The organism is Kordiimonas sp. SCSIO 12603, from assembly GCF_024398035.1.
In the GTDB taxonomy this organism is placed as follows: domain Bacteria; phylum Pseudomonadota; class Alphaproteobacteria; order Sphingomonadales; family Kordiimonadaceae; genus Kordiimonas.
The window spans coordinates 2,697,495-2,812,837 of the sequence record NZ_CP073748.1; the positions used below are offsets into that span (position 1 = coordinate 2,697,495).

The following is a 115,343-nucleotide window of genomic DNA, read 5'->3' on the forward strand; positions in this document are numbered from 1 at the left end:
ATTTTATCCATATACACATCAGGGGCGTTCAGAAGGCCGCCATCAACGGATACAGCAAGAACTGCTAGAGAGTTTGGGCCAGCCTTTGCACAGATTGTTGTCCCTTCAAGCGGGTCAAGCGCGATATCCACTTTCGGGCCACCAGAACCCACTTTTTCACCAATATACAGCATTGGTGCTTCATCGCGTTCACCTTCACCAATTACAACAGTTCCGTCGATTGGCAGTTCATTGAACGCAAGGCGCATCGCCTCAACCGCAGCAGCGTCAGCCGCTTTTTCATCACCGTGGCCGGTAAGACGGCTTGCAGCAATTGCAGCTGCTTCCGTCACACGTACCATTTCCAGTACAAACAGGCGGCTTAGGTTCTCTTCTGATGACATGTATCACGCTCCCACATCAGGCTTCAATTCGTAGCATTGTGGGGGTCTCTAGCACACATTCAAGATTTGTGAAATGGTTGAGTGTTTTTGCAATACAGGCTTCAACAGTCTCATGCGTAGTAAGAACGATATAAACACCGCCCTCATCGCATTTTCCGCGTTGTAGCATGCTCTTAATAGAAACATTATTTTCGGCAAGTACCGATGTGATATCTGCCATCACACCAGGGCGATCCTCCACGCGGAGCCGGATATAATATGTACCTAAGTGTTTTTCTGCAGGAATCGCAGGAAGTTCCTGTAGGTCGGCAACTGGGATACCGAGCGGTGCGTATGTATTACCGCGAGCAATATCAATTATGTCCGCTACAACAGATGACGCTGTAGGTCCTTCGCCGGCTCCTGCGCCTTCATAAACAGTCTGTCCCACGAAATCACCATTGATAACCACTGCATTGATCGCATCCATCACTTTTGCAAGCGGCGCAGAAAGAGAAACCATTGCCGGATGAACACGTGTTTCAATACCATCATCGGTGCGACGCGCCACACCAAGCAATTTGATTCGGTAACCAAGCTCTTTGGCGTAATCGATATCAACTGGTGCAATATTTCGAATGCCCTCTGTTGGCAAATTATCCATATCCGGTGCCGTACCAAACGCGAGCGCTGCTAGAATTGCTGTCTTATGGGCCGTATCAATACCGTCGATATCAAAGGTTGGATCCGCTTCCGCGTAGCCAAGGCGCTGCGCATCTTCCAGCACTTCAGCAAAACCAAGACCTTCGCGCTCCATACGCGTGAGAATATAATTACATGTACCGTTCAAGATACCGTAAAGGCCCGATACATCATTCCCGACAAGTCCCTCAGCGAGCGCTTTAATAACAGGAATACCACCAGCAACAGCAGCTTCATAACGAAGCGAGGCACCACTTTCTTCAGCAAGGCTAGCCAGTTCTTTACCGTGACATGCAATCAACGCTTTATTAGCCGTTACAAAGCTTTTACCGCGAGAAAGTGTTTCCTTTGCAAGAGCGTAGGCCGGACCATCGCTGCCACCGATAAGTTCGATGATAAGATCAACATCATCTCGGCTTGCCAGCTCAACTGGATTATCGCACCAAGCATAAGGCGTTAGATCAACGCCACGTTCGCGACCTCTGTCTCTCGCAGAAACAGCAGAAATTTCAATCGTTCGTCCACCCCGTGCGGCTAACATGGCATTATGGGTTTCCATAATTTTGATAACCCCAACACCAACTGTACCCAGACCAGCTATGCCTACCTTAAGAGGCTCCTTAGATGATGAACTCATTGAACTTTCCAATTTTACTTTGATTTACTGTTGTTACGTTTTCGCCATGCCTCAAGGTGCATGTCTTTATCTGTCATAAATTTCTTGATATTTCGGATAGCCTGCCGAATGCGTTGCTCGTTTTCCACAAGGCCAATACGCACATAACCTTCACCATATTCACCAAAACCAACGCCTGGTGATACGGCCACTTTTGCATGTTGCATCAATAATTTAGCAAATTCCATCGAACCCATCTCTATAAAGTCGTCAGGAAGCGGTGCCCAGGCAAACATGGTCGCCTTTGGGCTCGGCACATCCCAACCTGCTGCTGCTAAACCTGAGATCAATGTATCTCGGCGGGCTTTATAGATTTGACGATATTCTTCAACACAATCCTGCGGGCCGTTCAGTGCGGCAACGGCTGCCACCTGGATAGGTGTGAAAGCACCATAATCCAGATAGCTTTTCACACGAGTAAGTGCCTCAATCAGCTTCTTATTACCCGCCGCAAAACCTACGCGCCAACCAGCCATCGAATATGTTTTCGACAAACTTGTAAATTCAACCGCAATATCCTTAGCGCCTTCCACCTGTAGAATGGACGGCGGAGGATTATCATCATCAAAATAGATTTCTGAATAGGCTAAATCGGAAAGTATCCAGATCCCTTTCTCTTTACAGAAATCAACAACTTCCTTGTAGAAATCTAAATCAACAACTTCAGCCGTTGGATTTGAAGGATAACATAGAATAACAGCACTTGGTGTAGGTACACTGTGCTGAACTGCATGTTTGAGTTCTGTCATAAAATCCAGATCTGGCCCAAGCGGCATATGGCGGATAGAAGCACCAGCAATCATAAATCCGTATGGGTGGATTGGATAACTTGGATTTGGCGAAAGAATCACATCTCCCGGTGCAGTAATCGCCTGAGCAAGGTTCGCGAGCCCCTCTTTCGAGCCTAGTGTTACAATATTTTCGCTATCAGGATCGATATCAACACCAAATCGGCGTTTATAATATGCTGCGTGAGCTTTTCTTAAGCCGGGGATACCTTTGGACATTGAATAACGGTGTGTAGATTTATCATCCACCGTTTCCTTAAGTTTTTCCACGATATGTTGAGGGGTTGGCAAATCGGGATTTCCCATCCCAAGATCAATAATATCCTCACCACGGGCTCGAGCCTCTGCTTTCATTGCATTAATTTCTGCAAACAAATAAGGCGGCAAGCGGCGGGTACGATAAAATTCTTCTTTAGTCATGGTGCACTCAATTAACATTGTAGCCCTAAGGCAAATTCAGGATTACTTCCTACGTGTTCTCTCTAAGCTATGCAAACTCAAAGAGCAACGATAGGAATGATTTTATTTATTTTTTGAAATTATATTACCTTATCTGATCCAAAGATACAGATACACTGCACCTGTTAAGCAGGCAGTAATACTAGTTTTTGAGAAATTACTTAGCCGCGCGCAAGGCGGCATCGGCGATTGCAAGCGCGGCTTCAACCTGCTGCATAATTGCCATATCGAAATCAGACCGCACTTCCTGAACCGCACTCTTTGACTGCTGGCGCAGCGTTGCAAGCTTATAGGCAGTGTCCATACGAGCTTTTTGAATGTTTGCTAACTGCATTTCCGCTTTAACAAGTTCATTACGAACACTTTCAACAGCCTGCACATCACCAATCTTGCTGGTAATCGAATCAATACGCTGCATGTTAAAGGTATATTGCTCAGTAAGCTCAACAAGACGTTCCTGAAGATGTTCTTCAGATGCAGAGCATTCAGATTTAGCTGCTTTACGCTCCGCCGCTAAACGGTTTGATTCGGAAAGAACAAAGCTTGTTGTATCAAACAAAACATCTTGATCTTGAGACGCAGTAAGGGAAGTTCCCGCTGTGAACAGCAGGCTGGACGCGATAGCAATTTTACCAATCGTGCGCACGGTATTTCCCCATGTGAGTGCGTTTACAACCTGATAATGCTACACAATTACATAAATTACAAGCGACAATTACATACTAAACTAATTACTTAGAAAATAAAAAGCGCCCCAATAGAGCGCTTTTTAAAAATTGATGCCAAGAACTTATTTATCTTTGTTCTTTTGCTTCTGTTTCCGCTTTTCTTTTTCAGCGAGTTCTTTCTCTAGTCGTGCTCGGGTCTTTGCTAATTCTTTTTCCGCCTGCTTGATAGCTTTCAATTGATGCTTTTCAATATCCTCAAGCTCACGCTCAGCATCCTTTAGAGCACGAAGGCGAATTGCCCTAATCTCACCGTCAGTTTGAATATCAAGTTCAATATCAAGCTCTTCAAGTGCTTCTGCCAATTCTTCACGCGCTTCATTGATATCTTCAATCACCTCAATACGCATTTCAGAAAGATCACCTTCCTGCTCATGCAAATCGCTCAAAGCTTCATGGAGAGCTTCTGTATGTGCGCGTTCAATTTCAATACGGTGACGACTTGTGAAAACGTTCTGCACATGCTCTTCAACCATCGCTTCCTTCGCAGTCATCAATCCCTCAAGGGCCTGCTCAAGTGCCTCGCGTTCAGCTTTGCTTTTAGTTTTCTCAAGGCGTTTCTCAACCTTGGCAATAGACTTTTCAAGCTTTTCAAGTGCTTCTTTCTTTTCCTGCGGGTTACTTACCCAGCGGCGCACTTGAATGTTTGGCGATTTCCGTTCAACCACCACATGAATATCACTGTCCGTATCTACGACAACCGGACGCCCAGTCTGGATGATTTTAATGGTCTTTTTATGCTTGGCTTTTTTTTCAGCCTTTTCCTCTTTGACCTTTTTATTATCATCATCACCGTAATAGATACCAGCTGCTCCTGCTGTTGATGCAAGAGCAAAGGCAGACACTGTCAAGCCTGCGATCAAACCAGCTTTTCGTGTAAAATTCTTAACCACTTCAAACCTCCATATGCTGTCAAACCGCTGCCTCGCTTATTTCGTTATTCAGCATCACGGCTTTGTGAATTTACCTTGCACCCACGCAAAAAAATATCACACTGAATAGCGACAAACAGTGTGATACTTGCGGTAAATAGCCATTTAACAGGCTTTTATCAGCTAACAGCCAATAAAAGTGCAGCTACACGCCTATCTTCCATTCGTAGAACATTAAACGTACGAGCGGCAGCGCCAGTATCCATCAGTTCGTATGGATACCCTTTTTCCTCAAGATATTTTCGCAGAGTAGCGGGGAGCAGGTTCATTCGCTCCCCCGTTCCTATAAGAATAAATTCTGGTTTATTCGGTGCAGCAAGAACTGAAGCAAAATCATCTTCCGCCAGATCAAGCAAGGATGTTGCTGTTACAGGATGAAAACCATCCTCGAGCACAACCACACTGCCTGCCACCTTAACGCCTTGTAAGCGGAAGCCGCCATCTCCATAACCATCTACAAGGAGAAGGTCTTCCTCTCCTTGTAGTTCCATATGAACACCACCGGATTGAAACTTATCAACCACGCCTTTTCCTTTAACTAGAATTGTTCAAATGGGCTTGGACGAGATTTATCTACCGTTGGGTCATTATCATCATCGTCATGGATCAACGTTTCGCTACGCACTTTAAGGAATACCAGCATTGGTGAAGCTACGAATACAGAGCTGTATGTACCTACAAACACACCCCAGATCATCGCTGCAGTGAAACCACTGATGGATGGCCCACCGAAGAAGAACAGAGCAAACAATGCAAGAAGTGTTGTCACACTTGTCATGATCGTACGCGCCAGTGTTTGGTTGAGCGACATATCAATAACATCTTCAAGTTCTCTCTTGCGGAACTTACGAATATTCTCACGCACGCGGTCATAAACCACAACTGTATCGTTCAAGCTGTAACCAACAATAGTTAGAAGCGCTGCGATAATAGAAAGGTTAAATTCAAGCTGTGTGATAGAGAAGAAACCAATTGTCAGCAATACGTCGTGAACAAGCGCAATTACAGCACCAAGGCCAAACTGCCATTCAAAGCGGAACCAGATGTAAATCAAAACCATAAGAACAGCGATCGTTACCGCGATCGTGCCTTTTTGTTTCAATTCACCCGAAACACTTGGGCCGATAACATCAGCTTCACCCATCTTAAGCGTTGGGATCTCTTTTGAAAGTGTATCACGTACAAGGTTCAACGCATTATTTTGCGCTTCAGAACCGCCTGGCTGGCGAACAATACTGATCATTGCATCTGTTGGATCACCAAATTCCTTTACCTTGATATCACCAAGGCCAAGGCTAGACAGCGTTGAACGAATCTTTGGAATATCCGCATTACCTTCTTGGGATTGAACCAGCAGGTCGACGCCACCCTGGAAATCAATTCCGTAGTTCAGGCCACGTATGAAAAATAGTAATGCAGAAGCAAGGATCATTACCATTGAGAAGGCGAGTGCAACCTTACGCATTCCCAGAAATTTAATGTTCGTGTTATCTGGAACGAGACGTAAATTCATCAGTCCCCTCCTTAAATTGGCAATCTGGCTGGGCGCGCGCGCTTAAGCCAGAGCGATAGAATAAAGCGAGTAAGAACAATCGCTGTAAACATGGATGTAAGAATACCTACAGCCAGTGTTACCGCGAAGCCTTGCACAGGCCCTGAACCGAGAAGGTAAAGAACCGCAGCCGCAATAAACGTGGTGATGTTTGCATCAATGATAGTAGAGAACGCTTGACCATACCCCTGCTCCATGGATTGGAAAGGGTTCTTGCCCATAGTTTGTTCTTCCCGGATACGCTCGAACACAAGCACGTTCGCATCCACCGCCATACCAATTGTCAGTACAATACCTGCAATACCAGGCAACGTAAGTGTTGCCTGAAATAGGCTAAGTGCACCCATAATAAGGATAAGGTTAGTGATCAGCGCCACATTAGCTGCAAGACCAAAGCGGCCATAACTCACGACCATGTAAACGATAACTGCAATGAAACCAATCATAGAAGCAAGCTTACCGGCAGCAACACCATCAGCACCAATATCAGCACCGACAGTCTTCTGCCGCTCCACCTGCAATTTCACAGGCAGTGCACCGGATTTCAGAAGCGTCGCTAATTCTTGAGCAGCAGTAATATCACCCATATTGGTAATTTGGCCAGAACCACCCAGAATTGGGCTTACAATGCGTGGAGCACTAATTACCAAGTCATCAAGCACAATTGCAAAAGGACGACCAATGTTATCCTGCGTGTGCTTGGCGAAACGTTTTGAACCAGATGTATTAAAAGCAAATGAAACTGCAGGCTGGCCACGATCATCAAATGCTGGAGCTGCATTGGTAAGATCATCACCAGCGACAATTTCGCGCTCAAACACTACGATAGAGCCGCCATCTTTCATCGGCAAAATCTTCTGATTTGATCGAATACGTCCAGCTTCAATATCTGTAGCAGAAATATTTGTCGCCACATCATGGAAGGACAGTTTGGCTGTTTTACCAACAAGATCAATAATCGCTTTAGGATCATCAGCTCCCGGTACTTCAAGGATAATACGGTTATTACCTTGTGGCTTCAGGGTGATCTCCTTTACACCTTCAGGGTCAACACGCTTGCGAATTACCTCTATAGAGCGTGCGATTGCGTCACGCTGCTGTGCAATAACACCTTGCTCGGTAAGTGTAAGACGGAAAGAAGCACCATTATTTTCCATGGTTACTTCTTGAACGCCACCACCAAGAGGGCTGGTACCAATTTGCGCTTGTGTAAGTGGGCGTAGTTTCTGTTTTGCCAGTTCGATCATATCATCGTTAGCAACATCAAAAACCACTGAGTTATTATTGGTTTTAATCCGACGGAAGGAAAGTCCTCGCTCGGCAGAACGAACCGCACGCACTTCATCAGCAAGCTTTGTAAGCCTTGCTTTCACAACATCTTCGGTCTTCGCTTCAAAAAGAATATAAACCCCGCCTCTTAGATCAAGGCCAAGGCTTAGTGCTTTCGAGGGCATATAGTCTGGCAAGCTTGCTCGCTGCTCTTCCGAAAGAAAGTTCGGAACAGAGGTAAGAATGCCCAGGAATACTACAGCCAAAATCATCAGCACTTTCCATTTTGGAAAGTTTAGCATGACGTGTCCCCTAAATACTTCAAGCCCGGTACTAGACCGGGCTTGGTAACTTCAATTACTTGCTGTCAGTTTTCACTGGCTCGTTTTTGCTGCGCACTTCTGTAAGCGTGCTTTTCACAACACGCACGCGCACATCATTTGCCAGTTCAACTTCAATTTCATTCTCATCTTTTACTTTAGTAACCTTACCAATAAGACCACCAGCAGTTACTACTGTATCACCACGAGAAACATTGTTCACCATTTCACGGTGATCTTTCATTTTCTTGTTCTGCGGGCGCAGAATAAGGAACCAGAACACAACTACGATCAGAACAAGTGGAAGCATTGTATCAAACAAGCTTGGTTGCGGTGCAGCTTGTGCAATAACCGGCAAAGAAAACATATGGTTAAACCTCTTCTAAAGGGAAACTAGCGCCCCGATATAAATCTCATGGCGGGACTATAGCTTTCTCAGGCTTAAATGCAACAGCAGCCTCGCTTAAAAGCAGTTCCCGTGGTATGTCCTGAACCCTAAATGGTAAACGGGAAAAGGTGATACAAGTGGCAACATTCTCGAAAGATTCTGATGAAGCACTTATCCATGCTGTAACTGCACTTGCTGAAGCAATCTCAAAACAATCTTCGCCTTCAATTGTCTTTCCAGAACAATCTGATGCTCAAGCATTTGTTTTTTCACCAGAAACCAATAACTTGCGAGCAGTAAAAAACATCGCCGCACCAAGGTTGGATCTTTTACTTGGTATTGACCGCACAAAGAACACTCTCCTTGAAAATTCACAGCGATTTGCAAAAGGTTTTAGCGCAAATAACGCACTATTGTGGGGTGCGCGAGGTATGGGAAAAAGCACTCTCATCAAAGCCATTCATAATCACCTAGTTCAGGAATTTGGAAAAGAGGCACCATCTCTTGTTGAAATTCATAGAGAAGATATTTCAGAACTTCCTGAACTTATGAATGTGCTTCGTGCGTCAAACCGTACCTTCATTCTTTTCTGCGATGATCTATCCTTCAATCGACCGGACCGGGATTTCAAGGCTCTTAAATCAGTCCTCGAAGGAGGGCTTGAAGGCAGGCCAGATAACGTGATTTTCTATGCCTCTTCTAACCGACGTCACCTTCTGCCTCGTCAAATGGCTGATCAAGAAAGCGCTATCGGTATTCACCCTAACGAATCTATGGATGAAACCATCGCCCTTTCAGATCGATTTGGCCTGTGGTTAGGTTTTCACGCGGCAGATCAGACAGACTATCTAGCCATTATCGAAGGCTATATCGCAGAATTTCAGCTAAACCCAAGGCATGACTGGAAACATGATGCGCTCGAGTGGGCAAAAACTCGGGGCAACCGGTCAGGCAGAACTGCTTGGCAATATGTAAATAATCTCGCCGGTGAATTGGAACAGAAAATCAAATTCTGATCTAACTTGAAAGATGCCGTAGCGGATCAAGTGCTCGGCGGCCTTTTCTGATTTCAAAATGAAGCTGTGGGCTTGCAACACCGCCTGTTGAACCGACACGGGCTACAACTTGACCTTTTTTCACTCGCTGGCCCTGACGCACAAGAATACGTTCATTATGCGCATATGCTGTAACCCAGCCTTCAGCATGCTTCACTAAAAGAAGGTTTCCATAACCTTCAAGCGCATTAGATGCATAAACCACCACTCCAGCTTCAGCGGCTTTCACTGGTGTACCAGCCTTTGCAAGAATATTAATACCGTCATTGTGAAGCCCTCCTTCACGAGGACCAAAGCGAGAGGCTATTTTGCCAGTTACGGGCCAAACGAAGCCAGAACTTGTTCTTGGCGGCGGTGTTGGTATCGCAACCGAACGACCTCTCGGGCGAGGTTTAGGTTTTGTTGTTATCACAGGAGTACTAGAAGCTACCTGTGTTGAGCCAGCAGTTGCCCCGCCTGGAAGCTTCAGTTTTTGCCCTACACTCAATGTGTATGGTTTACGAATACTGTTCACTCGCATCAATGAGGACACAGTCACCCCATACCGCCGCGAAATACTGTAGCCCGTTTCCCCTCTTTTCACCACATGCACGCGGGCACTTGGCACTTGCAAGCGCTGTCCAACCGCGAGTGCATAAGGCGCACGCAATCGGTTTGCGGTAATCAAGGAACGTACCGGCACCCCAGTACGGCGAGAAATAGCATAAAGCGTATCGCCTTTACGCACAGTAATGGTACCAGCAGAAGCCTGTACTAAAGGTGTGGGAGTTGATCTTGGTCGAGATGAGCTAGCTGTCTGCCTACGTGGTGCAGTTTGAACGGTTTTCTTGCCGCTATGCGCTCTACGCGGGTTCCATTTAGGATCCGGGAGAGGAAGCGGTGCGTGACGGATATTATAAACAGGTTTAACTGCAGCAGGATCAAACGTATTCCCAGAAGAACACGCTGAAACCACCAAAGCGGAGATAACCGCCAATACTGTGCCTGTTTGGAACTTTTTCACAAATCCTCCACCCTTGTCATAAGCAGAATAACCATATCTGCTCATAAGGGCAACAGGGAGAAACCCCTGTTATGTGAAGCTTTTTTCAAGCGCTGGCGCGATTGCTTTACGTGCCTTGTGATGAGTAAGATCAAGATGAAGCGGTGTAACAGAAATCCATTTCTCACGCACACTCTTGATATCAGTTTCATGTCCCGGAAGACCAACTTCACGGCCAAGGCCAAACCAGAAATATTTAAAGCCACGCGGATCAACACGCTCTTCGATGTTATTCCCAATCATCTCACGTCGGCCCTGCTCTGTTACACGTACACCTTCAATTTCCTCAGGTGGAAACGCTGGAAAATTCACGTTCATCAACACATCTTCAGGCCAGTCGACGCTTATCAGGTCACGGATAACATCCGGTGCAAACTTCTCAGCTGTTTCCCATTTGGTCGTTTGGTTCGGACGAATACATAAACTCAGCGCAATTGAAGGAATAGCGGCGAGCGTACCTTCCATTGCTACAGATACAGTCCCTGAATAAGTAACGTCTTCAGCAAGGTTTCCTCCCCGGTTAATACCGGAGAGGATAAGTGTTGGCAGATTATCAGCCATAATATGATTTACGGCCATCATCACACAGTCAGTCGGCGTACCGCTTACCGCAAAACGCTTTTCGCCGGCCTGACGCACACGGATTGGCTTTGTAAGGGTAAGTGAATGCCCTGCGCCTGATTGTTCGCTCTCAGGCGCTACAATCCATACATCGTCGCTCAGTTGGCGTGCAATCTTCTCAAGAATTGCAATACCCGGCGCGTTGATGCCGTCGTCATTTGAAATCAGGACACGCTGCGTGGAAATGGCCATGGCTTTATGCTCCGATCACATCAACGCCGCCCATGTACGAGCGAAGAGCTTCAGGAACACGGATTGTACCGTCCGCCTGCTGATAGTTTTCAATCACTGCAATCAGCGTACGTCCAACCGCAAGGCCTGAACCATTCAGCGTATGAACAAACGTGGTTTTCTTTTCACCTTTCGGACGACAACGCATTTTCATGCGGCGTGCCTGGAAATCACCCATAACACTACAGCTTGAAATTTCTCGGTAACGGCCCTGTCCCGGAAGATATACTTCCAGATCATATGTACGGCGCGCACCAAAGCCAATATCGCCTGTGCAAAGTTTAACAACACGGTATGGCAGGTGAAGGCGCTTCAACACTTCTTCTGCACAGCCTGTCATACGCTCAAGCTCTTCATCGCTTTGCTCAGGCGTTGTTACAGAAACCATTTCCACCTTTGCGAACTGGTGTTGACGGATCATGCCGCGTGTATCACGGCCCGCAGAACCAGCTTCCGCTCGGAAACACTGGCTAAGTGCTGTAAAGCGAAGCGGCAATGTTGCTTCATCAAGAATTTCACCAGAATGAAGGTTCGTTAGCGTTACCTCAGATGTTGGGATTAACCAATGATCTGTGGTCGTTTTAAAGGCATCTTCACCAAACTTCGGGAGCTGGCCGGTACCGTAGAGTGCGCTATCACGCACCATTACAGGTGTTACCATTTCTTCATAACCGTGCTCATTCACGTGCAGATCAATCATAAACTGGCCGATAGCACGCTCAAGGCGGGCAAGACCACCTTTCAACACTACAAAACGAGAGCCAGAAAGCTTCGCCGCACGTTCAAAGTCCATCATGCCCAGTGCTTCGCCAATATCGAAATGCTCTTTCGCATCAAAGTCGAATGCAGCAGGCTTACCCCACGCGCGAACTTCTTCATTATCTTCTTCATCATCGCCATCTGGAATATCGTCATAAACCATATTCGGCAGGCTCATTAGAAGATTATTAAGTTCAGCACCAAGCGCACGCTCTTTTTCTTCAAGATCAGCGAGCTTGGTTTTAAGTTCTGCAACTTCCGCCATCAGCGCTTGAGCTTCTTCCTCATTACCCTGCCCTTTGGCTTTACCAATAAGTTTTGATGCTTCATTGCGGCGGGCCTGTGCAGTTTGCGCTTCTGTCGCCAGCGAACGGTGATCCGAGTCCAGCTTCAGAATTTCAGCGGAGCGCGCTTCCTCACCACGGCGAGCAAGAGCAGCATCAAAGGCTTCTGGATTTTCACGAATGAACTTCAGATCAAACATTTTGGGATATCCCGTAGTTAATTTATGGCAAGAATGCCGTGATATTAGGTATTTTCAGCTTCTTCCTGTTCGCGTTTCTTTTCAGTCATCGCGATAAGAAGAATAGAAAGCTCATATAATAGCAGGATAGGAATGCCAAGTGCGATTTGGCTAATTGGGTCTGGCGGCGTTAAAAAAGCAGCAACAAGGAAGGTGCCAACGACTGTATATGCACGTTTTTCCCGAAGCCCTTGAGCTGTAACAATACCTGCACGTCCCATTAAGGTAAGAGCGACTGGCAGCAAGAATGCTACACCAAAGCCGAATATCATTTTCATGATAAGCGCGAGATATTCATCTACCTTCGCTTCCGCCGCAATCGCAATACCGCCGTTTGTTGCAGTTTGTTCAAAGCTCAACAAAAATTCCCAGGCAAACGGTATCACAACGAAATAGGCAAGCGACCCGCCCATTGCGAAAAGAACAGGTGTCGCCACCAGAAACGGTAGGAAAGCACGTTTTTCATTACTGTATAAACCCGGCGCTACAAACTTCCATATCTGGAGTGCAAGAAGTGGGAATGTCACGATAAAGGCTGCGTACAGAGCAACCTTTAGATTAACCACAAAACCTTCCAGAAGGCCTGTGAAAATCATCCGTGCACCTTCTTTACCTTCAGTCGCGACAACATAAGGGCGTGCTAAAATCTGAAAAATCTCTTCTGAAAAGAAAAGTGCAATACCAAAGGTAATAATCATCCCGATGAGCACCTTAATCAGACGACTACGAAGTTCTGTCAGATGTGAAAGAAGCGGTGCACGGCTCGCATCGATTTCAGTATCATCATCAATAATATCTGGTTTAGCAGCATCGCCATCAAATTTATCAGGGGTCATCATGCTTTATCCCCTTCATCTGATGGCTTTTTTTCTGCCTCTTCTGTCGCATCCGCAATCCCCTGAGCTTCACGCTCACGGTTAGCCATAATATGCTCAGTGATTTCCTCCGGGCTCATACCCGGGCGGAGACCTTCCTCCTTGCGGAGATCATTAAACGGATCCGCTTCACGCTCAGCTTCCGCAGCCAAGGTTTCGATACCATCACGAAACTCTGCCGTCAGCTCTCGTCCTTTACGAACGATGCCGCCAACAGCTCTCAGAAGTTTAGGCAGCTCTTTAGGCCCGACAACAATAAGCGCCAGTACCCCAACAATGAATATTTCCATTGCACCAATTTCAGGTATCATGGAATAGTTCCGCCTTTAAAAGGTTAGCTTTCAGACTTTTCTTTAATGTCTGTATTAACCTTTGTTGCTTCGCCTTCAATTGTTTTATCTTCAACTGACTTTGGCTCAGCAGCCTCTTCCTCTGCACCTTCTTTCAGCCCCTTACGGAAGCTCGTGATGCCTTTGGCAACATCACCCATCAGGCCAGAGATTTTACCACGCCCGAAAAGAAGAAGCGCCAATAGAACTACTAATGCAATTTGCCATGGTCCAGGCATAGTCTCACTCTCCATAAGCCGGAAATTCCGGTCATTTTATCACTAAAGCAACAGCCCCAGTTGCGTTGTTTCATTTGTAGGTTCTTCAACAGCCACATTTTCTTCACTAGCGGAAGGTGCTGCTTGAAGTTCCTCTTCTACTATTTCTTCATCCTGAAGATCACGTTCCTGCCGGATCTTTTCAGCGGCCTCGCGTTCAGATTTTGCGATTGCTTCCTCTAGATCAATTTGGTTGTCATCTTCTTCATCTTCAGTGCTCTTACCCGGCTCAGGTATGCCGCCCATCTTATCAAGAGCAACATCTACTGTATCCAGAAGGCCTGCCGCCTTAAGTTCTTTAAGCCCAGGTAAATCTTTAATAGATTCAATACCAAAGTGAATAAGAAATTCATCTGTTGTACCGTATGTTACCGGTCTACCCGGTGTTTTACGGCGCCCCATAAGTTTCACCCAACCCGCTTCTATAAGAACATCCAGTGTTCCTTTAGATATGGTAACACCGCGAATATCTTCAATCTCTGCTCTGGTCACTGGTTGGTGATATGCAATGATTGAAAGTGTTTCCACTGCAGCTCGTGACAGCTTGCGAGGTTCATCCACTTCCTTGCGCAGAAGAAAAGACAGATCGCTCGCTGTACGGAACATATATTTATCAGCCACAAGCACGAGGTTTACGCCGCGCGTGCTGTATTCTTCGATGAGAGCCTCAATATGGGCGTCTACTTCAACACCTTCTGGCATACGCTCCGCAATATCACTGGGCGACAACGGCTGTTCGCTTGCGAACAGGATCGCTTCCACCATTCTGCGATGTTCCATTTGCCTATCTGTCGTCTCAGTCATTCGTTGCAGTATCCCTGGTCGGGTCATCCTCATCCCGGTGTCTTAAATATATTGGTCCAAACGCTTCCATCTGGCGCAAATCAGCCTGACCCTGCCGCGCTAACTCTAGGCTTGCTGCGAACATGCTGGCAAGTGCAGACTTACGCAGTCTTTGATCTTTCAATTCTTCCGGAAGAAAAGTTGAAAGCGTTGACCATGTAAATGCAGTGCCAATCAGGTCTGAAAGGCGTTCGATCGCGTCTTCTAGCGCAAAAACAGGTCTGCGCTCAATTTTTATTTCGGTAACGGTGTGTTTTTGTCGATTATCCGCATAAGCACGAAGAAGTTCATAGAGCGTCACATCATACGCTCCATTCTTCATCAGCTTTAGACCTTCAGGAGCCCCTCGGCGGAAAACGTCCCTACCCATACGGTCACGTCCCATAATCTGGGCACCCACCTCACGCATGGCCTCAAGCCTTTGCAGACGAAGTTGTAGGCGGAAAGCAAGCTCTTCCGCACTTGGTTCTTCATCATTTTCTTCTTTTGGAAGTAGTAGGCGAGATTTCAGATAAGCAAGCCACGCAGCCATAACTAAATAATCGGCAGCCAACTCAAGCTTCAATCGCCTTGCGGCTGAAACAAACTCAAGGAACTGTTCCACCAGCTCAAGAATTGAAATTTGAGCCAGATCAACTTTTTGAGCGCGCGCAAGTGTAAGAAGTACATCTAGAGGGCCTTCAAAGCCCTCCATATGCAGTACAAGCTGGTTTGGATCACCCTCAGCGGTATCAATCCGCTCCTGTACCGGGCTATCCTCTTCAAACACTTCAACCATTAAACACCCACGAGTGACGCAACAAAATTCATCATAAAGAAAGCAGGATACACGATTACCATTGGTAATAGGAAGAATATCCCAAGCAGGATGAAAAACCCATATGGCTCAAGCGCTCTGAATTTCTGCGCAGCTTCATACGGCAGGTAATGTTCCAGCACTTTACCACCATCCAAGCCCGGCAAAGGAATAAGCCCAATGATGAAGAAGAAGGAAGAGAGCATTACACCCGCTTGTGCTGTTTGCGGCAGCCAATCTTGCGGTGTGAACCCGAAACTACCGCTGAAACGCCAAATATATGCCCAGAAAATAATCATCGCGAGCAAAGATGCTGGGCCAGAGATAGCAACATAGAGAAGGCCCTTATTGATATCTTTGAAGTTGCCCGGGTTAATCTGAATTGGCTTCGCCATTCCAAAAAGGATCGGTAGCTGTAGCACAACAAAAGCTACAACAGGTACCACGCCTGTCCAGATGGGGTCAGCATGAACCAGTGGGTTGGCGGATAGCCTACCGCTTTGTTCAACACTCCAATCGCCCATTTTGTGTGCAACATATCCTCTGAGCGCCTCACGCCATGTAACAGCAAGCAAAAACGGCAATGCCATAATGCTTACTTCGTAAAGCTTTTGATTCAGATCAAACACTTAATCAACTTTCTAAAACTTCGACATTAATTCTTCAAGACGACGCTTCACGTCGCCTCGGTCAATCATTGGTGCCTGTTCAACATCACGTACCAGATTGGCAATACGCTTTTCCAACCCAGCATCAATCCCGTGGCATACAGACGCGACCTCTTCCATCTCAGCCATATCGCCATTGCAGTGAAGAAGCAGATCACATCCCGCATCCAGCGCTTCTTTTGACCGTTCCGCAAAGCTGCCAGACAAAGCTTTCATAGAGAGATCATCTGTCATCAAAAGCCCAGAAAAGCCCATTTTCATACGAATAGTACGCGCAATAACCTGCCGAGAAAGCGTGGCAGGCTTTTCACTATCAAGAGCGCTGTACACAATATGTGCTGTCATCGCGAAGGGTGCGTCTTTAAGTGCCTTAAACGGAGCAAAATCCGTTTCTTCCAGTTCTTCAACAGATGCATCGACGACAGGAAGCTTCAGATGGCTGTCAACCATAGCTCGACCATGGCCTGGGATATGCTTCACAACAGGCAACACACCACCCTCTTGAAGAGCATCAACAGTGATTCTGCCGAGTGCTGCAACAAGGTTTGGATCACCTGAGAAAGCGCGATCACCGATAATAGCATCTGCTTCTTTTTGACGAACATCCAGAAGGGGCAAACAATTTACATTCACACCAACCTTACGGAGATCATCCGCCATAAGGCGACAATTCAAGCGTAATGCACTAGCTGCCAGAGTTGGATCTTTAAGCGCCATTTCACCGAAAACACCCATTGGTGGGTATTTACGCCAGTGTGGTTCTGTCATTCGCTGAACACGGCCACCTTCCTGATCGATCAGAACAGGCACCTTATGGCGACCTACAGAACGTTTCAAATCAGAAGTGAGCCTACTAAGCTGCGCTTTATCCTCAACATTTCGTGCAAAAAGAATAAACCCAGCAGGTTTATTCTTTTGGAAGAAAGCGAATTCAGCTTCTGTTAGTTCAGGGCCAGAACACCCAAATATAATCGGCTTCATACGACAGGCCTACGGGGTAACCACGATACAGGCCTGTTGCCCTGCTCTCAATGCTAAACAAGTTTGATCCGCTTCAGCACGATTATCAAACGGACCAACACGAAGACGATAAAGTGTACGACCACCAGTATCCACAGATTCGTATATGGAAGATTTCTCTTTTAAATATTCGTAAAACTTACCCCGGATACCAACCCATGCCCGTTTTGCACTAGGCTCTGAACCATAAGCGCCAAGCTGGATACGGAATTTACCTTCCATAATATCAACTGGCTTCTCTTCAACTTGAGCAGGTGTTTCGCTTGTCGTCACCTCAGGCTTAGGTTCTTCTTTCACTGGTGCTGGAGTTGATGCTTCCACCTTCGGCTGCTCTGCGGCTGCAGGCGTTTTATCACCCGTTACAGCAGCGACGATATCGCCAACCGGGTCTTCCGGTAGTTCCTCAACAGGTTTTTCAGGTTGTGCGCCCAGTTCCACGCTTTGTCGCGGTTTTGCACCATCAACCTGATTGAACACCTCTTTATCCTGATGTGCTACCTGCATTCCACCAACATCTGCTGGCTTTTCCTTAAATGCCGTTTCAGGTGCAGCAACATGCTTAGCCGGCTCTGAAGAGGCACTATCGTAAAGATACCAGATAACAGAAGCAAACAGAGCAATTGTAACAACCGCGCCAACACCTGTTGCGATCCAAAGCTTTTTGGACCCCATCACTGATGCCGTCTGTTCCTCTTCATCTTCAGGAACCGGCTGCAACCACGGCGGAATATCTTTTTGCCCGCCTAACCCTGTTTGCTCTTCATCATTCATCTTAGCGCATTTCCTCTACAGGCGTTACACCCAGCACTTCCAAACCGCTTGCAATAACAAGAGCTACACTGCGAATAAGCGCAAGACGTGCTTTTGTCATTTCTTCATCACCATCAATGATGAAGCGAAGGGACGGATTATCATTACCTTTATTCCAAAAAGTATGGAACTCAGAAGCAAGATCATAAAGGAAAAAGGCAATTCTGTGTGGCTCATGCGCTTCAGCAGCAGCTTCAACCATACGAGGCCACGCAGCACACTGCTGAATCATCGCGATCTCACTTTCATGAGAGAGTTTTGACACATCAGCTCCAGCGAGTGCTTCATCAGACGCATCCAGATCAGCAAAAGCAACCTGTGCTTTACCGATTACAGAACAGATACGCGCATGCGCATACTGCACATAAAATACCGGGTTATCCTTTGATTGCTCAGTTACCTTAGCAAAATCAAAATCAAGCGGTGCATCGTTCTTACGTGTAAGCATGATGAAACGAGTTACATCACGACCTACTTCATCAACCACATCACGCATGGTAATGAAATTACCGGACCGTTTTGACATCTTGAACGGTTCACCATCACGGAACAGGCGCACAAGCTGACAAAGCTTCACATCAAGATCGCCATCTTCCGCAAGGCCCTTAACCGCTGCCTGCATACGCTTCACGTAACCACCATGGTCAGCGCCCCAAACATTAATCATGTTTTTAAAGCCGCGCTGATATTTATCATAGTGGTAAGCGATGTCCGCGCCAAAGTAGGTATAATCACCGTTTGATTTCTGCAGTGCACGATCAACGTCATCACCAAAATCAGTCGCTCGGAACAAAGTTTGTTCACGGGCTTCCCAATCGTCAGGCTTTTTGCCTTTTGGTGGCTCAAGAACACCTTCATAGATATGGCCACGCTCGCGCAAATCAGCGATCACTTCATCAATACGGCCTGATTTATGAAGCGTTTTCTCAGAGAAGAATACTTCATGCTCAACACCAAGAACCTTAAGATCTTCCCGGATCAAGTCCATCATTGCGTCTGTCGCTTCATCACGGATGGTTTCGATCCATTCGCTTTCATCAGCATCAAGCCATTTATCGCCGTATTTTTCCTTAAGCATTTCACCAACAGGGATCAAATATTCACCTGGGTAAAGGCCTTCAGGAATAGCACCAATATCACGGCCATGAGCTTCGCAGTAGCGCAGGTAAGATGAACGAGCGAGCACATCGATTTGTCCGCCTGCATCATTAATCAAATATTCTTTGCTAACTTTAAAGCCTGCTTTTGACAGAAGGTTAGAAAGCGCATCACCAAACACAGCACCGCGTGTATGGCCCACATGCAGTGGTCCAGTTGGGTTTGCAGAAACATATTCCACGTTCACTGGCTCACCAGCACCCATTTCGCTTGAACCAAACGCCTTACCATCTTTAAGGATGGTCAGAACCTGATTTTGCCAGAATGAAGACGCAAGGCGAAGGTTGATAAAACCTGGGCCCGCAATTTCAACAGCATCAACATCGTTCAGGCCTTCAAGCCTCGGTGCCAGCAGCTCTGCAATATCGCGCGGCTTACGCTTCGCCTGCTTTGAAAGCACGAGGGCTGCGTTTGTTGCAATATCACCGTGGCTCGCATCCCGTGGCGGCTCTACAGCGATATTTTTAGTATCTAGTGTTTCAGGGAGATCGCCCGCCGCACTAAGGGCTGCAAGCTCAGTATCAATAATTCCCCGAAAGTGGGTAAAAACATTCATAGCGTTACTCTTGAAAGATCGAATAGTTTCGCGTGCTCGCGGAAAGCAAAACGGTCTGTCATACCGCCGATAAAATCGGCTACCACACGGGCAGTTTCAGCAGACATCGGCTCACCGGCACGTTCGCTCCATTCGGTTGGCAAACATTCTGGCTCGGAGATATACAGATCAAATAGATCTTTCACCACCCTTTTTGCCTTACTTGCCATACGATTTACCAAATAGTGGCGGTACATTTTTTCAAACAGGAAGGTTTTCAGCTCTTTTACAGCGATGCCCATGTTTTTACCAAAGGCAATAGTTGGCTGACCAGCATTCCTGATATCATCCGGGCTTTGCGGGTCCAGGGCCTTGATTCTACGCGTACTTTCCACCATCAAATCGCCAACCATTCGGCTGATCATACGGCGAACAAGTTCGTGAATCAGAATATCACGCGGCGCGTTTGGATAGGTAAGCATCACTTCATCAATGATTTGCGCTACAATTGGAATATTCTTGAGCTCATCAAATTCGATAAGGCCTGCGCGCAAACCATCATCCAAATCATGGCTTGAATAAGCGATATCATCAGCAATTGCAGCAACCTGTGCTTCACCTGATGCATATGTGTGCAATTCCAGATCAAACTCAGGCAAGAATTCCTTAAAACCAAAAGGTAGTTCCTTTGGTGGGTTCTTATGATCAATTGGGCCATCTACAAGTGGGCCGTTATGCTTAGCCAGACCTTCTAGCGCTTCCCATGTAAGGTTCAGGCCGTCAAACTGAGCATAGCGATGCTCAAGCTTTGTAAGCTGACGCAAAGACTGTGCATTATGATCAAAACCGTCATGATCTTTCATACATTCATTGAGAACCTGTTCACCAATATGCCCGAAAGGCGGATGACCAAGATCATGTGCTAGCGCAAGTGCCTCGCCAAGATCCTCGTTCAAATGCAAGGAACGACAAACAGAGCGTGCAATCTGCGCTACTTCAAGCGAATGTGTAAGGCGCGTACGGAAATGGTCACCTTCATGGTAAACAAATACCTGTGTTTTGTGCTTCAAGCGCCGGAAACTTGAAGAATGAATCACTCTATCCCTATCGCGTTGATAACAGCTTCGGGACGGCACTTCAGGTTCTTTACACAAGCGACCTCGGCTTTGGGAAGGTATACATGCATATGGTGCAAGCGTTTCTTCATAATTAACCAAGGTATCGGTCATTAGTGTCTCCCTGAATCTATAAATTTTTGCTTATTGCAATAAGTTTTTCAGCACAGTATCCGCCCACATAAAAATGAGCAATAGCTAACGCCTAACTCACCGCAGGAAAATTGTATACAATTCGTTAACAATGTCGTTGCTCGTTAATATTTTATTAACTATACTATAAAAATGATTAGTAACTGTTTTACATATGACGCTCTCGCTAGCGCAGTAAATGTGGATTTTCAAAAACGCATTTTAGCGCACTGGGAAGATATTCGACAGAGCAGGAAGTTCCCTTCAAAACAGGATTTCCGACCACAGAATTTCTCACGTTATCTTCCACAGTTAGCGATTGTATCCTTCGATGATACCAACTTCTCAGATCGCCTGATTGGATCAACAGTGATCGAAATGCTGGGATATGCCATGGGTGCCCAGTATCAGGAAGACACGCGCCTGGGCTACAACAGCCAGGCTTTGCGGCATGTGTTAGAGACATCAAAAAAAGAAGCGCAGCCGCTTTATTTTACTGGCGAACTTTCGGAAAATTCCATTTCGCCTGTTGAGTTTTGTGCACTGGCACTTCCTTTTAGCTTAAAAAGTGACAAAGACGAATTCGATACAATCATTCTAGCTTTCGAATTCCAGAAGAAATCCCTCCTGCACACACTTAAGCAAGCATAATCATACTTTTTTTGTCATGTAATTTGATTATTAAGCTTCATATGCTTACATATGGCTTGAATACTTCATTATTTGACGTTGGCAGAGTATCATGACCGAACAAGCAACTCCTGTTTCAATTAGCGAAAACGCAGCTAAACGCGTTGCCGCTCTTATTGAGCAACAAGGAAACCCAAACCTGAAATTACGCCTTTCTGTATCTGGTGGAGGGTGTAGCGGTTTCCAATACGGTTTTGAATTTGATGAAGAACAGAAATCTGATGATATCGTTGTGGAGCGTGATGGTGTAACCATGCTTGTTGATGGTATGTCCCTGCTCTATCTAATGGGTTCAGAAGTAGATTTTGTTGAAGACCTTGTTGGTGCATCATTTCAAGTGGTGAACCCTAATGCTACAGCGAATTGTGGCTGCGGCTCATCCTTCTCCATTTAAATCAAGGACCACATCTGTGAAAATTGCTACCTTTAACATCAACGGCGTTAAAGCACGCCTTCCTCGTGTTCTTGAATGGCTTGAAGAATTTAATCCTGATGTTGCCTGCCTACAGGAAATCAAAAGCATAGATGAAAACTTTCCGCGTCTTGAATTTGAAGAAAAAGGCTGGAATGTAGAAACCCATGGGCAGAAGTCCTTTAATGGTGTTGCAATCCTTTCAAAACACCCGATTGAAGATATCATGCGTCGTCTGCCCGATCTTGACGGTAGTGAGTGCGAAGAAGATGAGCAAGCGCGCTATATTGAAGCCACGGTTAAAGGTGTGCGTGTAGCCTCTATTTACCTTCCAAACGGTAATCCACGTCCCGGCCCGAAGTTTGATTATAAGCTCAGCTGGATGGATCGTCTTATCAAACGCGCAGAATACCTGAGAACACTTGAAATTCCTGTTGTTCTTGCTGGCGATTATAATGTAATTCCATTTGATGAAGACTGCCACAACCCCGCTGCATGGACAGAAGATGCTCTAACCCAACCGGAAAGCCGGGCACGCCTGCGTACGCTATGGAATATGGGATACACAGACTCTATCCGCCAGATCACACCTCGCGGACCAATGTATAGCTACTGGGATTTCCAGCGAGGCGCATGGCAAAAAGACCACGGCATCAGAATTGATCACCTGCTTCTATCACCACAGGCTGCTGATATTCTGAAAGATGCCAAGGTGGACCGCATACCACGTGGTAAAGAAAAACCAAGCGACCACACGCCTGTTTGGGTAGAACTAGATATCGCTTAAGAAATATGATGCCTAAGCATTAAGCCTCAGGCGTCAACAGTTTCGTATTTCTGACCTTCACGATTATTCTGCGGCTGACCAAGCTCTGCTTGGCTCGGTGTTACATACTCATCGATGTTTACGATCCGGTTCTTTGAATCTACGTGCACTGCACGGGATACACGGCCAGGAAGATCTTTGGCAGGAACAAACTCATACCCCATAATGATAGCTAGATCCCCCTTGGAAAACTGATGTGCAGCTGCCCCATTTAGACAAATCACACCAGAACCTTCGGTACCTTCGATCACATAAGTGGTAATACGCTCGCCGTTAGTGATATTCACTACATCTACTGCAGTGTTCGGCAAAAGTCCCGACGCACGCAGTAAAATTGGATCAACAGTGATTGAACCAATATAGTCAAGCTCAGCACCCGTGATTGTTACACGGTGAAGTTTGCCGTACATAAACTGCCTAAGGGCACCATCAAAAACTAGATTACTCACGCTATGAGTTCCTCTGCCAATACACATGCATCATCACACATGGCGCGATATGGCGTGATTAAGGGTGAAGGTCAAGGAAAAGAGAAAAATATTCATACTCTTTAGAATGCAGGCAATAAAAAAGCCGGGAAAATCCCGGCTTTTTAGGTTGTTTATCTAATAAAGTTAAGATTGATCATCTTCAGCATCAGCTTCCATCACAGGAGCAGCACTTTCAGCTTGATCGTTTTCCATAAGGCAATAGCTAAAACGAATGCCATGCGCAGCAGGAACAGCAAAACTCACGAAGATACCCAACACCAATTGCACGATCCAAACAAGAGACAGAAGACCTGCATAATTCATCAAGATTGTTGGAACGAGAATGATGGAATAAATCAGGATAAGTACAATAGCAAAATCAATCGTGTGCGGATGATTAAGCGCTTCCTTATCTTCTCCTAGCGCAGTATTCGTCAGATTTGATGATACCAGAGAATAAATCACACAGCTGATAATAACTTGTACTATCGAGAAAACACCACTGCCTTGCGCCGCATTGGGATCATTTATATCAACCAAGCCAACAGTGGAGAACACAAACATAGCCACAAAAGAAGCAATCGCGATAATAACACCGACAAGCAAAAATTTAATCATGTTCACAACAGCAGCGACAATCGCCTGCCCAACACTTTCAAAAGCAATGCGGTCTACACCAAGAGCAGCGAGCCTCACCCAGCGGTTAAACACGTGTGCAAAAAATATCGTCATCGCCAGAACAGCAATGAGAAGAGGGAAAGCAATTGCACCTATGGCATCAATATCACTAGCTAACAGCTTTTCGTTAAGTTCTTGCAGACCAGCCTGATCAATACCGCCAACAAGCATCAGCACAACAAAAACCGCTACCGCAACAATAAAGCCAGCGATCATCCAGCCAATACTTTTCAACACTTCCATTGGATATGCCAGCGGCAATCCTACAGCTTTCTTAAATACATCAATTGTTGGAAAATTATTTTCCACGGCATGCTCCCCAGCCAAATTAATAGTTGGCTAACGCTACAAGAGGATTGTCCGTGTTTAAAGCTTTAATTGAAGCAATCTATGGTAGCTTCCTTACAGCCCCCATACTAGCCGATGTTGTAAGTGCTGCATACGCCTTAAGCGCAGTGGTTACCTTACGTGTACGCACTTCAGCAGGTTGCCATGCTGTCTTACCTTTAGCTTCCATCTCAGCTCTGCGTTTGTTTAACTCTTCATCAGAAACACGCATATTGATGCTTCGGTTAGGAATATCAATTTCTATGACATCACCTTCTTCAACCAAGCCAATGGCACCACCTTCCGCAGCTTCAGGGCTTACATGCCCGATGGAAAGACCACTGGTTCCACCAGAAAAGCGGCCATCAGTAAGTAGCGCACATTCTTTTCCAAGCCCCATAGATTTCAGGTAACTGGTTGGATAGAGCATTTCCTGCATACCCGGTCCGCCACGTGGGCCTTCATAACGAATAATAACCACATCACCAGCAACAATCTGGTTATCGAGAATAGCATCTACAGCACTATCCTGACTTTCGAAAATCCTAGCACGGCCAGTAAATTTGAAAATACTTTCATCCACACCTGCTGTTTTCACAACACAGCCATCTTCTGCGATATTACCAAACAGAACTGCAAGGCCGCCATCCTGCGTATAGGCATGCTCCTTAGCGCGGATACAGCCATCCGTACGGTCTAAATCTAGTGCCTCATATCTTTTGTTCTGACTGAAGGCTATTTGTGTTGGCACCCCACCTGGCGCTGCCTTAAAGAAATGATGAAGGTCGGCATCATCACTGCGCACAACATCACAGCGATCAATAGCCTCACCAATCGAAGATGAGTGAACTGTTGGGCAATCACGATTGATCAAGCCAGCACGCTCAAGTTCACCAAGAATACCAAATACACCACCTGCCCTGTGTACATCTTGTATATGGTATTTGTTGGTTGCTGGTGCGACCTTACAAAGGTTCGGCACGACGCGGGACATTCGGTCGATATCACTTACGGTAAAATCAACTTCACCTTCTTGGGCTGCAGCCAACAAATGAAGTACCGTATTCGTAGAACCACCCATAGCGATATCGAGTGCAATAGCATTTTCAAATGCACTAAAATTAGCAATAGAGCGCGGTAACACGCTTTCATCACCTTCTTCATAACGCTTGCGGCAGAGATCAACGATCAATCTACCTGCTGTAAGGAAAAGCTCTTTCCTGTCCACGTGTGTCGCAAGCGTTGTTCCGTTACCCGGCAAGGAAAGTCCAAGAGCTTCTGTAAGACAGTTCATACTATTTGCAGTAAACATACCGCTGCAGGAACCACATGTGGGGCATGCGGACCGCTCAACCAGATCAACTTGCTCGTCAGATACATCAGGCTGCGCGGCCTGCACCATGGCGTCTACCAGATCAAGCTTGTGAGTTTCGCCGTCATAGTCCGCTTCGCCTGCTTCCATCGGTCCACCAGATACAAACACCGCAGGGATATTCAGCCTAAGAGCCGCCATTAACATACCGGGCGTAATTTTATCGCAGTTGGAAATACATACGAGCGCATCAGCACAGTGAGCATTCGCCATATATTCCACGCTATCTGCGATAATCTCACGGCTTGGCAGGCTATAGAGCATACCGTCATGGCCCATGGCGATGCCGTCATCCACTGCAATAGTATTAAATTCTTTTGCTACACCGCCCGCGGCTTCAATTTCTCTGGCAACCAGTTGCCCCATATCTTTCAGGTGTACGTGCCCCGGTACAAACTGCGTAAAACTGTTGGCGACAGCGATGATAGGCTTCTTAAAATCCCCATCTTTCATGCCTGTAGCGCGCCACAAAGCACGAGCGCCAGCCATATTCCGGCCATGGGTGGATGTTCGGGAACGATATTTCGCCATGATTAGCTCCAGATAACACAAAACTCTGACAGATTTGGGCCGAGATTAGCGTCAGCAACAGCTATTGTCGATAATTTTAATGAAGAAAATATATTATTTTTTGAAATAATATTTCAAGAATAACCAGATTGTGACCTCCTCTTCATAAAGCCTTCTGATAGTCTTCCGTGAAACTCAGTTAGGGGGAATGATCCATGAAGAAATTAGCGCTGCTATTAGCCGCACTTGGCATAACACACACTGTGCAAGCAGAAGACATAACAGTATGCCATATTGCCAATGCTGGCTTTTATGTGGAATCCGGCGGTATTGGTGTACTCATCGATGCCGTCATGCAGCGAGATGCCTATAACGGCCAATTTGCACTGCCAAGCGCAAGCACGCTTAAAGATATCACTGAAGGCAATAATCGCTTTTCAAATGTAAAGCTAGCTGTTGCCACCCATATTCACGCTGATCACTTCGATGCGGCAGCCAGCGTTCAACACATGAAACAGAACCCTATGGTTCGCTATTTGCTAACACCAAAGTCTTTTGACGCACTTTCTCCCGCAGGCGCTGGCGAGGAAATATCTCACGCAGCAGCGGTACGTCACGCAACCGATACGCCAGTAACCATTAAGCAAAACGGCCTTACCGTTGAAGTGTATCAGGTTGACCACGGCGAGAGAGCCCCAACAAATTTTGGCTATAAAATCACCTTCCCATCCGGCAAAAGCGTATTTCACACAGGGGATATCACTGCCAGCCTTGAAAGCCTGAAAAAACACGGGCTTGATAAAACCGAAGTAGATGTGCTCCTCATCCCATTTTGGTATCTGCTACAGAACAGCGCCAATGTGCCAGAAGCATGGAATGCAGGTACTATTGTGCCAACACACTTCATGACCAAAGAACAGGAATGGATGGCACAATATGGCGGCATGGAAGGCGTGAAAAAACTAGCGCAAAACGCTTTCCCAGAAAAAAGCACACTTATTGATCAAGAAATGCAGTGTAAAAGCTTCTAAAGCTTACTCACGAAGGGCAGAACGTTCAGGGTCTTCTGCCTTCAATTCTTCCAGGCGTTTATTCACATGCTTAATAAACGCCTCGCTGCCCTCAGAACGCCAGCAAACAATAGCATCGCTGTTTTCTTCCAGAAGATAAGTGGGGTCATAGCTGAAAATTTCAGCGTCATCTGGGTGCCCATCTACATACAGTTCCACATCAAAATCAAAAGCTACAATAGCAGAAACTCTGTTTTGCTTTAGGAGGGAGAAAGCCTGCTCCAGTTTTGCGACAGGCAGGATAGTAATATCTTTGTCGCGAAAGCGTTTGTAAAATAATTCCGATGTACCAGCACCAAAATCAATAGCAACCGTTTTGCCGCGAAGTTGCTCCAGATCACGTACAATCATTTCACCAGAACGGGTATAAACACGAATAGCCACTCGGTTTACGGCATCTGAAAGAAGGATTTCATCCGCAGGCATACCCAGTTGTTCATAAGTTTCAGGGTCTTTTGAACCAACAAAAAGGCAATCTGCCTCTCCCGCTAAAAACCTTCTTTGCGCGCGACGCATTGGCATACGCATAAGCGAATATGAGGGGTATTCCCCAACCAGCGTATCAAAAAGTTGATCATAAGGGCCAGGTTGCTGCGAATGGAACAGGCGCGGAATTTCGGTGCCAAAGACCGTAAGGTCATCATCTACGCCGACAGCGCTGACAGATGACGAAGTCATAATCAAAGATATAGCAATTATAAACTTCATATACATTGGCCAATACTAAAGTATCTCGACATCCCAATGAAGAGCATCACTATCAACAAGGGTAGTTGAGTTCAACATAATCCTCACTCATCTGTTCAAGATTTCGTGTAGTTCTCCAGTTTCCTTTAAAAGAGCTACTTTCTGGTTAAAGTGTTTTACGAAAGCTTCTGTTTTTGGGCTGCGCCAGCACGCCATCACATCCTCGCTTTCTGAAGCGAAGAAATCTGGGTCATGCTGGTATTTAGCAACATCAGGCAAATGACGGCTCAGTTCTTTAATATCAAGCCCATAAGCAGCAACCGCCGCTACCCGCCCAAACTCAAGCATCTGAAATGCCTGCAGGTTCTTCTCTACCCTCAGTGTTTCAATATCCCTTGATGCAAAAACTCGGCTGAATTCCTCCAGCGAACTGACACCAGACGCATAGGCAACAGCTTTCCCGCGCAGATCTTCAATATCACCGATAGTTTCCACCCCGGGCAGTGTATAAAGCCGCAGCCTTATGGTTTTCAACGATGCAGAAATCAAAACCTCATCAAAAGGCAGGTTGCGGTAATGATAATATTCCGGATGATTAATACCAACGAATAGGCAGTCCGCCTTCCTGCCGTAAAACAACCGTCTGATCCGTAGAATAGGACCGCGCATTACCGAAACATTATTCTGCCCCTCAAGAATACGCTCCAGCACAACATCATAAGCACCGGAACTCTGTTCATCGAGCAAACCTTCAATATTGGTAATTGCAACGTTGACCTTCGTGTCATCGCTTGCCTTGGCATGAAAAGACAAAATAAAAACAAGAATAATGAGGCCAAACTTCATACAGAACCCAACAATACAGTTGTTTCTCGGCCCCCACGGCATCGCCACTATAACACAATGCCATAATATAGCAAAAAGGCGCCTGAATAAGTTCAGACGCCTTTGAAATCATTTATAATTAACTGGTTTTACCCCAAGCGAGTGAGAGCAGCACTTACCTTTTCAATCTGTGCTTCCAGGTCAGCGAGTTGCTCTTTGGCTTCAGCCACCACATGCTCTGGCGCTTTAGCGATGAACTTCTCATTACCGAGACGGCCCTTAAGCCCCCCTGCTTCCTTGTTCAGCTTCTCAAGGTTCTTGCCAAGACGCGCTTTCTCTGCATCCAGATCCATCAAATCAGCAAGCGGCAGATAAACTGTTGCTTCATCAACAACAAGCTGGGCTGCGCCTTTACTTTCCGCTTCTGCAACAACTTCTGTTTTCTCAAGGCGTGCAAGGCGGCAGATCATATCCTGCCAATCGCCAAGGCGTGTCGCAGTGGTATCAGACGCACCAACAACAAGTGCTGTTGCTTTGGCACCCGCTGGTACATTCATTTCCGCGCGCGTTGAACGTACTTCCTGAATGAACTTAATCGCCCAGTTCACTTCGTCAGCCGCAGCTGCATCAACATCTGTTACCGTCGGCCATGCAGCCTGAATCAGGTCGTATGCTCGGTCTTCCTTCGTTGCATGCCATAGTTCTTCAGTGATGAACGGCATGAACGGGTGCAGAAGCACTAGAATTTGATCGAGCGCCCAGCCAGCAACCTTGCGGGTTTCTTCTTTGGCTGCTTCATCATCGCCCCAGAATACAGGTTTGATAAGTTCTACATACCAATCACAGAAGGTACCCCATGCGAAGTGGTAAATCGCATCTGCTGCATCATTGAAACGGAAAGCATCAAAAGCGCCTGTAATCGCTGCCGTTGTTTTAGCAACTTCAGAGATAATCCATTTGTTCACCGCGTGGGTAGCAGCAGGCGCTTCAACACTATCAGAACCCGCAATACCGTTCATTTCGCAGAAACGAGAGGCATTCCAAAGCTTGGTACCAAAGTTGCGGTAGCCTTCAACACGTTTTTCCGAAAGCTTGATATCCCGGCCCTGAGCTTCCATTGCAATAAGCGTGAAGCGAAGCGCATCAGCACCGTATTTGTCCATGAACTCCAGCGGGTCAATCACATTACCCTTGGATTTAGACATCTTCGCGCCTTTTTCATCACGAACCAGTGCGTGGATATAAACGTTTTTGAACGGCACTTCTTCCATAAAGTGGATGCCAGACATCATCATGCGGGCAACCCAGAAGAAGATAATATCAAAACCAGTGATAAGCGTGGCATTTGGGTAATATTTCGCAAGCTCAGGCGTTTTCTCTTCGCCTGGGCCTTTCCAGCCCATGGTGCTGTATGGCCACATCGCAGAAGAGAACCATGTGTCAAGCACATCTTCTTCGCGGCGCAGCTTTACATCATCACCAAATTTGGCGCGCGCTTCCCGGTAAGCATCTTCCTCTGTTTCTTCAACAAAGATTGTGCCGTCCGGTGCATACCACGCAGGGATCTGGTGGCCCCACCATAGCTGGCGAGATACACACCAAGGCTGAATGTTGCGCATCCATTCATAGTATGTCTTCTCCCAATTTTTCGGGATGAAGTTTGTTTTACCCGTTTCAACGGCTTCAATCGCAGGCTTCGCGAGCGTCTCCGCATCAACATACCACTGGTCAGTAAGCCAAGGCTCAATCACCACGCCACCACGATCCCCATACGGCACCATATGCTTGTGTGGGATGATTTTCACAAGGAAACCAGCCGCTTCCATATCAGCAACAATAGCTTTGCGCGCTTCAAAGCGCTCCATGCCACGATATTTCTCAGGCGCATTTTCATTGATGTGCGCGTTTTCATCAAAGATGTTGATCATCTCAAGGTCGTGGCGTTTGCCGATTTCAAAGTCATTAAAATCATGCGCAGGTGTAACCTTGAGAGCACCGGTGCCCTGCTCTGGGTCCGCGTGCTCATCGCCAACAATACGAATAAGGCGGCCAACAAGCGGCAGTTTTACAAACTTGCCGATCAAATCTTTGAAACGCTCGTCTTCAGGGTGAACTGCAACAGCCGTATCACCAAGCATTGTCTCAGGGCGCGTGGTCGCAATTTCAATGAAACGGCCTTCTTCACCATCAATTGGATAATTGAAGTGCCAGAAGTTACCATCAACTTCTTTCTGCTCTACTTCCAGGTCAGAAATCGCTGTTTTAAGCTTCGGGTCCCAGTTTACAAGGCGCTGGGAGCGGTACAGCAAACCATCACGGTACAATTGAACGAACTTTTTGATAACAGCGGCTGAACGCTCTTCATCCATGGTGAAAGCTTCACGCGACCAATCACATGATGCACCGAGGCGGCGCAGCTGGCCCGTAATCGTGCCGCCGCTTTCTGCTTTCCATTTCCAAACACGCTCAAGGAATGCTTCACGGCCCATATCACGGCGATCAAGCCCTTCCGCATCCAACTGACGCTCAACAACCATTTGCGTTGCGATACCAGCGTGATCTGTACCCGGCTGCCATAGCACGTCTTTACCGCGCAGGCGCTCAAAGCGAATAAGGGCATCCTGAAGGCTGTTATCCAGCGCATGACCCATGTGCAAGCTGCCAGTCACATTCGGTGGCGGCATGACGATGACGTATGGCTCTGCATCCTGGCGTTGGCCGCATTTAAACGCGCCCGAAGTTTCCCAGTGTTCGTACCATTTACCTTCAATATCCGCAGGTGAATATGTTTTATCCAGCATCTCTTTAATCCGTTAATAATTGCCCCAAAAACAGATGGGGCCAAACAGAGCGCAACATGCACAAAAACGGCGGAAAACAAAAGCCCTGATTTTGTTTTTCTTCACTTTATGAAACACAGCAAAGAGAAAATCACACTCTTATCTCTAGCCATTATCGATCTGTGCAGAAATCCACGCATAGGTTTTTTCTAATCCGGCATATAGAGCCGCGTTAGGTTTCCAACCAAGTTTCTTCTCAATAAGGCGATTATCAGAGTTACGTCCCATAACACCAAGGGGGCCATCAATATGCTTTTTAGCCAATTTTTTACCGGCAATTTGTGAAACCATATCTACCAGCTGGTTGATAGAAACCATTTCATCAGAGCCAATATTTACAGGTCCTTCAAAGCCATCGTTCCTTAGAAGACGGACAGTTCCTTCAATACATTCATCAATAAAGAGGAAAGATCGCGTTTGAGAGCCATCCCCCCAAATCTCAATTTCACCACCATCTTTTGCAAGCGCAATCTTACGGCATATAGCAGCTGGCGCTTTTTCCTTGCCCCCTTGCCACGTGCCTTCTGGTCCAAAAATATTATGGTATCTGGCAACCCTGAACTGAGTACCATAATTCCGATTATAAGCTAGGTACAGTCGTTCACTAAATAACTTCTCCCAGCCATATTCACTATCAGGCGCCGCCGGGTAAACACTATCTTCAACACAGTTTGGGTTATCGGGGTCTTGCTGATTATAAGCCGGATAAACACATGCAGACGAAGAATAGAAAACACGCTCAATATCGCGCTTGCGGCATGCATCGGCAATATTCAAGTTAATCGCTGCAGAGTTATGCATGATATCTGCATCATGCTCACCTGTGAAGATATATCCAGCGCCGCCCATATCTGCAGCAAGTTGATAAACTTCATCGAAATTACGATCGACGGCCAAACGACAAACGCTTTGTTCACGCAAATCACCAACAACAAAATCATCCGCGGATGTACCACCAAATTCAGGTAACTTAAGATCTACACCACGAACCCAAAACCCCTCAGATTTCAGGCGCTTTACGAGATGGCTACCAATAAAACCACCCGCACCGCAGACTAATGCCGTTTTTGCCATTTTTTCCTCAAATAAAATACGTTCAAGAGAGTATAAAATATGTATAAAATGCAATTTATGGCTTTTCCTGCCCCCTGTCATCCATATATGGAAGGGAAAATAGCTATTTCCCGCAAAGTAAAATTAGACACCATTCGCGATCTCGGCCTTGATTATCATTTTTGATATGATATAACATATTATGTCAAAAATAAATATGCTCACTCACGCCATCATATTAGTTGCTTTATTAGCTTTTAGCCCAATGGCAAAAGCACAAGCACCGATAATCAAAATTCCTTATAATTTGGAAAATAACCGCATAAAGTTGTTTTTATACTCTCAGGGGCATGAACTCAGCCTCATGCTTGATACGGGCGCAACTACATCTGTATTCTTCCAAAGTCCTGCCTTTGAAACAATAGCAGCTTCAGAAGGCCCTACAGTGAATTTCCCTGCTTTTTCTGAAAGCTATAAAACGCGCAAACTACCCTCTGTAAACCTGACTTACAAGGATTTTACCCTCAGACTCAATAAAGCTGTTTTATTGCCTAAAGACGAGAAGATAAGCAGCCAGCTATCGCTTGGCTATGACGGCATTTTAGGGCAAGAGGTCTTCATGAATTATGCCATAATGGTCAATACGGACACTCAGCATATCTCCTTATATCCACCAGGGACCGATTTCTCTTCCACATTAGACGTAAAACACTCGCTTAAAATGGTCGGTAGTTACCCTCATATAACCTTCTCCAGCCAATTACCATGGGAACAAGGGAAAACCAGAAAAACGTTCCTCATAGACACAGGGTATCCCGGATCAATTGTCGTCTGGAATAAAAGAGAGTTCAGAAATGCCGCACAGAATTTGAACCTGACAAAATTCAAGAAAAGGAATGTCGGGATTGTTGCTTATGCCAATTTTCGCTTCGCTGACCACCACTTCACACATACCCCTGTTTTCCTAAGCGCTAATCCCCCACAACAAAAAAGCGGTAATTTAGGCCTAATAGGTGCGACTTTGCTCAATCATTTTAACTATGTACTTGATTTTCAGGCTAGCCTACTGTGGACAGATCATACGAATGAAACCCAGCAGGCCAAATATATTGATGGAACGATATATCCCCCAAATAACGAAACCTATGTCATAAAGAAGTATTACATAAAAAAAAGAAATTTACCCCACAGGTCATTAGGCCGAGGAGCAAATTAATTCTAACAACATTCTATATATAGTTTACACAACTACACATTTCGTTGAATTGAGCTAACACGCATAAAATGTTACTATATTGGTATGGTTAGCTGTTCTTACATTCGGTCTGCTATCTTCTTTGTCCTAGTTACTCTACTATTCGCGACAACTATTTCCGCTCAAGCTAGTAACACCCCTATATCAAACACTCGCATCATCACAGACCACAACCGAACGCTGGTACCCTTAACTGTTGATAATGTGGAATTAGTATTTTTACTTGATACAGGGGCATCTACATCCCTCATATTTAAAAATGAACAAACAGACAAACTAACCAACATCACTCATAAAACAGACGTTTTGGTAAAGTTTCCAGCCTTTAGAACAACATCAACAGCCACCAGAATTTCTGAATTGTCCTTCACAACAGGCGATAACTTTTCCTTTATTCTTCACGATATCCTCTTTCTTGAAGACCCCGCCCTCCTTGGGCAAGCATCAAAGTCCTTTGACGGCATTATTGGCCGTGAGTTCTTCAGGAAATTTGTCATTGAAGTTGATCCCTTATCCAAACAATTAACGTTACACGATACCAATGTTAATCTAGCAAGAGATTACCCCTTGGCTCACCGGCTCACGTCCCCTGAAAAATCACCTCATATTATTCTGGCATCTAAATTTCCTTGGGAAAAATTCCCTACCAGAAAACGCCTCTTGCTCGATACAGGCTACCCTGGAGGCATGGTTATCTGGAGTAAAAAACATTTCAGGAATGTAACCACCAAAACTGAACGAGATAAATTGGGAGATGATAATTCAGGTGTTTTCATCAGGCTGGACATTCAGTTTAATCGCCTGCTTTTTAGGCAGATACCGATATTCTTCAGCAACTCTTCTTCCCCAACCCAATCTAAAACAGATGGCTTGTTAGGTGCTGGTTTGCTTATTCAATACAAACATGTTTATGATTTTAATCGTAAAAAACTGCTCTTAAAACCACTGATAGCTGAAAATGGGAAACCACCAGCTATGAGTTTAGCAGGCATTTACACACCGAATAATGAAAACTTCATTACAAAAGACTATAGACCAGATGTGCCTGCCCAACCGCGCATCATCATCAATGCAGATTCAACGTTTGCGTATCAATGATATTATTTACGGCGCGCGATTCGAGCTACTTCACGCTCAACGGCATCCTGCACAATTGACGGCAAGTTTTCATCTAACCACCCCTGAAGCATTGGCTTCAGCATAGAGCGCACGAGAGCCTCAAGCGTATTATCTGCACCGTCATAACCAGCCACCATCATCTCTGTCAGATGAGAGAAACTCTCAGCAGCTCTTGTTTCAATCGGAGGTGAAACAATCGGTGAAACAACAGGTTCCTGAGCAAAATCAGTGAGTTCGAAAACATCTTCTTCTGGCTCTGGCACAGGTTCTGGTTCTGGCGCAAGCTCGAGAACAGGTTCTGGTTCAGGAACAGGCTCTGGCTCAGGAGCAGGCTCCGGCTCTGGTTCAGGAACGGGTTCCGGCTCTGGAACAGGTTCTGGTTCTGGCTCCGGTTCAGGAGCGGGTTCCGGCTCTGGTTCAGGAACAGGTTCCCGCTCTGGAACAGGCTCTGGCTCAGCAACTGCTTCACCATCATCTTCAGGGGCAACTCCCCCCTCTTCTTCAGACTCATCAGAAATGATCCGGCGAATGGACGCCAGAATTTCTTCCATAGTTGGTTCGTCTTCAGATGCTGAATCGCTCATAGAATAGCCAGTGTTTAATATTCCCTATAAAACAGGTACCGTTAAGAAAAGCCCCTGTCAATAATTCTTAAACAATCAAAAGCAGTTAAGTATCGCTTACTCAGCAGAGATTAACATGATTGCCACAAAAAAAGGAGGCTAAAAGCCTCCTTTTTCGCTGTTTCTTTATGAAACAGGGATTTTTATTTCGCGTCAGTGCTAAAACCAATGAACTTGTTAGCGCCAACCTTATCATAGTAACGCTGTTCATCATAAACGCTTACGCCAAGACCAAGATCTCTAGCTGTAAGTCGACCTGTTGCAGCAATCAGGTTGTAGGCAGCAACAAATTCGTCACGCTGCGCACGAACGTAAGATACGCGTGAATTCAGAAGTTCTTGCTCAGCATTCAGTACATCAAGTGTAGTACGAGAGCCAACAAACGCTTCTTGGCGTACACCCTCAAGGGCAATTTCGTTCGCACGAACAGAAGCTTGTGTAGACTTGATTTGCCCCGTTGCTGCACGGTACTGATCCCATGCTACAAACACATTTTCTTGTGCCACACGCTCAGCCTGGCGGATTTCAAGCATACGCTGACTGCGTACTTGCTTTGCCTGACGAATTTGCGAATGGCGCTGACCGCCCGCATAAATAGGCACACGCACGTTTACTGTAACCTGAGTTGAATCGCCCACTGCAGGGAAAACAATATCAGGACCAAGTGACTGAATACCTTCAGAACGGTTATACGATGCTCGCACATCAACAGTAGGCAGCAAGCTACCTTTTGCGCGGTTCAAAGAATATTTTGCGGCTTTTTCGTTATGTACAGCAGCCTTCACGCCAGGGCTAAGCTCCATAGCCAGCTCAATAGCATCATCAAGTGAAGAAGGCAGAGCTGGTTTTTGCTCTGGTGTTTCCAAACCAGTAGGCTGGCTACCAACAACACGCTGATATTGCGCACGGCTTGCCGCTAATGTTGCCTCAGCAGACAAAAGCTGTGATCTAGCATTTTCTAGGCGAGCTTCTGATTGCGCAACGTCTGTACGCGTTACTTCGCCAACACGGAAACGATCCTGAGATGCCTGTAACTGACGCTGAAGCACCTGAACGTTGTTTTCGTTCAGCTCAACAACTGCATTGTCACGCACAACATTCATATATGCTGTAACGGCATCAAGCAGCACTTGCTGTTCAACGTTTTGCAACTGCGCACGACCAGCTTTCACACCAGCTTTGGCTTGTTGCACAGCATTTCTATCTTGAAAACCTCGGAAAAGGTTCTGATCAAGGCTTAGGCTGTAGCTGTCGTTATTGATATCAATTGAACGTTCAGGAATTTGCTGTCCATCGCTGCCCACGTCACCAATAATGTCAGAGATCCGGTTCCCTCGCTGGAAACTTCCATCAGCATTAATAGTCGGTAAAAAACCCGCTTTTGCCTGCGACACACCTTCGTCGGTAGCACGAAGAGCAGCACGCTGGGCCATAAGTTGTGGGTTTGATGAATAAGCTGCAGCCAACGCCTCTTTAAGAGTATCTGCGGAAGCCGCATAAGAACCTGTTAGCACTGTGGCCACAGCCATCAGTGAAACAATCCCTCTCTTCATAATATTCTCCTCAATTCCTCGCTGTATTTATTATTATCCAGTATTAACCTGGGATTTATATTAGTGATAGTTTTTTACTATCTGCAACAGTCCTTATTTGCCCCTATCACAAATAATGGGAAATTGCTCTAAAAAACAAAACCTTCGGCTTTTTCAAACCCTGGAATTGCTTCTACATTCGCATCAAACAAGTTCTTCGCTTCCAGTTCATCACCTTTATTCGTAATGATATGGGCGCGACCAACACCTGCTTCAACCTTTACACAAAGAAGACGGCCATTTTCTTTCAGTTGCTTAACAAGCGCTTCTGGAACTTCGTCAACTGCGCCTTCAATGAAAATCACATCAAAGGGTCCTTGTTTTGCAACACCTTCTTTCATGTCACCGTTTACAACAGCTACATTCATAATATCTGCATCAGAAAGTTTTGTTTCGGCAGCTTTTGCAAACGCCTCATCACCTTCTAGCGCAACTACTGCATCCGCAAGACCAGCAATCACGGCTGACGAATAACCGGTTACAGGGCCGATATCGAGCACAAGATCTGTATCTTTAACATCAGCGGCTACCAGCAAGCGGGCAAATATTGTTGGCTCCATAATGAAACGGCCATCCGCCACTTCAAGATCTTCATCAACATAGGCAATAGAACGCTTCGCCTTCGGCACAAAATTCTCTTTTGGCACGGCGCGGATCGCTGCAATAATGCGCTCATCATTCACTTCGTTCGGGCGAAGCTGACAATCAATCATGCTATTACGGGCGGTTTCAAAATCGCTCACGGTGTTCACCTTCATTCAAAATTCGGCATATTCAGAGGCTTTATATATAGCCTCGCCGCAAGAAACAATGTGATTTTGTCACAAGTTTCCAAGATTTTCATATATTGCGCTCAAGCACATACGTGAAACTGCTATGCGTTCCTTCGTGCTATAGCTGCGATAAACCGTATCCACCAACTAGTTCTTTCAATCACACGCCCACCTGACTGATACATGTTCGATACAATTTAATACTAAATTCGGTTAGGCATCTTGCCCCGTAAAAGCTAGGTAAACCCTCGGAAAGCAGGGAAAGCCTATTTCCAAAAAATACTTAAAATCCATACATAATTAATCAGGCTCATGCGGAGATATTCCATGACAAAACTTAAAAAAGTTTTCTCAGGTGTTTTTTTATTAGCTGCAGCAAGCACTGCTGCCAGCGCAGAAGATAGCAACGAAAAATTCTTTAACGGCTTATACCTTGGTGGTGATGTAGGTATTACCGACAATGGTGATCTATACTATGGCGGCTCGCTCGGTTACCGCGTGCAAACTCAAAATGACTACGTATTTGGTGTGGTTGGTACCTATGGCGCCTTAGATATTTCCGAAGATTATATTCTTACGGGATTCCCTCCCATCAATGTTGCCGCCGATGATATCTGGTCCGTACAGGGTCAAATCGGCAAGGTTTTTGGTACTGATAAAACCGATCTCATCTATATTGGTGGCGGTTATACTAAAGCTTCGGCTACAGGTACCTTCCTCCCGCCCGTAACACTCCCATCCATTTCTGGCAGTTCTTCAGGGTATGTAGCGTCCCTTGGCTACGAAAAAGCCCTTAGCCCTTCCCTGTCAGTTAAACTTGAAGCCAATTATGTAAACCTCGGTGAACGTGCAACCATCGACGGTAATTCTATAGACACAGGCACCAAGTTAGATGCTGGTGTGTTTCGGGCGGGTTTCAATTTCAACTTCTAAAACATTAGTGGCCTCACTTTATGGTGGGGCCAAATCTCCAAGGTGAGCCTGATGGGAAGATAAAGAAGTGCACAAAAATTAATTTACGCACTTGACCTGTTCCCCGGTTTCTTAGTAGAAGCTCTCCACGCTGAAGACGGAAGCCATAGAGCTTTTATCTTAAACAGCTAAAGCCACATGAGGCGCGATGGCGGAGTGGCGACGCAGCGGATTGCAAATCCGTGTACACGAGTTCGATTCTCGTTCGCGCCTCCATTTTTCTTACAAGCTGTGAAACTTGTTATCCCCCATATCATATTGATTTACCTAAGCTCTTTCATGCTTTCAACAAATACCAATATGGTTGAATGCATTATCACGATATTAGCCGGTAATAAAAAACAGCGGCACATAAGTACCGCTGTTCTTATCTTCTTAATCTATAGCGCTACGTTCTTTTAGCCACCAAGCTTAGTTGGATAAGCTGGTGCAGTACGCTGTTTGATAGGCTTGTATGTTTCAAGTTCCTTAAGCAGCTCTTCGACACCACGCTTCAGCTGCGTATCTTCACCGCGGTTCACGGCTACAGGATCGAGCGTTACATCAATGTCCGGTGCAGTACCTTCATTCTCAATCGCCCATTCCCCATCGGGGTTGAAGAAACGGAAGTTTGGTACCACGATAAAACCACCATCAATCAAACCACGGTTAGCAGCAATACCGATTAGACCACCCCAAGTGGTTTTACCAATCAGCTTACCTAGCCCCATGCGCTTAAAGCTATATGGTAGGAAGTCACCACCAGAACCTGCGTCTTGGTCGATCAACATCACTTTAGGCCCGTACATTGCGCCACCCGGTGTATCATAGATCAAACCTGCACGATCCTTCCAGCTTGCAAGATATTGGCGCGCCAGAACATCAGTGATGTAGTTAGCAGCCTGACCACCACCATTTTGGCGTTCATCAAGTAGCATGCCTTCTTTGTCAATCTGCGGGAAGAACATCCGGTTGAAGTAGGTGTAACCACCGCCTGCAGTGTTAGGCATATAAACATAACCGAGGCGACCATTTGAAAGTTCATCTACTTTCTTACGGTTGCCTTCAACCCATGCCCAGTGACGAATTTGCGCAGTGTTACGCGTAGGCACAACAGTCACAGTTTTCGCATTGTCAGCATTGCCGTCGCTGGATACAAGCAAACGAACCTGCTTACCAACAGCATTTTCAAGAAGGCTGAAGATATTGGTCTTTGCGTCAAGCTCAACACCATTAACCGCGTGAATAGTATCGCCCTCTTTCACACCAATACCAGGAGCCGCAAGCGGCGCATCAAGGAACGGGTTCCAGTTTTCACCATCAAAGATAGTATCTACAATGGTGCGGCCATCCACATTGCGCAGGTTGGCACCCAAAAGCCCGACAGGTACGGTTTGCTCTCTGTGAACATCACCACCGCCCGTACGGTTATGGCCAACCTGAAGCTCAGCAATCATTTCAACGAGCAGACGGTTCAGATCCGCCCGGCGTCCAACATGAGGTAGCAGTTTCTTATAGCGTGCAGAAACCGCATCCCAATCCAAACCATGGCTATTCGGATCATAGAAATACTGACGTTCCAAACGCACAGTTTCATCAAAGATTTGCTCCCATTCCTCACGTGGATTGAGGCGTATCTTCACGTCTGAAGTATTAAGCGGCTTGGTCTTCACTTTAGCACCGGCCTTACCCGTGTGAAGCTGACCGCGCGTGGTCATAGCAAGCAGCGTTTTACCGTCATGGCTGAGATCAAAACCCTGCACGCCGTCCATTGCTTTAGACGCTTTCTTTGATTTAAAATCAAAGCGAACCAAGCTGGCACCGCGCTCAGCACGGCCATTAGTGCCAATAGCTGTTCCCGGCTGAACTGCATCCAGATAATAGAGGCTACCGTCTGCCGCAGCAGCAAGGTTGTAGTATGACTTCTCAGCAACTGGCAGTGCGATAATGCGGTCTGACAAACCATCAAAATCTATACCGGATTTTTTCTTCTTTTTGTCAGCGTCTTTTTTCTCTGCTTTATCGTCCTCGGACTTCTCAGCTTTATCTTCTTTTTCTGCCTCGTCAGATTTGTCTTCCTTCACTTTCTCTTCATCAGATTTTGGAAGAAGCGGCGACTTACCGTCAGCATTTAGAACTGCAGCATACACGCCCATACGCAGAGGTCGTTCCTGCGTTGACATATCAAGCCCCAAGCTTCTGCTTGGACCAGCATTTGTAGACAGTGTGAAGAACAGATGTTTACCGTCATGAGAGAAAGCGACATCGCCTGTATATCCCATACCGTCGGTAACACGCGCTTTTTCACCAGTCTCGAAATCATGAATATAGATATCGACCATACCAGCCGGTGTTACCTTGGTATAAGCCATATAGCGACCATCTTTAGTCATGCTATAATTTGCACCGTTACGGTAATTATCAGTATCGATCTTAGTCCGCTCGCCAGACTCTACATCGATTGCCCAGATATTCAGCATATGATCACGGTAGATAATGTGGCTGCCTTCACCGCCCCACATTTCAAGGTAATAATCATTGCTGTCATCACCCAGATCCAGTGAGCGAGTTTCACCTTCGCCATCCTGGCTGGCGATGACCAATACCTGTTTACCGCTTTCATCGCTTGTATAGGCTATCTCACCACCTTTTGGAGACCACAAAGCATCACGCTCGCGCGCACCCGAAGTTCCTGTGATGTTACGTGTTGATCCGTCTTTAAGTGGAACGGTGAAAATTTCACCGCGCGCGGAAACCAAAGCACGCTTGCCAGTTGGTGAAAGGCTTGCGCCTTCAAGGCCTCGCATTGCGTTTACCCAGCGCACGCGTGTCTCAACAAGATCAGGGTTAATATCAACGCTGATTGATGTGGTCTTACCTTTAGTTGAAACAGTCTTTAACTGGCCGCCAGCGTTATAAATTAGTGTATCACCGTGAACATCCAGATCAAGGATATCCCATGTATCTTCTTTTGATACCTGGCTTACTGTACCGGAGCCAGTATCGTATTTATGGATATTACGAACACCTGTCCGGTCTGAGAGGAAATAAACGTCGCCACCTGCCCATACTGGGTTTGTATCACCAGCACGTACATGCGGCACTTCAGTGTAACTATCGCCATTCGGCTTCATAATCCAGATAGGAGGCGTACTACCGCCTCTGTGGTTACGCCAACCGCTAGATCCTCTGTGTGCTACGTTATAAGGCTGGTACGCTAGTGTTTCACCATCACCGGCCCAACTAGCTGCCATCACAACGGCATCCATTACCTTAGTTGGCAAGCCACCATCCACAGATACTTCCCAAGCTTGAGCACTACGGCCACTTGTCATTTCCCTGCGGCTGGTAAACAGAATACGTTTCCCGTCCGGAGACCAATCCTGAACAACATCTGCGCCAGGATGCCAGGTCAGGCGCTTTGGTGCGCCGCCTGATGTACTAACAACATATACATCTGCGTTGCCATCACGGTCACTTGTAAAAGCAATCCATTTGCCGTCAGGTGAAAAATGTGGTGCAGATTCGTTGGCCAAGTGTGTGGTAATCTGACGAGGATTATTACCCTTGCGGTCTGCAATCCAAAGATCGCCTGCATAAGTAAAAGCAATATGCTTCTTTGAAATAGCAGGGTTCTCTATCATCAGAGTATCTGCAGTTACTTGTGGTGCAACAATCGCTCCTGCCAGCATTGTACTGGCGACCAGCGCCTTTTTCAGCGTGTTGAATTTTAACATAAATGGTTCCCCCTCACTGAACTCTAAATATTGAAGTGGGCGTATCAAACTTAGTAATAGCCCCCCTGTCAACTACAGACCCACCCGCCTTATAACTATAGTTCAATGCACCGTAAGGTGTAACTTTACCAGCTTTGGGGAATAAGGCAGCACTATGCATACCCCCATCAAAGATTTAACAGTGAGTGAGCCAAGGAAGAGAACACCCTTTTACGTGGTTTTGGACGGTATAGATGATACTGCCTGCACCAGTATTTAGGTATTTCACCAAATACTGCTAATTTGTATTGAACTTCAATCCTGTAGAAATATTCAGACAAGAGCCTATAATATGCTCCTTGTACTGATTACCTACCGAAAGATATCCAAATGGCACTAAGCGAAGGCCAGAAGAAACGGAAAGCAAAAAAAGCGGTGAAAGGCGTTAAATCTCGCCCTACAGCGCGCCAGGCACGCGCGCGTCTAAAAGCGAACAGCGTTTCAAAATCCCGACAAAGTGAACACGGTGGCCGCGCGCATAGAAGACGGAATGACTAAATCACTTTAATTTACTATCTCGCTCCCTCACTACTCGGCGAATATATAAAAACTCATACACAGCAAATATCAAAATAATCAACGTCACACCAATAACGACAGCCAGATCGTAAAAACCGTTTAAACGCCATTCCCAATAAATATTTCTTAGTGTTGGCCCCCAAATAATCGCCAATACCAACACAATACCGATTGTCACTATATGAACGATAAATTCTTTCACAAATTCCCCCATTAATATCCAATATTTTGAACCTATAGCATACCAAGAGCAACGAACACCCGAGAGTTCCCTTAATGCCAAACATGTGTATTTCTGCGGGGTTCAGGGAAATGTTACAAGATTTCCGGAAAAAAATGCATTTTTGACTTGGCAGCAGATTTTTTTTGAGTATAAAAGCCTCCACACAGCGACGGGCAACCGCTGCTGTTGAAAGATGATCCGCCTTAGCTCAGTTGGTAGAGCAAATGACTGTTAATCATTGGGTCGCTGGTTCGAGCCCAGCAGGCGGAGCCAAATTTCAGGGCTTGGGATTAATTTCCCGAGCCCACTTTAAAAACTAAATCGATGATCCGCCTTAGCTCAGTTGGTAGAGCAAATGACTGTTAATCATTGGGTCGCTGGTTCGAGCCCAGCAGGCGGAGCCAATATCAGAAAGCTGCGATTTATTTCGCGGCTTTCGTTGTTTTTAAGCCCCTATCCTACCGCAAACCGTTTTTTATATTCCCCTGGTGTAAGCCCAACGATTTTCTGAAACAGTTTCCTGAAGGCGCTTGGGTCTTCATATCCCACCTTCCAGGCGATCTGGTTAAATGGCAATACAGACTGCTCAAGAAACCCGCGTGCTTTGTTCACCCGCAAAAGCTGGATATACGCAGTTGGTTTGTGTGTAGTAGCCTTATGAAAACGGCGCAAAAATGTACGCTCCCCAAGCTCTGCCATATCAGCTAGTGTTTTCACGGAAAAAGTTTCCTTATAATGAGCCTGCAACCAATGCTGTACTTTCAGCACAGCTGAATCGCCGTGATCAAATCGTGGCATAAAGCCACTATAATAGCGCTGTTCTCGGCCTGATGGATCAACAAGGAAGAACTTGGCAACTTCCAGCATAACAGCAGCCCCCATAAACTGCTCAATCAACCTTAGTCCAAGATCAACCCACGCCATCACGCCGCCTGCCGTGATTATCTCACCATCCTCAACCAGCAATTTCTCAATTTGCAGATCTACATCAGGATGTGCCTTCAAAAACTCTTCTCTGAGAATCCAGTGGGTAGTGGCTCTTCGGCCTTTCAGTAACCCTGCCTCCGCCAATACAAAAGCCCCTGCACAAATGGAACTGATAAGCGCTCCCCCCTTATGCTGAGCTCTAATCCAGTCATTCTGTATATCCATCGGTGTATTGGCAGCATCTTCGGACAATCGCGGCGGCACAATAAGCGCTGATAACTGACTTGGGGCTTGCCCTTCAGATATATAACCGCACTTCAACTCACCTGTTTCCAAATTGACAAGCCAGTGGCAGACCTGAAACTTCCGTTTTGTATCCGGCATTTGTTCTAAAACAATATTGTTAGCGGCGCCGAACAAGTCAGTAAGCCCATACAGAGAAGAAAGCTGGGAACCTGGATAATTCAACAACCCAATCGGGATAATGTCTACGTCAGAACTAATTGTCACTTTTAAACCTTATAAAGTCAAAAACGCCAATTTCGACTGTGCGCTCATTCATATACTCTGTCCAGAACAAAGCAGCCTTATGGAGAGAAAAAATGACAGAAAAAGAAAAACAGGCAGTACTTGATGCCGTACAAATCGCCAGCGAAAAATGGAAAAATGCATTCAACAGCGGTAATGCAGCTAGTTGTGCCGCAGCTTACGAAGAAAATGCAATCATGAATGCCAAACCTTTCGGCACCTTCAAAGGCCGATCTGAAATTCAGGCTTTCTGGGAAAAGCTAATCGCAGACGGCTTTTCTGACGTTGAATATATTGAGCCCGAACTTGAAGTACGTGATGCATCATCCGCTGTCCTAAAGTCTGGCTGGCGTATGAACAATGCACATGGCGTTATAACCAATGAATTATGGGTGATTCAAAATGATGGCACAGCCCTTCTTCGAGAAGATGATTTTGAAGCACAGGGTTAACAACAAAATGGCCTTTACCAAGTGTAAAGGCCCAAATACGCGCCAAAAGTGCAACAGTGTGTAACAATTAGGCACCAAAATCACAGTTTCCGCTTGTTTGTGCCCCATTTCTTAGCTACTCAGACACTTGTATTTGTTAGTTTTCCTAAAAATTTGAATGTGAGATTTGGCTATGCGCAAAATCCTGCTGCCTTTGCTGGCTTCCACAATGAGCATTTCAGCTTTTGCTGAAGAAGATAACCACTTTTATGCAGGTGTAGAATTTGGTATTTCCACCGCGCTTAAAAGTAACCTAACAGGTGAAGACCTTACTCTCCGTGCAGACAAGCACTGGGGTCGTAACGGTGGTCTGTTTATCGGTAAAAAAATCGATAAAACACGGTTCGAGTTCGAATATATGATCCGCAGCAATACTGTGGACTCATTTGTGGTTGAAGATTCTAATCTTCCTGCCTTCCCTGAGCGTCGTCAGCTGAATGGTGCTGGCCGCCAGAAAACATCAAGCCTCATGGTTAATGCATGGCGCACTTTTGCAACGTGGCATAAATGGGACTTAGACGCAGGCTTCGGTTTCGGTGTGGCTAGAACTCGCCTGGATAATATTCGCCAAGGCGCTAATAATTTTGTTGATGGTAGCGACTGGGCTCCAGCTGTTCAGGCAATGGTTCAAGCTTCTTACCCTATGGGTAAAGGTGCGAACTTCTCACTTGGTTACCGCCTATTCCGCGCGTTTAAAGCAGAATATGACACACCAAACGGTGAATTTTCGCACCGTGCTCGCAGCAATGAATTCTTTGCTCGCCTTAGCTGGAAGTTTGGTAGTAGCTCATCCGCGCCAAGAACAAAGCCCGCAACTGCAGCTCCTGTAGCACAGCCGGCTGCACCTGCTCCAACACCAGTTGAAACTAAGCCCGTTACACAAGTACCAGAAAAGCCGCTGACAGCACCAAAACCTGCTGAACTACCGCTTCCTGGTCCATATATTGTTTACTTTGATTTCGATAAATCAAACGTATCAGCACGCGGCATGAGCACAATCTCGGAAGCAGCCGAAGCTTTCCGTAACTTTAAAGCTGTAGAGATCAAAACAACAGGTAAAGCAGACCGCGCAGGTAATTCAGCATATAATGTGAAGCTTGCTGAACGCCGCACAGCAGCTGTTCGCGCAGCTCTTATCCGTGAGGGTGTACCTGCGAATAAGATTGACGTTCGTTCAACAGGCGAAAACGAACCACGTGTACCAACTGCTGACGGTGTGCGTGAGCAGGAAAACCGTGTTGTAGTGATCGTACTTGTTCGCTAAGCCGCAACAACCAATCATTTTTGAAAAGGGATAGCCAAGCTATCCCTTTTTTTATGCCTTCCCGACAAACTGCTTTAGCAGGCCTTTCAATCAAATCCATGTGTATTTATTTGTAATCGCTGCGGGTTTAGTCTTGCGAAATATTGCAATTACGTTAACCCTAGCGATCTGATTTTTCGGGGAAGGGACAAAAATGTTAAAAACTTGGTTCGAAATCACGCTCTGGAAGCGAATCTTAGGTGCTCTCGTACTTGGTGCGGTTGTTGGTAGCATCTGGGGTGAAGGTGCAGGCAGCATTCGCTGGATTGGTGATGTTTTCATCAACCTTATCCGCATGATTGTTGTACCACTGGTGTTCGTTACACTGGTATCCGGCCTTATCGCCATGGGTGACCCTAAGAAACTAGGCTCACTAGGCTTTAAAACGCTGGCGCTTTATATCGGCACCACCGCTTTTGCGATTGTTATTGGCCTAACAATGGCAACGATTATTGAACCAGGCACAGGTGTTAGCTTCGCAGGCGCTGAACCACGTGAGATTCAAGCAGCACAGTCCCTTCAGGAACGCCTGATTGGTATTATCCCTCAAAACCCGGTAGCAGCGCTTGCCAGCGGCAATATGCTTTCCATCATCTTCTTCGCTATCTTCTTTGGCGCCGCACTTCTGATGGTTGGCGAAAAAGGTAAACCTATTGCCAGCATTATTGATGCAGGCTCAGAGGTAATGCTGAAGATGACCCACATGGTAATGGAAGTAGCACCCTTTGGTGTATTTGCCCTTATCTCTTTCGTGGTCGGCAATGGCGGTATTAGCCAACTTCTAAACGTGCTGCCCCTTGTTGGCGCTTTTATAGCGGGATGCGCTTTACATCTGATTATTACCCACGGCGGCTTAATGAAGTTTGTGCTCAAACTTTCACCAGTGAAATTCTTCAAAGGCGCTGTTGATGCACAAATGGTTGCTTTTTCAACTTCATCCAGCTCTGCCACTCTTCCAGTAACCATGAGTGTTGCTGAAAACAACATGGGTATTAAGCCGCCTGTTGCTTCTTCAGTGCTACCACTTGGTTCCACTATCAATATGGATGGTACTGCGCTTTATGTTGGTATTGTTGCTGTATTTGCAGCGCAGGCGCTGGGGATCAGCCTCGGGCTAACTGAATATGCGCTTATCGCACTCACCACAACGCTTGTATCTATTGGTACAGCGGCTGTACCTTCTGCATCCCTCTTCCTGCTTGCAGCTGTGATGGATGTAATCGGTGTAGACGGCGCGCAAACTGCTATCATCGTTGGTTTCCTATTCCCCTTTGACCGCCCGCTCGATATGATGCGGACAGTTGTAAACGTAACAGGTGACTTGTCTGTATCCACCGCTGTAGCGAAATGGGAAGGCGAGTTTGACGAAGAAGCCTTTAACGCAGACAACGTAGAATAAGCTTAATCTAGCAAAACTGCGGTTTTTGGTTTAAAAGTTCGGCGCTGGGTGCTATAGGCACCCGGCGTTTTTATTGGCTAAGAGCCAATTCCAGAGAATTTACGAGTATAAGATGTCGACGAAGAAAAAAGCTGTAGTTCTGCTTTCCGGCGGGCTTGATAGCGCAACGGTTGTTGCAATCGCAAAAGATCAAGGGTTTGATGTACATGCCCTTTCCTTCAGTTATGGCCAGCGTCATAGCGTGGAATTAACTGCGGCTGATAATGTAGCAAAGCATCTGGGTGTGGTGGAACATAAAACCGCCAATCTTGATCTGCGCACCTTCGGTGGCAGTGCTCTCACAGATGATATCGATGTGCCGAAAGACCGCGAAGAAGAAACCATGGAAGAAGATATCCCGGTAACATACGTGCCGGCCCGTAATACCATCTTCTTGTCCTTCGCCCTTGCATACGCGGAAGTGGTTGGTGCCAAAGATATCTTCATCGGCGTAAACGCGCTTGATTACAGTGGGTATCCTGATTGCCGCCCGGAATATATTGAAGCGTACCAAACCATGGCGCGCCTTGCGACTAAAGCCGGCGTAACGGAAGAGGAACAACTTCATATCCGTACCCCGCTCCTTGAAATGAGCAAAGCAGATATCGTAACTGTCGGCACCAAGCTAGGTGTAGATTATGCCATGACCATCAGTTGTTATGACCCGAACGACAAAGGCGAAGCCTGCGGCCACTGTGACAGCTGCATCTTACGCAAAAAAGGCTTCCGCGAGGCGGAGCTGGACGACCCAACCCGCTATCAGGCATAATTTCCATATGGTCTATACAGTCAAAGAAATGTTTTACACCCTGCAAGGGGAAGGCGCACAAGCAGGCAAGCCCGCTGTGTTCTGTCGTTTCGCTGGCTGTAATCTGTGGACAGGGCTTGAACGTGACCGCCCAAAAGCCATCTGCCAATTCTGCGATACGGATTTCGTAGGCACAGACGGTGAAGGCGGCGGTAAATTCAAAACACCAGAAGAGCTCGCCCAAGCTGTGCTTAACGCGTGGACAGGGGACAAGAGCGGTACACCACTTGTGGTTTGCACTGGCGGTGAACCCCTCCTCCAGCTTGATAAGCCGCTTGTGGATGCTTTCCATACGCTTGGTATTGAGATTGCGGTAGAGAGCAACGGCACCGTTGAACCGCCCGAAGGCATCGATTGGCTTTGTATCAGTCCTAAAATTGGCTCGGAGCTTATTGTAACCAAGGGTCAGGAACTTAAACTGGTTTACCCACAGGATGGCGGGGAGCCAGAGCAGTTCGAGCATATGGAATTCGAAAACTTCTTCCTGCAGCCTATGGATAGCCCTGAGCAGATGGAAAACACAGCCCGCGCTGTGGATTACTGTAAAGCTCACCCCAAGTGGCGCTTAAGTGTGCAGAGCCACAAATATATCAATATCCCTTAAATTACCTATGCCAATCGCCCTCAATGGCTTCCTTGATGTAATTCACCACCAAATCAGGGGCTTCCATAGGAATAAAGTGGGATAAATCAGTTAAATGCACATCTCGCCCAGTTTGAAAAGCATCTGATAGCTTGGACCATGTGGGAGACACTGAAAACGAAAGTGGGTTACCAAACAAACCAGCGGTACGGGCGCGCAGTATAGTTGCCGGGGCTTTTACTCGCCCAAGCGCATTATGAATTACTTTCCCATTATGGTTCAAATAGATCTGCACTTCATGCAGAGGAGAACAAGCAAGTTTATAAACGCCTTTTTCATCAGGACCTAACAGAGCGTGTGCGCAGTAATCTTTAAGAACTCTGTCTTCCCAGTATTTAAAGGGTGCGCGCTTTTTATAGCGCTGATACATGGATTCTGAGCTGTCCCATTCTGTACGCCTACGGCTGACAGGGTGTTTCTCTGGCTTCATGAAACCGTTCGCTAATCCCAGTATTTTATACATAGTCCGCGACATGATAACTGGATCAAGCAGAACAAGCTCCTTCACTCGTTCTGGCATATCAGCGGCAGCCACTGTCGCTAAATATCCACCAATAGAGTGGCCACTAAGTACGGCATTCTTTATATCCAGTTTTTCCAATACGCCCTTGATATCGTCAGCCATTGTCGGCCAATCAACCTTGCCTTCCTTTGAGCTTTCACCATGAAAACGGAGATCAACCACATAAATATGCTGGTCTGGAAGTTGCTCAGCAACATAATCCCAACAGCGGCTGTGAAAGCCGGTAGCGTGCAAAAGAACAACAGGATCGCCCTCGCCCTGCCATTCCCAAACATTCAGGCGTGCTCCATCCACATCAACAAAATGCTGAACTGGCCCGTTTCTCATTCATGTCTCTCCCCAAAGAAAAAGGCAACCAGCGGTGCCGATTGCCTATAATCAATTAGACTGATCTTTATAATTTCAAGCCTCTAACCACGGCCACGATATGTAGGTACACCTTGCTCTGGCACCCAAACATCTTCTGGTGCTTTACCTGTCTGGTAGAAAACATCAATTGGAATACCGCCACGTGGGTACCAATATCCGCCGAAGCGCAACCATTTCGGTTTCATTTCTTCCACAAGGCGCTCTGCAATACCTACCGTACAATCTTCGTGAAAAGCGGCGTGATTACGGAAAGACTGCAGGAAAAGCTTCAAAGATTTGCTTTCAACCAGTTTTTCATCCGGCACATAATCAAGAACCAAGTGGGCAAAATCCGGTTGGCCTGTCACCGGGCAAAGGCTTGTGAATTCAGGGCATGTAAAACGCACCAGATAGTTCGTGCCTTTACGTGGGTTTTCTACATACTCAAGAACCGCTTCTTCAGGGTTTTGCGGCGCGGCACCTTGCTTTCCAAGTTGATCGAGGCCTTCGTAAATACTCTTGCTCATTTTCATTCCTGTAATCTGAAAACATTCTTAGGCACAGCCTATGCGCCTAGTTTTTCCTTGTGTCAAAACAATTCTCTAATCCACGCCTCACTTGAATAAATTTGGTATCGCCCCCATCTATAGAGAAAGATAATTGCTCATACTTAAGCAATTTTAACATTTTTGTTCAGCCTTTATTAAGGCAAACCCTGTAGGGTGATAGATAACAGTTACAAACTGTGGTGCTCGAGAGATGAAAGAAAAGAGGTTTAGAACGAACTGATAAGGAGACAGAAGATGGAAAACACAGAGACAAAAACAGCAAGATTTGCCCCGGGAACAATCATTATCCACAAGAAATATGGATACCGTGGTCTTATTTTCGATGTAGATGCCGTCTATAGCCAATCTCCTGAATGGTACGAAACCAACGTTCCAACCACCACACCAAAAGACCGTCCATGGTATCATGTGTTGGTGGATGGTGAGCCTCACACCACATATGTTGCAGAAGAAAACCTCCTGCATTTTGATGACGCAGAAGAATTTGAACATCCGCTCCTAAGCGTGCTGTTCAGGGTTAATCGGCAAGGCGATATGGCCAGCCGAATGATCATTAACTAGTTTCCTCGTTGCTCAAGTGAGCTATGATACCTGGCACCCTTCGGGGTGCCTTTTTTTATGCATTTTGTCGCATTGCATCTAGCGTGAGTTCCCTTAAAAAGAACAGATCATATATTGAGGGAGAGATGAAATGCTTCAATCACCATTAGTTTCCACTGATTGGCTATCAGAGAAGCTGGATGACCAGAACATTGTTATCCTTGACGCATCATGGCACATGCCTGCAACCAGCAGGAAAGCAGGCGAGGAATTCAAGCAACACCATATTCCCGGGGCTCGCTTCTTCGATATTGATGCTGTATGCGATGCATCTGAACCTTTCCCTCACACTGTCCCTACAGTAGATATTTTTGAACAAGCCGTAAGCGCCCTCGGTGTTACAAATGAAGATACAGTGGTGGTGTATGACGACAGTGATGTAAAATCATCTGGCCGTGTTTGGTGGCTCTTCCGCTTGATGGGTCACACACAGGTTTATGTACTGAATGGCGGCCTGAAAAAATGGTTGGCTGACGGAAAGCCAATCTCAACTGACACAAGCAGCTATACTCCATCGTCTTACAAAGCTTCTTTCCAGCCCACGCTCTTTAAATCCAAAGAAGATATGCTAGCGATCTCAAATACAAAATCAGCACAGATTGTGGACGCACGCGGCGCAAGTCGTTTTTATGGCTGTGAAGCAGAACCACGTCCCGGTCTGCGTGCTGGCCACATCCCGGGTTCGCTGAATTTACCTTTCTCAGAGCTTTACAGAGAAGACGGCACGATAAAATCTAAACAGCAACTTACAGATATTCTTGCCGATCGCGCTATTGACCTCAACAGCCCTATTGTCACAAGCTGCGGCTCTGGTGTTACAGCCTGTAATCTGGCTCTTGCGTTTGCAGAGCTAGGCAAATGGGATACGGCAATTTATGATGGTTCCTGGACCGAATGGGGCAGCCTTCATGATTTTCCGATAGAGACAGAATAACCGAGTAATTTATGACAAAAGAAAAAACAGAAACCAAATTAGTAACCTCGGGCCGAAAAAAGGAGTGGACCCACGGCGTGGTAAATCCGCCAATTTACCGCGCATCTACCTGTCTTTTTGAAACATATGCTGAAATGCGCGAACGCTGCGCTGATCCTTCTGCGCGCCACCTGTTTTATGCACGCAAAGGGACACCAACCCAGTGGGCGCTTGCTGAGGCAATGACAGAGCTTGAAGGCGGCGAAGGCACTATGCTGTATCCAAGTGGTATTGCAGCGGTTACAGGCGCCATTATGGCACTTGTTAAACCCGGTGATCATATTCTCATCACTGATAGCGCTTATGATCCAACACGCTCATTTGCGAACGGATACCTGAAACACATTGGTGTTGAAACTACTTATTACGATCCGCTTCTGGGTTCTGACATCGAAACACTGTTTAAAGAAAACACGACGCTTATCGTTACTGAAACACCGGGTTCGCTTACATTTGAGGTGCAGGACTTGCCTGCGATCTGTGAAGCGGCAAAAAAAATCGGCGCTTATGTTATTACTGATAACACATGGGCAACACCGCTGCTTCTTAACCCGCTTGAACTGGGGGCTGATATTTCAGTCCATGCCTGCACCAAATATATCTGCGGCCATTCAGACGTAATGATGGGCAGCGCCACAGCAAACAAACGCACCTTTAAAAAGCTTCAGCAAACCGCATATCAGATGGGCCAGACAGTATCTCCTGATGATGCTGCTCTAACACTCCGCGGTTTACGTACTCTTGGAGTGCGCATGAAAGAACATGAAGAAAATGCACTGAAGATTGCCAATTGGATTAAAGACCACCCGATGGTCGGAGAAGTGCTTCATCCAGCCTTCGAAAACTGCCCAGGCCATGAGATTTGGGCGCGCGATTTTGCTGGTTCCTGCGGCTTGTTCTCGATCGTGCTCAAAGAAGGCAGTTATGAAGATACAGCTGCCATGGTCGACGAAATGAAATATTTCAAAATGGGCTTCAGCTGGGGTGGTTATGAAAGCTTGATCTTGCCAAGCAATCCAGCCACATGCCGCACAGCAACACCTTGGAAAGCAAACGGCCCGCTCCTGCGTCTTCATATCGGACTTGAAAATACCGATGACTTGATAGAAGACTTACAGGCAGGACTAGAAAGATATAGCAAGCATTTAGGGCGTTGATGCTCAACCAGACCGAAATTGATGCATTATTCTTGAGTTTAAGGGTAGCTTTATGGGCCATTGCCCTTGGGCTACCTTTAGCTGTTTTTACCGCTTACCGTATGGCCCGCTCAGACTTTCGCGGAAAATTCCTTCTGGATAGTATGCTTCACATCCCGCTTGTTGTTCCCCCAGTGGTGATTGGCTTCCTTCTGCTAATCGCTTTCTCACATAACAGTAGTTTTGGTGCTTGGCTGAACAGCGTTGGTTTAAACCCATCCTTTCAGTGGCAAGGAGCAGCAATTGCAAGCGGCATTATGGCTTTCCCACTTATGGTCCGCAGTATTCGGCAAGCCTTTGAAGCTGAACCAAAAGAGTATGAAGAGGTAGCACAAACACTAGGCCTTCCCTCATACACCATTTTCCGGCGTATCAGCCTGCCACATGCCCTACCCGGCATTCTTTCGGGATCGGTTTTAGGGTTTGCACGTGCGATAGGTGAATTTGGCGCAACCATTACCTTTGTTGCGAATATTCCAGGCCTTACTCAAACACTGCCGTTGGCGCTCTTTCAGGCGGCACAAACACCGGGCGGCGAAGAAATTGCAGCACGTTTTGCATTACTTTGCCTGATACCAGCTATTGGCAGCCTGATCATTTCAGAATGGTTATCTCGTCGGCATAAGCTGAGGAGCCAGTCATGAGCCTATCCGTCAATCTGAAATGGCAGTTGGGGGCTACAGAAGGCCATGCCTCATTTGAAGTTCAAAGCGGCATTACTGTTCTTATGGGCAAATCTGGCGCTGGGAAAACATCCCTTGCACGCACTATATGCGGGTTGGAAAAGGCTAACGGTCATATCAAGCTTCAAGGGCACGATGTATCGAACCTGCCCCCTGAAGAACGTTCTATTGGGCTCGTTATGCAAAAACCTGCCCTCTTTCCTACTATGTCAGTCGAAGATAATATTCGGCTATCAGCGCAGCTAAAGCAAAAGGATATAGACCAACTTATTGAACTGGCTGATATCAAGCATCTTCTCAAACGCCCCCCCCAGAACCTATCGGGCGGAGAATCCAAACGGGTCGCACTTGTTAGAGCAATCGCCGCAGATCCTAAATTTCTAATTCTAGATGAGCCACTTACCGGCCTCGATACATCTCGTCGTAATGCTATGCTCCGGCTGATTAGGGAAATAAACCGGAAGCATCAAATACCTATGCTACTGATAACCCATCAGCTGGAAGAAATGATTGCGGTTGCAGATAATGCCATTCTTATGGATGCTGGTAGACCACTTCTTTCTGGTTCATTAACTGACATACTAAACGCTTCGGAAACATATGAAGTTCTGGGTCTTAACAGCACTCTTTCTATTATTACTGCCAGCGCGGCACACCGCGAAGATGGATTGCTAGCTGCCGAGATTGGCGGACAAACTATCTGGGTAAAAGATGAAGGGGAAAAAGAAAACAGCACTCTCACACTGCGTATTCTTGCCAATGATGTTGCACTGGCTACATCGCCCGCGGAAAACACCAGTATTCAAAATATCCTTGAAGCCGAGATTACAGAGATAATTCAAACGCCCAAATCAGTAAACGTGCAATGCCGCATTCAAGGCAGTAGTGAGCATATCACCAGCCAAATCACCGAACGCGCCTATAGGAACTTAACGCTTCGCACAGGCCAAAAAATTTATCTATTAATAAAAGCCGTAGCCATTAAAGACGTACACAACAACTAGAAACGTCGGCGGAAACTGAACTGAAGTAGTTTATTCTTTTGTTCAGGATCAACACCAAGCCCTACCCGATTATCACGGTCGCTGTTCACTTGAAGATATTCAGTGAGCAACTGGTTCTTCGCATCAATTCTCCAGGAAAAAGCTACTGTGTAGGCATCGCCATTCTCAAAGTTATTATCGACCTGAATAAATGAATTATCGTCATTATCGAACCAGTCATAACGTGCTGAAAGCCTGAATGGCCCGAAGGTTTTGCTGAGAAGTGCAAAAGCCGCCTTAAAATCTACATCCACATAACGCCGATCGCCCTCAGCAATCACGCCCATTTCCGTTGAGCCACGCATATATTGGCTGATAAACTTGATATCAGAAGGTAGGTTGGCTTCAGCATATACATTTAAGAAGCGGGTATCCCACGCATATTGTTCACCATTAAAGGCTTCAGGGTTACCCCGGTTATCATAATAAAAGGCACCAAGCTGTAAATTGCGGCCATATGAATAATCCAGCGCAGCATAGAAACCCGGTTTGTTATCAAGCTCTCGGATCGGGTTTACATAAGCTGCCTGCCTTAGGAACGAGTCCTCGGTCCCGATAGAAGGAATGGGGGCTAGTGGTACCGTGGAAAAGGCTCCCACTTTTGCATCATGTAACGCCCATCCACGAAAAGCTAAAAGAGAGCCTGCAGGGTCGTTAAATCCGAAAATTGCTCCGGAAAGTGAGACTTTATGATTTTCCGTTTTATATGTAGCGCGTGCCTCAAGCCCAAGTGCTCGGATCTCTTCCCCTACCCAGGCATTAATCGCTGAAGGCGTGATCGTATACGGCGTTGTCCAAGCCGTTGAGATATTTTCCCGCGAGATATGAGGGAAAAATAGTCCTGCTTTATATTCAAAAGACCAGGCAGAAGAAGGTACCGGTTTGTAAGTGACAAATGCTTCAACCAAATCGACAGGCTTATCCTGCTCGCTATCAAACTTGAGATGCGCAAAAGCCTTCCATCCCCACGCAATATCAGCTTTTGCCAATACAGATATCTCAGAAAGTCTTAACTGAGTATTCGCGCTCCCGTCCTCAGAAGCACCGTAGCGGGTTTTCCCCAGCCCACCGTTAAAGAAATCTTCTTCACCAGCAAAAGCATGGGTCAGGCGAAAATCAGCTAAACCCGAGATATCAAGAAAACTGTCTTGTGCGGCCACAGGAAAAGAAAACAAAGTACCTATGGTCAATAAACTCAATACACGCACCATAATATACCTTACTTAAATTTATATTCGTTCAGGAAACTCTCTAAATCACGTGCAGGAAGCGGTCTGCTAATGAAATATCCCTGCAGTGTATCACAGCCATATTCACTTAACATATCGACAGATTGTTGATCTTCTACACCCTCTGCAGTCACCTTAAGTCCAAGGTTATGACCAAGTTCAATTGTTGAACGAACAAGGATTCTATCTTCCTCATTTTCCGCCAGCTTCAATACAAAAGATTTATCAATCTTAATCTCGCTTACTGGCAGTTTTTTCAGGTAGCTTAGAGAACTATAACCGGTACCATAATCATCAATCGACAATGTAAGCCCCATCGCGCTCAGCATGTTCAGAACCTCAAGAGCGCGAGACATATCATGCATCACCGCGCTTTCTGTTACCTCGAGCTTCAGGTTTTCTGGCGGAACTTTATATTCCCTAAGCAGCAGCAAAATTTGCCCCGGAAGGTTCAAGTTCATCAAATCACTGGTAGATAGGTTCACAGCGATAGAAATATTGTGCCCCATTGCATGCCATTTTGCACACTGTGAAATAGCCTCCCGCAATCCCCATTCACTTACATGCCTTACATCACCCGTACGCTCAGCAAACGGGATGAAATCGTCCGGTGGTACAAATCCACGTGTTTTACTGTTCCAGCGCACAAGGGCTTCAACGGAGGTAATTTTACCTTCAGCGAGATCAAGTTTTGGCTGATACGCGAAAGATACTTCGCCAGTATTAAGTGCCTCTCGCAGATCACTCATAAGGGATAGGTTTTGCGCATAAGACGTGCCTGTATCCTGCACATACCAAGCATACCCTTTTGGAGATACCCGGCCTTGATCGAGCGCTGAGTTAGCGTGCTGCATAAGGTGCATAGCGTCTTTGCCGTCATCAGGGAATTTTGCTAAACCCATTTTGATGCTGGCATCCACTGCTACATCAGCAATTTCAAACGGCGTCATAAAGGAATTAATAGCTAACGAGGCAACAACCTCAGCTCCCGCTGCATCCTCAAGAATAAACGCGAAAGATTCTGTGCTAAGGCGCGCTACTTTGGCGTTTGACACCTGTTGTAAGCGCTCGCCAATACCAGATAGCAAATCATTTACATGATCATGGTTCAGTACAGTTCTTAGTTCAAGCAGTTGCTGCACCTCAGCAATAACCAACGCAAATTGCTTCTTTTTTTCAACTGTTTCAATCAGATCTTTTTCAAAGTTATTCCGGTTTGGAAGTCCCGTCTCAGGATCATGAAAAGCTTGAAAACGGATGCGGTCCTGCCTCTCACGTACGGCTTCCACCATGTGGTTAAAGCTTTTCGTAAGATCTGAGATTTCATCGTCTTTTGTTGGAGCAGCAACCTCGTGGAATTCGCCCTGAGCAATACGGTTGGTAGCGCTCGCCAGTTCACGCAGAGGTTTGGTAACACCGCGCGAGATCACCATACTTCCACCAAAAAGGAAAACGAGACCGATCGCCAGAATACCAAGAAGTGTTATCGCAAAATCAGCATAACTGCGTATTTCTTTATCAATCGAATAATAAAGCAGCGTGGAAACTTCATTGCCCTGTGTGGCTGAGCCCTGAAGCTCCATCAACCAGAACATATAATCGTCACCGAGATATGGTGCCCGGAAAACGGCTCCCATAGAATTCAAAATACCGGTATCTAAAAACTGCGCCAATGCACCTTCATCGGAAGAAGAAGCCGCAAGTTTATAGCGGTCATTTTCCTTGTATAGAAACGCGATTTCAAGACCTTCAACAGATAGTTCTTTAATCTCTAGCGCTTCAACTTCATCCAGTTCGATACCGAGTGCAATCCAGGCCTGAAGGTCAGGCGCATAAACAGGCGCTAATACAACCTCGTAAAGACGCCCCTCGGCTTCCATAATAGAAGATGCTGTAGAAGCTGCCTCAGCAAGTTCTTTCAATTCCGCACTCAGGAAAGAGGCCTCCGTGAGCCTTTTCCCCTGCCTGCCAGCATATGTTACAATTTCACCATCAATGTCATATACCATTGAAAAATCAGCATCTACGCGGTTTCCAAAATTGGAAAGTGCTGATTTAACAGTTGGAATATCTTCACTAAGGATTGCTTCCTTAAAGCCAAAATCCTGAGATACTACCTGCACAAGGTCGGTAAGCTTCTCTACTCGCTCATCAACAATAGATTCAAAAACTCGTGCAGCAGAACTTAACTGGTCCTGCACCTGATCACCGACATTTTCATCCAAAGAAGAATAAAAGGCGACAATAATGATACTTTGAACCGCTAAAAACAGCGCAAGATAAACAATCGTTAATCTGGTCTGAAATTTAAACGATGGCATTAGTTATATTCTTCTTCCGATGGTGGATTTTGTTTTTTACGAACCGAACGCAACGCTAATTCAACAGCCTCAGAAGTATCTCCTTCAATCACTACCATCTTTGTAAAGACTGATTTTCGATCCTTTAAATCTGGGTGCCAGACTTCCATTTTATACTGACCTGCTGGCAGACCTTCGAAGCTCACCGTACCATTTGCTTTGGTTTTTTGGTAGATCGGTGCTTCCGTCACATAAACAAACGCCAGCATGTTATCGTGGATATTACAGCCCAAAGCCACAACCCCCGGATTATCGAACAAAATTTCTTTGGACTCGTCTTTACCGTATAGCTTCAGTTGAAAGCGCTTTGTTTTAGAAAAACTGTATACGTGATGGCGGAATTCATCCAGGTTCGGAAATGAAACCTTGGTGCCAGTTTGTACGGGAAGTACGAAAGGCGCAAATAACGTATTCCGTTGCTGCATTTCAGCGGCTTCAGGAGCAGCGAATTTAAAATCAGTTTCAAACTGAGGCGTTAAAGCAACCACCGCATGTTCAACAGATCTATTTTTCGCATCTTTCACGGTTAGTGCAATACTATCCGCATTCGCAACAGTTCCCGCCGAAAGAACGAGAAAAGCGCCCGTTGTAAAAGCTCTAAACAAATTCATCGCCCCAACTCCCAATCCACACAATGTGTTGCTACGTTAGTGGATTTTTCGGCAAAAATCCCAATCAATATTTAGTTATTCCTATGTGAATAATATTACCGAAGAGTAAAGATCAAAAAATCAAGCATAACAATCAGCTAGCGAAATCCCGTAGAACTTCCGTTGAATTGCGGAAACCCTTTTTTTGTGTGTAAGCTTTCCTCTTGAGTCCAACACATTTATCAGGGGGATAAAGATGTTTAAAAATATGCGCTACGCCATTGCTGGCCTTATGGCAACAACAGCTATCACAGCCCTTCCCGCACAAGCTATAGAAACAACTGAACCAGCACAAATTCGCTGGGACCTTACTGACCTTTATAAAACAGAGCGTGACTGGAATAAGGAACGTGAACAGTTGCTTATAGATATTGAAAAGCTTGCTCGTTTTAAAGGTAAACTGACAGAAAGTGCTAAAACGCTAGCTGATGCTTCCGATGAACTATCAGCCATTAACAAGCGCACAGCTCGTATGTTTATTTATGCATCTCTGGGCGGAGATGAAGATCTACGTAACGCAGAAGGCCAGGAAAAACTAAGCCTGGCACGTTCTGTCTTCGCGAAGCTTGGGCAAATTACGTCTTATATGTCACCGGAAATGCAGGCAGCTGGCTCAGAAACTCTGGAAAGATATATCAAAGAAGATAAGCGCCTTGAAAAACATGCCTTTAACATCAGAGACCTGATAAAACGAAAAGAGCATATTCTTGGCGACCAAGCTGAAGGCGTGCTCGCAAACGCTGGTGAAGTGCTTTCAGGGCCACAGCGGATTTACTCGCTTCTTACCACGGCCAGTATTCCGTGGCCAAAGGTAACTATGTCTGACGGCGAGACCGTAGACCTCAATCAATCCATGTACACTAAATACCGCGCGGTACAAAACCGGGAAGACCGCAAGAAAGTATTTGATGAATTCTGGAGCACATGGAAGCAGTATGAAGCAGCTCTCGGCCAAACCCTTGATACCTTGGTGCGCTCTCATATCTTCACAAGTAAATCTCGTAAATACCCTACATCGCTTGATGCAGCGGTTGCAGGTAGCAATGTGCCATCCGATGTGTACCGCGCACTTGTAAAGGCTGCGAACGAGAACCTACCGTCCATGCACCGCTACTTAAAACTGCGTCAGCGCATCATGGGCCTCGAAGACCTGCACTATTACGACATTTACCCGGAAGTAACCCAGCTCGAACGCGAATTCACGCTAGACGAAGCTAAAGCAATGACAAAAGCTTCCTTAAAGCCCTTTGGGGAAGAATATCTTAAAAAATTAGATGAAGGTTTTGCAGGTAACTGGATGCATGTTTATCCGCAACCGGGTAAGCGCTCAGGCGCGTATATGCAAGGCGCTGGTTATGACGAACACCCTTATGTTCTCTTGAACTATAATAGTGGTTTTGAAGATGTCTCCACCTTCTCTCATGAATGGGGCCATGCGGTGCATACTATGCTTGCCAAGGAAAACAATCCTTACGAAACATACAGCTATCCAATTTTCACAGCGGAACTTGCTTCAACAACAAATGAGGTTCTCTTGCAAGAACATATGTTGGCAAAAAACCTGAGCGATGCAGAGCGGCTTTATTATATCGATCGCGCACTCGAAAGTTATCGTGGTACTTTCTTCCGCCAAACCATGTTTGCTGAATTTGAACTGAAAATCCACGAACTTGCAGAGGCTGGCGAAGCCCTATCTGGCTCCAAGATGACAGAAGTGTACCTTGATCTTCTTAAAAAATATCATGGCCACGATGAAGGCGTTATGAATATTGATCCGCTTTATGCGATTGAGTGGGCTTATATCCCGCATTTCTATTATAATTTCTATGTGTATCAGTATGCGACAAGCATTTCAGGAGGCACCATGTTTGCCGAACGTATGCTAAGCGGTGACGAACAAGCAGATGATGACTATCTAAACGTACTCAAAGCTGGTGGCAGTAAATACCCACATGAAATGCTGAAAGATGCGGGTGTAGACCTTACTTCAAGTGCTCCATATGACGCACTCATCGCTCGTATGAACCGCCTGATGGATGAAGCTGAAGTTATTCTTAAGCGCATGGGGAAATAATCCCTGCGTCAGCTTGCAAACAAAAAAGGCCGGGGAAAACTCTCCGGCCTTTTCTGGTCTATACCTGAATAAACCTAGAACTTGGCTTTTACACCAAAACTGGCTGTCCAGTCATATTCTTCATACTGTGCAAGGAAATCTTGGCCGCCAGTACGGAATGCGGCCTGAAATGGGCGGTCATTCACGTTAGACATAGTGCCGTATAGCTTCACACCGTCATAGATTTCATAAGAAGCAGAGAAATCCCATTGTTTGTGATCCAGCACGTACCGGTCACCAAAACCTTCAGAGTCAACTTCGTCCAGATATTCATCGCGGTATGTAAGGGCGGCGCGAAGTGTTAGCGGGCCTTTTTCATAACCAAGAACAATATTGGCAATATTTTTGGAAGTACGCGGTAATGGTATTTCACGTACCTCTTCACCTGTATCAATAGTCGCATCACTATCAACATAAGTATAATTCAGGCCAAGGATAATACCGTCAAGCAAACCCGGAAGGAACGTAAGAGCCTGCTGATAGTTAAGTTCAATCCCTTTCACCGTTGCTTCATCACCATTGAACGGCTGAACAACTTCACTGAAATCAATACCATTGATAGTCACATCTTCAAGTGTACGATCTACAACGAAGTTTTTGATTTTCTTATAGAAAACACCTGCTGAAATGATGGAGTCGTTATTCGGATACCATTCAATACCGAAATCAAGGTTGTTACTGGTTAACGGCACAAGCGCTCCATTACCAATTGTACCTTCTGTCGTACGGTCAATCTCGCCATCTTCGAACTCGTCTTCAAACTCGATTTCACCTGTTGGAATAATATCATCAATGTTTGGACGCACAACGGACCGGAAGTATGCTGCACGCAGAAGTAAGTTTGGTTTCAATTCATATCGAACGTTTACACTTGGCAGCCAGTGGCCATAATCACGATCTGTATTTACGGGTGAAACTGATGTTACATCTTCCGTTTCTGGCTCCCCTTCATCATCAAGAACAGGATTACCATCAGCATCGCGAACAATTTCTTCACCAACCGTTACGAAATTACTGCTTGTTTTAAAGTCTGTGTATTCATAGCGAACACCACCGATAACGCGAAGCGCACCAACATCAATACGGCCAAGAATATATGAAGCATAGATATTCTCTTCCGCTTCATAATCTACAGCGTCTGAAGCAATCAAAGTATCTGCTTCATTGATTTCAAAAGTAGATACATTCGCTCGGAAATAATCTTCAACTGCTGCCGCATCAGGGCCAAAATCACCCACCGCAAAATCAGGTGGGAAATCAATATCAGTTCTAAAATCCGCAAGCGTTACATCGCCAAGATTTCCATCATAAACAATGGTGCTGTCATTACGTGACTTTTCACGCAGACGGGCTTTTGCCCCCCATTTAATCAGTACTGGGTTATCATTCCAGTAGAGATCTTTGGCGATATCAAGCTTGAACGCAATCTGCTCATCATCTGTAAAGTTGTTGCCAAACTCAATGGTATCAAGCTCATAAGCGGAAGCATCGCGAATACCGTCAAAATCAGCCTGATTAAGGAAAGCCGAATTAGGAAGAAGTCTGTTTCTGAAATTCACACCAGCATTAAAATCTTCACCTGCGAAATCGATATCAAAGCGGTTTGGCTCATTTTCTTCAGCTTTGGAGTATGAAGCAGAATATTCAATGCGCATGCTATCAAGACGCGTTTCACCGCCCGCCTGCACAGTCAGAATTTTCTGAGTTTCAACGCGGTTTCTAACATCACGGTCTGCTTCAATACCATTCTGGAACGCAACGCCATCGGCTGCATTTGTATTATCCAGATCGAACTCGCCTTCATCAAACTTCAACTCGACCCGACTACGGATTTCAGAATCTCTAAAGTTGGAATAAAGAGAACGGATATAAAGATCTGTGCTGTCTGTCGGTTTAAAATCAAGGTTTAAAGCAGCAGCGATACGGCGACGAGAAATCACATAATCACGGAACTCAAGCTCTTCCGGGATTAGTGCATCAATTGTTTGATCTTCATCATCTTCATTGATCCAGCCACCATCAACTTCAACATTGTCTGAGCCAAAATCACGATCGAAATAACTGAAAGAACCTGCAATTGCGAAACGATCACTGAACTTGTTTGCAATTGTTAGAGCCCCTTTAGGGCTAATATCATCCTGCTGGCGGTTATAACTGCCTTCAAGTTTTGCTTTCACGAACAAACCGTCACGATCAAAACCAGAAAGCGTTTTAATATCAACATTACCACCAATCGCATCACCATCTACGTCAGGTGTCAGGGACTTTGTAACCTCAACACTTTCAAGAATTTCAGATGGGAAGATATCCAAGGCTACCTGACGGTCACCACCTTCAGGGGAAGGAAGCCTTACACCACCAATCGAAGAAGAAGATAGGTTTGGATCAATACCCCGAATGATTACAAAGCGGCCCTCGCCCTGATCATTTGCTACAGATAGACCAACGATACGGCGCACCGCCTCTGATACGTTCTGGTCAGGAAAGTTACCCGCTGCATCAGCTGACAGGAAGTTTGCCACATTATCGGCCGAACGCTGTTTGGCAAGTGAACTATTCAGAGAACCACGAAGACCAGTTACAACGATAACTTCGTCAACACCTTCATTCGCACCATAAGCAATATCAAGCTTACCGCCATCTTCGGATACAGTAACCTTTCGTTCAATCGGATCTGTACCAATATAATTGATTACCAGCGTATATTCGCCTGCTGGAATATTACCGAAATAATATCCACCTTCAGCATTGGTCACTGTACGGCGATTAAGTTCCTTAATTTGCACAATAGCGCCTTCAAGTGCCACTGCGTTTTCACTATCGGAAATACGGCCTGAAAGGTCAGCCGCGTAAGCAGCACCAGACGCCAAAATAGCCACCGCACTTGCTGTAGTGAGTACAGCACGGCGCACATTCTTAAGTTTTGATGGAATAGACATTGTTTCTCTCTGAGCCATTTATAGTGGTGTTTACTATTGAATTATCTGGCCACTTAGAAACGCTGAGATTGTTACGCTTCAGTTACGAGTGAGTGAACTTTCCATGTAACAAAGAAAAAATTGAATATTCCTTTTATAAATCAATACCTTAGAACTATACTAACAAAAAAAGGAGCCACAAACGCAGCTCCCCTCATCGCCAATAAACAAGAAATATTACTAATCAAAGACGTAGTTTACAGAGGCTAAATCATTGAGAGAAAGACCTATCAGCAATACGCTATCCCCTCCACCGATATCAATCAATACACCACCAGATTGCTCGCTGGCTGCAGCTTGAACATCACCTGCTGATTGGAAATTGGTCGTTGCATTTGCAAGGTACAGCGTATCATCAGAAACATTGAAGTCTTCAACACGGTCGTCTCCATGACCGTCAGCAAACACAAACGTATCTGCGCCAGATCCCCCCGTGAAGGTATCATTACCGCTACCACCCCACAGAGTATCATCACCCGATCCGCCATCAACAGTATCGTTTCCACCGCCAGAGAAAAGATTATCAGCACCAGCCTGGCCAAAAATCACATCAGAGCCACCGCTACTATAGACAAGGTCATCGCCAGCACCCAAATCGATATAATCATTAGTCCCGCTATCACTACCATCATTCTGGCCACCAAAAACGCTATCATCACCACCAGCGGCATAAACGGTATCATCACCCTGACCACCACCGATCAGGTCAGCACCATCTGCTCCGTATATGGCATCTCCTCCATTTCCAGACCAAATGACATCACTTGCCGTACCTGTTGTTACCTGTTCACCATGATCAAATAGGCCATTATCAGTTACAGCACTATCGTCCCAACCACCTGCAACCAGCGTATCAGCGCCATCCCCACCGTAAAGCGTATCGGAGCCATCAGCTAAAGCACTGGTTGCTGAAGATACAAGTTGTTTTATTTCTCCATCATTGGCACTTCCACCAATAAGCAGATCATTTCCAGCGGCCCCAGCTACCGTATCGTTTCCACTGCCTCCAACAACAATGTCATCACCATCATCATCGGCTCCGGCCCATAACTGATCATTCCCCTCTCCGCCGAAGCTTTGGTCATCACCGGCACCGCCGCGCAGCACGTCATTACCTGCCCCGCCTTCCATACGGTCATCACCATCATTTCCAATCAAACGGTTCGCGGCATCGTTACCTTGAATAGTATCATCACCAGTTGCGCCAGTAGCGTTTTCTATGATGGTATCATCCGCTATATAGAGAGTATAACTATCTTCGAAGAAGCCAGTTCCCTCAGACCAATACTGAATATCAGTTCCTACATTACTCCAAGAGCCTGGGGCTAAATTAACATGCACTGCCTTAGCGCCTGTAACAGCCAAGGTATCCTTACCTCCATAATCCCATACAGTCTGCAGGTAGCGCTCAGCTGTATCAAAGGTATAAGTATCTGTACCAGCTGTTGTAACAGTATCCTTACCGTACAATTCCTGCAGCACCACAATATCATGATACATATATGTTTGCGGCCAGAGATCAGCCCATGTCGCTTCGCTGAAACGGGCGGATACCGTATAGCTCATTACAGTATATTCAACACCTTCCAGCTCAGAGGGCATCGTTGCACCACCAATGCCCCCCTCAAACGAATGACTAAGACCAAGCGCATGCCCAAGTTCATGTAAAATAGTATGTTCGAAGTCTACGTCAGTTTCTTTATGATTTTTAGAAATTAACCAGATGTCACCTGCCTGCACTGTATTGCCTGGCAAATAAGCCCAGCCAACAGCGCTTTCATCATCAATCCCAGACCAGGCTATCCTAAGTGTACCGGCTGTGGTTGCATCATCTTCTACCTGTGCAAAATCCAGGTTTGTGTACCGGCGCAGTTCTTCAAGTGCCTCAACGAATAGTCCTTGGGCATATGCAGAAAGTGTTGATACCCCACTAACAGGCTCTAAATCCTGCCCGTCTCGATAGCCGACAATATCATCCGAGGAATATACACTGTCAGGGCCGCCAAAGCTGTATGTGAGTGTCGTCGTACCATCTGCATTAGCCGAATATTTAATACCAGATATCAGCGCATCAATAGTCTGCGTACCAGTCGCTGCCGCAGATGATGTAGGTACGACATCATCAATCCCGCTTACTGTTGTACTTGCCTGATTAGCATCTTCGCTTCGAACTGGGCTAACTTTTCCGCTACAATTACAATTACATGTGCTGCTACCTACACACAAAACCGCCTCCTCTGAACTGAGCCTGAAAAAACGAGTTTATACCTCTAGCTGGTAAACAAAAAGTGTTATGTGTAATTTTAGTGAAATCACTGAATTAACAATCTTAGAAAGAGTGTAAAAACAAAACTGCAAGATATAGATTGTTTGGAAAATATAAATGGCGATCCCGCGAGGACTCGAACCCCGAACCTGCTGATTAGAAGTCAGCCGCTCTATCCAGTTGAGCTACGGGACCGCACATAGATATATGGCCGTCTGGCCAGCGGGCTGCACACTATCGTAACAGCCTGAAAAAGAAAATAGGTAAAATGCCTTACCTAAAAGTTTCTTTCCGCTGATAAGAAAAAAGGCATCCAACAAGGATACCTTCTTCTTCGACTGGGTTTTATTGGTCTTAAAAACTTTCCCGGAAGAAAGTGGTCGGGGAGACTGGATTCGAACCAGCGACCCCCTGTACCCAAAACAGGTGCGCTACCAGGCTGCGCCACTCCCCGGCGCTCGGTGTATCTATTCTTATCAGCCCACTTATGCAAGGGAAAAATAACAGGCTGAAGAAATTTTATCTGGAAACGAAAAAAGACATCCCGAAGGATGCCTTTTTATTCGTTGGGTTTTATTGGTCTTAAAAACTTTCTCTGAAGAAAGTGGTCGGGGAGACTGGATTCGAACCAGCGACCCCCTGTACCCAAAACAGGTGCGCTACCAGGCTGCGCCACTCCCCGGCGCTCGGTGTATCTAGGGTTATAGCCGTTCTGATGCAAGGGAAAAATTCAAAAATTATGAAAAAACCGAGCGCAGCCCGCAACCCCATGGTTTCCAAGGCTTTGAAAGCGTGTCATTGAAACCTTATACAAAAACAGGGAACAGAGTAATTCTGCTCCCCATCCGTTTTCACCCATACTGTAACAAATGAGTCGTAATTCTCTAATGCTTTCGTACATAACGCGCAAAGTTGGAAGGCGCCCCGCCACCCGGCAAGTTTACCTTCTGCACTACTTCCATCTCTGTTCCACCATTCACTAAAGTCCGGTAAGCCATCATGCGTTCCTGATCACGGTAAAAAGCTGAAGAATCCAGTGTATTCTCTGAAGTCGCTGTTACTGAAATAGCATCAGCCAGATCACCACCCGCGAATTTATATTGGTGCCCATCTGGTTTACAGCGGAAGCTATGTGCGTGTTGCTCGCCTTCGGTATCGACCCAGGCCATTTTAAACTCAAGCTCTTCCCCATTCTGGTGGATAGCGTAATAACCAGTTACTGGTGGCTCACCCTGCTCGTATTCGCAGCTGTCCGGGTCCAAAATCCACTCGCCAAGAAACCCTTGGTAAAGGGGCTTATCGCTCATGATACTTCCTTTTATAGAAATTCAAGATTTTCGCTGAAACGCCTTAAAGAGCGCACTAGCATCTGCCACCAGCTTATCCCCTACCCAGATGGAACCTGCAACAGAAAAGAGACCATCACCAGCAGAATGCGCAGTTGCGGTTCCTTCCACCCAGTCACCAAGCTTTGCCGGACCTAAAAAATCAGTCGTTAAACGCACAGTAACAAACGGTGGATCAGTTACCTCCATAACCGCAGTAGCGAGCATGATATCGGCAAATGTCATCAGCATACCGCCATGACACATTCCACCAGCATTTATGTGGCGCTCAGCAACACGAAATCCGCGCGACCAAACATCACCAGCACGTTTTTCAAACAGGGGCCCATTTTCCCAGGCAAAATTGGAATTGGATACAATTGGCCCATAACCCTCAGGCGGGTTAGCCGCAGCAATCATTTCATCTGTTGCAATGCGGCTTTTCATTAGTTCTTGAATGTTTTTGCGTTACCAAGGAAAGCATGACGAACAATATCGCCTGGCTTGATATTCAATTCTTCTGCGCGGCCCCCAGGAATTTCAAGCACAGCCTTGGCTTTACCTTCAGAGCTGTAGCGCGGCCCTTCATCAAGAGGCTTGGCGTTAGCCCGAATATTCAAAATCTCACCGGTTTTCTTCATGAAGATAATATCAAGCGGGATCAGCGTATTCCGCATCCAGAAACTTCTGTAATCTTCATTTGGAAAAATAAAGAGCATCCCGGCATCTGGTGCCAGATGTTCCCTATTCATCAGACCTTGTTGCCGCTGTGCGTTTGAAAGCGCCAATTCAACATGAAATTCATGTACGGAACCATCAGCACGTTCAATGATAAGTGGCGTGGTAAGCTTTTCTTGAGCATTGGCGGGCGCAACACTACCGACCAAAAACAAAAGCACACAGGCCATAAGCCTGCGTGCTATCTGTGTTAGTTTCAATTTATGCATCACCCGGAAGTGCTATCTGGGCAACCAGCGGCCCACGTTCTCCTGTACCAATACGAACCCTTACAGGCTGTGTTGGCTCAAGATCAGTTAAACCAGCTCTACGAAGCGTTTCTATGTGAACAAAGATATCTTGAGTACCCTCACCACGAGATACAAAACCATATCCTTTGGTTCTATTGAACCATTTCACTTCCACGTCTTCGAAATCCTCAGATACATCAACATCCATACCTGGGTGTGAAAAAGAAGACCTTCCCAAATCTTCTGGCGAAACTGCGGTAGATAAATCAAGAGAATGCACCAACACCGCCTGTCGGCCTCTATCTCTTGCTACAGCATTACAAACTACTGTTGTACCCTCAGGTACCGATCTCCGTCCCACTTCCCGTAGAACTGAAAAATGCAGCAGAACATCACCGTCATCATCATCTGCTACAATAAATCCGTACCCTTTTACAGCATCGAACCATTTAACTTTACCAGTAACCTTCTGGCCAAGTTCTTCGGGCCGTTCCTCTGGACACACGTCATTACGGCCGTCCATACCATTCCCCCCTTTAAGGAATATCAGTCGTTACTTGCCACCTGCCGTTACATACTTAACAACAGGTTAACAGAAGTATGCTACTGCCAAAAGAAAACGCCCGCAACAAATTTCGTCACGGGCGCGTGTAATCAACCTATTGATTGAATTTGGATTTTATCAGTGACCACCTTTAGAAGTTGTGTCTACCGTAGCGGAATGATGCTCAATCAGATGCGCATCATAGAGGTCTTGGGTTATTGGCTGAAGGAAATTCGCAACAGCAATGTAACCTACGATTGACATAACAATGGTGTAAGGCAGTGCCATGATAACCATCTTCATATAGCTCAGACGAATAAGTGGCGCGAGGGCTGAAGTTAGCAGGAACAGGAACGCAGCCTGACCATTAGGTGTTGCAACAGATGGAATGTTCGTGCCTGTGTTAATAGCCACAGCCATCAAATCAAACGTATCACGGTCAATAACACCATCTGCAAGAGCCTTTGTTGTTTCAGTTACGTAAACCGTTGCAACAAACACGTTATCCGAAATAGCAGACAAGACACCGTTAGCAATAAAGAGCGCGGTAATCTGTTCAGAAGCTGTTGGTAGGCTCAATACGAACTCTGTAACCGGTGCAAACAGCTGGTTATCACTGATCACACCAACGATAGAGAAGAATACAACAAGCAGTGCTGTAAACGGCAGAGCTTCCTCAAACGCGTGACCAATCTGGTGCTCTTCTGTAATACCGGTAAGGGCAGATGCAAGCACGATAACAGAAAGACCAACAAGGCCCGGGCTGATGTGGATAATAAGTGCTACTACAAGCCACAATGCCACAATACCTTGAACCATAAGAGCAGCTTTATCGCGCTTTGTGCGTCGCTCGCCCTCGTAGTTATCGTAATCAACAATAATATTCAGCACTTTTTCAGGAATCTTTGCGCCGTAACCGAACTTACCTGTCAACTCAAGAACCACACATGTTGCAAGGCCTGCAAAGAATACAGGAAGTGTTACAGGCACCATACGGAAGAAGAACTCATCAAATGCCCAACCAGCGCGCGCACCGATTAGAATGTTCTGCGGTTCACCCACCAATGTCATCACACCACCGAGTGCTGTACCAACAGCCGCATGCATCATAAGGCTGCGAAGGAAAGCACGGAACTGTTCAAGCTCATTCTCGTTCAACTTATCAAGCTGACCATCATCTGAGTGGTTATGGTCATGACCGAAGTCCTTACCAGATGCCACTTTATGGTAGATAGAATAGAAACCAACAGAAATGGAGATCACTACCGCTGTTACTGTAAGCGCATCAAGGAATGCTGAGAGGATAGCGGCCATAAAAGAGAAAATCATCGAAAGGATGACTTTGTTACGTACATTCACAAGGATTTTTGTGAATACAAACAGAAGCATATTCTTAAGGAAATAGATACCTGCCACCATAAATACCAGCAGCATGATTACTTCTAGATTGCTTTCAATTTCATGTACAACTGTACCCGGGGAGGTCATGCCAAGTGCCACAGCTTCAATCGCAAGAAGACCACCCGGCTGAAGTGGGTAACACTTAAGTGCCATTGCAAGTGTGAAAATGAACTCAAGAACAAGAGCCCAACCAGCAACATATGCACCAGCTGTATAATATAGAATTGGGTTTAGTATCAAAAAGCCAAGAATGGCCATTTTGTACCATTCAGCGGAATTTCCAAGGAAATTCCTTCCTGCAGGGTTCGCGAAAAGCGACATATTTTTTCCCTCTTAACTATTCTGCCCAGAAATGAACAATCTGCTGATTGATGCTTGTAAATGTCGGGGGGCGGCAAATCAAGGTAAACTGGTATTATAGTTTTTTGATGCCCTAAGCATTTCAGCAATAATGAAACACCACATATTGTATGTTGCTTTTACAAACAATATATTAACCACAGCCTACCCTAATGAGTGAAAGAGCCTATGTTCCATACACTTAAGATAGCCAACGAATGGCTTAAAACCAGTGATTTCATATGTTTAGCTGTTGTAACAAAGACCTGGGGCTCAGCACCAAGGCGGAAGGGGTCATTAATGATTATCCATCCGGAAGGTCATTTTGAAGGGTCTGTTTCCGGGGGTTGTGTTGAAGGCTCAGTGATTTCAGAAGCCCTGACACTTGACGGGGCTAACCATAAAAAACTTACGTATGCTGTTTCAAATAATGAGGCTTGGGAGGTAGGACTCGCATGTGGTGGCGAAATTGAAATCCAACTTTTTAAGATATCCTCGGAAAATTTACCTATTGTAGAAGCTTCCCTTCGAGCCATAGAGACACGCGCAATTATTGAGCTCACTCTTGATAAAAAAGGTAATGCACACCAAGCATTGCCTCCTTCAACCTCTGAAGGTCAGATACTTATTGATGCCGATAGCAACACAAAATTATTGATAGCCCCTCGCAACAGAATGCTTATCGTTGGCGCAGTTCATATAGCCCAGCATTTAGCCCCAATTGCTATTGCCTGCGATTATGAAGTGATAATCATTGATCCGCGAGCATCCTTTACTGAGAACCGAAACTTCAGCGGCGCTACTGTCGTCAACGACTGGCCTGATGAATATGTGAAAGCTAGCCCAATTGATCAAGCAACAGCAATTGTCACCTTAACCCATGATCCAAAGATTGATGATGCTATTCTCCGCCCCGCTCTTATCAGCAAAGCTTTTTACATTGGTGCGCTTGGTAGTAAGAAAACCCATGCATCACGATTGGAACGTATGAAAGGCTTTGGGTTTTCCCCTCATGCACTTGCGCGGATTAATGGCCCTATTGGGCTTAATATCGGAGCAACAAACCCTGCTGAAATTGCTGTCTCCATCATGGCTGAAGTAACTGACACCTTAAGGACAAACAGTGCAGTTTAAAGACATTGCTACACAAAAAGCCCTTGGTTGGCATTTAGCTCATAGCCTGAAAGTTGGTGAAAAGCGCATACCCAAAGGCCACCTATTAGATCAAAACACATTAGATCTCATCATATCAGCGGGTATTAGTAGCTTATGGGCTTATCAGTTTGAGGCTGGCGATATTAAAGAAGATGAAGCTGCCAGAACCGTCGCGGCTGCCATTTCCGGCAAGCATACTTACACGGAAAAGCCAACTAAAGGTCGTGCCAATATTTTTGCTGAATCGGATGGACTCTTGCAGGTTGGTCATGCCGTTGAAGTCTTGAATACAGCGAATAAAGATTTTGGCGTAGCGACGCTACCTACACTTAGCAGGGTTAAAAAAGGCCAATTAATCGCTACAGTAAAAACTATCCCCTATGCGGTGAGTGAAGCCGACCTAAAAATAGAGGACGCAGTTAAGGGCACACTTTTGGTCACCCCATTTGACAACTACAAAACAACACTTATTTGCTCCGACAATCGATTTACAAAGAAAAATCAAGCTGTTATTCGAAATCGCATACAGGAAACAAAGGGCACACTTTCGGGCACAGTGTCTGTGGACCACTCCATAAAATCAATTTCAGAAGCTATTCAAAAAGCAGCGGATAAAAATGATCTTATTTTGCTACTCGGTATTTCTGCCATTGCCGACATACGAGACGTTCTTCCCGCTGCAGTGGTTGATGCGGGCGGTGAAATTATACAGATTGGTATGCCCGTAGATCCCGGCAATCTGCTTATGCTCGCAAAAATCGGCGACACGCCGATTATTGGAATTCCAGGTTGCGCCAAATCCCCGGCACTTAATGGTTTCGACTTTGTTTTAGAACGTTTCGCGGCAGGCCTTCCGCTTGATACCAGCATGTTAAGCACTCAAGGCATTGGTGGGCTTTTAAAGGAAATCCATTCACGCCCGGAACCACGTACAGGCAAAAGCGAAACAACGGAGATTGCCGCCATTACATTAGCAGCGGGCAAATCCAGCAGGGCGGCATCCATCCACAAGTTACTAGCACAGATGAATAGTAAGCCAGTACTAGAACACACTCTCAAGCAAACTGCTGCGCTCAATAACATTAAAAGATACGCTGTTACTGGCTTTCGTTCACAGGAAACAACGCCTGTTATTGAAGGTCAAAATATAGAAGCCCTCTTTAATGCTGAGTTTGAAAGTGGCATGGCTTCCAGCATCCGCAAAGGCATCTCAGCTTTATCAGCCGACACATCGCTAACCTTTATTGTCCTCGGAGACATGCCCTTCGTCACCCCAGCCACCTACAACAAGCTTCTTCAAGCTGCAGAGCGAACACCTGAAGCAGAAATTTTCATCCCTACATTTAATGGCAAGCGCGGCAACCCTGTGCTCTGGCGCTCCTCAATGTTTGAAGAACTTAGCAAAATCAGTGGTGATAAAGGCGGGAGAGCTGTTTTCCAGCGGTATGAAAGCCTTGTATGCGAAGTAGACGTTTCTGATCCTGGTATCCTGATTGATCTTGATACACCTGAAGCCTTGGCTCAGTTTGGCATTACGGCAGTAGCTGAATAATTTCTTCTTCCGTGGCATCAAGAATACGCTGAACCATTTGATAAGGAAATCCCGCCCGCATCATAGCAGCCCTTTCCTTTTCAACCTTTTCTTCAGAGTATCGATCAGCACGCCTGAACGGCCCAAATCGCCTGCGCTTCGCGTAAGCCGCAGCAGCTGAAAGATCAATATCTACCTCCGGTTCATCCTGAATTGCTGCAAATAACTCTTGGATAATATCCTGAGGAACACCTTTATACCGAAGATCCTGCGAAATCACACGAAGTGGCTTCCCTTTTCTAAGCAAGCTTTCATATCTGCTTTTTGCATAAAGGGCATCGTCAACATAACCGTATTTCACACACTTCTGCGCAACATCAGCTATCCACCTCCTATGCTCAGAAGAAACCTCCTGCCCCTCTTCGAGGCGTCTGCGAACTTTCCGCTCTAGTACAGAACGTAGATTTGCCTCTGTACTTGAGAAGCGCCCCAAATAATGAAGCGCCGCTCGTTCCAGATAACCTTCAGATATCTTCTTGGGTTTCGCCACCTAAAGCGCCTCAATCATATTCAGGAAACGGTCTAGTTCTTCTTTACTATTATAATAATGCGGAGAAACCCGGATTGTGGTGTTAATCCCCCTAGCTCCAAGATCAAGCCTTGTATGCTCAATGGTTGATACTTGCACACCAACACCTTCTTCGTGGAATTTTGCTTTTACAGCCGCGGCATCATGCCCTTCCTTATTGAAGGTGATAATGGCCGCTGTCGCATCTTCCTGACATGTAGGAATAACCCCCTTTATATTGTAGAGGTTTTGACGCAAATAGGCCGCCCTATGCTGAATTTCCTCCGTGGCTTTTTCCAGCCCCAGTTCTAACAAGTAATCAATAGCTGCTCCAAAAGCGATCTGGTTCCCAATATTCCGCTCCCACGCCTCAAAGAGCGCTGTATCGCTACGAAACTCTATTTCCTGATCACCAATCCAAGCAGCAGATTTATTTGTGGCAATAACAGGTTCGATTCTATTGCGGGCTTTCTCATTCATATAAAGGAAACCCATTCCCCTAGGCCCACGAAGGAACTTGCGTGCAGTGCCCGTCGCCATATCACAGCCAACACTTTCAACCTTCACCGGCAACTGCCCAACAGATTGGCAAGTATCAACAAGATACAGAATATCTTTCGCTTTAGCGATTTTTCCAATCTCTTCAACAGGAAGTATCTGGCCGCTTGAGGACGGCACATGTGTAACGCTGATTAACTTGGTTTTATCATCAATCAGACCTTCCAATTGGTTAAGGTCTAACTGCCCATCAGATTTTGGGTAAGCAACTCGAACCTCAATACCACGCTGCTTGGCTCGGTGGAGGTAAGCCACATAGTTACTGCAGTATTCATTATAGGCGGTGATAATGTTATCACCTTCCTTCATCGGCACACTGTAAAAAGCCTTTGTCCATGCATCAACTGCACTACCCGTAATAGCGAAATCCTGAACAGAACCACCGATCAACTGAGACAGCGAATTATATACACCATCAATCACCGCTGACTGTTGCTCTTGCGCAACATATCCACCCATTCTGACTTCTTGGTCAAGATGCGACTGGATCGCATTAATCACAGGTTCAGGCATCAAAGCAGCCCCGCAATTGTCTAAATGCAGCCGTTTTGCAGCCCCCGGTGTTATTTCCCGCATTTTTTCTAGCTCTAACGAACTAAAGTTGGACAAAAAATCCGTCATTTTTTAGCCTTATTTTTTAAATAATGCATTCGAATTGACGCTTGTTAAGGCAGAATTTGCTTGCGTACTTGGGCCACAAAATGTAATTCCACCTTAATTAATAAGCGTAACATAGCTTGTGAATGAACAAGTTAAATAGGGTTGAAGCAAGCAAAATTTAGCCTTACTCTTCGCTTAGAGGATAAGTAATTGATATAGCCCGTTGCCCATTGCGGGCTATGGGTTGTTGTTTTAGTAAGCTCCGGCTAAAGTACTTGGCTGGGATAATAATATGGTTGAAGCCGACGCAATGACTGTAGTGACACCTACTCTTGATCCAAGCCTACCAAGGCGCTATTCGGATTTTGATACTCTTGTTGAAGCAATGGAGTATGCTGCCCAAGGTAAAAGAGGCGCAAATTTCTTCAATGCCAGAGGGGACTTGATCCAATCTGTAACTTGGACTGAACTACGTAACCGTGCCGAAACCATAGGTCGTAAACTGACCAAACTTGGTTTTGAAAAAGGTGACCGTATCGCACTGATTGCTGAAACGAGTGCAAACTTTGTCGCCTTCTTTATGGGTTGCCAATACGCCAGCGTTCTTCCTGTCCCTCTACCTCTACCAACTTCGTTCGGGGGTAAAGTGGGCTATGTGTCGCAGCTACGCATGCAAATGGAAAGCTGTGAAGCAAATGGCATTATGGCACCAGAATTCATGGGTGAGATGATCGCTGAGGCGACAGAAGGCATGAACATGGTCTTCTCTGGCGCTATGGATGATTATCTCGCGGTTGAAGGCGATGGTGAACTTCGCCTCCCGGTTAAAGAAGATTTAGCCTACCTTCAATATTCATCTGGCAGCACACGTTTCCCACACGGCGTATCCGTTACACACCAATCTCTTCTCGCTAATACTCATGGTATGGGCTTTCACGGTGTTAAATTAATTGATGAAGATCGCTGTGTATCATGGCTCCCGTTTTATCATGACATGGGACTTGTAGGCACGCTGCTAACGACAATTACTTGTCAGGTATCTGTGGACTTTATCCCAACAGAAGAATTTGCACGCCGCCCTCTGAGCTGGCTTCGCGTTATCAGCCAAAACAAAGGCACGCTTACATACAGCCCTACTTTCGGTTTCGATATCTGTGCACGCCGCGCTGCAATGCGCTCAAGTGCGATGGAAGGTCTTGACCTTTCAAGTGTGCGTGTTGCGGGTATCGGCGCAGAGATGATCCGCCCAGATGTTCTTAAACGTTTCCATGACACATTTGGCGAAATCGGCTTCTCTGAAAAAGCCTTCCTGCCAAGTTACGGCCTGGCGGAATGTACGCTCGGTGTAAGTTTTGGTAAAGTTGGCGTTGGTATCGAAGTTGATCTCGTTGAAGAAGCTTCACTAACCGGAGATCGCCACCTACTTGTAAACGGCAGCGAAGATAATCCGCGCATGCGCAAAGTTGTTAACTGCGGTACGCCTCTACCGGAATATGATATTGAAATCCGCAATGAAGACGACAACGTTCTTCCAGAAAACCATGTAGGACGTGTATTCCTCCGCGGTATTTCTGTAATGCGCGAGTATTTCAATGATCCTGAAACAACCCGTGCCGTGCTTAGCCCAGAAGGCTGGCTCGACACAGGCGATATGGGTTATATGAAAGACGGTGACATTTATATCGTTGGCCGCGCCAAAGATATGATCATTGTAAACGGTAAAAACCACTGGCCACAGGATATCGAGTGGGCTGCGGAGCAAATTGACGGTATTAAAACTGGTGATGTTGCAGCAATTTCCGTCCCTGGTGAAAATGCCGAAGAAGTACCGATGGTTTTAGTGCAATGCCGTATTTCCGATGTTGCTGAGCGCACAAAACTAATCGAAGATATTCGTAAGCAAATTCAGGCGTCAACTGGTGTTACAAGCTTGATTGAACTGGTATCACCACGAGCTCTACCGCGCACCTCGTCTGGTAAATTGAGCCGAACCAAAGCCCGAAACGCTTATCTTTCAGGAAACTTGCAAGCACTAGCTAGCTAACCAATATGACAGATCAGATCACAAATACTGCCGCTGGTAAGACAATTGCTCTAACCGGCGGCACTGGTTTTTTAGGCGGCCATGTTATTGATTGCCTTTTAAACGCCGGACATAACATCCGTGCCCTAACCCGCCGCTCACAGCCGGAGCGGGAAGGTATTATTTGGGTTGAAGGGTCTATGTCGGATACTGAAAGCCTAGAGAAACTTTGTGAAGGTGCAGATACACTCATTCATGTTGCAGGTCTTACCAAAGCGCTCAATCGGGATATCTTTTTCGATGTGAATGTAAAAGGCAGCAAGCTTGTTTTTGAAGCCGCAGCCAAAACAGGCGTTGACCATGTTATACATATTTCAAGCCTTGCTGCCCGTGAACCAAGGCTTTCCCATTATGGCGCCAGCAAAGCTGGAACAGAAATGCTGCTGACAGCACGTAAGTGGCCCTTCAGCTGGACGATAGTACGCCCACCAGCCATTTATGGCCCAGGTGACAAAGAAATCTTGAAACTTCTTAAAGCAACTAAACTCGGTGTGCTCCCTGCCCCAGGTAGCAGTAAAAATCGTGTTTCAATGATTCATGCACGTGATCTTGCTGAAGCAATCACCGCGATGTGCGATAAAAGCCATAGTGCTTCTATTGTTGAAATTGACGATGGTAAAACAGGCGGGTATCAGATTTCAGAAATTGCTGAAGCTGTGCCAAGCAATTCCGACAAGAAAACAAAAATTATCCCGCTTCCATTTTGGGTTTTAGGGTCGATTGGAGCCGTGAACGGCATTTTTGCTAGCCTTGTTAAGAAGCCAGCAATGCTTACACTCTCTACAGCCCGATACCTTTGCCATCCTGACTGGGTGGTAAGAGAAGGCAGACGTCCTAAACTTGCAAATTGGTCGCCAAAATTTAGCCTTAAAGCCGGATTAGAGGATACAATCGACTGGTATCGAAAAAACGGGCTTTTATGATTGGCAACTCCCCTCTATAAACAGGGGTAATTTAAAAATTCCACTAAAATAGGCGGTTAACATGGCAAAAGCCGAAACTCTTGAAACTATCTATGCCCTTATTACACCAATTAATAAAAAGGGCGTAAAGCTTGCACCTGAAGTAACATTCGCTGGTGATCTTGAGCTAGACAGCCTTACCGTGATGGATCTGGTTGCTGATATTGAAGATGAATTCGATATTATTCTTCCCCTCAACCTGTTACCTGATCTTGAAACAATTGAACACGTAGCAGACGCAGTTGAAAAGATTGTAAGCGAAGGCAATTAATCTATGGATTTGCTTGATAAGTTTGACGCAACGGTTGCGCTCCGTGAAAGCCTGCCTTTTGAAAAGGCTGACCCTTTCAAAGTAGTAATGGATGAAATCATTTCAGAAACTGAGGCGATTATTGCTGGCAGACACACTATTCTTGCTGGCACCAATAACTATATGGGCATGACCTTTAACGAAAGCTCTCTTGCGGCTGCAAAGCAGGCAATTGATGATTTCGGTACAGGAACAACAGGCTCACGCGTTCTAAACGGTACATACGGTAGCCACAAAGCCCTTGAGCAAACCATTGCTGACTTCTATGGCATGGACCACTGCATGGTGTTTTCAACTGGATATCAGGCGAACCTAGGCATGATCTCAGCTCTTGGCGGCAAAGATGATTTCATTATCATTGATGCTGATAGCCATGCATCCATCTATGATGGTTGTAAGATGAGCGATGCAACTATTGTACGCTTCAAGCATAATGATGTTGAAAACATGGAACGCCGCCTAAAGAGGCTCCCTAAAGACGCTGGCAAACTTATAGTAATAGAAGGCATTTATTCCATGCTTGGAGATGCCGCACCCGTTAAGGAACTGCTTGAAGTTGCTAAGAAATATGGCTGTATGACACTGGTTGATGAAGCACATTCCATGGGCTTCTCTGGTGAAAATGGCCGAGGTGTAGCAGAGGAACTTGGTGTAGAGCATTTGGTTGATTTCTACGTTGGCACCTTCTCTAAATCGGTTGGTACTGTTGGTGGCTTTGCCGTTTCTAACCACCCTAAATTTGATGTGCTACGCTTTGTGAGCCGTCCATATATTTTCACAGCAAGTCTGCCACCTAGTGTGGTTGCTTCTGCAACAGCTTCTATCGAGGCTATCAAACGCAGTGGAAACCGCCGCGCGCACCTGTGGGAAAACGCACGCCAGCTACACACCGGCCTGAAAACTGCTGGTTTCAAAATGTGTACAGAAAAAGCTGAAAGCCCAATTATTGCTGTACACCTTCCAGATCCAATGATGGGCACCAAATTCTGGGAACAACTGCTTCTTGAAGGTGTTTATGTGAACATGGCTGCACCGCCTGCAACACCAGCAGGTATGTTCCTAATGCGTGTAAGCGTATGTGCACAACACACAAGTGAGCAGATTGATGAAATTATCAAACGCTTTAAAACAACAGCTGAAAAGGTTGGCCTTGAACTAGCAGTATAGAACTTAGTTCAATGAATAAAAAAAGGCGGTCCAATTTGGTACCGCTTTTTTTTAACTATTTAAATGCGCCCTTTTTCCTGAGGCTCCAAAAGAGAGAGACCCCCGCAATAATGGGCCATTTTCTCATCCAGTCTTTTATCTCTATTTCAACACCTGAATGACGACGGATTTTCCAGGCGAGATAATCAATACCGCCATCAAAAGTCATAGAAGCCTTTACAAGCCTCAAAAAGCTCACCCATTTACCGTTCCAGCGACGCATCATCCATTTAAAAGCTGGTTTAAATCGCCGCTCAGGCTGCTTCTGCAAAGGTGTAACCTCAGTGCTTATACCTAATGCTTCAAGAGCTACAGGAGTCAGGCGATCATAACGTTCCTGATCCAAAAGATAGATCTCCAGGCCTTTGCCACCTCGCTCTGATCGTAGTTCCGCCGCATAGGTAGCCTCAAAGGCTTCTACCCATAACTCACGGGATTCAATAACATGGGGCTTTAGATCAAGAATGTTACCCAGCATGGTTTTAACTGCTGTCGCGATATATTCATTAATTTCTGCAAATGCGAGGTCATCGCGAGCATTGAGCAAAAGGCAAGGCTGACAAAAACGCGCCCACACAGAAACATTCAAACATGATGTAGACACCCTGTATTTCAAATCCTCCATGGACAGCACCGCGTATTTAGAGCGCACTGTCATACCGTCTATCTCTGTTTCGTGATAAAAGACATTAGGTGGGATCATCTTATTGGCAGCGGCTAACCAACGTTTTTCATAGGCGTTACTGTAACTATCTACAATCACATAAAAATCGAGAATTTTATCCTCTATTTCTCCCGTACGCAGACATGATCCATAGAAGACCACACCGGTCACACAATCGCCGTAGCGCGTGGATATCTCTTTAGCCGCGATCTCTACCTCTCTAGGCACGGACCGGTCCCATTCGGCCCTGATAAAGCCAACTAGCTCATTATCACTCGAGTTCATGAATACCCTGCTATTTAATAGAAATAAAAGTAAGGGCTTTATCACCGCGCAATGTTACAGGAACACCAGCGGTCGGCTGATAAATTTCTCCATCCAGCGTAACAGGGTCAGTCCCCTCAAAACGAATTTCATTACTGTTACGTGTATGTGTCCCTGAAATACTTTTATTCTTAAAACCACCCGTGATCAGCGCTCTGAATGCCCGGAACAGGTTCCCTGCTCCCGGTTCGATCGCTGAAAATCTCAGTCCGCCATCCCCAACGGAACCATAAGGCTTCAACCCAAGAATTAAATTATCAAGCGTTGTCGCCAGTACAGCAGCATACTGTCCTGCCATACGTGCACTTCCTGGTACGATTATCTCCATCGGATCAGAAACAAGAAGATCTTTCTGTTTACCAATTCCGAATGCAGATCCAAGAAGCTTCATAAATGCCATAACATGTGCAAGGGAATTTGGCACTCCCATAGAATAGGCATTTTCTCGCGTCCAGAAAATCCCTTTTACAACACCAGCTGTACCAAAGAATGTACCAACCTTTGGTAATTCACCATCACCCATATCAAGCTCGATAAGATGTCTGCTTGTGATCGCATCCGCAATTTTGCCTTCGCTGGCAATCCTTAGGAGCTTGCGAAGCACCTTCGAAGGCTTTCCTTTAAAACCCAAATCTGCCGCTGTCATATTAGTTTTCCCACCTGGCAAAAATGCGATAGGCGGAACGACAGAAAAATGATTCTTATAAAGAATAGCAGAAAGCACAGCACCAATTGTTCCATCGCCGCCGTTGACAATGATCATTGCAGGATTGGCTTTAGCGAATAGCGACAACGCCTCATCGATAGTATCAATACCATTCAGTTCAAAATGAACAATGTTAGCACTTTCATTGATAACCTTGCGAATTTCGCCCATTCCGTTGGCATTTGTTGTGCTGAGAGGGTTGGAAATAATCGCTACAAGCGGAACAGTGGCACCACTTTGAATATTGGTTTTATCTAACTGCATTCTATCCCGCTCCAACAGGAATTAAGCACACAAAAAAGCCAAGGTGGCATTCACCTCAGCGTTACAATTTTATTTCAACGCGCCATATATAAGCAATCAGTTTAAATTTTTCAATATTAACGACGCCTAGCCTTACGGCGCTTCTCTTTCTTTTCGTCGTCACCGCCTAAGATATACTTCAATTTGACGGTAGTTTCCGTAACCCCAGCAGGCATATCCATGATTACTTCTTCAGCGTCCGGTGCACCTAGTCCCAGTTTCGGATTATTTGAAAATCCAAAACCTTCGGAAAGAAAATCGGCTTTGCCGTTAGCATTTTTATCATGCATCACCACAAGTGCATATTTTCCTGCACTAGGTAATTGAACACACATAGCCTGTTCACCAGCATCAATTACAGGTACATCCAAGCGCACCAGTTTCTTCCCCTTAGCGAGAAAATCATCCGGGTTAGAGCTGTATATCTGCGCACGCAGATTGCCTTCCTGCGTGCGAATATTTTCTACATTTACCAGAAGCGCTGCCCCACTATCGCCTGCTGCACATGAAGAAGCTACATCTTGCGCATAAACACCTCCAGATAGGAAATGCCCACCTAGCACCAGGGAAGAAATCAAAGCTGAACATACAAATTTCATTACAGTTACTCCGCGCTTCTGTTAATGCCTATCATTTCCTGCTGGAAGGTGGCAGAATTATGTCTCATATGCGCCGAAATAAAGTGTAAGACAACAAGCTTTTGCCATGTTCATAGTGTGGAAGTATATGAATTGTCACTTGAAACTAAGCTAGAACCAGTGTAGCGCCACATATATGATTAATAGAATTGACCGATATGTATTAAAGCAAGTTGCCATGCCTCTCATCTCTACGCTGGGTATCGCGGCACTCTTGCTTATCCTTGAGAAAATGCTGAGCCTGTTTGACTTTGTGGTGAATCAGGGCGGCCCCGCCAATATTGTATTCCGAATGCTCGCAAACCTTACCCCACACTATATGGGGCTTGCGCTACCTGTTGGTCTTCTTCTCGGTGTTACAATTGCATTCCGCAAGATTTCACTTTCAAGTGAATATGACGCGATCATCTCTTCTGGCACTGGTTTACCGCGTTTAATGCGCCCTTTGATGATGCTTGCCCTTTTGCTGGCGGTCATTAACACTATTCTCGTCGGCTGGGTTCAGCCGCATAGCCGATATACATATCGAGAACTGATTTTTGATCTCCGCAGTGGTGCCCTTGGTGCCAGTATCCGCGTGGGTGAATTCATTGAAGTTGGGGATGATATTACCCTACTCGTTGAAGAAAGCCACCAACAAGGTGCTGAACTTCGCGGTATCTTTATGGAACGTAAAGACGATAGAGGGAGCATAGCCGTAACAGCTGAAAGTGGCGGCTTTTTCGCGACAGAAGATAGCAATACAATTCTTTTACGTCTGTATAACGGTCGCTTAGTGGATCTGAACGAAAGCCAGAACAAACCAAGGGTGTTGAGCTTCGAACGGCAAGATTTAAAGATCAAACTCCCTTCCCGTGAAGCCTTCCGTGAACGCGGCGGTGAAGAACTTGAAATGACCATACCTGAATTGTTTGTGGAACGAGATAATCAGGAATGGTCGCTTGATGAACGCCGCGCTTTCAATGGTAATTTTCATTGGCGCCTTATGCACAGCATTACGTTTTTCATTATCCCATTTCTTGCGGTACCGATGGGGATTACCAATAAACGAACGGGCCGTGGTACCGGTATCGTGATTGGACTATCCCTTCTCATTGTTTACAACGAGTTTATGGAAGGTATGGAAACTGCTGTGAAAGGCGGAGCATCACCCTACGCTACTATATGGTTGTTGTTTGGTTTATTTACGTTTCTCAGTTTCTTCTTCTTCCGTATCTCAGCCTTCAAGGCAGGCGGTGAGCCTCTAGCTTATATTGATACATTCTGGGCATTTATCAGTAGGCCTATCAAACGGCTCGGTAAAAAGATCATGGGAGTTAGCGAATAATGGTATGGCGCACAATCAGGCGTACTATGGTGCCGTCTCGCACTCTCGCCCGTTACATGATTAAAATGCATCTAAGCCGCTTCTTCGGTGTACTTGTTGGTCTTACTGCTGTTCTACAGTTCCTTGATCTTTTGGCAGTGTCAGATGATATAATGGCAGCTGATGGTGCCACATGGGTTTCTATTGTAAGCTATCTAAGTATGCGAACACCTCAACTTCTTAGTCAGTTTGCACCATTCGCAGCCCTAATCAGCACACTGCTTACGCTGGCAACCCTTAATCAGCACAGTGAAGTGGTTATCATGAAAGCAAGTGGGCTTTCAGCACACCGTATTCTATTACCTATGGGGCTTGCTTCTTTCATAATAGCAATCGGTCATTTCACCTTCAATGAAACGGTGGTCGTAGACGGTTCTGCGCGACTTGAATATTGGAAAGACAACGACTTTGCTGTTGATTTGCCCCCAAACAGTAACCTCACGGGTCGTGTCTGGGTTAAAGAAGATGAAAACATTATCCTTGTAGAGGCGGTAAACGCCGTAAAAGATGGAGCAGTAATGGATAAGGTTTCGGTTTTCGAACGCGACCAGAATAAAAAGATCACTGCAATGATACAGGCAGACTTTGCTCTTTACCAAAAAGGGAAATGGTCACTCCATGAAGTACGCCGCTTTGATGCTATAAGCCATGAACTTACCGTAGATACGGTAAAAGACTGGCCCATCAAAACCCGGCCCGAACGTTTTATGGCGCTTACGGCAAATCCAGATCATGTATCTTTTATCGAACTTTGGTCTTCCATGGCGAAACTAAAGAAAGAAGGTATCCCGATTGACCGTATGATGGCAAGTTTCATGCAAAAGTTTGCAGCCCCTGCCTCTACCCTCTTAATGCCGCTTCTAGCTGCTGTAGCTGCCTTTGGTGTAACTCGCGCCGGCAGCCTTGCAATACGCCTTACCGTTGGTATGGCCCTTGGGTTTAGTTTCTTCGTGGCTGACAACTTTATGCTTGCGATGGGTGAATTTGGTGTAGCTCCACCGTTCCTTGCGGCTTGGGCACCATTTTTCCTATTCTTATTGGTGGGGTACGCTGTCCTATTCCATACGGAAGAAGGAACAAAACGCCGTAGAAGCCCCTCAACCCCCGCGGAATAATACCCTGTGTCAACTGATCCTGAACATAAAAAGCGCGTAGCGGGAGGCGCTGGTTTCGCCTTTCTAGGCCGGATGGGTGCCCTTATTGAAGGGGCTTCTGTTATTGCCTTTACCTGGCTTTATGGCCCCGTAACCTTTGGCTTGTTTGCAGTTCTTTGGAGCTATGTAAAGGTCATGACAGCTATTTCAGAAGCTGCGATGACAACAACACTTCAACGATTTGTACCTAAAGCAGACAAAGATGAAGCGAACATGGTAGCGGGGCATGCCCTGAAGCTAGGTTTGCTGGTTTCTTCCCTGTTTGCAATCGCAGGCACAATTGCGGCGCCGTCTCTCACAAACTTCATCAATGCTGGTGAAGCAGATGCCGAAAGACTGACAACGGTTATCCGTATCTATGTTTGGGTTCTACCTTTTTGGACCACGGTAGAAATTGGTACAGCAGCCATTCGTGCACGCCGTACTTTTGGCCCTGAAATTAAAGTTCGTATTTTCTATGAACAAGGCCTCCGTCTGGTTTCCGCTGTTATTTTCGCCATGACAGGCCTTCTAACCTACGGTCTGTTCCTCGCGCATTTAGTAAGTGTTTTCCTAGCGGCTGTTCTAGCTTTACGCCTCGTTGCGAAAAACTATGACATGGGGGCTGTTCTTAGAGCACCCATGTTCGGCCCCTTAGCCAAAGAAATGCGGTCCTACGGTTTTAGCCTGATGCCGGCCAATCTAATCAAAAGACTGTTTGCCGAATTCCCGGTTATGTACCTCAATTTCTTATTGCCCGGTGCAGCAGGAGCGGCGGCAGGCGGTTATTATCAGGTAGCCCGGAAGGTCGCCAGCGCTGTACAGGCGATCAGGCTTACCTTCGAATATGTTATGGCGCCACTGGCCGCGGAAAAAGAAGGCACTGGGGACAGGCAAGCCCTTGAAGATATGTTTGCCTATGCCACCAGACTTTCAGTTTCGATCGCCCTTCCATTTGGTGCTGCCCTTATTCTGGCTCGCAATGATATTTTAGCAACCATGCAGCCAGAATTTGCAGCAGCGACAGCGGCTATAGCAATCCTTGTAGCTGGCCGTATATTTGAAGCTGCAACAGGCCCTTCATCTGCGATCATTGAAATGCTTGGTCATAAGCTTTTGCCAACAGTGAATTCAATTGCAGGGCTTCTTGGCATGCTTGGGATTGGTCTCTGGCTTATCCCCGAATATAAAGTAACGGGTGCAGCAATCGCCGCGGCTTCCGGCCTTAACATCACAGCAATTCTATCGTTAATCCAGTCTAGGGTGCTGTTTGGCTTATTCCCATATACAAGCGCTGCTATCCGCCCTATTCTCACATCAGCTCTGCTAGCTGGTGGTATTATGGCACTTGTGCCCTCAAGCTTCAGCTGGGCGCCTCCCATCGGTATTACGATGTCTGCAGCTGTTCTTATTACGGCGATATTACTGGTTATCCGGTACGGTCTGAATGATGCCGACGCAGAAGCTCTCGGCAAATTCGCTGTAAAAATTCGCCCCAAACCAAAAAGCTAACTTGCTTTTTAGCGAACTCGCATTATCCCTTTCATCATAGGTTTATTCAATTGAAGGATCAGATCGTGACAGGTGTTACAGTAAGACAGATTAGTGAAAAAGCTGACCTGAAGAAATTCATCAACCTGACCCGCGAAATCTATAAAGATGATCCAAACTGGATTCAGCCGCTTACCATTGAACGTATGGATGTATTGCGTGCAGATAAAAACCCATATTATGAGCATGCTCAAGTTGCCCTGTTCCTTGCGGAACGTGATGGTAAACCAGTAGCCCGTATTTCAGCTCAAATAGATGAACTTGCCCAAAAGCAGTGGGGTCCAAACTTAGGCCATTTTGGTTTCTTTGAAGCGACAGATGAAGAAGCAGCAAACGCTGTACTTCAAGCAGCCGAAGCTTGGCTTAAGGATAAAGGCATGGAACGCATGCAAGGTCCCTGGTCATTCTCTGCTAACGAAGAAGTAGGTACGCTGGTTGAAGGCTTTGATACACCGCCCTGCATTATGATGCCGCACGGTCGCCCACAATATAACGGCTGGCTTACAGATCACAGTTTTGAAAAAGCTAAAGATATGTTTGCCTACTCTATCGATCTTCGTAATCCGATGCCGGACCGCGCTATGCGCATCGTGAAGATGGCAGAAAAAAACAAACGCGTTACCATGCGCCCGATCGACATGAAAGATTTTGAAAATGAACTCGCCATTATCATGGACATTTTCAATGAAGCATGGTCTGAGAACTGGGGATACGTGAAATTCACCGATGCTGAAGCAAAACATGCAGCCGCGAACCTGAAACCGGTGGTAAAAGCATACCGCACCTATATTTGCGAATATGATGGCGAACCTGTTGCTTTCATGCTTACGATCCCAGACGTGAACCATAAACTGCGTGATCTGAATGGTAACCTGTTACCAACAGGTATTTTCAAACTGCTATACCGCATGTTTAACGGCAAGGAAGACCGCTGCCGTGTGCCGCTTATGGGTGTTCGAAAAAAGTTCCAGAAAGGCCCGCTTGGGGCTGCAATGTCTATGTGGATGATTGATGTAAGCCGTCAGCACGTAGAAAAACGTGGTGCTTACTTTGGCGAACTTGGTTGGATTCTCGAAGACAACGACGGCATGAACAGCATTCTTCTAGAAATCGGCTGTAAGGTTTACAAAACCTACCGAGTTTATGAGAAGCAGATTTAGTTCCGCTTCTCACCAAACATACGTTCCTGTGCGAGATTAGCGAATTCACATAACAGTGGTCTTGTCTCGCGCGGATCGATTACATCCTCAACCATAAAGGCTTCCGCGGTTCTGAACGGGCTGCGTACCTTATCGAGACGTTCTTTGATCGTTGCCAAATGCGCTGTCGGATCTTTTGCTTTTTCAAGCTCGGATTTATAAGCCACTTCGATACCACCTTCGAGCGGCAAGCTGCCCCAATCCCCTGATGGCCAAGCAAACCTATACTGGAAATCGGTATGGTTGTTCATAGCCGCGCCTGCAACGCCGTATGCTTTTCTGATAATCACCGTCGCCCAAGGCACCTTCGAGTTATAAATACCGTTTAGTGCATCAACGCCGTGGCGGATAGTTGCCGCCTTTTCGGCGTCAAGACCGATCATAAAGCCGGGATTATCCACCAGATGCACAACAGGTAGGCCGAAAGTGTTGGCTAGTTTTACAAAGCGCTCAATCTTGCGCGCAGCATCCGCGGACCAACTTCCGCCCATAAAGGATGGATTAGAAGCAAGTACAGCAACAGGCCAACCGTCCAGCCGCGCAAGCGCTGTGATGGCCGATTGCCCCCACATTTTGCCAATTTCAAACACACTTTCACGGTCAAAAACACTTTCGAGGATTTTACGCATGCTGTATGCAGCGCGCCTGTCTTCTGGTACTGCATCAAGGAGAGCTTCATCACGGCGTTCTACACCATCTGATGTATCACCGCGCGGCGCAGGCCTGCCTGCTGCTTGCGGCAAGTAGGAAAGAAATTTTCGAGCTGCTTCAAACGCTTCTTTCTCGCTTTCAACCACATCATCCACCGCACCGTTCCGCGCATGAATATCAGCACCGCCAAGCGCCTCTTTATCGTGCTTTTCACCGATAGCCGCCACAACCGCGGGACCAGCGGTAAACATATGGCTCATGCCGCGCACCATTACACTATAGTGGCTCGCTACAACGCGTGCAGCCCCAAGGCCTGCAACAGAACCCAGCGCCAAGGATACCACAGGCACTGTATCCAGGTTTTTCACCACATGTTCCCAGCCCGGCAGATACGGCACATATGTGAGCCCCATATCTTCAAGCATTTTCACAGAGCCACCACCACCGGTGCCGTCAATCAATCTGATAAGGGGAAGCTTCCATTCGTGCGCCATCTGTTCAGCAAGCATAGCCTTACGCCAGATTGCAGCATCAGCCGCACCGCCACGCACTGTAAAGTCATCGGCTGCAAGGACCGTATGCCTGCCTTCTACTTTTGCTTTACCAAACAGGAAATTAGCGGGCGTGAAATCTTCCAAATCACCATCCGCGCCATAATGGCCCTTGCCCGCAAGCTTACCAATTTCACGGAAACTGCCGGGGTCAGCCATAAGACGCAGGCGTTCACGTACATCAAGCTTGCCGCGTGCGTGCTGACGAGCGACCTTTTCTTCTCCGCCCATTTTTTCAGCTAATTCTTCGCGCTTACGCTTTTCAGCCAGCTCTTTTTCCCACGCCATAATAGTCCCTTAACACTTCTGGATTCTTATCTTAAGGTATGAAATAGATCAGGAAAAGATTAGTCAATAACGAGGGTTAACCAGATCCCATCAAACGCACACCTTCATCGCGCTCAAAAAGATACAGAAGGTGCCTCAGTGCATCGCTGCGTTTGCCTTTAAGCTCGGGGTCTTTATTGATAATCAAGCGCGCGTCGTCGCGGGCTAGTTCAATCAAATCGGCATGCTCGGTGAAATCCACCATTTTAAATTCTGGCAGGCCACTCTGTTTGGTACCAAGAATTTCGCCGCCGCCACGCAACTTCAAATCCTCTTCCGCGATCAAGAAACCATCTTCAGTTTCGCGCATAATCCGCAAGCGGCTGCTTGCTACTTCACCAATCTGGTTCGTGCGCAAAAGGATACAGCTTGATTTACCGCTACCACGCCCAACTCGGCCCCGAAGCTGGTGAAGCTGTGCAAGACCAAAACGCTCCGCGTGCTCAATCACCATAATTGTGGCTTCAGGCACATTCACGCCCACTTCAATTACCGTAGTGGAAACAAGCACCCTTAGCTCGCCCCGCTGGAAACGGCCCATAACCTCATCTTTTTCTGCGCCTTTCATTTTACCGTGCACAAGGCCAACACGCTCCCCAAACATCTGTTTAAGGCTTTCAAAGCGATCTTCCGCGGCAGCGAGATCAAGCTGTTCGCTTTCTTCCACAAGCGGGCACACCCAGTATGCGCGCGCACCACTTGCCACCGCGCGCTGAATACCTGCGGCCACGTCACCAATACGGTCGAGAGAGACCACACGCGTATCCACGGGCAAACGGCCTGGCGGTTTTTCTCGTATAAGCGAGGTATCCATATCACCATATGCTGTAAGCGTAAGTGTGCGCGGTATCGGGGTTGCCGTCATACCCAGCACATCAACTCCGCGTTCTGCTTTTGCAGCCAAAGCAAGGCGCTGCTGCACGCCAAACCTGTGCTGTTCATCAATAATCGCGAGCCCCAAATCCTTAAACACGACATCATCCTGAATGATAGCATGGGTGCCGATAAGGATATCAATCTCACCGTTCGCAAGCGCTTCGAGAAGTGCTTTTCTCGGTTTGCCTTTCACCCGGCCCGTAAGCAGAGCAATTTTTAGTCCCACTTTATCAGCGAACTCACTGATCGTTTCTAAGTGCTGGTTCGCGAGGATTTCTGTTGGCGCTAATATGGCAGACTGCACACCCGCTTCTGTGGCCGCGGCCATCGCAAGTAGCGCCACAACGGTTTTACCGCTGCCTACATCCCCCTGCACGAGCCGGAGCATGGCACGTTCACTTTCCAGATCATGGATAATCTCAGACAGGGCTTTTTGCTGATCCCCCGTTAGTTCATAGGGCAGCACCTCAAACAGTTTCTTACGGATACTACCGTCGCCCTTCAGCACACGGCCTCGTTTCTTGCGGGTACGTTCCCGCACAATGGCAAGCGCGAGCTGAGTAGCAAGCAGTTCATCGGCTGCCAATCGGCGCTTAAAATCACTGGATGGTTCCAGATCATCTGCGTGCTCGGGTTTATGCATACGCTCGAGCGCTGTCATAAAATCAGGCCAGTCTTCACGCTTCATAAGGCTTTCATCATGCCATTCAGGAAGTTCAGGCACACTTGCCACCGCACCCGCGATCGCTTTCCTTAACACTTTCCCTGAAACACCAGCCGTAAGCGGATAGATGGTTTCAAGAAGTGGCATATCCTCTGGGCTGCTCGGGTCCACCATATAATCAGGATGAGTGATTTGCGCTTTGCCGTTATAATGCTCCAGCTTGCCGCTGATGATCCGTTTCTCACCTTCAGGCAACTGCTTCTTCAACCAATCAGCACGAGGGTTAAAGAACACGAGTGTTAGCTCTGCCGTATCATCACTACACACTACGCGGTATGGTACCCTGCGGTTTGGCCCGGGCCGGTGTTCATGAACCGTTACCTCAAGCGTAACAAGGGAACCCGGTGCAGCTTCTGCCACTTTGGGCCGGTACTGCCTATCAACAAGGCCCGAAGGCATATGAAACAGAAGGTCAACAGTGCGCCCGCCTGCTAACCGTTCAAACGCCAGCTTGCTGCGCGGCCCAATCCCCGGCAAACGTTCAATATCCGCAAAATACTCATTTAACAGTGCAGGACGCATAAACCCTCATCAACTTCGAAGAATCCCCTTTAATGATGTGTGACCATAGCTTATGGTGTGCGCCCCGCCAATGGGTAGCTTTAAGGGCCAAGTAAAAATGACTGATCTGACATATAACCCACACAAGGAAATCAACCTTGAAGACCGCAAGCGCCGCCTTTTATTCCGGGCATGGCACCGCGGCATCAAAGAGCTTGATCTGATTTTTGGGAATTTCGTGGAAGCTAATATTAAGGGTTTCACGCTCGAAGACATCATTTGGTTCGAAAGCTTATTTGAGGAAAATGATCAGGAAATCCTTGGCTGGGTTACAAATGGTGAAAATGTGCCTGAAAAATTCGATGATGAAATGATGGCTCGCATCCAGAAGCTTGATTTTATGACATTGAAAGCCAAATAAGCACTTCCCTTTTCTTTAAGAATAATAACAAACCATGCTTTTCGATAAATTTGTCAGCGAAGATTTACCTTTAACAGCTTCTAGCGTGCCAAGCGGCTATGACGCCATGCTGCTTGCCACCGCCTGCGAGCGTGCTTTTGCAGATAGCAAACGCCCTCTCCTGCATATTGCGCGGGATGACAGCAGGCTTGCGAACCTCAAGGGCGCTGTAAAGTTCTTTGCCCCTTCTCTTGATGTTATCGATTTTCCAGCATGGGACTGTTTGCCTTATGACCGGGTAAGCCCGCAGCCTGATATTGTTTCCAAGCGTATGGCAGCTCTTTCGCGCCTTTCAGTGAAACGGCTAAAAGCGCCAAGGCTTGTTCTAACTACTGTGAATGCCATCCTTCAGCGTGTTGCTCCGATGAAGGCGGTGAAGGAAGCTACCTTCCATGCAGAACCGGGCGATACGGTTGATATGGCCGCGCTCACAGATTTTCTGGCATCAAACGGCTATAATCGTTCAAGCCAGGTGATGGAACCGGGCGAATTTGCTGTGCGCGGCGGTTTGATTGATATTTATCCGCCGGCATACAAAGAACCAATCAGGCTGGATTTCTTCGGAGACGAACTGGATACCATTCGCCGTTTTGATCCGCTTGATCAGCGCACCACGGGCAAATCAAAAATCTTGCACCTGAAGCCTGCCAGCGAATTTTCCCTATCTGAAGAAGGCATCACGCGCTTCCGCCGGAATTATGTAAATACGTTCGGCCCCGCCAAAGGTGAAGATCTGCTTTATGAAGCAATCAGTGAAGGCCGTAAGCACCAAGGCGCAGAACATTGGTTACCGTTCTTTCATGACGGTATGGAAACCTTGTTTGATTATATTGATAATCCGGTTCTATCTCTTGACCACCAAGCGGATGAAGCCGCTGGTGAACGCTTTACCGCCCTAGAAGATTATTTCGGCGCACGGAAAGAGGCGTGGGAAATCCAGCAAAGCAATAAGGATACATCCACACCGCCCTATAAGCCTGTTCCGGTTGTCAGCCTTTATCTGAGCGAGGATGAATGGAAAAGCGCACTGGAAGAACAGAACGTTCGCCGTCTTTCCCCCTTCACTGAGCCAGAAAATATTGATGTTGTAGATTATAGCGCAAAAGCAGGCCGCAATTTTGGCCCCGAACGCAACAACAAAGAAATCAACGTTTATGATGCCGTACGCGACCATGTTGTAGACCTTAGAAAAGCTGACAAGCGTGTTGTGTTCGCCTGTTATTCGGCTGGTTCCGCAGACCGTATGAAAACAGTGCTTGAAGACCACGATCTATCCCCCGTTGGCATCGCCGACACATGGGAAGATATTCGCACAGCCAATAAGGTAGGTATCGCTGTTACCGTACTACCGCTCGAAACGGGCTTTGAAACCGGCGATCTTGCCATTATTTCAGAGCAGGATGTACTGGGTGATCGCCTTGTTCGTAAATCTCGCAAGAACAAGCGTGCTGATAACTTCCTCAAAGAAGCTTCTGCCCTTAATCCCGGTGATTTGGTGGTTCACACAAGCCACGGTATTGGTAAGTTTGAGGGGCTGGAGACAGTTCAGGTTTCAGGCGCAGCGCATGATTGCCTTCTTCTAAGCTATCATGGCGGCGATAAACTTTACGTACCTGTAGAAAACATTGAAATTCTCTCTCGCTTCGGTAGTGAAGAATCTGGCGGGCAACTGGATAAGCTTGGCGGTGTAGCGTGGCAGGCCCGCAAAGCCAAAATGAAGGAACGCATCCGCTTGGCAGCCGAGCAGCTTATTAAGCTTGCTGCGCAGCGGGAAATGCGTGAAGGCCAGCGTATTCCAACACCAGAGGGAATTTACGAAGAATTCTGTTCCCGCTTCCCATATACAGAAACCGATGATCAGCTTCGTGCCATTGGTGATGTAGCCGCTGATCTAGCCTCCGGCAGACCAATGGACCGCCTTGTGTGTGGTGATGTGGGCTTCGGTAAAACAGAAGTTGCTCTCAGGGCTGCCTTCCTTGCCGTGATGGCAGGACACCAGGTGGCCGTGGTTGCACCAACCACCTTACTCGCACGCCAGCATTTTCTTAATTTCACAGAACGCTTTAAAGGCCTTCCTATCCGAATCGGTCAGCTCTCGCGCCTCGTTAGTTCAAAAAATGTCAAAGCGACCAAAGATGAAATGCGGAACGGTACGATTGATATTGTAATCGGTACACATGCCCTTCTCGCGAAAGGTGTTGAATTCCGGGACCTTGGACTTCTGATTGTTGATGAAGAACAGCATTTCGGGGTGGGCCACAAAGAAAAGCTCAAAGAGCTGAAAACCAACGTACATGTGCTAACACTTACCGCAACTCCAATACCTCGTACGCTACAAATGGCAATGTCTGGCATTCGCGATCTATCGATCATTGCCACACCACCTGTTGACCGATTGGCTGTTCGTACGTTCGTAACACCGTTTGATCAGGTCGTAATCCGAGAAGCACTTCTGAGGGAACATTACCGTGGTGGACAAAGTTTCTATGTGTGCCCGCGTATCAGCGACCTTGAAGAGATCGCACAGTTCCTTAGAGACTACGTGCCAGAGATTAAGTTCATCGTTGCCCATGGGCAAATGACACCTTCCACAATGGAGGACGTGATGACTGCCTTCTATGAAGGGCGTTACGATGTGCTTCTCAGTACTACAATCATTGAATCTGGCATTGATATTCCCACCGCCAACACAATGGTGGTGCACCGTGCTGACATGTTTGGTCTTGCACAACTTTACCAGCTGCGTGGTCGTGTGGGTCGCTCTAAAACCCGCGCTTACGCATACCTAACCACCAAAGCAGGCAGAAAGCTTACTGACAGCGCGGATAAGCGCCTTCAGGTACTTTCTACACTTGATACACTTGGCGCTGGTTTCACCATCGCGAGTCACGACATGGATATTCGCGGTGCTGGTAATTTGCTCGGGGACCAGCAATCAGGCCACGTAAAAGAAGTGGGCGTAGAGCTTTACCAGAAAATGCTTGAAGAAGCTGTTGCAGAAGCACGTGCTGGTGGCGGCGAAGAATTTGAAGACACCGAGTGGTCACCAACCATTAATCTCGGCGCAACAGTGATGATCCCGGAAAGCTATGTGCCCGACCTTACACAGCGAATGGCCCTTTACCGCCGTTTGGCTGACCTTGATAGCCGCGAGGATATAGACGCTTACTGTGCTGAACTGATTGACCGCTTCGGCCCGCTGCCAAATGAAGTGAAACAACTCGCGCATATTATGATTATCAAAGGCCATTCAAAACGTGCTGGCATTGAAAAACTTGAGGCTGGGCCAAAAGGTGTGGTGATCAGTTTCAGGGATGATAAATTCGCCAACCCTGCGGGGCTTATCCAATTCATTTCCGGCACTGGTAACACTGCGAAAGTAAGACCTGACCATAAACTGGTGTATTACAGCAAAATGGATAAGATTGGGCTGCGACTGAAAACTGTATCAGCACTTACCAAGAAGCTATCACAGATAGCTGTGGCATAATATTTCACGGAATAAGGCGCCTATGTGGCGCTTTTTCTATTTCTGAACAGATGTTCAGCAAAATGCCCCAATTTGCCCTAATCTTTCTTTATATCGTCAATTTCCGTCCCAATCTCTGCCCTAGTCCCCCCTGATATTTAAATTCATCGAGGCCGAACGATTATGTGGCCAACAAAGATGTACCTGAGGAGGACATAATGAAATTTACAAAAACAATTTTGACAGCAGCAGTAGTTTCTTTTGGTTTAGCGGACGCGGCACAAGCTGACGACGACAAAAAATTTGACGGTCTATATGGCGGTATTGAAGCCGGACTTGATTTAACGAAACGCAGTGGTGACGTTAAGCGCGACCGTAGCCTCTATTATGGTGGCATCCTTGGTTTCAGAAGCCAGATGGATAACGGCCTTGTAGTTGGCCTTGAAGGTACACTTGGTGACACTGGCTATAATAACAATGCGGCGGGTATCACAACCAAGTATGAATGGAGCACATCTCTAACACTTGGTACAGCTTTCGGTGATGATGGTGCTAACCTTATTTACGGTAAAGCAGGCTATGCAAGAACTCGCTTCAATCCAACAGGTGAAAACAATGCCTTTAACGATGGCGGTTGGCGCTTTGGTGGTGGTTATGAACGTGCCATCAACGAAAACGTAAGCCTGCGCCTGAGCGGTGACTACACAACATATGGTAACGACACCAGTGGCTGGGCTGCTAAAACAGGCCTGATCTTCAAATTCTAAAATAAGGGAGCACCGCAACTCATCACATTCCCTGTTTGACGTTCCCTATGGTCAAACGCCCAGTGATGTCTCTGCTTAGTTGCGGGCTTTTGAGACGGCTCTGCCCCGGAGCCGTCTCTTCATTTCATTAGGCCCGTTTTTCTGCCTGCAATTTATCAATAACACCCGCAAGCACATTTGCTTCCTGTGCCCCTGAAACACCTGCTTTGTTGTCAAAGATAAACATAGGCACACCAGTAACACCCATTTGCTGCGCAGCCTGAACTTCACCTTTTACTTCGGCGATATCTTTATCTGATGCCAAAAGATCAGTAACAAGCGTACCGTCCATCCCTTTTTCAACGGCTACCGATACCAAAAGCTCACGATCACCAATGAACTGACATTCTTCGAAATAGAGCTGCATGATACGGTCCGCCACTTCAGCCTGCACCCCTGACGAGTAAGCCCAGCGGATAAGTCTGTGAGCATCAAGCGTATTACCAATGGTGCATTTACTTTCAAAATCGAACGTAATACCCAGAGTTTCTCCAACTTTCAGCAGATGCTCACGCCCTGCTTTCAGTTGGGGACTATCACCAAATTTCTTCGCATAATATTCCGCACGGTCAACACCTTCAGGCGGTGTATCCGGGCCTAGTTGATAAGGACGATACCTGAGATCAGTTATTACCCCAGGACGCATTTCCATTGCTTTATCAAGCTGACGCTTTCCCAGATAACACCAAGGGCAGACAACATCTATCACCACATCAAGCTGCATCGTTCGCTCCATCTTTCATGCGTATTTTTACGTCAAATAGCGCATTACATAAAATTGTACATAAATCTTTACGTGATTTTCAGATGCGACCATATAATGGAAACTCGGAAAAGTGAGATAACAACTTCATGATCAAAGCACTGAATACAGCACAGAATGGGTTACTGCAGGCAGAACGCCGCGCGACAGAGATCGCGCGCGATATTCTGAGCAGCACCAGTGCAGTCTCCTCTTCTTTTTCGGATGCCGTCGAAAGCTCACCGACTGAGAACACAAGCACGGAAGCACCCACTACTGCACAAGCAGTTAATAACGCCAACCTTTCCGGCGCTTCTGTTGGTTCTCTTATCCAGCAGTTTGCTGATCTACGAGCCGAAGAACAATCTTTCGCGGCCAACGCCAAAGCCTTTCAGGCTATTGATGAAACTCTCGGCTCTTTGTTGGATGATGAAGGGTAATTCTTTTAATCACGCAGCTATGACTTGACGAAACGGATGCTCATCGCCACTTTAGCGCCATGTCAGGACTTCAAAGTAATTCAAACAGCACAAACAGGCTTACCGATCAATTTGGCCGGGTTATCACCTATTTACGCCTATCGGTAACAGATAGGTGTGACCTGAGGTGCACATACTGTATGGCAGAGGATATGGTCTTCTTGCCAAAACAGGATGTGCTGACACTGGAAGAAATGCTCAAGGTCTCTGAAGCTTTTATCGAACGTGGTGTGAAGCGTATTCGACTTACAGGCGGTGAGCCCCTCGTACGTAAAAACATTATGTGGCTGATTAAAGCACTTGGCGACAAGGTTAAAGCTGGCGAGTTGGACGAGATAACTCTCACCACCAATGGCACTCAATTACCTTTAATGGCTGATGCTCTCTATGACGCAGGGGTACGCAGAGTGAATATTTCACTTGATACGCTTGATAGAGAAACTTTCAAAAAAACCGCTCGGCGCGATCAGCTTGAGCAAGTTTTGAAAGGTATTGATGCAGCAATAAAAGCTGGCCTTCGTGTGAAAATCAACACAGTTGCCATGCGCGGTAAAAACGAAGATGAGCTTCCAGCTCTTCTCAAATGGGCCACTGAAAAGGGTGTTGATCTCACACTGATTGAAACCATGCCCCTCGGTGATGTTGCCGATGCTCGGGAAGATACATATCTCCCGCTCTCCAAGGTGAAGGATGACCTGGAGAAAACGTTCACTCTTGCACCTTCCAGCTATCATACTGGTGGTCCTGCGCGATATTTTAAGGTAGATGATACAAACACCAAGCTTGGGTTGATTACACCACTTACCAACAATTTCTGCGATGGCTGCAACCGCATGCGAGTGACCTGCACAGGGCGCATATACATGTGCCTTGGACAGGATGATCATGTTGACCTGCGTGCAGCGCTTAGAGGTGGAAACGCTGACGATGCTCTGGCTGAATGCCTGAACAAGGCAACCGGCAACAAACCACGTGCCCATGATTTTGCTATGTCAGATGGCAAAATGGTTGGTAAAGTTGGCCGGCACATGAGCCAGACCGGTGGCTAGAGCTCTCTATTTAATAGGGAAATTAAAATAGGTTTCGGGGTACGGCTCAGCTTTCAGTGTAAAGTGCCACCATTCTTCCGCATAGGGTTTAAACCCATATTTTATCATTAGGTTTGCCAGTTTTTGTCTATTTTGCCGAGCTGTTTCAGACACCTCATCAGAAGACGGGTGTGATTTCGGGTCAAATAAGTCCCAGGAACTCCCCATATCCAGATCAACCCACACATCATGAGTTACCTGTACAATAGTTACATCCACTGACCCGCCTCTACTATGCCCAGAACGTGCAGCTATATAACCAAGCTCAAACAATTTTGACTTAGGCACAGCTGGGTAAAATTTATGCTTGTTAAGCGTATCGTTTTCATCCTGCGCCCACCTTACAAAATGGTCCACAGCACGCTGTGGCCTGTATCCATCATATATTTTAAGCGACATGCCTTGCGGTACCAACTCAGCCTGCACAGCTTTTAATGCTAGAGCAACTTCTTGAGATACAATAACTTTATGCGCATCATAACCATCTATCGGTTGCCCCACAAAATTATCAAAACCTGCATAACGCGCTTCCACCTGAATAGTTGGAACTGCATTACTTATGTCTACAAAACCATTGGGCATCTGCTCTTGGGCAGATAGCTTTAAGCTACAGAGAAAAAACGATATCAATAGAAATGTTTTAGCCATGGTCACACAAAATTTGATTTAGATTAAATCCCCATAGAGGTATGAGGATACGTACCTGAAGGCTAAGCACAACAGCTTTCTTCGCTGTTTCCTGCTCTGCATGGAAATACTTCTCGCACATAAGAGATTTTGACCTATAGTAATGACCAATTCGTAAGGGGTTGGATGTATGAAAATCGCGATTATTGCGAGCGAGTTTGGTGAAGCAACAAATGCGGCGAAAGCACTGCGTAGCAGGTTTCGCGCGGTAAGCACCCGTGAGGCTGACGTTATTATCGCCCTCGGTGGTGATGGTTTTATGCTGCAAACCCTTCATGCATTTATGGGCCGCGATATACCAATTTTCGGGATGAATAAAGGAACAGTTGGCTTTCTGATGAATGAATATTCTGAAGAAGACCTTATCGACCGTATCTCAAAGGCAGATCAGTTCACCTTGCATCCCCTTAAAATGCGGGCAACCACCTGTGATGGTGAAGTTATTGAACATCTTGCAATCAATGAAATTTCCCTTCTTAGGGAAACACGGCAAGCAGCGAATATACGTGTTGCCATTGACGGTAAGGTACGTCTTCCCGAGCTAGTTGGCGATGGGGTTCTTGTCGCCACCCCTGCGGGCAGTACGGCTTACAACCTTTCTGCTCATGGTCCCATTATTCCGCTGGGCTCTGATCTTTTGGCACTTACTCCAATTTCTGCCTTCAGGCCACGCCGCTGGCGTGGGGCCTTGCTTCCACACCACGTTTCTGTTGAACTTACAATCAATCAACCACAGAAACGCCCTGTATCTGCTGTGGCAGATATGCATGAAGTGCGGGATGTACGCCACGTAATCATTGAAGAAGACAGGCAAACCAAGCTGAACCTTCTCTTTGATGCGGAACACACTCTCGCAGAACGCATCTTTACTGAGCAATTTGCCAATTAACATAAAATAATTATCGCAAAACAATAATAAAAGTCTTATATGTAGATGTATGGCAATGAGCCTGCATAACATAAACATATATACGACTAGCGAAAATGAACCTTAAACATACATTAAAATCACATCCGGTGATCAGCTCTGTAACTGGCATCACCGTATCCATCCTCTCTCTGCTTTTTATTCCGAAACTGTTCGGCAACATGGGAATTGATCAGGATATCACCAAGGCTATCCTTCGGTATTTTATAGCCATCACCATCATTATCACACTATTCAAGCTAAATTGGCTTCGAGATGCATGGTTCACCAAACCAACCGACCGCCAGTTCAGGTACTGGCTTCTGGCTATCATCCCAACGGCGCTTGTTTGTTTACTAAACCTAGCCTCCGTTGAATTTAGCGTTCTGGAATTCAGCACCACGAGTATTGCAGGGTGGGTATTTGGGAATTTCTCAACTGGCCTTTTTGAAGAAACACTTTTACGTAGTTTCTGTTTCTTCCTGCTTTTTAATGCCTGGGCGGATACCCGTTCAGGGCTCTTTAAAGCAGCACTGGTGCAAGCTGGGATATTCGGGATCCTGCACTTTCTCAATCTAACAGAAGCACCTCTCGTGGATACCGTAGCTCAGGTTATCTATGCTACCATCTTCGGTATATGTTTTGCAGGAATTGCAGCCTACACCCGCAATATCTGGATACCTATCATTGCTCACACTCTCATAAACGCCAGCGGCAGCATTAATAGCTTCTTCCTGCCTGGTTATGAACAAAGCGCAGGTGATATTGGCGGCTATGCAGTAGCAGTAATAATTATATTTATCGCATGTGGTCTGCCGGGCATCTACTGCCTTAAAAAGGCTGACCTTAAAACAGCATAAAAATAACAGGCCTCCGTGATATCTCACAGAGGCCTGCTCCCGTCCCTTTATAGGGAATGCCCTTTTGGGCTTTTTTAATTCTTAGATAAAGTCCAGATCATCGACAGATACACCATCAGCAAGTGGTACAGTTACTGTGAAACGGCTCCCCTCGCCCTCCACACTAACAACTGTCAGGTCACCACCCATTTTACGTGCCAGCTCTCGAGAGATATGAAGGCCAAGGCCGGTCCCTTCTTGAGAGCGTGAATAAATATGGTCTTTCACCTGATGGAACTTTTCAAATACATGCGCCAGGTTGCTTGCTGAAATACCAATACCAGTATCCCACACCGTAATATCAACCTGCTTCTTAATGCTATCCTCAGACAAGCTAATACCAATTGAGCCACCTTCTTTCGTGAACTTCACAGCATTGGAAAGCAGGTTCACCATAATCTGGGTCAAGCGGCGATCATCTGCCCGTACAACAGCCTCTGTAACAACCTCAAGAGCATCAATATTCAGCCCCTTCTGGCGCGCTGCTTCCATGTTCATATGAACAGCTTTTTCAATAAGTACATCAAGCGAAAGATCATCGATCTTCAGCGATAAACCACCGCTTTCAATAACAGCAACATCAAGAATATCGTTAATAAGCCCCAAAAGGTGCTGTCCAGATTTCCTGATATCTTTGGCATAACCAATATAAGCTTCATCAAGCTTTCCAAAGGTTTGCTGTTCAAACGCTTCAGCAAAACCGATAATCGCATTAAGTGGCGTTCTAAGCTCATGGCTCATAGCAGCAAGGAATTCATTCTTCGCGCGTAGTGCACTTGTTGCCTGTTCGCTTGCGATATCAAGGGCCATATTTTTACGTGTTAATTCCGCCAGCAGGCTTTCCAGGTTTTCACGAATGCCTCGCGCTTCTTCAACCTGTTCATAGCGGCTGGTAACATCCATCCCAACACCGCGGTAACCACTGAAATCACCGGTTGTCCGGTCAAATACAGGAACAGCTGAAAGATGGAACTTCAGTTCCGATCCATTTGGTTCATTGATAATGAACAACTGCTCTCGAAACGGCTTGCGTGACTGAATAGCCTTAGGCCCGTCAATGCGGCCATCAAGGTTTTCGCCCAGACGGCCGAACTGTTCAAACTTTGAACCCACAAACAAGCTCGCTGGTTGCCCCACAATCGCTGTGAAACGATCAGAGAGTGAGCGAATGCGCATATTATCATCACATTCAAAAAACCAGTCAGAACTAGCTCGGGCAAAATCCTGAAAGCGCGCCTGTGTTTTATTCGCCTCTTCTATGCCTCGCACTTGAACGGTTACATCTTCGTAAGTGCCTGCAACTGCAATAATTTCTTTACGTTCATTACGAATAGGAGAATGCCGACCAAGGAACACACGCTCACGGCCATTAATATGCACAACTTCTTCAGAACGCACTGTTGTATCACTCGCCAGCACATCTTCAATAACAGGCTTTAAGGAAGGAACCGCATATTTACCAACATGCTCTACCTGCCCCGGTGCTAAGCTTACATCCCGAAGCGCTTCATCAAGCTTTTTATAAAAATCATTAACCTGAAGAACCGTACCGTCGAGCGCGGTTACATAAAATGGCAAGCTTTCATCAACCAGAATATGGCTCAACAGGTCCATCACCTGCTCGTTCGCCGCTAAGGTATGTTCCTGCCCGCGTTTTATAGATGCACCAAAAGCACCATCTGCAGCATCAACCCTATGGTTTGCTAGGTCTACGATCTTCTGATCATGAAAAGGTTTTTCCGCCATTTTGTTCCCTGCTCAGCGAGCCCCATACTCGCTTCGCTACCCCACTTTTTCTAATTCTTCGATAGCTTCCTGATAGGCACTATCACGCTGCCAAACCTGCAAAGCACCTTTGGCATTTGCTTCAGTAATTTTATCAAAGAGTGCCAATATATCTTTTAGAACCCCAGGGGATTTCACAGCCCCCCCCTCTCGGGCCTGAACGACAAGCAAGTATATGGATGTGAATTGGTTACGGTCCACGCCAACAGCCTTGGCAAGAATCGCAAAACTTTCACCACCTTTGTCGGAAAAAATACGCCATGATGTACGGAAATTAACACCACTTAGCTCAGCCATACCTGCCACAAAAATTGCTACACGTTGTTGCCTAAGCGCATTGATAAGAAACTGAACTGTAAGCTCTCCGTTTTCCATCATTTTGCGAACCAGACGCTGCGCGCGTACATAAGCGCCTTGATCATCACCTTGATCAATAATGGCGCTATTCGCGGCTCGCTTCACTGCTTGTTCGAAAATCACTGGGTCTACTGCATAATCATTCAAGATTTGTTTCCGCAGAGCTGCAGATACCCACCAGTACATGCGGTAAGCCAAATCATCCGGAAGATCAGTACGCCCAAGAAGTGGCTCTTGAAAACGATCTACTCGGCGGCTTTCGGCAACCAAATACTCCATAGCGCGTTTTGACAATGTGCTGTCATGATTATTCAGAAGCATTTCAACAACATCCTCGCTCCCGTATTCTACAAGCGCATTACTTACGGTTTCAGATACATCTTCACGCATGGCAATTGCCATCCGGTGTTCATCTGTACGCATGCGAATAATTTCAATGAGATCAGGATCTTTCAACAACACACTCTTTTCAAGAAGAGGTCTTGCAATCTCGATTTCATCACTGGCAAGGATGGTAACAATATCTGGTAATTCAATACCGGTAACGGTAAGCGCATTTACCAGCTCTTTGCGGATATCCTTCTCAACCTGAGTAACAAGTTTACCAAGGATATCCGACATAAGAGCGCGCTCGTGTTCACTTAAGCGCCCATGATCGGTAAGGAAGAGGTCTGTAATATTCTCCACAAGCCTATTACGTGCATCGGAAGATTTCTCCCGAGCAAGCATCAATAGATCTTGCAGTTCTTTACTGACCACCCGTCATCTCCCTTAGGGCTGTCCGGCCTTATTTTTTATGCGACTCGGTACATTTGCCTGACCAATCTTGAGCCTAAGAATACGGAATCTTAACAAAGAATCAACACTTTATTCGATTCGACTCTAAGAAAGTTCACGAGTCGCACATCAAACACAAGATATCGATTCGCGGAGATTCCGAGAGTCAACATATTGATTTAGCCGCCTTAACCGAAAGGCTACAAAAGAGAGATATGAAAGAGAAAATCGAGGAAAAATGTTATTCCACGGGAACCATCGTGGTCCATTCGCCGTCAAGATAACACAAAGGGTCTTTAACAGAGGTATCGTTCAAAACCACATTCTGAATAAGCCCTATAACAATGCCGTGGCTGCCAACATCCATGATATTATCTACAACGCAGTCAAAGCTCACAAGCGCATCTTTAAGCAGAGGCGCCCCTCCACACCCTACAGACCATTCTCCTTCCGAAAAACGATCCGTTTCCGGGCTGCCATCAAGCCCGGCAAATTTCATTGCAAGCTCTTTATGCTTTGCCCCAAGCACATTAACGCTGAGGCAGCGCCCCTTGGATATAGCCTCATAAGTCGCGCCAGCTTGGTTAATACAAGCCAACAAACGTGGAGGTTCAGCGGAAAGCGAGGTCACAGCCGTTGCGGTAAGCCCAGCAAATACATCATTATGTGCGGTTGTTACGATATTTACAGCTCCGCCAAGGCGGCGCATACCCTGCCGAAAATCTTCCGGGGAAATTGTCATCAGCTCACACTCCATTCAGCAACCAACGCCAATGTAGCCACGCTGAATGGAATTTCAACTAATTAGAGGAAGTTCAGAAGCGATAACTGAGAAAGTGATCCAATTGACTGATAAGAAGCCTGTAGCGCCACCTGATCATTATTAAGACGCGTTACAGCTTCTGCAATATCAACATCTTCGATATCGGCAATAAATGTTTCAAGGAAGATAGCTGTATCCCTGTGCTGCTCATCAAGCACTTTGATGCGCTCCTGCCCTAGCCCATTATCCACCTGATGCTGACGTACGCCATCAATCGCAGCTTCAATAGATGCAATCTGCCCAGAAAGGAACGTACGCTGTGCGTCTGTTAACTCACCTTCAAAAGGGGTCGTCTGATCTGCCCTGTAAAGAGCTTCGATCTGTTCGAAAATATCCGTACCAATTTCGCTGGCTAACACACCAAATTCAAGCTCTACACCATCTGCAATACGCGCCTGAAATGCAATAGGAGCATTATCAAAGGCATCAGCAGTTGTGCCGCCGCCATCCTTAAGCGCTACAAAATCTTGAATACTCGTAACATTAACAGGCTGTGTCCCTGTTTCAGCACCAGAAAACAAGAAGGTGCCGTCAATGTTGGTATTTAGCCCATTTGCCACAAAAGAGAATGTCGTCTCTAACTGCTCAGTAAAACCAGCAGCCTGATTGTTAGCAATCGTTAATCTGATTTGATCAAGCAGGCCTTCTACACTTTCAATAGCGGCACCAAGCTGCACGTCGTTGGCATCCAACTTCCCGCCAACTGTGTCAATGGTTTGCTGGTAAGTTTCCACTCTCGAGAGCGTAGAACGGGCGCCAAGCACTGTACCCGTTTCACCGGCTAATCCTCTATATTCATTCGTTTCTTTGCCAGTGGTAATTTGCCGTTGAGCCGTAAAAACATCTCGCTGGTTCTGCTGTAGCCCCTGAATAAGTAGCTGCTGTTGACCAAAACTGGATACGCGTCCAACCATTGTTTAACTCCTTATACCACCTGCAGGAGCGAGTCATACAGCTCCTGAACACTGGAAAGAATTCTCGCTGCTGCCTGATATGCATTCTGATACACAATCAAATTCGACAGCTCTTCATCGATGTTCACACCGGAAATATTGGAATTCCGGGTACTGATCTCATTTTGCAGAGCCAGATTATCTTCTTCAAAATTGCTGGCGCGCGCGGCTTGAAGGCCAGCGTTACCTAGAAAACGTGCGACATATTGAGATAAAGTTACAGAAGCTTCAGTCAGCTCACCAGCACTCTCAAATGATACCAGCTTGTTTTCAATATTCTGGAATGCAAGGGCACCCCGTTGATCACCACTTGTGAGAACTACATCCCCAACTGAACCTGATACATCAAACACACCAAGCGATAGAAGCATTGGATTACTTTGAATTTCATCTTTTACCTGAAGGCCAATGGCGGCATCTGCGCGGCTGTCTTCATCGATACCAAAAGCATGTGAAAAACTGAGGCCGGAGTTGCCTATCTGAGTTGTATCACTTGTAATTTCAAACTCGATATTCTGGTTTGGGTTCACAGGCGTTGTAACTAATGCGCCATTACTATCAAGAGAGAATGTATAGAAATTGCCTAATCCTGATGTCGGATCGCTAAGCGCTGTTATGAAATCATTATAGGATGTACCGGTAACAGGCACCGAAATAGTTGTTAGTTCACGCGAGTTACCATCAGTTACACGAAAATCAATCGTTCCGCCAGCTACAAGGTTATGATCCTCTGCACCTGTCAGACCTGTTTCATAAACACCTGGCTGGTCTGCAATGATTAGATCATTCAAACCAAAGAAATGGCTAAAACCACGACCAGCCCTGTCCGACGGCGTTGTAGCATCATCTGCAATCACAACACCATTGGATCCAGCTCCGTTAAAACTTAGAACACCATCATTCAATGCGAGCGTTGCAGCACCTCCGAGACCAGTGTTCACCTGAGTAATCAAGGCATTAAAATCAGCCGGCGGTGCGCTATCAAAATCAACTGTTGTTGATGCAACAAGCTGGTTATTGGCATCAACAGCGGCAAAGGTAACAATCCCCGTAAATCCAGTTGGATGGCCACCGTCAACAATGGTAGCCTTCCCTGTAAATGAATTAGGCGCAGGAACAGCAGAGAACCTGTTCTGTATTGCGTTAAATTCATCAGCAACCCTACCCGAAAGCTCGCCAAGTGTATCAGCTAAATCTGGTAGCTGTTTATCACGAAGATCAAGTACCCCTTTTACCGCACCACTCTTGATATGTGGTGTATAATCCACCACAGATGCGATAGGATCTAGCGTTTCAGGGTCCACCCGCTGCACATTGATAGTAGGGAAAGTTGTACCCGAACTAACAATACCTGGAGGGTTATAAGAAAGCTGATTAAGCCCTGTGTCTACCAGAGGGTAACCATCACCAGATGCTACAACGACAGCACCATTGGGCTGCCTATCAACTCTGATATCAATCATCTCCGAAAGACTTTTAAGCGCTTGGGATAGCTGACCTTCCAAGCCTGAACTATCACCACCAAGTGCCTGCTGAGATGCAATAAGCGGGTTAATTGCGTGGATTTCACGAAGCAGTTCATTGATGTTATCAACATCTTCCGAGAGCTGTTGACTGGCATCACTTCTTAGATTTTGGATTTCTTCCGCAATGGCTGTCGACTGATCAAGAAAACTCTGTAATTCAGAAATCGTCTGCTGACGACGTAATACATCGGCGGGATTAAGCGCTAAATCAGCAACCGATGAAAATACATCTTCAATACGTGCCGACAGCGATGATTCAGATGCTGGATCCCCGAGAATACCTTGCAGACGGTCATGGTACTGGCTCTGAACGGAAAACTCAGATGTATTTGAAGTGGCAGTTCTCAGTGCTGTTTCCAGAAATTCATCTACCACTCGAGTAACATTTACGTCCACGCCCGAGCTTTGACCGCTATTTACACGAGATTCAAGCTGCACCTGCCCACGGTTAAAACCGGGAGTATTTACGTTCGTAATATTATTAGATGTCGCCTTCAATGCTGCCTGGTTCGCGAACAAACCAGTTAACGAGGTAGAGATGATACCGTTTAAGCTCATGAAATCTCTCCTTCACATTCAGCAAAGGCGGCAGATTGTACCCAAATAAACATAAATTGCCTTATCGAGGCCTGAAGACACGCCAAAGACACACCTTTTAGCCTAACCATGAAACCAGCAATTTTATTAATATAATTCATACACTTAGGTACACTTTTATCTTTGCTACCGTGTGGCAATCATTAATTCGTCACCACGTCTCACAAGAATAAAAGCAATATGTATGCCAAAGACTATATTAGGTATATCGGGAAGGAATAGCTTTCAGCGCTTCATCCACTGGCAGAGGCTTGCCGTAAAGCCAACCTTGAGCATAAGTAATACCGATCTCACTCAAAAAATCGCGCTGTTCTTCATTTTCAACACACTCCCCAACCGTTTCGATGCCAAGTCCGTTACAAAGCTCAGCCATTGACCGAAGGAAAGAGCGATTTTCTTGGTTTTCGATACCTTTACGAATGTAAATACCGTCTATTTTCACAACATCAACCTTCAGCACCCTTAGGTACTGAATACCAGCCGCACCCGCACCAAAATCATCAAGTGCAACTTTGTGGCCGAAGTCTCTTATACGCGACAGTGTGCTATTAGTTGTTTCAAGATCATCTATTTGACTGGATTCAGTTAGTTCAAACATCAGGAGATCTCTGATATCGCTACAATCCTCCAGAATTCGAAAGAAATGCCTTAAAAAGGAAGGAGACTGTATAGATCGACCAGAAAGGTTTACAGCCACGCCAATATTATACCCCATTCGTTTCATGCGCTTAAGGAGTGAAACACACTTCATTACCATGGCCAGGTCAAACTCCTGGATCACGCCAACTCCCTCAGCAAAGCGCATAAAGTCATATGGTGTGCCGCTGTAATATTCATTGTCGAATCTTGTCAGGGCCTCAAAGTGATGCAGGCTACCATCTGCAATATTAACGATTGGCTGAAGGGCAATTTCAAAACGTTCCTGAAGGACAATCTTTTTAAAAGCTTTCAGTTGCCCACGCACCGTTTCCAAACGCTTTTCATAACCTCCAGTTAAGGCCTCCATAGTCCTGACACCGCCCGAGGTGGCTGCCTTTTTCATAGCATATACTGCCGCCTTCACTGCATCCTGCTCAGATATCCCATCTTCACCGCCAACAGTAACATAATTCACTTCAGAACCAGTTTTCTGATACGCACCACGTACTGCAGCCTTCATTCCAACTTCAGTATTAGTTTCTTTAGTCTGTGACGGCCTTTCTTTACTTACTTCTTCCGCCATTTCTTTTCGCTTAACAGCGGCTATTTCCTCTGAAGCAGCACTATGCAGGAGAGAATAAAGCGCCATTAAATTACTTTCGGGGCTATCCTGAACATCTTCAACACCAGCAAGCTGCAACAATGCCTCTGTTGCAGAAACACTCGAAGCCTCACCGTAGGCGGTTAGTTTTTTTGCAAGCTTGGAAAAATCGTCTTTGCTGAAATTACGCGCCGCGTTACTGGATGGCCTTCTGCTTTCACCAAAGCTTATTTTACCTTGATACGGGGTAAGAGAGAGATGCAAACGACCGGCAACGCTATTGCAGCGCGCAACAATAACCTCAAACGCCTGTGTTTTATCGTCGGGGTTCCTGAGACGCAGCGGTAAAGGGCCAATATGTTTCACTTGCGTAATTTTGTGGCGAAGCAAACGCCAAATAGGTAAGTCCTTCTCATGAAGATGCTCTTCAAAATGAGAAGACATCAATTCATTTTCGTCGGCATTCAAAAGCATTCCCGCCTTTCCAACAACCAACGTAATATTATCATCTGCATCAAGCTCTATAACCATAGGCGCCAAGGCTTCATAAAGCCCTGCCATACGATCATAATGTGTCTCTACCAGTTCGCCCATATACCCCACCGACGGTAAACATCATACGCCCCCATAAAACCTTACCAATCAAAGGTTAACAAGAATTCTGTTTTCCCAATCTATATTTTTTTACGGCTTTTTCGAATTTTGCGGTTTTCTTTTTCAACTATTATGCGATAATAGAACAAAAGGAGAACATATGATGAAACAGTATCTGAAACAGCCCCCTAAAACATCCTATCCTGTTATTCATATTGATCCTGAAAAAAGCCTTAAACGCAGTTATCAAATTGATAATAGACAAGCCCTATTTGGCAAAATGAAGGACCTGCCTATCCGCGGCAGAGCACAAGGTGGTGACGACGGAAATATGATCATTGAAGAACAACCAATCGACTGGACATTCAGACCTGCTGATCTCCAGGGTGTACACGGCGCGTTTGCTGTATTTGTTACAGGTAATTCCATGCAGCCTAAATACGCAAATCAGGACATCGCTTACATCCACCCACATAAACAACCAAGAGCTGGCCGCCATGTGTTGGTAGAAACCTCAAGCCACGCCGGTTTCATTAAACAATTTAAACGCTGGGACAGTGACGAGCTAGTTTTGCAGCAATATAACCCCCACAAGGAAATCCGCATTCCAAGGGCAGATGTACGCCGGGTTATGCTTGTGATTGGTAGCATTGACGCTTAAACCTTAAGAAGCCACTCACAAAAACATTCATATCTAAGCAGTTAATCTTATGCCCGCTTCGCTCAAAGAACAATGCGACCACAATCTCAGCTTTCCTCTACATACTCAGGAAAGTGGTCCGGCCAGGCTTGCCGCCATACAAACCTTTATGGAACAGAATGGCTTTGATAAAGAGCTTTTCACCTCCGGTGATGCAGCAAACTTATTACAGCAAAAGATAGCAGAACTATTCGGTAAAGAAGCAGCCTTATGGTTTCCTACTGGCACTATGGCTCAGGCCGTTGCCGGGCGGATTTATGCCGAGCACGCTGGCCATAATACTATCCAACTACACCCAACTTCACACCTTTTGCTTCATGAAGCAGATGGCTATGAGCGGGCACACAGTCTTCAAGCGGAAATATACAGCGACTGGACATCAACAGTTTCTCATGAGCAACTTAACCCAGCTGCTGCTGGTATATTCATTGAGCTACCGCAACGCCATAACGGCAGTTTGCTTCCAACTTGGGAAGAACTTAATGCTGTTAAGAAAAAAGCGAGGGAATGTAACCTACCCTTGCATATGGACGGCGCTCGCATCTGGGCATGCCGCGATTATTACCAGAATCGCAGTTATGCTGAAATTGCAGAAGGTTTTAGTTCTATCTATGTCTCGCTTTATAAAGACATTGGCGCAATCGGTGGGGCTGTTCTGATTGGTGATAAAGACTTCATCAAAGAGGCAGAGATTTGGCAGCACCGCCTTGGCGGTTTGATGATAGAGCCTTGGCCAATGATTTGTGATGCTCTTCGCCTTCTTGATACACGGCTTCAGCAAATGCCTGAGTTCATTCAGCATGCAAAAGCAATGGTTACTGCCCTTCAAGATATTCCGAACCTGAAGATCAGCCCAAACGAACCGCATACCAATATGTTTCATATTGACCTTCCTTGCAGCGCTGAAAATGCAGAGGTAGCAAGAGATAAAGCCGCAACTGAAACAGGTGTTTGGCTCGGCAATCGCTTTTGGGAATACGAAGGCCCGAACAAATGTTCACTTGAGATTACCGTTGGAGAGAAAGCTCTAGCGCTGGAAATTGATGCTTTCAAAAAGGCTGTTACCACCATGGCCACAGCTCTTTAAATTACTATCAGCCTACTGCATTGTATTTTTTTGAGATATTTTTTGGCTCACGTGTGATTTTTTTTCATACTGCGCGAATAATAGGTCAAATATCAAAAACAATGAGATGACCAGTGCAGCTAAGCGAACAAGATATCATCAAGGTTATTGAAGCGAACGAAGGCCTGCTTTTCAAGGTTGCTCATCAATATTGTCACGACAGCAACGATAGAGAAGATCTGGTGCAGGAAATGATCATCGCGGTATGGAAATCTGCCAACCGTTACGATCCAGAATATAAACTCAGCACCTGGATGACGCGAATTGCTATCAATGTGGCGGTTTCGCATTACCGTAAAAACCGAAAGCATAAAGAAGCTACTGAAACGATTGATGATCATTCATCAATCGCAGCTCCGGATAATTTTGAAAATAGCGAGCAAAATCATCTGCTGAAGCAAATATTACAACAAGAAACACCTCTTAATCGGGCGCTGGTTATTCTTTATCTCGAAGGCAACAATCAATCAGAAATAGCCGAGATACTGGGCATCAGCAGCAGCAACGTTGCCAGCAAACTACACCGGTTGAAAACAAAATTTGCGAAACAGCACGCACAAGAAAAACAAACAGCATAAGGATAGAAAAATGGATCTGGATGATATGAAAAAAGCATGGGATGCACAAAACACCCAGTTAGAAAAATCCATGCGTTTGAATGCAGAGCTTATTAGCAGCCTGAAGAAAGAAAAACTGGAGAAAAGCGCCTTTGGCCTGCAGATTGAACCATGGTTTGATATCATCTTCGGCGTGATTGTAGTGTTTTTGATGGGTAGTTTTATTGGTTCCGATGATTTTATCGGTAGCTATAAGTTTCCAGCTATTCTGCTTCACATAGGCGGGATTGTAATGATCATAGCAGGCGCTTACCAGTTAACCCATATATCAAAGTTTGATTTCAGCGCGCCGGTAACCGAACTTCAGGAAAGAGTAGTAAAACTAAAACGGTTTCAGCTACGTTTTATTACTGGTGTATTCTGCTTATCCCCGATAATTGGTGTATCAATTTTACTGGTTGTAGCTAAAGGTATATTCGGCGCTGATATTATGCCCCATCTACCTTCTGATTGGCTGTGGGTAAATATTGGTTTGGCGACCACTGCATCTATTACGGCGATATACGCTTCACGGAAATACGGTAAGTTTCTTGCAGAAAATTCAGTAATGAAAAAAATTGCTGATGGCCTTGCAGGGAGCCGCTTCAAAAAAATGGAAGAACAATTATCAGAACTGGAAAGCTTCAAGAGCTTATAATAAAAGGGCCCGGTCATTGCCGGGCCTTTTTAGCTTTTAGTTACCGTCAAAGTCGACACCAAGAACTTCGGCATCACCTTCAAACGTAACGGTCTGTATATCCCCATTACCCTCGATATTCACAGTATTAATCTGTGAAGGCCAAACTTCCCTAAGCGTATCACTTTTCACTAGAAGTCCAGCCAATTCTGATTGCGGCTTTGCTTCCTGATATACCCAAAAATATCGGCCATCCATTTCATAACCAACATCTTCAAGCGGTATTACTGTGCCGTCAGCGCCCGCTATAGTAAACGTCTTCGCCACATAATCAGCAAAGGTGGAGCGTGTCTCTTCCTTGCTAAGGATATCTGCATTCCTGTCAAACAGCTGTTTCACAGCATGCTCCGCATCGTGAATATAGAAACGGTGTTCTACTTCAATATTCTGGGTGCGGGGGTTAAAGAAAACCCGAGAAATCGCTGTTTTCTGCTGGTGAGCAAAAGTGGGGGCGCTCAGCACCCCCACAATAATCATCAAAACTGATGCTAGAAAAACGCGCATTAGCTTGCGTCACCTTCTTTTTTCTCAGAAGTTTTTTCGTCTTTCTTCTCGTCCTTCTTAAGCTTTGTTGTAGCTTCCTGCATCAGGTCACGACCTGCAAGGCTTGAGCTACGGCTACGCTTATATGTTTCAACACGTGAAGGAACGATACGACGTGGATAATGGTTATTTTCCACATCTGTATCAGCAGTTTCCCAATCAGGGTCAACAACCACTTGTACCAGCTCTTTATCTTTGTCTGTTACAATCAGCTTCTTAACCGCATCAGGTGTACGGCGCCAGATTTCAGCAGGGATATACTGCTTCTCTGTTGTACCGTCAGCATATGTAAGACCGAGAATAATCGGCATTACAAGGCCACCCTTGTTAGAGAACTCAAGAACGTAATAGTTCTTGTCTTCTGATACAGCACGGTCAAACACTTTACGCTCCCAAGGCTTCAGACCTTTAAGGAAGCTATTGTATTTGTTGCGCTGCTGGTTTGTTACTGTCCAGCGATCATTTTCGTCGTGAAAGTCTTTCACATCAGGATTTAGCTCAACCCATGTTTTACCAACCTCTTTGTTACGGATGTTCGTAAGTGATGTTGGTTTCGCATGCTCTTCTTCACGGCGACGTGCATAATCGATATCTGGATCTTTAGTATCCATACGCATCTTGTAGATACGGTCTAGTGAGATATCTACATGGTCTGTAGAGAAGAACCAACCACGCCAGAACCAGTCCAGATCAACACCTGAAGCTTCTTCCATCGTACGGAAGAAATCAGACGGTGTCGGGCGCTTATGCTTCCAGCGCATAGAGTATTCTTTGAACGCATAATCAAATAGTTCGCGACCAAGAATAGTTTCACGCAGAATGTTAAGCGCAGCAGCTGGCTTTGTATAAGCATTCGGGCCAAGACGAAGCACACTATCAGACTGTGTCATGATTGGCACTTGTGTGTTGGACTTCATGTAACCAGTAATATCGCGTGGCTCAACGCCCCAAGGAATAGTTGGATCCCATTCACGGCCAGCAACACCATCAAGGAAGCTGTTCAAACCTTCATCCATCCATGTCCACTGACGCTCATCAGAGTTCACGATCATTGGGAAATAGTTATGGCCAACTTCGTGAATTACCACACCGATAAGAAAACGCTTCTCGGCAAGAGAATATGTGCGCGAACCGTCGTCTTGAAGTGTTGTACGCGGACCATTGAAGGTGATCATTGGGTATTCCATACCACCAACAGGGCCGTT

The 115,343-nt window shown here is 46.2% G+C and carries 105 protein-coding genes and 6 tRNA genes (2 of these 111 cut by a window edge); 44 read left to right on the forward strand and 67 right to left on the reverse strand.

Annotated features, from left to right (window positions below):
• The 9 genes from glpX to yajC all read right to left on the reverse strand — a co-directional run.
• A protein-coding gene (gene glpX, locus KFE96_RS12560) for a class II fructose-bisphosphatase (protein ID WP_247020449.1) crosses the window boundary here: on the reverse strand, positions 1-383 show its 5' end (the start). 574 nt of this gene lie to the left of the window's left edge; only the first 383 of its 957 coding nucleotides appear in the window; it begins with the start codon at positions 381-383; the stop codon falls past the left edge of the window.
• Positions 384-399: 16 nt separating this feature from the next.
• The gene (locus KFE96_RS12565; protein ID WP_255832904.1) at positions 400-1,701 is read right to left on the reverse strand and encodes a homoserine dehydrogenase; all 1,302 of its coding nucleotides are present in this window, start codon (positions 1,699-1,701) and stop codon (positions 400-402) included.
• A gap of 14 nt (positions 1,702-1,715) precedes the next feature.
• On the reverse strand, positions 1,716-2,948 hold the full coding sequence (locus KFE96_RS12570; RefSeq protein WP_255832905.1) for an LL-diaminopimelate aminotransferase: 1,233 nt from the start codon (positions 2,946-2,948) through the stop codon (positions 1,716-1,718).
• Positions 2,949-3,144: 196 nt separating this feature from the next.
• Complete coding sequence (locus tag KFE96_RS12575; RefSeq protein WP_255832906.1) at positions 3,145-3,633, reverse strand: hypothetical protein; 489 nt, start codon at positions 3,631-3,633, stop codon at positions 3,145-3,147.
• A 144-nt stretch (positions 3,634-3,777) separates the two neighbouring features.
• Positions 3,778-4,605, reverse strand: a complete 828-nt coding sequence (locus KFE96_RS12580) for a hypothetical protein (RefSeq protein WP_255832908.1) — start codon at positions 4,603-4,605, stop codon at positions 3,778-3,780.
• Positions 4,606-4,763: 158 nt separating this feature from the next.
• Positions 4,764-5,168: an Mth938-like domain-containing protein gene (locus KFE96_RS12585; protein WP_255832910.1), complete on the reverse strand. Its 405-nt coding sequence runs from the start codon at positions 5,166-5,168 to the stop codon at positions 4,764-4,766.
• Positions 5,169-5,182: 14 nt separating this feature from the next.
• Positions 5,183-6,157 (reverse strand): protein translocase subunit SecF, encoded by a 975-nt coding sequence (gene secF / locus KFE96_RS12590; protein WP_255832912.1) that lies wholly within the window; start codon positions 6,155-6,157, stop codon positions 5,183-5,185.
• Positions 6,158-6,168: 11 nt separating this feature from the next.
• Positions 6,169-7,767: a protein translocase subunit SecD gene (gene secD, locus KFE96_RS12595; RefSeq protein WP_255832914.1), complete on the reverse strand. Its 1,599-nt coding sequence runs from the start codon at positions 7,765-7,767 to the stop codon at positions 6,169-6,171.
• A 55-nt stretch (positions 7,768-7,822) separates the two neighbouring features.
• Positions 7,823-8,152, reverse strand: a complete 330-nt coding sequence (gene yajC, locus KFE96_RS12600) for a preprotein translocase subunit YajC (RefSeq protein ID WP_255832915.1) — start codon at positions 8,150-8,152, stop codon at positions 7,823-7,825.
• 158 nt (positions 8,153-8,310) lie between these two features.
• Here yajC and KFE96_RS12605 point away from each other — a divergent pair, with 158 nt between their 5' ends.
• Complete coding sequence (locus KFE96_RS12605) at positions 8,311-9,189, forward strand: ATP-binding protein (protein ID WP_255832917.1); 879 nt, start codon at positions 8,311-8,313, stop codon at positions 9,187-9,189.
• A 1-nt stretch (position 9,190) separates the two neighbouring features.
• Here KFE96_RS12605 and KFE96_RS12610 read toward each other — a convergent pair whose 3' ends face one another.
• The 13 genes from KFE96_RS12610 to KFE96_RS12670 form a co-directional block, all read right to left on the reverse strand.
• The gene (locus tag KFE96_RS12610; protein ID WP_255832918.1) at positions 9,191-10,231 is read right to left on the reverse strand and encodes a M23 family metallopeptidase; all 1,041 of its coding nucleotides are present in this window, start codon (positions 10,229-10,231) and stop codon (positions 9,191-9,193) included.
• Positions 10,232-10,300: 69 nt separating this feature from the next.
• Entirely contained in the window at positions 10,301-11,083 is a 783-nt protein-coding gene (gene surE, locus KFE96_RS12615) for a 5'/3'-nucleotidase SurE (RefSeq protein WP_255832919.1), read from the reverse strand.
• A 4-nt stretch (positions 11,084-11,087) separates the two neighbouring features.
• A complete protein-coding gene (gene serS, locus KFE96_RS12620; protein ID WP_255832920.1) occupies positions 11,088-12,365 on the reverse strand; it encodes a serine--tRNA ligase in 1,278 nt (425 codons plus the stop codon).
• Positions 12,366-12,409: 44 nt separating this feature from the next.
• Entirely contained in the window at positions 12,410-13,243 is an 834-nt protein-coding gene (gene tatC / locus KFE96_RS12625) for a twin-arginine translocase subunit TatC (protein WP_255832921.1), read from the reverse strand.
• Entirely contained in the window at positions 13,240-13,590 is a 351-nt protein-coding gene (locus KFE96_RS12630; protein WP_255832922.1) for a twin-arginine translocase TatA/TatE family subunit, read from the reverse strand. The genes tatC and KFE96_RS12630 overlap by 4 nt, the downstream gene beginning before the upstream one ends.
• 23 nt (positions 13,591-13,613) lie before the next feature.
• Positions 13,614-13,847 (reverse strand): twin-arginine translocase TatA/TatE family subunit, encoded by a 234-nt coding sequence (locus tag KFE96_RS12635; protein WP_255832923.1) that lies wholly within the window; start codon positions 13,845-13,847, stop codon positions 13,614-13,616.
• Between the two features lie 42 nt (positions 13,848-13,889).
• Positions 13,890-14,690 carry an SMC-Scp complex subunit ScpB gene (scpB, locus tag KFE96_RS12640; RefSeq protein ID WP_255832924.1) on the reverse strand — a complete coding sequence of 267 codons (801 nt, stop codon included), beginning with the start codon at positions 14,688-14,690 and terminating at the stop codon, positions 13,890-13,892.
• Entirely contained in the window at positions 14,683-15,507 is an 825-nt protein-coding gene (locus KFE96_RS12645; RefSeq protein WP_255832925.1) for a ScpA family protein, read from the reverse strand. Before KFE96_RS12645 ends, scpB begins: the two co-directional genes overlap by 8 nt.
• Entirely contained in the window at positions 15,507-16,154 is a 648-nt protein-coding gene (locus KFE96_RS12650) for a site-2 protease family protein (protein ID WP_255832926.1), read from the reverse strand. Before KFE96_RS12650 ends, KFE96_RS12645 begins: the two co-directional genes overlap by 1 nt.
• A 12-nt stretch (positions 16,155-16,166) precedes the next feature.
• Positions 16,167-17,174: a beta-N-acetylhexosaminidase gene (nagZ, locus tag KFE96_RS12655; protein ID WP_255832927.1), complete on the reverse strand. Its 1,008-nt coding sequence runs from the start codon at positions 17,172-17,174 to the stop codon at positions 16,167-16,169.
• Positions 17,175-17,183: 9 nt separating this feature from the next.
• Entirely contained in the window at positions 17,184-17,984 is an 801-nt protein-coding gene (locus KFE96_RS12660; protein WP_255832928.1) for an SPOR domain-containing protein, read from the reverse strand.
• A 1-nt stretch (position 17,985) separates the two neighbouring features.
• On the reverse strand, positions 17,986-19,737 hold the full coding sequence (gene argS, locus KFE96_RS12665) for an arginine--tRNA ligase (RefSeq protein ID WP_255832929.1): 1,752 nt from the start codon (positions 19,735-19,737) through the stop codon (positions 17,986-17,988).
• A complete protein-coding gene (locus KFE96_RS12670; protein WP_255832930.1) occupies positions 19,734-20,945 on the reverse strand; it encodes a deoxyguanosinetriphosphate triphosphohydrolase in 1,212 nt (403 codons plus the stop codon). The genes argS and KFE96_RS12670 overlap by 4 nt, the downstream gene beginning before the upstream one ends.
• A 219-nt stretch (positions 20,946-21,164) precedes the next feature.
• Between KFE96_RS12670 and KFE96_RS12675 the strand changes: the two genes are divergently transcribed.
• The 3 genes from KFE96_RS12675 to xth all read left to right on the forward strand — a co-directional run bounded on the left by KFE96_RS12675 (position 21,165) and on the right by xth (position 22,852).
• Positions 21,165-21,614, forward strand: a complete 450-nt coding sequence (locus KFE96_RS12675) for a PAS domain-containing protein (protein ID WP_255832931.1) — start codon at positions 21,165-21,167, stop codon at positions 21,612-21,614.
• Positions 21,615-21,705: 91 nt separating this feature from the next.
• Positions 21,706-22,047 (forward strand): iron-sulfur cluster insertion protein ErpA, encoded by a 342-nt coding sequence (erpA, locus tag KFE96_RS12680; RefSeq protein ID WP_247020495.1) that lies wholly within the window; start codon positions 21,706-21,708, stop codon positions 22,045-22,047.
• A 16-nt stretch (positions 22,048-22,063) separates the two neighbouring features.
• Positions 22,064-22,852, forward strand: coding sequence for an exodeoxyribonuclease III (xth, locus tag KFE96_RS12685; RefSeq protein ID WP_370650590.1), 789 nt, complete (start codon positions 22,064-22,066; stop codon positions 22,850-22,852).
• A 26-nt stretch (positions 22,853-22,878) separates the two neighbouring features.
• Here the strand turns inward: xth and panD are convergent, their stop codons facing one another.
• The 3 genes from panD to ilvD form a co-directional block, all read right to left on the reverse strand.
• Complete coding sequence (gene panD / locus KFE96_RS12690; RefSeq protein WP_255832933.1) at positions 22,879-23,340, reverse strand: aspartate 1-decarboxylase; 462 nt, start codon at positions 23,338-23,340, stop codon at positions 22,879-22,881.
• Positions 23,341-23,505: 165 nt separating this feature from the next.
• Positions 23,506-24,348, reverse strand: a complete 843-nt coding sequence (locus tag KFE96_RS12695; RefSeq protein WP_255832934.1) for a hypothetical protein — start codon at positions 24,346-24,348, stop codon at positions 23,506-23,508.
• A 79-nt stretch (positions 24,349-24,427) separates the two neighbouring features.
• Positions 24,428-26,269: a dihydroxy-acid dehydratase gene (gene ilvD, locus KFE96_RS12700; protein WP_255832935.1), complete on the reverse strand. Its 1,842-nt coding sequence runs from the start codon at positions 26,267-26,269 to the stop codon at positions 24,428-24,430.
• Between the two features lie 194 nt (positions 26,270-26,463).
• Between ilvD and KFE96_RS12705 the strand changes: the two genes are divergently transcribed.
• Entirely contained in the window at positions 26,464-27,279 is an 816-nt protein-coding gene (locus KFE96_RS12705; protein WP_255832936.1) for an MBL fold metallo-hydrolase, read from the forward strand.
• Between the two features lie 3 nt (positions 27,280-27,282).
• On the opposite strand, the gene KFE96_RS12710 is transcribed toward KFE96_RS12705, so the two are convergent.
• From KFE96_RS12710 to KFE96_RS12725, 4 genes are all read right to left on the reverse strand, one after another.
• Positions 27,283-28,026, reverse strand: a complete 744-nt coding sequence (locus tag KFE96_RS12710) for an ABC transporter substrate-binding protein (RefSeq protein WP_255832937.1) — start codon at positions 28,024-28,026, stop codon at positions 27,283-27,285.
• 87 nt (positions 28,027-28,113) lie between these two features.
• On the reverse strand, positions 28,114-28,851 hold the full coding sequence (locus KFE96_RS12715) for an ABC transporter substrate-binding protein (RefSeq protein ID WP_255832938.1): 738 nt from the start codon (positions 28,849-28,851) through the stop codon (positions 28,114-28,116).
• Positions 28,852-28,979: 128 nt separating this feature from the next.
• Complete coding sequence (locus KFE96_RS12720) at positions 28,980-31,631, reverse strand: valine--tRNA ligase (RefSeq protein WP_255832939.1); 2,652 nt, start codon at positions 31,629-31,631, stop codon at positions 28,980-28,982.
• A gap of 144 nt (positions 31,632-31,775) precedes the next feature.
• Positions 31,776-32,744 carry an NAD-dependent epimerase/dehydratase family protein gene (locus tag KFE96_RS12725; protein WP_255832940.1) on the reverse strand — a complete coding sequence of 323 codons (969 nt, stop codon included), beginning with the start codon at positions 32,742-32,744 and terminating at the stop codon, positions 31,776-31,778.
• A gap of 181 nt (positions 32,745-32,925) precedes the next feature.
• Between KFE96_RS12725 and KFE96_RS12730 the strand changes: the two genes are divergently transcribed.
• Together KFE96_RS12730 and KFE96_RS12735 are read left to right on the forward strand one after the other, a co-directional pair.
• The gene (locus KFE96_RS12730; protein ID WP_255832941.1) at positions 32,926-33,939 is read left to right on the forward strand and encodes a hypothetical protein; all 1,014 of its coding nucleotides are present in this window, start codon (positions 32,926-32,928) and stop codon (positions 33,937-33,939) included.
• A gap of 243 nt (positions 33,940-34,182) precedes the next feature.
• The gene (locus KFE96_RS12735; protein ID WP_370650518.1) at positions 34,183-35,076 is read left to right on the forward strand and encodes a hypothetical protein; all 894 of its coding nucleotides are present in this window, start codon (positions 34,183-34,185) and stop codon (positions 35,074-35,076) included.
• A 2-nt stretch (positions 35,077-35,078) separates the two neighbouring features.
• Here KFE96_RS12735 and KFE96_RS12740 read toward each other — a convergent pair whose 3' ends face one another.
• The 3 genes from KFE96_RS12740 to KFE96_RS12750 form a co-directional block, all read right to left on the reverse strand.
• A complete protein-coding gene (locus KFE96_RS12740) occupies positions 35,079-35,681 on the reverse strand; it encodes a DUF2497 domain-containing protein (RefSeq protein ID WP_255832943.1) in 603 nt (200 codons plus the stop codon).
• Positions 35,682-35,863: 182 nt separating this feature from the next.
• The gene (locus KFE96_RS12745; RefSeq protein WP_255832944.1) at positions 35,864-37,273 is read right to left on the reverse strand and encodes a TolC family outer membrane protein; all 1,410 of its coding nucleotides are present in this window, start codon (positions 37,271-37,273) and stop codon (positions 35,864-35,866) included.
• 128 nt (positions 37,274-37,401) lie between these two features.
• Positions 37,402-38,055: a protein-L-isoaspartate O-methyltransferase gene (locus KFE96_RS12750; protein WP_255832945.1), complete on the reverse strand. Its 654-nt coding sequence runs from the start codon at positions 38,053-38,055 to the stop codon at positions 37,402-37,404.
• A gap of 357 nt (positions 38,056-38,412) precedes the next feature.
• Here KFE96_RS12750 and KFE96_RS12755 point away from each other — a divergent pair, with 357 nt between their 5' ends.
• A complete protein-coding gene (locus tag KFE96_RS12755) occupies positions 38,413-39,018 on the forward strand; it encodes an outer membrane protein (protein WP_255832947.1) in 606 nt (201 codons plus the stop codon).
• A gap of 181 nt (positions 39,019-39,199) precedes the next feature.
• Positions 39,200-39,273, forward strand: a tRNA-Cys gene (locus KFE96_RS12760).
• A 182-nt stretch (positions 39,274-39,455) separates the two neighbouring features.
• Here KFE96_RS12760 and KFE96_RS12765 read toward each other — a convergent pair.
• Positions 39,456-42,773 carry a S41 family peptidase gene (locus KFE96_RS12765; RefSeq protein WP_255832948.1) on the reverse strand — a complete coding sequence of 1,106 codons (3,318 nt, stop codon included), beginning with the start codon at positions 42,771-42,773 and terminating at the stop codon, positions 39,456-39,458.
• A gap of 369 nt (positions 42,774-43,142) precedes the next feature.
• Here KFE96_RS12765 and KFE96_RS12770 point away from each other — a divergent pair, with 369 nt between their 5' ends.
• Complete coding sequence (locus KFE96_RS12770) at positions 43,143-43,310, forward strand: hypothetical protein (RefSeq protein ID WP_247020526.1); 168 nt, start codon at positions 43,143-43,145, stop codon at positions 43,308-43,310.
• 1 nt (position 43,311) lies between these two features.
• Here KFE96_RS12770 and KFE96_RS12775 read toward each other — a convergent pair whose 3' ends face one another.
• Entirely contained in the window at positions 43,312-43,533 is a 222-nt protein-coding gene (locus KFE96_RS12775; protein ID WP_255832949.1) for a hypothetical protein, read from the reverse strand.
• Between the two features lie 218 nt (positions 43,534-43,751).
• Here KFE96_RS12775 and KFE96_RS12780 point away from each other — a divergent pair.
• Positions 43,752-43,827 (forward strand) — tRNA-Asn (locus KFE96_RS12780).
• A gap of 55 nt (positions 43,828-43,882) precedes the next feature.
• Positions 43,883-43,958 (forward strand) — tRNA-Asn (locus tag KFE96_RS12785).
• Between the two features lie 49 nt (positions 43,959-44,007).
• Here the strand turns inward: KFE96_RS12785 and KFE96_RS12790 are convergent.
• Positions 44,008-44,991, reverse strand: coding sequence for a GlxA family transcriptional regulator (locus KFE96_RS12790; protein ID WP_255832950.1), 984 nt, complete (start codon positions 44,989-44,991; stop codon positions 44,008-44,010).
• A gap of 92 nt (positions 44,992-45,083) precedes the next feature.
• Here KFE96_RS12790 and KFE96_RS12795 point away from each other — a divergent pair, with 92 nt between their 5' ends.
• The 5 genes from KFE96_RS12795 (at position 45,084) to queE (ending at position 49,653) form a co-directional block, all read left to right on the forward strand.
• Positions 45,084-45,461, forward strand: a complete 378-nt coding sequence (locus KFE96_RS12795) for a nuclear transport factor 2 family protein (RefSeq protein ID WP_255832951.1) — start codon at positions 45,084-45,086, stop codon at positions 45,459-45,461.
• A gap of 172 nt (positions 45,462-45,633) precedes the next feature.
• A complete protein-coding gene (locus KFE96_RS12800) occupies positions 45,634-46,764 on the forward strand; it encodes an OmpA family protein (protein WP_255832952.1) in 1,131 nt (376 codons plus the stop codon).
• A 193-nt stretch (positions 46,765-46,957) separates the two neighbouring features.
• A complete protein-coding gene (locus tag KFE96_RS12805; RefSeq protein WP_255832953.1) occupies positions 46,958-48,202 on the forward strand; it encodes a dicarboxylate/amino acid:cation symporter in 1,245 nt (414 codons plus the stop codon).
• Between the two features lie 97 nt (positions 48,203-48,299).
• Entirely contained in the window at positions 48,300-49,010 is a 711-nt protein-coding gene (gene queC / locus KFE96_RS12810; protein ID WP_370650591.1) for a 7-cyano-7-deazaguanine synthase QueC, read from the forward strand.
• A gap of 7 nt (positions 49,011-49,017) precedes the next feature.
• Positions 49,018-49,653 (forward strand): 7-carboxy-7-deazaguanine synthase, encoded by a 636-nt coding sequence (queE, locus tag KFE96_RS12815; protein WP_255832955.1) that lies wholly within the window; start codon positions 49,018-49,020, stop codon positions 49,651-49,653.
• Between the two features lies 1 nt (position 49,654).
• Here the strand turns inward: queE and KFE96_RS12820 are convergent, their stop codons facing one another.
• Both KFE96_RS12820 and queF read right to left on the reverse strand, forming a co-directional pair.
• Complete coding sequence (locus KFE96_RS12820) at positions 49,655-50,542, reverse strand: alpha/beta fold hydrolase (RefSeq protein WP_255832956.1); 888 nt, start codon at positions 50,540-50,542, stop codon at positions 49,655-49,657.
• Positions 50,543-50,625: 83 nt separating this feature from the next.
• Positions 50,626-51,090 (reverse strand): preQ(1) synthase, encoded by a 465-nt coding sequence (gene queF / locus KFE96_RS12825; RefSeq protein ID WP_247020544.1) that lies wholly within the window; start codon positions 51,088-51,090, stop codon positions 50,626-50,628.
• Positions 51,091-51,366: 276 nt separating this feature from the next.
• Here queF and hspQ point away from each other — a divergent pair, with 276 nt between their 5' ends.
• The 5 genes from hspQ to KFE96_RS12850 all read left to right on the forward strand — a co-directional run bounded on the left by hspQ (position 51,367) and on the right by KFE96_RS12850 (position 55,588).
• Positions 51,367-51,693 (forward strand): heat shock protein HspQ, encoded by a 327-nt coding sequence (hspQ, locus tag KFE96_RS12830; protein WP_255832957.1) that lies wholly within the window; start codon positions 51,367-51,369, stop codon positions 51,691-51,693.
• 130 nt (positions 51,694-51,823) lie between these two features.
• Positions 51,824-52,666, forward strand: a complete 843-nt coding sequence (gene sseA / locus KFE96_RS12835) for a 3-mercaptopyruvate sulfurtransferase (protein WP_255832959.1) — start codon at positions 51,824-51,826, stop codon at positions 52,664-52,666.
• Between the two features lie 11 nt (positions 52,667-52,677).
• Positions 52,678-53,862, forward strand: a complete 1,185-nt coding sequence (metC, locus tag KFE96_RS12840) for a cystathionine beta-lyase (protein WP_255832960.1) — start codon at positions 52,678-52,680, stop codon at positions 53,860-53,862.
• Complete coding sequence (gene modB, locus KFE96_RS12845) at positions 53,862-54,545, forward strand: molybdate ABC transporter permease subunit (protein ID WP_255832961.1); 684 nt, start codon at positions 53,862-53,864, stop codon at positions 54,543-54,545. The genes metC and modB overlap by 1 nt, the downstream gene beginning before the upstream one ends.
• The gene (locus KFE96_RS12850; RefSeq protein WP_255832962.1) at positions 54,542-55,588 is read left to right on the forward strand and encodes a molybdenum ABC transporter ATP-binding protein; all 1,047 of its coding nucleotides are present in this window, start codon (positions 54,542-54,544) and stop codon (positions 55,586-55,588) included. Before modB ends, KFE96_RS12850 begins: the two co-directional genes overlap by 4 nt.
• On the opposite strand, the gene KFE96_RS12855 is transcribed toward KFE96_RS12850, so the two are convergent.
• Genes KFE96_RS12855 through KFE96_RS12865 form a run of 3 tightly spaced genes read right to left on the reverse strand, consistent with a single transcriptional unit; the run spans position 55,585 to position 59,827 of the window.
• On the reverse strand, positions 55,585-56,826 hold the full coding sequence (locus KFE96_RS12855; protein WP_255832963.1) for a hypothetical protein: 1,242 nt from the start codon (positions 56,824-56,826) through the stop codon (positions 55,585-55,587). The genes KFE96_RS12850 and KFE96_RS12855 overlap by 4 nt on opposite strands.
• A 20-nt stretch (positions 56,827-56,846) precedes the next feature.
• Positions 56,847-59,177, reverse strand: coding sequence for an EAL domain-containing protein (locus KFE96_RS12860; RefSeq protein ID WP_247020559.1), 2,331 nt, complete (start codon positions 59,175-59,177; stop codon positions 56,847-56,849).
• The gene (locus KFE96_RS12865) at positions 59,177-59,827 is read right to left on the reverse strand and encodes a hypothetical protein (RefSeq protein WP_255832964.1); all 651 of its coding nucleotides are present in this window, start codon (positions 59,825-59,827) and stop codon (positions 59,177-59,179) included. Before KFE96_RS12865 ends, KFE96_RS12860 begins: the two co-directional genes overlap by 1 nt.
• 235 nt (positions 59,828-60,062) lie before the next feature.
• On the opposite strand from KFE96_RS12865, the gene pepF reads away from it, so the two are divergent.
• Positions 60,063-61,940, forward strand: a complete 1,878-nt coding sequence (gene pepF, locus KFE96_RS12870; RefSeq protein WP_255832965.1) for an oligoendopeptidase F — start codon at positions 60,063-60,065, stop codon at positions 61,938-61,940.
• A 74-nt stretch (positions 61,941-62,014) separates the two neighbouring features.
• On the opposite strand, the gene KFE96_RS12875 is transcribed toward pepF, so the two are convergent.
• The 10 genes from KFE96_RS12875 to nhaB all read right to left on the reverse strand — a co-directional run bounded on the left by KFE96_RS12875 (position 62,015) and on the right by nhaB (position 71,782).
• Positions 62,015-64,918: a TonB-dependent receptor gene (locus KFE96_RS12875; protein WP_255832966.1), complete on the reverse strand. Its 2,904-nt coding sequence runs from the start codon at positions 64,916-64,918 to the stop codon at positions 62,015-62,017.
• 219 nt (positions 64,919-65,137) lie between these two features.
• Complete coding sequence (locus KFE96_RS12880; protein WP_255832967.1) at positions 65,138-67,183, reverse strand: M10 family metallopeptidase; 2,046 nt, start codon at positions 67,181-67,183, stop codon at positions 65,138-65,140.
• A 158-nt stretch (positions 67,184-67,341) separates the two neighbouring features.
• Positions 67,342-67,418: transfer RNA gene (locus KFE96_RS12885), tRNA-Arg, on the reverse strand.
• 182 nt (positions 67,419-67,600) lie between these two features.
• Positions 67,601-67,677 (reverse strand) — tRNA-Pro (locus KFE96_RS12890).
• Between the two features lie 151 nt (positions 67,678-67,828).
• Positions 67,829-67,905 (reverse strand) — tRNA-Pro (locus tag KFE96_RS12895).
• A gap of 202 nt (positions 67,906-68,107) precedes the next feature.
• Positions 68,108-68,530, reverse strand: a complete 423-nt coding sequence (locus KFE96_RS12900) for a hypothetical protein (RefSeq protein WP_247021349.1) — start codon at positions 68,528-68,530, stop codon at positions 68,108-68,110.
• Between the two features lie 21 nt (positions 68,531-68,551).
• Positions 68,552-68,995 (reverse strand): PaaI family thioesterase, encoded by a 444-nt coding sequence (locus KFE96_RS12905; RefSeq protein ID WP_255832968.1) that lies wholly within the window; start codon positions 68,993-68,995, stop codon positions 68,552-68,554.
• Positions 68,995-69,486 carry a DUF192 domain-containing protein gene (locus KFE96_RS12910; protein ID WP_255832969.1) on the reverse strand — a complete coding sequence of 164 codons (492 nt, stop codon included), beginning with the start codon at positions 69,484-69,486 and terminating at the stop codon, positions 68,995-68,997. Before KFE96_RS12910 ends, KFE96_RS12905 begins: the two co-directional genes overlap by 1 nt.
• Position 69,487: 1 nt before the next feature.
• Positions 69,488-70,039, reverse strand: coding sequence for a cold-shock protein (locus KFE96_RS18195; RefSeq protein WP_304665229.1), 552 nt, complete (start codon positions 70,037-70,039; stop codon positions 69,488-69,490).
• A gap of 159 nt (positions 70,040-70,198) precedes the next feature.
• Positions 70,199-71,782 (reverse strand): sodium/proton antiporter NhaB, encoded by a 1,584-nt coding sequence (nhaB, locus tag KFE96_RS12925; RefSeq protein WP_255832970.1) that lies wholly within the window; start codon positions 71,780-71,782, stop codon positions 70,199-70,201.
• 207 nt (positions 71,783-71,989) lie between these two features.
• Between nhaB and KFE96_RS12930 the strand changes: the two genes are divergently transcribed.
• Positions 71,990-72,934 carry an XdhC family protein gene (locus KFE96_RS12930; RefSeq protein WP_255832971.1) on the forward strand — a complete coding sequence of 315 codons (945 nt, stop codon included), beginning with the start codon at positions 71,990-71,992 and terminating at the stop codon, positions 72,932-72,934.
• Positions 72,924-74,507, forward strand: a complete 1,584-nt coding sequence (locus KFE96_RS12935; protein ID WP_255832972.1) for an NTP transferase domain-containing protein — start codon at positions 72,924-72,926, stop codon at positions 74,505-74,507. The genes KFE96_RS12930 and KFE96_RS12935 overlap by 11 nt, the downstream gene beginning before the upstream one ends.
• On the opposite strand, the gene KFE96_RS12940 is transcribed toward KFE96_RS12935, so the two are convergent.
• Together KFE96_RS12940 and KFE96_RS12945 are read right to left on the reverse strand one after the other, a co-directional pair.
• Positions 74,488-75,036 carry a regulatory protein RecX gene (locus tag KFE96_RS12940; RefSeq protein WP_255832973.1) on the reverse strand — a complete coding sequence of 183 codons (549 nt, stop codon included), beginning with the start codon at positions 75,034-75,036 and terminating at the stop codon, positions 74,488-74,490. The two genes, KFE96_RS12935 and KFE96_RS12940, sit on opposite strands and share 20 nt — an antisense overlap.
• Positions 75,037-76,188: an aminotransferase class V-fold PLP-dependent enzyme gene (locus tag KFE96_RS12945; protein WP_255832974.1), complete on the reverse strand. Its 1,152-nt coding sequence runs from the start codon at positions 76,186-76,188 to the stop codon at positions 75,037-75,039.
• Between the two features lie 316 nt (positions 76,189-76,504).
• Between KFE96_RS12945 and KFE96_RS12950 the strand changes: the two genes are divergently transcribed.
• The 4 genes from KFE96_RS12950 to KFE96_RS12965 all read left to right on the forward strand — a co-directional run bounded on the left by KFE96_RS12950 (position 76,505) and on the right by KFE96_RS12965 (position 80,734).
• Positions 76,505-78,256 (forward strand): fatty acyl-AMP ligase, encoded by a 1,752-nt coding sequence (locus tag KFE96_RS12950; RefSeq protein WP_255832975.1) that lies wholly within the window; start codon positions 76,505-76,507, stop codon positions 78,254-78,256.
• Positions 78,257-78,261: 5 nt separating this feature from the next.
• Positions 78,262-79,218, forward strand: coding sequence for an NAD(P)-dependent oxidoreductase (locus tag KFE96_RS12955; protein ID WP_255832976.1), 957 nt, complete (start codon positions 78,262-78,264; stop codon positions 79,216-79,218).
• 61 nt (positions 79,219-79,279) lie between these two features.
• Entirely contained in the window at positions 79,280-79,528 is a 249-nt protein-coding gene (locus KFE96_RS12960; RefSeq protein ID WP_255832977.1) for an acyl carrier protein, read from the forward strand.
• Between the two features lie 3 nt (positions 79,529-79,531).
• A complete protein-coding gene (locus KFE96_RS12965) occupies positions 79,532-80,734 on the forward strand; it encodes an aminotransferase class I/II-fold pyridoxal phosphate-dependent enzyme (RefSeq protein WP_255832978.1) in 1,203 nt (400 codons plus the stop codon).
• Between the two features lie 55 nt (positions 80,735-80,789).
• Here the strand turns inward: KFE96_RS12965 and KFE96_RS12970 are convergent, their stop codons facing one another.
• From KFE96_RS12970 to KFE96_RS12980, 3 genes are all read right to left on the reverse strand, one after another.
• Positions 80,790-81,722, reverse strand: a complete 933-nt coding sequence (locus KFE96_RS12970) for a hypothetical protein (RefSeq protein WP_255832979.1) — start codon at positions 81,720-81,722, stop codon at positions 80,790-80,792.
• Between the two features lie 10 nt (positions 81,723-81,732).
• The gene (locus tag KFE96_RS12975; protein ID WP_255832980.1) at positions 81,733-82,731 is read right to left on the reverse strand and encodes a diacylglycerol kinase family protein; all 999 of its coding nucleotides are present in this window, start codon (positions 82,729-82,731) and stop codon (positions 81,733-81,735) included.
• Between the two features lie 116 nt (positions 82,732-82,847).
• Positions 82,848-83,369, reverse strand: a complete 522-nt coding sequence (locus tag KFE96_RS12980; RefSeq protein ID WP_255832981.1) for a DUF2141 domain-containing protein — start codon at positions 83,367-83,369, stop codon at positions 82,848-82,850.
• A gap of 175 nt (positions 83,370-83,544) precedes the next feature.
• On the opposite strand from KFE96_RS12980, the gene KFE96_RS12985 reads away from it, so the two are divergent.
• The 4 genes from KFE96_RS12985 to KFE96_RS13000 all read left to right on the forward strand — a co-directional run bounded on the left by KFE96_RS12985 (position 83,545) and on the right by KFE96_RS13000 (position 88,618).
• Positions 83,545-84,735 (forward strand): LptF/LptG family permease, encoded by a 1,191-nt coding sequence (locus KFE96_RS12985; RefSeq protein WP_255832982.1) that lies wholly within the window; start codon positions 83,545-83,547, stop codon positions 84,733-84,735.
• On the forward strand, positions 84,735-85,889 hold the full coding sequence (gene lptG / locus KFE96_RS12990; RefSeq protein WP_255832983.1) for an LPS export ABC transporter permease LptG: 1,155 nt from the start codon (positions 84,735-84,737) through the stop codon (positions 85,887-85,889). Before KFE96_RS12985 ends, lptG begins: the two co-directional genes overlap by 1 nt.
• Before the next feature lie 6 nt (positions 85,890-85,895).
• On the forward strand, positions 85,896-87,419 hold the full coding sequence (locus tag KFE96_RS12995; protein WP_255832984.1) for a lipopolysaccharide biosynthesis protein: 1,524 nt from the start codon (positions 85,896-85,898) through the stop codon (positions 87,417-87,419).
• Positions 87,420-87,484: 65 nt separating this feature from the next.
• Positions 87,485-88,618 (forward strand): hypothetical protein, encoded by a 1,134-nt coding sequence (locus tag KFE96_RS13000; RefSeq protein ID WP_255832985.1) that lies wholly within the window; start codon positions 87,485-87,487, stop codon positions 88,616-88,618.
• Here KFE96_RS13000 and KFE96_RS13005 read toward each other — a convergent pair.
• Both KFE96_RS13005 and recG read right to left on the reverse strand, forming a co-directional pair.
• Positions 88,615-90,147 (reverse strand): acyl-CoA carboxylase subunit beta, encoded by a 1,533-nt coding sequence (locus KFE96_RS13005; RefSeq protein WP_255832986.1) that lies wholly within the window; start codon positions 90,145-90,147, stop codon positions 88,615-88,617. The genes KFE96_RS13000 and KFE96_RS13005 overlap by 4 nt on opposite strands.
• A gap of 76 nt (positions 90,148-90,223) precedes the next feature.
• Positions 90,224-92,308: an ATP-dependent DNA helicase RecG gene (gene recG / locus KFE96_RS13010; RefSeq protein ID WP_255832987.1), complete on the reverse strand. Its 2,085-nt coding sequence runs from the start codon at positions 92,306-92,308 to the stop codon at positions 90,224-90,226.
• Positions 92,309-92,405: 97 nt separating this feature from the next.
• On the opposite strand from recG, the gene KFE96_RS13015 reads away from it, so the two are divergent.
• The 3 genes from KFE96_RS13015 to KFE96_RS13025 all read left to right on the forward strand — a co-directional run bounded on the left by KFE96_RS13015 (position 92,406) and on the right by KFE96_RS13025 (position 96,983).
• Positions 92,406-92,708 carry a succinate dehydrogenase assembly factor 2 gene (locus tag KFE96_RS13015; protein WP_255832988.1) on the forward strand — a complete coding sequence of 101 codons (303 nt, stop codon included), beginning with the start codon at positions 92,406-92,408 and terminating at the stop codon, positions 92,706-92,708.
• A 34-nt stretch (positions 92,709-92,742) separates the two neighbouring features.
• Positions 92,743-96,237 carry a transcription-repair coupling factor gene (gene mfd, locus KFE96_RS13020; RefSeq protein ID WP_255832989.1) on the forward strand — a complete coding sequence of 1,165 codons (3,495 nt, stop codon included), beginning with the start codon at positions 92,743-92,745 and terminating at the stop codon, positions 96,235-96,237.
• Between the two features lie 197 nt (positions 96,238-96,434).
• Positions 96,435-96,983 carry an outer membrane protein gene (locus KFE96_RS13025; protein ID WP_255832990.1) on the forward strand — a complete coding sequence of 183 codons (549 nt, stop codon included), beginning with the start codon at positions 96,435-96,437 and terminating at the stop codon, positions 96,981-96,983.
• Positions 96,984-97,110: 127 nt separating this feature from the next.
• Here KFE96_RS13025 and KFE96_RS13030 read toward each other — a convergent pair whose 3' ends face one another.
• Positions 97,111-97,746 carry a DsbA family oxidoreductase gene (locus tag KFE96_RS13030; RefSeq protein ID WP_255832991.1) on the reverse strand — a complete coding sequence of 212 codons (636 nt, stop codon included), beginning with the start codon at positions 97,744-97,746 and terminating at the stop codon, positions 97,111-97,113.
• A 128-nt stretch (positions 97,747-97,874) separates the two neighbouring features.
• Between KFE96_RS13030 and KFE96_RS13035 the strand changes: the two genes are divergently transcribed.
• On the forward strand, positions 97,875-98,204 hold the full coding sequence (locus KFE96_RS13035; RefSeq protein WP_255832992.1) for a hypothetical protein: 330 nt from the start codon (positions 97,875-97,877) through the stop codon (positions 98,202-98,204).
• Between the two features lie 59 nt (positions 98,205-98,263).
• Positions 98,264-99,292 carry a GTP 3',8-cyclase MoaA gene (gene moaA, locus KFE96_RS13040; RefSeq protein ID WP_255832993.1) on the forward strand — a complete coding sequence of 343 codons (1,029 nt, stop codon included), beginning with the start codon at positions 98,264-98,266 and terminating at the stop codon, positions 99,290-99,292.
• A 6-nt stretch (positions 99,293-99,298) separates the two neighbouring features.
• Here the strand turns inward: moaA and KFE96_RS13045 are convergent, their stop codons facing one another.
• A complete protein-coding gene (locus KFE96_RS13045) occupies positions 99,299-99,913 on the reverse strand; it encodes a M15 family metallopeptidase (protein ID WP_255832994.1) in 615 nt (204 codons plus the stop codon).
• Positions 99,914-100,148: 235 nt separating this feature from the next.
• Here KFE96_RS13045 and KFE96_RS13050 point away from each other — a divergent pair, with 235 nt between their 5' ends.
• Positions 100,149-100,907, forward strand: a complete 759-nt coding sequence (locus KFE96_RS13050; RefSeq protein ID WP_255832995.1) for an NAD kinase — start codon at positions 100,149-100,151, stop codon at positions 100,905-100,907.
• A gap of 95 nt (positions 100,908-101,002) precedes the next feature.
• Positions 101,003-101,785, forward strand: coding sequence for a CPBP family intramembrane glutamic endopeptidase (locus KFE96_RS13055; RefSeq protein WP_255832996.1), 783 nt, complete (start codon positions 101,003-101,005; stop codon positions 101,783-101,785).
• An 81-nt stretch (positions 101,786-101,866) separates the two neighbouring features.
• On the opposite strand, the gene KFE96_RS13060 is transcribed toward KFE96_RS13055, so the two are convergent.
• From KFE96_RS13060 to KFE96_RS13085, 6 genes are all read right to left on the reverse strand, one after another.
• Positions 101,867-103,570 (reverse strand): PAS domain-containing sensor histidine kinase, encoded by a 1,704-nt coding sequence (locus KFE96_RS13060; protein ID WP_255832997.1) that lies wholly within the window; start codon positions 103,568-103,570, stop codon positions 101,867-101,869.
• A gap of 36 nt (positions 103,571-103,606) precedes the next feature.
• Complete coding sequence (locus KFE96_RS13065; RefSeq protein ID WP_255832998.1) at positions 103,607-104,725, reverse strand: DUF2336 domain-containing protein; 1,119 nt, start codon at positions 104,723-104,725, stop codon at positions 103,607-103,609.
• 259 nt (positions 104,726-104,984) lie between these two features.
• Complete coding sequence (locus KFE96_RS13070) at positions 104,985-105,485, reverse strand: flavin reductase family protein (protein WP_255832999.1); 501 nt, start codon at positions 105,483-105,485, stop codon at positions 104,985-104,987.
• A 62-nt stretch (positions 105,486-105,547) separates the two neighbouring features.
• Complete coding sequence (locus tag KFE96_RS13075) at positions 105,548-106,480, reverse strand: flagellin (protein WP_255833000.1); 933 nt, start codon at positions 106,478-106,480, stop codon at positions 105,548-105,550.
• 11 nt (positions 106,481-106,491) lie between these two features.
• Positions 106,492-108,603 (reverse strand): flagellar hook-associated protein FlgK, encoded by a 2,112-nt coding sequence (gene flgK / locus KFE96_RS13080; protein WP_255833001.1) that lies wholly within the window; start codon positions 108,601-108,603, stop codon positions 106,492-106,494.
• 238 nt (positions 108,604-108,841) lie between these two features.
• A complete protein-coding gene (locus KFE96_RS13085) occupies positions 108,842-110,476 on the reverse strand; it encodes an EAL domain-containing protein (RefSeq protein WP_255833002.1) in 1,635 nt (544 codons plus the stop codon).
• 160 nt (positions 110,477-110,636) lie between these two features.
• Between KFE96_RS13085 and KFE96_RS13090 the strand changes: the two genes are divergently transcribed.
• From KFE96_RS13090 to KFE96_RS13105, 4 genes are all read left to right on the forward strand, one after another.
• Entirely contained in the window at positions 110,637-111,137 is a 501-nt protein-coding gene (locus KFE96_RS13090; RefSeq protein ID WP_255833003.1) for a S24 family peptidase, read from the forward strand.
• A gap of 148 nt (positions 111,138-111,285) precedes the next feature.
• Positions 111,286-112,263: a low specificity L-threonine aldolase gene (locus tag KFE96_RS13095; RefSeq protein WP_255833004.1), complete on the forward strand. Its 978-nt coding sequence runs from the start codon at positions 111,286-111,288 to the stop codon at positions 112,261-112,263.
• Between the two features lie 113 nt (positions 112,264-112,376).
• Positions 112,377-112,880, forward strand: a complete 504-nt coding sequence (locus tag KFE96_RS13100) for an RNA polymerase sigma factor (protein WP_255833005.1) — start codon at positions 112,377-112,379, stop codon at positions 112,878-112,880.
• 10 nt (positions 112,881-112,890) lie between these two features.
• Positions 112,891-113,556 (forward strand): hypothetical protein, encoded by a 666-nt coding sequence (locus KFE96_RS13105; RefSeq protein ID WP_255833006.1) that lies wholly within the window; start codon positions 112,891-112,893, stop codon positions 113,554-113,556.
• Positions 113,557-113,592: 36 nt separating this feature from the next.
• On the opposite strand, the gene KFE96_RS13110 is transcribed toward KFE96_RS13105, so the two are convergent.
• Both KFE96_RS13110 and KFE96_RS13115 read right to left on the reverse strand, forming a co-directional pair.
• A complete protein-coding gene (locus tag KFE96_RS13110) occupies positions 113,593-114,099 on the reverse strand; it encodes a DUF6702 family protein (RefSeq protein ID WP_255833007.1) in 507 nt (168 codons plus the stop codon).
• On the reverse strand, positions 114,099-115,343 hold the 3' portion of the coding sequence (locus KFE96_RS13115) for a M1 family metallopeptidase (protein ID WP_370650592.1). It continues 1,215 nt past the right edge of the window; 1,245 of the gene's 2,460 nt are visible here — the last part of the coding sequence; its start codon lies beyond the right edge, outside the window — the gene reads right to left on this strand; the stop codon is at positions 114,099-114,101. Before KFE96_RS13115 ends, KFE96_RS13110 begins: the two co-directional genes overlap by 1 nt.

What these genes read in the sequence shown, in the direction of transcription:
- KFE96_RS13070 (WP_255832999.1), bottom strand. Translation starts at nt 105,485, where the DNA reads ATGACAATTTCCCCGGAAGATTTTCGGCAGGGTATGCGCCGCCTTGGC.
- KFE96_RS12660 (WP_255832928.1), bottom strand. Translation starts at nt 17,984, where the DNA reads ATGAATGATGAAGAGCAAACAGGGTTAGGCGGGCAAAAAGATATTCCG.
- KFE96_RS12960 (WP_255832977.1), top strand. Translation starts at nt 79,280, where the DNA reads ATGGCAAAAGCCGAAACTCTTGAAACTATCTATGCCCTTATTACACCA.
- KFE96_RS13005 (WP_255832986.1), bottom strand. Translation starts at nt 90,147, where the DNA reads ATGGCGTGGGAAAAAGAGCTGGCTGAAAAGCGTAAGCGCGAAGAATTA.
- sseA (WP_255832959.1), top strand. Translation starts at nt 51,824, where the DNA reads ATGCTTCAATCACCATTAGTTTCCACTGATTGGCTATCAGAGAAGCTG.
- KFE96_RS12745 (WP_255832944.1), bottom strand. Translation starts at nt 37,273, where the DNA reads ATGAAGAGAGGGATTGTTTCACTGATGGCTGTGGCCACAGTGCTAACA.
- erpA (WP_247020495.1), top strand. Translation starts at nt 21,706, where the DNA reads ATGACCGAACAAGCAACTCCTGTTTCAATTAGCGAAAACGCAGCTAAA.
- KFE96_RS12900 (WP_247021349.1), bottom strand. Translation starts at nt 68,530, where the DNA reads ATGAGCGATAAGCCCCTTTACCAAGGGTTTCTTGGCGAGTGGATTTTG.
- KFE96_RS18195 (WP_304665229.1), bottom strand. Translation starts at nt 70,039, where the DNA reads ATGGACGGCCGTAATGACGTGTGTCCAGAGGAACGGCCCGAAGAACTT.
- KFE96_RS12720 (WP_255832939.1), bottom strand. Translation starts at nt 31,631, where the DNA reads ATGCTGGATAAAACATATTCACCTGCGGATATTGAAGGTAAATGGTAC.
- KFE96_RS12945 (WP_255832974.1), bottom strand. Translation starts at nt 76,188, where the DNA reads ATGCGGGAAATAACACCGGGGGCTGCAAAACGGCTGCATTTAGACAAT.
- moaA (WP_255832993.1), top strand. Translation starts at nt 98,264, where the DNA reads ATGTCAGGACTTCAAAGTAATTCAAACAGCACAAACAGGCTTACCGAT.
- KFE96_RS13035 (WP_255832992.1), top strand. Translation starts at nt 97,875, where the DNA reads ATGATCAAAGCACTGAATACAGCACAGAATGGGTTACTGCAGGCAGAA.
- serS (WP_255832920.1), bottom strand. Translation starts at nt 12,365, where the DNA reads ATGTTTGATCTGAAGTTCATTCGTGAAAATCCAGAAGCCTTTGATGCT.
- metC (WP_255832960.1), top strand. Translation starts at nt 52,678, where the DNA reads ATGACAAAAGAAAAAACAGAAACCAAATTAGTAACCTCGGGCCGAAAA.
- recG (WP_255832987.1), bottom strand. Translation starts at nt 92,308, where the DNA reads ATGCGTCCTGCACTGTTAAATGAGTATTTTGCGGATATTGAACGTTTG.
- yajC (WP_255832915.1), bottom strand. Translation starts at nt 8,152, where the DNA reads ATGTTTTCTTTGCCGGTTATTGCACAAGCTGCACCGCAACCAAGCTTG.
- ilvD (WP_255832935.1), bottom strand. Translation starts at nt 26,269, where the DNA reads ATGGCGAAATATCGTTCCCGAACATCCACCCATGGCCGGAATATGGCT.
- KFE96_RS12955 (WP_255832976.1), top strand. Translation starts at nt 78,262, where the DNA reads ATGACAGATCAGATCACAAATACTGCCGCTGGTAAGACAATTGCTCTA.
- nhaB (WP_255832970.1), bottom strand. Translation starts at nt 71,782, where the DNA reads ATGTCGCTTTTCGCGAACCCTGCAGGAAGGAATTTCCTTGGAAATTCC.
- queE (WP_255832955.1), top strand. Translation starts at nt 49,018, where the DNA reads ATGGTCTATACAGTCAAAGAAATGTTTTACACCCTGCAAGGGGAAGGC.
- KFE96_RS12965 (WP_255832978.1), top strand. Translation starts at nt 79,532, where the DNA reads ATGGATTTGCTTGATAAGTTTGACGCAACGGTTGCGCTCCGTGAAAGC.
- KFE96_RS12740 (WP_255832943.1), bottom strand. Translation starts at nt 35,681, where the DNA reads ATGAGCGATTCAGCATCTGAAGACGAACCAACTATGGAAGAAATTCTG.
- KFE96_RS12930 (WP_255832971.1), top strand. Translation starts at nt 71,990, where the DNA reads ATGTTCCATACACTTAAGATAGCCAACGAATGGCTTAAAACCAGTGAT.
- KFE96_RS12565 (WP_255832904.1), bottom strand. Translation starts at nt 1,701, where the DNA reads ATGAGTTCATCATCTAAGGAGCCTCTTAAGGTAGGCATAGCTGGTCTG.
- KFE96_RS12705 (WP_255832936.1), top strand. Translation starts at nt 26,464, where the DNA reads ATGAAGAAATTAGCGCTGCTATTAGCCGCACTTGGCATAACACACACT.
- KFE96_RS13095 (WP_255833004.1), top strand. Translation starts at nt 111,286, where the DNA reads ATGGAACAGAATGGCTTTGATAAAGAGCTTTTCACCTCCGGTGATGCA.
- KFE96_RS12875 (WP_255832966.1), bottom strand. Translation starts at nt 64,918, where the DNA reads ATGTCTATTCCATCAAAACTTAAGAATGTGCGCCGTGCTGTACTCACT.
- KFE96_RS13090 (WP_255833003.1), top strand. Translation starts at nt 110,637, where the DNA reads ATGATGAAACAGTATCTGAAACAGCCCCCTAAAACATCCTATCCTGTT.
- KFE96_RS12770 (WP_247020526.1), top strand. Translation starts at nt 43,143, where the DNA reads ATGGCACTAAGCGAAGGCCAGAAGAAACGGAAAGCAAAAAAAGCGGTG.
- KFE96_RS12645 (WP_255832925.1), bottom strand. Translation starts at nt 15,507, where the DNA reads ATGGTTGAAGTGTTTGAAGAGGATAGCCCGGTACAGGAGCGGATTGAT.
- KFE96_RS12670 (WP_255832930.1), bottom strand. Translation starts at nt 20,945, where the DNA reads ATGACCGATACCTTGGTTAATTATGAAGAAACGCTTGCACCATATGCA.
- KFE96_RS12905 (WP_255832968.1), bottom strand. Translation starts at nt 68,995, where the DNA reads ATGAAAAGCCGCATTGCAACAGATGAAATGATTGCTGCGGCTAACCCG.
- argS (WP_255832929.1), bottom strand. Translation starts at nt 19,737, where the DNA reads ATGAATGTTTTTACCCACTTTCGGGGAATTATTGATACTGAGCTTGCA.
- KFE96_RS12630 (WP_255832922.1), bottom strand. Translation starts at nt 13,590, where the DNA reads ATGATACCTGAAATTGGTGCAATGGAAATATTCATTGTTGGGGTACTG.
- scpB (WP_255832924.1), bottom strand. Translation starts at nt 14,690, where the DNA reads ATGACTGAGACGACAGATAGGCAAATGGAACATCGCAGAATGGTGGAA.
- KFE96_RS13105 (WP_255833006.1), top strand. Translation starts at nt 112,891, where the DNA reads ATGGATCTGGATGATATGAAAAAAGCATGGGATGCACAAAACACCCAG.
- KFE96_RS12975 (WP_255832980.1), bottom strand. Translation starts at nt 82,731, where the DNA reads ATGCAGTTAGATAAAACCAATATTCAAAGTGGTGCCACTGTTCCGCTT.
- KFE96_RS12985 (WP_255832982.1), top strand. Translation starts at nt 83,545, where the DNA reads ATGATTAATAGAATTGACCGATATGTATTAAAGCAAGTTGCCATGCCT.
- KFE96_RS13075 (WP_255833000.1), bottom strand. Translation starts at nt 106,480, where the DNA reads ATGGTTGGACGCGTATCCAGTTTTGGTCAACAGCAGCTACTTATTCAG.
- tatC (WP_255832921.1), bottom strand. Translation starts at nt 13,243, where the DNA reads ATGATGACCCCTGATAAATTTGATGGCGATGCTGCTAAACCAGATATT.
- KFE96_RS12860 (WP_247020559.1), bottom strand. Translation starts at nt 59,177, where the DNA reads ATGCCATCGTTTAAATTTCAGACCAGATTAACGATTGTTTATCTTGCG.
- nagZ (WP_255832927.1), bottom strand. Translation starts at nt 17,174, where the DNA reads ATGAAGCCGATTATATTTGGGTGTTCTGGCCCTGAACTAACAGAAGCT.
- KFE96_RS12635 (WP_255832923.1), bottom strand. Translation starts at nt 13,847, where the DNA reads ATGCCTGGACCATGGCAAATTGCATTAGTAGTTCTATTGGCGCTTCTT.
- secD (WP_255832914.1), bottom strand. Translation starts at nt 7,767, where the DNA reads ATGCTAAACTTTCCAAAATGGAAAGTGCTGATGATTTTGGCTGTAGTA.
- KFE96_RS12865 (WP_255832964.1), bottom strand. Translation starts at nt 59,827, where the DNA reads ATGAATTTGTTTAGAGCTTTTACAACGGGCGCTTTTCTCGTTCTTTCG.
- surE (WP_255832919.1), bottom strand. Translation starts at nt 11,083, where the DNA reads ATGGCCATTTCCACGCAGCGTGTCCTGATTTCAAATGACGACGGCATC.
- modB (WP_255832961.1), top strand. Translation starts at nt 53,862, where the DNA reads ATGCTCAACCAGACCGAAATTGATGCATTATTCTTGAGTTTAAGGGTA.
- KFE96_RS12970 (WP_255832979.1), bottom strand. Translation starts at nt 81,722, where the DNA reads ATGAACTCGAGTGATAATGAGCTAGTTGGCTTTATCAGGGCCGAATGG.
- KFE96_RS12570 (WP_255832905.1), bottom strand. Translation starts at nt 2,948, where the DNA reads ATGACTAAAGAAGAATTTTATCGTACCCGCCGCTTGCCGCCTTATTTG.
- KFE96_RS12710 (WP_255832937.1), bottom strand. Translation starts at nt 28,026, where the DNA reads ATGAAGTTTATAATTGCTATATCTTTGATTATGACTTCGTCATCTGTC.
- KFE96_RS12800 (WP_255832952.1), top strand. Translation starts at nt 45,634, where the DNA reads ATGCGCAAAATCCTGCTGCCTTTGCTGGCTTCCACAATGAGCATTTCA.
- KFE96_RS13085 (WP_255833002.1), bottom strand. Translation starts at nt 110,476, where the DNA reads ATGGGCGAACTGGTAGAGACACATTATGATCGTATGGCAGGGCTTTAT.
- KFE96_RS12755 (WP_255832947.1), top strand. Translation starts at nt 38,413, where the DNA reads ATGACAAAACTTAAAAAAGTTTTCTCAGGTGTTTTTTTATTAGCTGCA.
- secF (WP_255832912.1), bottom strand. Translation starts at nt 6,157, where the DNA reads ATGAATTTACGTCTCGTTCCAGATAACACGAACATTAAATTTCTGGGA.
- KFE96_RS12730 (WP_255832941.1), top strand. Translation starts at nt 32,926, where the DNA reads ATGTCAAAAATAAATATGCTCACTCACGCCATCATATTAGTTGCTTTA.
- KFE96_RS12765 (WP_255832948.1), bottom strand. Translation starts at nt 42,773, where the DNA reads ATGTTAAAATTCAACACGCTGAAAAAGGCGCTGGTCGCCAGTACAATG.
- KFE96_RS12850 (WP_255832962.1), top strand. Translation starts at nt 54,542, where the DNA reads ATGAGCCTATCCGTCAATCTGAAATGGCAGTTGGGGGCTACAGAAGGC.
- KFE96_RS12950 (WP_255832975.1), top strand. Translation starts at nt 76,505, where the DNA reads ATGGTTGAAGCCGACGCAATGACTGTAGTGACACCTACTCTTGATCCA.
- KFE96_RS13055 (WP_255832996.1), top strand. Translation starts at nt 101,003, where the DNA reads ATGAACCTTAAACATACATTAAAATCACATCCGGTGATCAGCTCTGTA.
- pepF (WP_255832965.1), top strand. Translation starts at nt 60,063, where the DNA reads ATGTTTAAAAATATGCGCTACGCCATTGCTGGCCTTATGGCAACAACA.
- KFE96_RS12795 (WP_255832951.1), top strand. Translation starts at nt 45,084, where the DNA reads ATGACAGAAAAAGAAAAACAGGCAGTACTTGATGCCGTACAAATCGCC.
- hspQ (WP_255832957.1), top strand. Translation starts at nt 51,367, where the DNA reads ATGGAAAACACAGAGACAAAAACAGCAAGATTTGCCCCGGGAACAATC.
- flgK (WP_255833001.1), bottom strand. Translation starts at nt 108,603, where the DNA reads ATGAGCTTAAACGGTATCATCTCTACCTCGTTAACTGGTTTGTTCGCG.
- KFE96_RS13050 (WP_255832995.1), top strand. Translation starts at nt 100,149, where the DNA reads ATGAAAATCGCGATTATTGCGAGCGAGTTTGGTGAAGCAACAAATGCG.
- KFE96_RS13030 (WP_255832991.1), bottom strand. Translation starts at nt 97,746, where the DNA reads ATGCAGCTTGATGTGGTGATAGATGTTGTCTGCCCTTGGTGTTATCTG.
- KFE96_RS12725 (WP_255832940.1), bottom strand. Translation starts at nt 32,744, where the DNA reads ATGGCAAAAACGGCATTAGTCTGCGGTGCGGGTGGTTTTATTGGTAGC.
- KFE96_RS13110 (WP_255833007.1), bottom strand. Translation starts at nt 114,099, where the DNA reads ATGCGCGTTTTTCTAGCATCAGTTTTGATGATTATTGTGGGGGTGCTG.
- KFE96_RS13025 (WP_255832990.1), top strand. Translation starts at nt 96,435, where the DNA reads ATGAAATTTACAAAAACAATTTTGACAGCAGCAGTAGTTTCTTTTGGT.
- KFE96_RS12980 (WP_255832981.1), bottom strand. Translation starts at nt 83,369, where the DNA reads ATGAAATTTGTATGTTCAGCTTTGATTTCTTCCCTGGTGCTAGGTGGG.
- KFE96_RS13045 (WP_255832994.1), bottom strand. Translation starts at nt 99,913, where the DNA reads ATGCCCAATGGTTTTGTAGACATAAGTAATGCAGTTCCAACTATTCAG.
- KFE96_RS13060 (WP_255832997.1), bottom strand. Translation starts at nt 103,570, where the DNA reads ATGGCGGAAAAACCTTTTCATGATCAGAAGATCGTAGACCTAGCAAAC.
- KFE96_RS12820 (WP_255832956.1), bottom strand. Translation starts at nt 50,542, where the DNA reads ATGAGAAACGGGCCAGTTCAGCATTTTGTTGATGTGGATGGAGCACGC.
- KFE96_RS12715 (WP_255832938.1), bottom strand. Translation starts at nt 28,851, where the DNA reads ATGAAGTTTGGCCTCATTATTCTTGTTTTTATTTTGTCTTTTCATGCC.
- queF (WP_247020544.1), bottom strand. Translation starts at nt 51,090, where the DNA reads ATGAGCAAGAGTATTTACGAAGGCCTCGATCAACTTGGAAAGCAAGGT.
- KFE96_RS13015 (WP_255832988.1), top strand. Translation starts at nt 92,406, where the DNA reads ATGACTGATCTGACATATAACCCACACAAGGAAATCAACCTTGAAGAC.
- lptG (WP_255832983.1), top strand. Translation starts at nt 84,735, where the DNA reads ATGGTATGGCGCACAATCAGGCGTACTATGGTGCCGTCTCGCACTCTC.
- mfd (WP_255832989.1), top strand. Translation starts at nt 92,743, where the DNA reads ATGCTTTTCGATAAATTTGTCAGCGAAGATTTACCTTTAACAGCTTCT.
- KFE96_RS12805 (WP_255832953.1), top strand. Translation starts at nt 46,958, where the DNA reads ATGTTAAAAACTTGGTTCGAAATCACGCTCTGGAAGCGAATCTTAGGT.